Here is a 115,343-nt window from a genome sequence, read left to right as displayed (position 1 = left end):
CATCACAAAGTACAATGCTTATAGTAACGGTAGATCTTTCGGTGGACAGGACAGCCGTTATAACAACTTCACAATTGACGGATCTGTTTTTAACAACGGATTTGGTTTAGGAAGTGAAGCTGCGGCAGGTGGTCGTACAGGCTCGTCAGCAATTTCTTTGGATGCGATTGAAGAGGTTCAGATCAATATTGCACCTTTCGATGTGCGCCAGTCAGGTTTCGCAGGTGCCGGTATCAATGCTGTTACGCGTTCTGGTACGAATGAACTGTCTGGTTCGGTATTTCACTTTTTCAAAAATAAAAGTCTGGCCGGTGATAAGGCGGATGGGAATAATCTTACCATTAACGAATTCAATGAAAAAACAACTGGTTTCCGTCTTGGCGGTCCGTTGGTGAAAAATAAACTTTTCTTCTTCGTTAACGGAGAATTCGTAAAGCGTTCAAGCCCTGCGCTTGATTATCAATTAAACCGTGGACAGACTGGCGGAAATAACGTTTCTCGCACAACTGCCGCAGATCTTGAAGATCTTGGATCATTCATGCAGGAGAAATTTGGATATGACATTGGCGCACTTGACGGTTTCAATAACGAGAATACGAGTAACAAATTTCTTGGCCGCATTGACTGGAATATTAATGACAGTCACAAGTTAACGGTACGTTATTCACACCACGATTCTCAATCTGACGTGTTGATCAGTCAGAGTAATAGTAGCAATACCGCTGGTTTTGGTAACCGTACGAACTCACTTCTGGCGATTTCTCCTCAGAATACAGGTTATATAATCCAGGATAACACGCGTTCTGCGGTTGTTGAATTGAACTCAAATTTTGGTGGTAAGTTTTCTAATGTTTTGATTGGAACTTACAACAAGCAGATCGAAGACAGAAAATACAAGGCAGCTATCTTCCCGACAGTTGAAATTCAGAAAGATGGATCAACTTACACTTCGATTGGCTCGGATCCTTTTACGCCGAACAACCGTCTGGATTACGCAACATTAAATATTACGGATAACCTTACTTATTACGCCGGAAGACATACTTTGACGTTGGGTGCTTCATACGAACATTTCAAATCGAACAACCTGTTTTTCCCGACATCAAACGGAGTTTATGTTTACAAATCGATCGAGGATTTTAAAACAGCAGCGCAGGCTTTTATTGATAACCCAAATGCTACAACTTCACCAGTTGAGGCTGTTCGTTTTAATTATCGTTATTCATTACTTCCGGGTGGTGCCGCGCCTTGGCAGGTATTTAAAACGCAAACAGCAAGTCTTTATGTTCAGGACGAATACCAGGCTACGAAAAATCTGAAAATTACTGCGGGTGTTCGTACTGATTATATTACAATTCCAAACACGTCGAAACAATATTATAATGCAGATGTTGCTGGTTTAACTTTTAAAGATAACAACGGCGAGAATTACAAGGTAAATACTGGAAATGTACCAAAAGGTCGTGTTTATTTCTCTCCAAGAATCGGTTTCAACTGGGACGTGACTGGCGATAAAATGACTCAGGTTCGCGGTGGAACAGGACTTTTCTTGTCAAGAATTCCTTACGTTTTGATTTCAAATCAGTTGGGTAATAATGGTGTAAATTCTGCGACAATTGTTGGAAACAATACAACCGCTTTCCCATTCACAACAGATCCAACCCGTTTCATTCCTGCCACAACAGCGTCTCTTTCCGGTTATCAGGTGAATGCTTCTGATGAAGATTTGAAATTCCCTCAGGTTTGGAAAAGTAATATCGGAATTGACCGTCAGATTGGCTGGGGTATTGTAGCGACTGTTGAAGGTATCTTGAACAAAAATTATAATGCACTTCGCTATATTGATGTAAATCTAAAGGATGCTACAACAGATTTTACTGGCCCTGACACACGTGATCGTTTTCCTGCTTCTGGTGTAACCGGAACTGCTGCAATAAATTCAGCGAGATTAATTAACACAAAGGTTTCCAACGTATACGTTTTGACCAACACAGATAAGGGATATTCTTATTCATTAACTGGAAAACTGGAAAAACCTGCGACAAATGGTCTTGGTGGAATGTTGGGTTATACCCACGGAAAGGCGAGAGATATAGCTTCTGTATCGAGTACAGTTGAAGGTAATGTTCCTGGTATCAATGGCTTAAACCACTTGGGTATGTCGTATTCAGGGAATGATTTGCGTCACCGTTTTGTGGGTTATGTTTCTTATCGTAAGGAATACGGCGGAACATTTGGTGGGGCGACAATGATCACTCTAGGTGGAGTTTCAGCGAGCGGCTCGAAATTGTCTTACATCAGTTCATCTGATTTTAACGGTGACGGACAAAATAATGACCTTTTACGCGTTCCGAATAGTGCGGCCGAGTTGACTTTTGCTACCTTGACAACCACTGTGAATGGAAAGGCCTATACTTTTTCTCCTGAGGAACAAACAGCTGCTTTCCAGAATTATATTGATAACAACTCTTATCTGTCAAAAAGAAAAGGACAGTATACAGAACGTAACGGCGGCGCTTATCCTTGGTTAACGCGTTTCGATTTAACCGTAGAGCAGGATTTCTACGTAAAAGTTGGCTCAAAAGGAAAAAAGAATATCATTCGCCTGAGAGCTGACGTGTTTAATATCGGTAACATGATCAATAATAAATGGGGTGTTGCGAACGTAGCTACGGCATCAAACGGTACTTTGGTAAGTCCATTGAACTTTCCCGGCGTGTCAGCTGCGGGACTTCCATCATACAGGATGGGAACTCAAAATATTAATGGTGTACCTATTTTGGTCAGAGATTCGTTTGTGAAATCACAAACAATCAATGACGTTTGGCAAGCACAAATCGGTATCCGTTATATCTTTAACTAATACAACGTTTCAAGTTTAGAAAATAAAAAAATCGCCGTGTCGGATTAGCCGACACGGCGATTTTTTTATGACGTGAAATTTATTTCTGAAATAAAGAATGCACAAATATGGGTTGATCAGTGCAAATAATATCTGCGCCGCTTTCCCAGATCTTGTTATACATGGGTGCTGAAATCTCCGTGTTTAAAGTGTCAATATTTCCATTCGTACCCAGCGAAGTAACGATTTTCATGGAATGCACTTTCAGATAAAATTCTTCGGGTTGCAGCTCTCTGGGTGTCAGCGCAACAAGATTTTCTAACGGAAGCCCTGATTTCTCAACATTCGTGATATGTTCCCAGCTATTGAAACCTACGGCGAGCATCAGATTTGGTTCCAGTTCGTGCACCTTTTTAGCTTCTTCCAGGGAATAACAGATCACCACTGATTTGTGGATGGCATTATTATCTTTCAGCATTTTAATCGTTTTCACGATATCCGTTTCCGGCTTTTTGTCGACGATCAGAACCAGGTTTTTGTCTTTGCTCCAATCCAGCACTTCTTTGAAGGACGGGATTTTATTTTTTGTCAAAAGTCCTTTGTCATCTTTCAAGCGCAGGTTTTTCACATCTTTCCACTGCTGCTGATTTAATAATCCTGTTCCGTTTGTACGTATGTTCAATTCGTTGTCATGCGACAGGACAAGCTGGCTGTCGGCAGTCATTCTGATGTCAAATTCCAGCAAAACACAAGGGACATTCTGGTATGTATTTTCAAAGGTCGCCATACAATTTCCCGGATATCCGTCTTCAATTCCCCCCTGATGTGCCATGATCATCGGGACAAACCGGTTGGACGGCTTCAGATGCGCTTTTAAGCTTCCGTTCTTGCTGAAATTACAGTTATAAGTAACAGACGAGAATTGGCGGGATGGAACACAGGATGTTATCAATAACAGTAATAAAATAGGGTAGGGGTTTTTCAAACGTTGTGCTAACATTAGCTGAATATTTTAATCAGGTTTTAGATCACTCTTTTACTTCTGCCATTTTATTCTGTGTCTCGACCGCCACCCGGTAACCTTCGATAATTAACCTTGAAATATCTTCTGAATTAAAATGCTGCATATCCAGAACAAGTGGTGACGTTGGACGGATAACTGTCAGTTTCATAGGCACTCCCCGTAAAATGGAACGGTCGACATAAGATTCTGCCCAGATTATATTGCTGTTGGCATATTCACTGATCGTAATGTCCCGAACCCGTTCCACGAGTGTTATCAAATTTTGCGGGTTCATGTCTTCCGGCTGGTACAGATGCGGCGAATGGCAGGCGACGATCACGATTTCCGTTGCGCCGTCGGCAATTGCTTGTCGGATAGGTGCTACTTCGCGTAGTCCGCCGTCGAGATACATCTGATCGCCAATGGCAATAGCTGGCATCAGCATCGGAATAGAGGAACTTGCGCGAACGAAATCAAGAAAGTGCGGCTCTTGTGGTGACACATATTTTATCTCGCCGCTTTGTACATTTACGGCACCAACCTTAACTTTTACCGGCGTATGTTTCAAATATTTGTCCTTCACATTTTTGCGTATCAGCAGATGCAAAGGTGCAGGATCAACAAGTCCGTCAAACCTGCTCATTAATGTATTCATACCTAACATAACGCGCGACCGGAGCGTAGAAATGTCCTGCGGCTGGGTAATATTCTTAACCCAGAATTCCAGCAATTTTCTTCCTGCAAGAGGCCAGGAAATTTTTCCTTCCTCACTATATTGCCGGCCGATTTCATTGGCCAAAAAGGTAGTGTTAAGCGCTCCAACAGAAATTCCATAAACCATATCAGGTTCAAATCCGTTTTCGAGTACTGACTGGATCGCTCCAACCTGAAATGCGCCTTTCATGGATCCGCCTCCAAGCACGAGTGCTTTCATAAATATTTGCTTTCGGCTGTCAGCTATCGGCTGTCAGCTGGTGATGATGATGTTTTTAGGTTTATGTACTTACAATTTCGTTAATTATTACTGGCCGTGTACATAACGGTTTTTCACCGAGGTTCTACTCAATTCTATATTCCGGGAATTTCATATTTTTCAATTTTAAACATTTTCATTCTAAAATAGGTATAAAGAGAAGATTTTATTCCAAATTTGAGGATTAAAGTGCAGAAGTTGATAAATCGATTTTTTTTGAACTAAACTGTTGCATATCGCCTTTTTATATCTGGAGGTAACGTAAGACTTCCTATAATTAATATGACCCTTTCAATAAAGGATATTCAAGCTCCTATTGCGGATGAAATGAAGGCTTTCGAGCACAAGTTTCGCCAGTTTATGAAAAGTGATGTAATGCTGCTCGACCAGATTATGAATTACATCGTACGTCGTAAAGGGAAACAACTCAGGCCGATGTTTGTTTTTTTGTCAGCCGGCGTTTGCGGCCCGATCACAGAATCCACATACCGGGGTGCCTCATTCATCGAACTTTTACATACTGCCACGCTTGTTCACGACGATGTTGTGGATGATTCCAATTACCGCCGCGGATTTTTTTCTGTCAATGCATTATGGAAAAATAAAATTGCCGTCCTGGTTGGTGATTATCTGTTGTCGCGTGGGCTTTTACTTTCTGTTGAAAACAATGAATTTGAGCTGCTCAAAATCGTTTCAACAGCCATGCGCGAGATCAGTGAAGGAGAATTATTACAGATCGAAAAAGCGCGCAGGCTGGATATCAACGAAGAGGTTTATTATGAAATAATCAGGCAAAAAACAGCTTCTTTAATCGCTTCATGCTGCGCAGTCGGTGCCTGTTCGGTTGGATCTAATGCAGAGACGATCAAAAAAATGCACGCTTTTGGTGAAAAGGTTGGTATCGCATTTCAGATCAAAGATGACCTTTTTGATTACGGCGAAGACGAAATCGGGAAACCACTGGGAATTGATATCAAGGAAAAGAAAATGACGCTTCCTTTAATCTACGCACTGAACAAAGCGTCGTGGCTTGAAAAACGTAAAATGATTAATATCATCCGCAACGAAAGTCATAAGCCGAATAAGGTATTGGAAGTCATTGCTTTTGTCAAGGACTCGGGTGGTTTGAAATATGCGCAGGAAGTGATGGAACGTTATGTGGAAGAGGCGCGAACCTTGCTTCACGACTTTGCGGAATCATCGCACCGGACCGCATTGGAACATCTCGTCCAATATACCATTGCACGTACCAAATAATCTATTTAACTCCACAGACATAATCCAACCTTTTTCTCAACATAAGGCTCTAAATTAAATTTTTCTAGCAAGTATCTACCGGCACTGTCCGGCAAAAATCGCAGGCCACACTGGTCGTGTATAAGAAAGTTATATAAATTATTTTTCCTGACTAAACTTTTAGTTATATTTGAATATCATTTAAATTATAGCTGTCATGAAAATAATACTAATGTTAATGCTTGGACTCCTTGCGAATGAAGCCCTGGCTCAGCCGAAAATCCAGACGAGGGAGGAAGCGACAAAAGAAAACTTTAAAGTCGAGAATCTTCCGGTTTCTTACTCCATGGAATCTATTGACGAATCGATTCAGGATGTAATGAAATTGTTTGATGCAGCATTGGCCAAGGTTTTGCCCGAAAATCTGAATCCCGGAGTGGGTGTCGACGTGCAAGTCCTTGTTAACACCAGTGGAAAAATTGATTATTTAATCTTCAACGTGGAGCACCCAACAAATTATGATAAAGACTCACTGAATCAGGTAATAAAAAGCGCATTTACAGCTTCTGCCTTAAACTGGGAAATGGCAGTAAAGCCTTCAAAACCAATTCAATTTATTGGATTCAGATATTTTGGAAAACTTATTGTTAAAAGAGAAATAAGGAAAACAGACAGCTCTGTCGTTACGGTTGAAGATGCTCTGGTATTCGTGGATACTCTTAAAATTAAACGAATTTTCTTCAATCAGTTGGATTTGCACTCATTGCCCGAAGTGATTTACAGGTTTCCAAATCTTGAAGAGTTATACCTGAGTAATAATGGATTAGAAATGGTGCAGATTGATTTTATCAAATTACCGCGATTAAAACAGCTCCATATACAAAACAATGAATTGACAAATGATGGACTCGTATTGTCTAAAAACAGTACGTTGGAAGTACTTAATCTTAGGGAAAATAAACTCACCAATATTCCGGACGCCGCCCGAAACTGTAAAAAACTGGCCAGCTTGTGGCTGGGTGGAAATTCCTTATCAGCATTATCAAACCGAAGTTTTAGAAGATTAAAACAAATCAGGGATCTCAATTTTTACAAATCTGGACTGGCCGTTTTGCCGAAAGGAATCAAAAAGATGAAAAATCTGGAAGTGCTTGATCTGTATTACAATCAGTTTGAAAGTCTGCCAAACTCACTGACAAGATTAAGAAAACTGACGCATCTCGCCATCTCTTACAACCAGCTGAAAACATTGCCTTCAAAAATGCACCGCTTAAAAAAAGTGCATACATTCTACGCACACCATAATCGTCTGAGCGCATTACCGGAAAACATTTCAAAAATGAAAAACGTGAATATTCTGGATCTGGGTTTTAACTGGTTTACAAATTTTCCTGCCGAGGTAGCTTTCTTGCAGGACTTGAAGGAACTGGATATCTCATCAAATAATTTCTCTTCATTTCCGGAAAAAATACTAAACATTAAAAAGCTGGACAAGCTTTATTTACAAGGCAATCCGTTCGTTGGGAAGGACATGGACGTTAAATACGAGCATCAGCTTGGGGTTTTAAAAAAGAAAAATGTTGAAGTTTTTTATTGAAAATTAATCTGGCCTGAAAGCAGAATAATTGATTGTTCTTTTTTTCTAACTTCTGAAAAAGTAGTTTAACTATCTTTTCAGAAGTTATTTTTAACATAGGATTTTCTTACAAATTCCACCAATAGGTAAGTTTAAGAACAATGGCCCGGCTTTTCACCATGAAATTTTCTGGCAAATAATTATCAGTGTAAACGATAAACAAATCCGACGCCGGTTTGTAACGCCATTGGAGTCGGGAATTCAGGTTGATATTATCTGCCTGATTATTGTATTGGGCGAAAGTTGTAAAATATAAATTATTTCGAAATGTCACGTCAATGCGCGGGCCGACAAGCCAGAGTTGCGTGCGATTCCAGGGAGCGTTCAAATGAATGTCATTATAATTTCCTGCCAGTGCAATGGCCACATAAGGCTGCACGCGATAACCCAGCTCTGTTCTTAAATTAGTTCGGGTTCCGTTGTTGTAATAACCGCCAAAAAGCCCGGCAAATGTGTAGGTGAATTGCTTTTGCGGGCCGGATATGATTTCAAATCCACCGGAGGTCCAGTTGTGTTCAGTTCCTGTTGCAAGCCGTTCTTTTCCCAGATTGGTTGGATCAAAAGGACGCAGCAAGCGCGTATAATTGCTTGTCACATAGGCAGAAATTGTCGCACGGGTAATGAAATTCAGGTTATAGGAGAAGGTTAATTCACGGTCACTCAGCGACATCTGTTTGTCCCAATAAATATTGCTCACGAATTTTGGACCGTGACTGATGATTTTTGGATTTTTTATAAAAAACAAATAACCGACAGTCGGACTGATCTTGTAATAACCATTTCGGGTTGCATTGGGAACATAACCAACTTCCGCGTTGTAATTCGCTCCGACATATTCATGCTGCCACTGCCAGAAAAAATTTGCCCTGCTGAACTTTAAATCCGCTGCATGAACAAAATCATCGCCCGATCTGCCAGGCGTGAAGGATTTCAAAAACATCACTTTTCCCGTCCATAAATTATTGACGCTCGCAAGATTATACTCCGCTCCGATGTTCCGGTTATATCGGTTTGTATACTGATTTTTTTCCGGTGAATAGTTTACGGCATCCCGGTTTATAAAAATAAAACGGACGTTAGAGCGGGCAAAAACCTGTCTTTGTAAAGCAAAAACAGCGTAATTATTTTTTGGAATAGTATCCTGCGAACCAGTCTGAACATCTAAAACGCCGATACGCCAATTCTTGTTTAATTTTCCGCTCATCCGCGCTCCAAATTGAATCGGAACGCCCAAACCGATACGCCGCGAGAAAAATGGCCGAATGGTAGCGTACCCGAAGTTCGCAAACAAATCAGCATTCTCCAGAAAAAACTGTCTTCGTTCGGGAAAGAACAATTCAAAACGGTTAAGATTGGTTTGCTGCACGTCGACATCAACCTGCGAAAAATCAGGATTTACGGTCAGGTCAAGATTGAGTGATGGCGATAAGCCGATTTTGACATCACCGCCAATATTGGTTTTATATTTATTTGATTGATCGTTCTGAAAGTCCCTGGTCAGCCTGGTCGCTGCGTACGGGATGACAGAAATATTTGGTCCCGGACTTGGTGGCGGCTGATCCCAGACCAATACCCCGGTATAGGCCAAAGCCGCCGAAGGAAATTGTCTGGGCACTGGAGCCCAGGCTGATTTTTCAGAAATTGTCAGATCCTGGCGGCTGAAATTGATACCCCAGCGAGAAATTCCCGACTTATAACGAATACTTTTGAAAGGGATGGAGGCCTCCCAAACCCACTTATCCGGATCGTTTTTTACCTCACTTACCCAACGGTTATCCCAGCTCAGGTCAACCGTTCCGCCATCGCCCATCTGACCATCCCAGGGAGCGCCTGCTGCATTTGCACCAAAAGAAAATCCGTTGGTTCGGTCGTCGAAGGTATCCATGAACAGCAAAAAATTGTCATTTTTTCCGAAAGCAAAATCGCGTTTTAGTGATTCAACAATGATGGAATTTTTGACCGTTTTATAATTCACGACCAGGATATAGATATTATTCGCATCATAAGACATTTTTACTGTCGTCTGCGCGCGTGAATAACTGGTATCCATCGGTGTGACCATGAAAAAATTAGTCGCCGTTTCGGCAGATTCCCAGGCCGGATCATCAGGATCACCGTCTACACTGATGGACGAAGGAGCCGGGTGGATATGGTATTGAAATTTTTCATTGGGTTTTTGTGCCATGCAATTTCCAAAGAGAAAAAAACAAAGCAGAGATTTAATTAAAGATTTAGGTAGCACTTTTTCGTAAGGGGTAGGAATATGAATTGATTAGAAATTTTACATAGGATTTTGATTGGGTTCCTTAAAAATTTTAGCATCAGCATAGAAGGTTCCGAAGGGAATAATCGATGCAAAAAGACCCAAAAAGAACTTTTTCCAGCCCCAACTATATTCAAATACTACCTGGACCAGCAGGACGACATATAGAATAAATAGTACGCCATGTGCCATACCTACAAAACGGACCGGTTGCGGGTAACCTGCCCAGTATTTTAATGGCATCGCGATAGCCAATAGAATCAATAATGAAGTACCTTCAAGAAATGCAATAAAACGTAGTCTGCCTAGAGCAGTTTTGAGTAAATTGGCTAACATGAATTACAGTGAGTTATTTAAAATGCATCATTCAATTGTAAAGATAACATTTAAGCGATTCACCGGAGTAGTTGAGATGTTTAAATGCCTAAGTATGCGGAGAAAAGGAATGTGCACGGGGGAATTTATCAAAATTTCTCGGTAATTCTGTAAAATTTTTTTCTGAATTTAAAACAAAGGTGGAACTTGCATAGTTTTTATTTAACAGCACCGGCATTTCATCAACTTAACCAATCTCATATACTGTGAGTAAATTATTTTTTTCCTTCTTCATGATACTAATTGTATCACCAGCAATTGCCCAGAAATACAAAGTAGCAGGAATTATTAAAAACGAAGAAGGCAAAGGAATAGCAGGTGTTTTGATTCAGGAATCAGGAACGAATGCCAACGCTACCACAAATCAATACGGTATCTATGAAATGCGCGTCCATTACGGAAATGCAACGCTTATTGTAACGGCCGAAGGTTATAATAAGGTCAAAAGAGAGATAAAGGGAATTGGCACGCAAAATTTTATTTTAAGCGCCGTTGCCAGGATCAGACAAAAAGGTATCGTGGGTTCGCGTAATCTGAAGAGCACCGAAGGAGATCTCGCTTCACCTGTTGACATCATTGACGTAAAAAAAATCGCAAGTTTGAACGGACAATTTGATCTTCCGCAGTTGCTCCAATATGTATCCGGCTCTTTTAATTCAAACAGACAACTTGGTGCGGATGGTACTGACCAGATAGACGCTTCTTCAATTCATGGTATGGGGCCGGATCAAATGCTGGTCCTCGTGAATGGTAAAAGACGGCACCAGTCCTCGTTAATAAATTTGTCCGGAACACGAGGGCGAGGTAATACAAGTTTCGATTTTAGTACAATTCCGGTGGCCTCCATCGACCGGATCGAGATTTTGCGCGATGGCGCCGTAGCTCAGTACGGTTCTGATGCAGTTTCCGGCGTCATTAATATTGTTTTAAAAGAAAATACGGATGGCTTTACCGCCAATGCGAATGGTGGAATCCGAATGGCAAAATATAATCGGGATTCGAGCAGTTGGGACGGATTAAATTATAATGGAAACATCAATTATGGTACGAAAATCGCCAAAGCTGGATTTGTAAATGTAACGGCAGACTATAATTTTCAGGACCACACGAATCGCGCCAATACCCAGGATGATTCTTTGGTAAGAAAACAATTTGGTGATCCGAGAATTTATAACGGAAGCCTGGGCTTTAACACGGTAATCCCGGTCTACAAAAATACAGAAATATATAGTTTCGGAACAGCCAGTTACCGCCAGGGAGAAACTTATGGCTGGACGCGCGGCGCAAAAGATTCGACTAATTTTATCAAATTATATCCAAATGGTTTTGATCCGCTGGTATCCAGAGTTGTTGATGACAGATCGGTAACGCTTGGCGTCAGAACGGTTTGGAATCGGTTCAATGTTGATCTGAGCCATACATACGGGTTCAACAAGTTTAGTTACAAAGTGAAAAATTCACTAAACAAATCCTTTGGAATTGATACGACCCGGTCTGTTTTTGAAGCAGGAGGTTTTCAGACATCACAAAATGTTTCAAATCTTGATATTTCAACTTTTTATGATGATATCCTGAATGGTGTTCATCTGGCGTTTGGCGCAGAATATCGTTCAGATAGCTACAAAATTAATGCGGGAAATCCCCTTTCGTGGAGAACTTACAACCCTTTGAAATTCGGTGGGGCACAGGGTTTTAAGGGATATGGGGAGACGGAAGCCATTGACAAGAAAAGGTATAATGCCGCAGGATACGTCGATATCGAAGCGAAATTTGATGAAAGTTTTTCGGTAAATGCTGCCGGTCGTTTCGATTATTACAGTGATCTGGGAAGTGCTGTGAGCGGGAAAGCGGGTTTGCGCTACAAGATCACTGAAGCACTTAGCGTTCGGGCTGCATACGGATTGGGTTTCAGAGCACCTTCCCTGGCTCAGCAACATTATAGTTATGAAATTCTTATACCTTCTTTAGCAAACCTTGACTGGCCACAGTCTAATATAATCACAAGGTCTGGGAGTGAAGTGAGCAAAGCCATTGCAGCCCCGGATCTGAAAATGGAAATTTCCCATAATGGAAGCGCCGGCGTTATTTTCGCTCCTGATAAGAATTTTTCGGTTTCCCTGGACGGATATTATGTAAGAGTTCAGAACCGGATTATTTTAACCGGACCCATTGATGCAAATGACAGACAGGTGGGAGCGGTGCTAAAAAGATTGAATGTGGCACAGGTTCGTTTCTTTACCAATTCTTTAACAACCTCAACGGCGGGTGCAGATCTGACTTTGAGGTATATTGCTGAACTTGGAACCGGGAAATTGACTACAATACTATCCGCGAATTATAACACGATGCGTATTGATACGATAAAAACGCATGAAAGACTAGACGGCAAACAGGCGAATTATCTTGACCGACGTGAACGTTATTTTATTCTGGCCTCTGCGCCGCCGATGAAAATTAATCTGACGCTCGATTACAATATCGGTGCGCTGACACTTATGGTCCGTGGCACCTATTTTGACAAGATTCAATTGATCAACCGGAATTTTGGGGCGAGAGACAGAAGTGGAAGGCCATATACTGAAAACGATTATATTGACACCTACAAAGCCATGATTCAGGCAGACGCGACATTGGGTTTAAAAGTGAATGAAAAATTGTCGCTGGCAATTGGCGGAAGTAATTTGCTGAATGCCTATCCGACCATGTCAAAAGCAAACCGGACAGAATCCGGCGGTGCCTGGGATTCCGTGCAAGCGGGGAATAATGGTTCGTTTTTCTTTACCAAAATCTATTACCATTTCTGATTCATGAAGACGTATTTTATTTTTGCCTTTTTATTGTTTTCAACGATCAGTTATGCCCAGCCTTGTTCGTTACTGACGGACACTTTCCGGGAAGCCGACAAACTCAGGAGCGACAAGGAAGAATTTCAGCGGTTTCGTTTCAGTGAAAACCAGTTGGATCAGGTGCAGGTGCTGCCAGGCCTGGATAAGGGTATTACGAATATCAGAATATTGCAGAAAGTCCTGGATCAGGATTTCGATTCCTACACAAAAAACTTATTCTGGCAGCTGGATGAGAAACTGGCAACGCATCGCTTGGAAGAAGTGAAAAAGGAATGCCCGGAAACCAGTTTTAAAGTTTATGAAGACGAGATCATCTACTATAAATCGAAATACAGAGCTTTTGATCCTGAGAAAGATAAGGTAGTTAAGCCAAATTGAGAATTACTTTTAACGCAAAAAAATAACCAGCCGAATGTTCCGACTGGTTATTTTTTTAGTATTTATTGATGCCTAAACCGCAGCAGCTTTTCTGTTTGTCTTCGGTTTCAAAACACCTGCATTTTCCTTATCACGCATTTTAATGAAGTCTTTGAAGCGACGAACCGTTGCCATAATAAAGCCGATAACCAGTACAAAAGTACCCAGCCACAGAATATTGATCAAAGGCTTTTCAGTTGCTTTCATTACGATGAAGTCGCGTTGAGTCGTGTTCACTGCAAAAGTGAATTTTCCTGTTGAAGGATCAATTTCCTGGAACTGAACACGGAATCCTAGATCTTTATTCACTTCCGGTTTGCGGGCAACCAACCGGTCACGTATCACAAAAGAAGGTGTTATCACAAATTCCTGATCCTTATCAAGTACACGTATCATGGCTTTTACAGCGGCATCGCCTTCGCCAAGTTTCATTCCTTCCACTTCTTCCGTGCGTACTACGTTTTCCAAAATGGCAACATAATCGTTTACAAAAAAAGTATCACGCATACTGATCGTAAAGTTTTCTGTCGGGCTCCAAACGGGCTCCGCGGTAGGATTTGTCACCATGGATACATAGGTGTACAAATCTTTGTCCAGTTCTCGCTGAATGTCCGGAGATGAAACCAAACCCATCCTCGGGTTAATCTGTGCACGAGGGAAAAGGTTGAAAACTCTTCCTGACGGTTCGCGATATTCAATTTCGTAATAGAAATTCTCTGGAAAAACTTCTATCGTGTCGCCTTTTGAATTGTATTTTTTATCATTGACAATGATATCACGAAGTGCAACAGCATGGAAATCGTTCTCGATCATATCCACCCAGCTCTTGGGAATGTAACCAGGAATATGACGTGGCTCCACGCGGACGTCGCGCCAGGTTAACATGTAGTCACCCATTTTTTCAGGCTTATTCAACCAAAGTGTTATGTTTTCCTTGTTTTCTTTATTGTCGTTGTTTGTAAATTCTGCACTCCGCGAAATCATTAAACCGGAATTATTGATCGAAACAACCCTGGTATAGGCTGACGAAAATAAGATTCCCAGCAACATTAAGGCCACACCGATATGAGTAACCGCTCCACCGGATAAGCTGTAATTACCTTTAAGAATCTGGAAAAGAATAGCTCCGTTGGAAACGATCGCGAAAATTGAAGTGGTTAAAAGAACGATATACTGGATTTCTTTAACGCCTTGGTACGTGATAACCGCCGCGCTGATTAGCAACGCGATAAGTAACGGATTATATAAAACCTGCAATTTGTCTTTTCCCACACGTTTCCACCAGAAATATTGTCCGATACCGGTAAGCACGATAATCAGGGAGAAAAACCACAACTGGAATTTGTTATAATGCGCAATCTGATCGGCTGGAAGCGCCATATTCAACACGCCTCCGAAAGCCTCTGCGATTTTGTTGTAAACAGGAATGGAAGTGGTTGCTAAGATCTGGAACCCGGAAAGACAAAGCAAAGTTGCGCCGATAAAAATCCAGAATTCCTGAGAATAGGTAGAAACTTCTTCTTCGTCGGATGGGAGGTCTTTCCAGCGATATATTAATAAAGCAATAGAAACGACTGTAAAAGTAAGAAGATAAATCAGCAACTGACCTGACAATCCTAAATCGGTAAAAGAGTGAACCGATGCATTTCCCAAAACCCCGCTACGTGTCATAAACGTAGAGTAAAGGATCAGGATAAAAGTTGCTATGGCAAGTATAAAGGATGTTTTCAGTGCTGTTGCATTTCTTCTGGCGATGATCATCGTATGAATCGCTGCAATCAGAATCAGCCAGGGAACGATAGAAGAGTTTTCCACCGGATCCCAGTTCCAGTAACTGCCGAAGTTAAGCGTTTCATACGCCCAATAAGCGCCCATTAGAATACCAACGCCAAGGACCAACGCAGAAAATAAAGCCCACGGCAAGGCAGGACGAACCCATTCATGTATTTTTTTTGTCCATAAACCAGCAATCGCGAAAGAAAAAGGAATCAATGTTGTAGCAAAACCAAGGAACAAAGTTGGCGGGTGGATAACCATCCAGTAATTCTGTAAAAGCGGATTTAAACCGTTCCCGTCTTTGGCGATAAAGTTCGGATCCATCTGGTAAACAGGAAGATCCGGCATAACTTCTTTCATCAAAAGGAAAGGCGTAGAGCCGATTTTCAGATCAATTCCAGGAATTACGACACCCAAAATCATCGAGGTCAAAAATGCCTGGACCAATGCAAAAATGGTCATAACAGGAGCTTCCCAGGAACGGTTTGAGAAAATCAGAATCGACCCAAGTACCACGTTCCAGAAAATCCATAGTAAAAAACTACCTTCCTGATCCTGCCAAAAACTGGAAATCGTGTAACCCGTTGGTAAAGAAAGCGAAGAGTTTTTCCACGCATAGTGGTACTCGAAATAGTGATTTCCGATTATCCAGTATAGCGAAAAAACAATTCCCAGAACAGATAATGCGTGAATTGAGAATACAACTCTGGCATATTTTTTCCAGGACGAAACCTCGTCTAACGGAGTTCCGGCAAGTCCTGCTTTGAAATAAGCGAAAACTGCCAGCAAAGCAGACGCAAATGCAATGATTGTGAGGAGGTGGCCTGCACTTCCAATGGTAGTATGAATCATGATTTAGATGCGGTTGCCTCAGTCGTTTCCATTTTACCGTTTTCATATTTCGAAGGACACTTCATCAGGATCTTCTCTGCTGCAAAGGTGCCATTCTCCATTTTTCCAACGACTACAACCTGTTCTGATTTGTCGAAGTCCTGCGGTTTTGTACTTCTGTACACCACCTTTTGAACCATATTTTTATTGTCGATCAAAGAAAATTCAAAATAATTGGGATCGATCTCCGGATGGTACTGCATATCGACAATTTGGCCGGACGCATTTTTCGGCAATTTTCCAACGACGTGAATACTTTCGTTATCACCATCTTCCGCCATTTCTTTGGCTTTCCCGAAATCAACATAAGTACTCGCATCGCCTGCGGTTGAAACAATAATTCCAATAGCCACGGCGATTATAATAAGACCTAATATTTGGATCTTTTTCATATTATTTACTTGATATTTAACTCTTTTTCAATTCTACTAACCTTGGAATCCACGCGAAACATGTTGATCGCTATACCTGCCAGAACGATAGCCACAACCGCTACGACAACCCAAATCTTTCCATCTGCTCTCAGTTTGTCGGCCATTTCTACCTGATCGGCAGCCTGGGCAAACAAGAGTTGCGGCAAGGCCAAGAGCGTCATTAAAAGGAGAATTATTTTTTTCATGATGATATAATCTTAACGAAATTAAACTTTGATTGTTATTGGTGCGCGCTGACGGCTGTATTCGTATTTGCAATATTTTCGCGCAGGTATCTGTTAATTCTTTTCACTCTCACGCGCAGCTCAATGAGCCAAACGCCCATCAGTGTCCAGCCGATGATGGCAGGATAAAACACTTTACGCATTTCATTGTTCATGTCATAGGAGCTGAATGCCGGATTTCCACCATTTCCAGGGTGTAGCGAATCTGTCAATCTTGGCAGAATGTAGATTAGTGGAATAAAAACCGCGAAAGCCAAAATATTATAAACAGATGAGATTCTTGCCTTGCGCTGCTCGTCTTCGAATGAACTTCTAAGCAGCATATAAGCCAGATACATCAACATCCCAACTGCTGCTCCGTTCAGTTTCGGATCATTAGGCCAGGGATCGCCCCAGGTATAATTCGCCCAGACCGAACCGGTAAGACAACCCAAAATGCCGAAAAATAAACCTCCTTTTGCAAATTCACTTGCTTTGTCGTCATGATCCAGCGAACCGCTTCGTAAATATTTAAATGCGAAAATCATGGATGTGAAAAGCATGATCGTCATGGACATCCAGAGGGCTACATGAAAATAGGTATTCCGGATACTCTCGTTTAATATAGGCTGATGTGGAACGGGCCCCATAAATCCTACAATAACAACGTAGAATAATATGAGTATACAAAGAATCTTCCACCAATATTTCGTCATAGTATATTGATAATTAGGGTACTTGTTTTGGTAAAAAAGCTGGTTGAGTTATAACAATATTTAGTTAAATCTCATTCCGGTTATTAGTAAATAAAATCAGCTTCGCCATAAAAAGGGGAAAAGCAGGTAACTCAATGTGATAACAATTAAATCAATTGATAACAACGTAGTAATTTCGTCAACGCTAACGCTCCAATCTAACCCATCCATTGCGTTTTTTGCCAAACGTATGGTCATTAAAAGCATTGGCAGTATGATCGGAAAACTTAAAACAGCCATCAAGGTTGCATTATTCTCTGCTTTTGATGCAATTCCGGCTACCAGCGTAAGTACCGAAGCGAAACCAATGGCAGATAATAAAATACATATCAGGTACAGCCCTACATCCTGAACCGGATTTCCCATCACAAATGCATAAAAGCCAAAACCGATTCCGGCTAGCAGCAGCATGATCAGCGAGTTGTAAATAATTTTTGAAACAATAATCGCCTGCGGACTGCATAGATTATAATAGTAAATCAAGCGCCCATAACGTTCCTGCGAAAAACTTTTTGCAATTGCATTCACGGCCGTAAACAAAATAATGATCCAGAAAAGTGTATTCCAAACAATAGGAGTGAGTTGGCCCCGGCGAAGATTAAAACTGAGGTAACATACGAATACTGTGGATACTACATAGAGTAACATACCACTCAACGCATACTTTTGTCGCCATTCCAGCGTCACTTCTTTCCAAATGAGGGTTTTTATCTCGCTCAATACTTTTTGCTATCGGCAGTCAGCTATTGGCTTTCCGCGCGGTGATTATATTTGTTACTCTGGCTTTCAGACGTTGTCCTTTCGCGTTGCAAAAGTACGACACAAAACCCGAGCGTAATAATATAAACGGGATGTTTTTGCATGATTTATAGCAGGGTTTTGTTAAATGATCACGTAACTGTTTGAAATCCGGGCAGAGAATGCTTAATTTGCACTTACGTATATTTAATCTAAATAAGCTAACATGTCAGTTCGTACCGTTTCGCAGCTCCAAAAAGGGGAGAAGGCAGTCATCAGATCATTTTCTGATCGCCTGATGTCTTTGAAATTATTGGAAATGGGATGTGTGCCAGGTTGTGAAGTGCGTCTGGATGCGGTTGCTCCTTTGGGTGACCCGATTTGTATAAATGTGGGTGGTTGTTATTCTTTATCTTTACGCTTAAACGAAGCTTCAACAATAGAAATTGAATAAATCGTTTCTCGTTCTTTTTTGCTATTACCATTGAAACAAGAAAATATAAAAATTGCCCTCGTAGGAAACCCGAATGCCGGAAAATCAACATTATTTAATGCTTTAACAGGCTTACGACAAAAAACAGGGAATTTTCCGGGAGTTACGGTAGAAAAAAAATCAGGTACTTTCAGGTTAGCTGGTGGGAGTGGGGAACCGGACAGAGATGTGACTGTTGTGGATTTACCCGGGACATACAGTGTCTATCCAAAGTCTGCGGATGAAGGGGTTGTAATGGATATTCTGGCAAACCCAAAACATCCTGACTATCCCGATGTTGTGATCGTGGTTGTTGATGCTTCGAATCTTCAAAGAAATCTTCTTCTTTTTACAGAAATAAACGATCTTGGTCTACCGACTATTCTTGCACTGAATATGCTGGATGTTGCGGTCAGTATGAAATTGACTGTCAACGCAGTTCAGCTCGCAATGCAGTTGCATGTGCCGGTGGTGAAAATCAATGCGCGGACCGGTGAGGGTGTACAAATTTTGCAGCAGGCAGTCAGTACGCTGGTGGATAAAAAGGAAAAACCTTCGGTTAAATATTTTTATGTCCCGAAAGGAAATGAGCCTGCGTTGATTGACGATGTAAAAGCCTTGCATCAGCTTGATAATGATTACGTTGCGTTGCAGTACGTTTGTCAGCATGATAATTTTTCCTTTCTGGATCAACCGGTTAGAGTAAAACTTGACGGTCTGATTGAAAAGCATAAATTTGATGAGACCGGTTTTCTTGCTGAGGAAACGATCGCGCGGTATAAAACCATTAAACCTATCGTTGATAAGGCGGTTAAGTCCGAAGGAATCTCTGAGCAGCCTCTTTGGACGCGCCGACTTGATAAGGTGTTACTGCATCCAGTCTGGGGTTATGTTACTTTTGCCATTATTCTGATGGTCATCTTTCAGGCTATTTTTGCCTGGGCGTCTTACCCAATGGACTGGATTGATGAAAATACCGCAGCTTTAATTGGTTGGACAAAAGAAGTACTCCCGGCAGGCGTACTGAATGATTTGTTAACCGATGGTATCATGGCTGGAATTGGAGGTGTCATTATTTTTATTCCGCAGATTGCAATTCTGTTTGGGCTGGTTTCTTTGCTTGAGGAATCCGGTTATATGGCCAGGGTTATGGTGATCATGGATAAGGTAATGCGGAAATTCGGACTGAACGGGCGAAGTGTTGTTCCGCTTATTTCTGGTGTTGCATGCGCAGTACCGGCCATCATGACTACCAGAAGTATCAGCAGTCGCCATGAAAGACTTTTGACTATTCTGGTCACGCCGATCATGAGCTGCTCAGCCCGGCTTCCTATTTATAGCATACTCATTGCTCTAATTATCCCTTCAACAAAAGTGTTGGGTATTTTTAATATGCAGGGTCTGGTTTTATTTGGACTTTATTTTTTAGGACTAGCCGGTGCGTTAGTTTCGGCCTGGATTTTGTCTTTGTTTATAAAAAGAACCGAACCAGGTTATTTCATGCTGGAAATGCCGACTTATAAACTTCCACGTTGGGGACATGTTGGTTTTATGATGTATGACAGCGTGAAATCATTCGTGCTCGAAGCCGGTAAAATTATTCTTGCTATCTCGATCATTCTCTGGGTTTTATCATCCTATGGTCCCAGTGATCATATGGAAGTGGCAGAGCAGAAGGTCGTTGCCGCGATGCCATCTGCGGCGGAAGAACAGGTTGCAGCTGCCATTGCTTCGGCCCGATTGGAAAACTCTTATGCCGGAAACTTCGGAAGATTTATTGAGCCTGCAATCCGTCCGTTAGGTTACGATTGGAAAATAGGTATTGCCTTACTCGCCTCATTCGCAGCCCGAGAGGTTTTCGTAGGAACCATGGCAACAATTTACAGTATCAGCGGTGATTCTGAGGATGTATTGACAGTTAAACAAAGACTTGTCCAGGAGAAAAATGATCAGGGCGGACCCATGTATACTCCGGCAGTTTGTTATTCCCTGCTGATATTTTATGTTTTCGCCATGATGTGTATGAGCACAATTGCAGTTGTTTACCGCGAAACGCATGGCTGGAAATGGCCGCTTATTCAATTGGGATATCTGATGGTACTCGCTTACGTTTCGGCATTTGCTGTTTATCAGCTTATGAGCTAGTTATCGAATTTTGCCTTTTTTTTATTTCAGATAATAGAAACTTTTACTACCCGTCGGATGGCCGAAAAAAGCCATCCGACGGGAGGCTCGATCCGGTCCGACGGCTTTTTTCGCCGTCGGACCGGTAACAAACCAGCTAATACCTATTTTCGATAAATACACTTTCCTGCAAAACAATTTACCAGCCCAAATTCTCCACAATATCCGAAGCAATCATAGCCGTTTGGGTTTTCTTTTCCGATGCCCTGTCACCAGCCAATCCATGTTGATATACACCAAAAATAGCAGCCTGTTCAGGTGTATATTTTTGCGCCAGCAACGCTGCTACAATTCCCGTTAAAACATCTCCACTGCCTCCCGTTGCCATACCTGCGTTTCCTGTTGAATTAAAATGAACATCTCCGTTTGTAAGTATTACAGCTGTATTAGCTCCTTTCAGGATGATAATGACATTATGTTTTTTTGCAAAACTCCTTGCAAGTTCAAGTCTCTCGAATTCATTTGAGGATTCGCCGGCAAGTCTTTGAAATTCTTTTGGATGCGGTGATAAAATCGTATTGGACGGAAGTTTATCAAGCAGATCTGGATGTTTGGCAAGAATATTCAAAGCATCGGCATCAACAATGATCGGTACATTTATTTTGTCCAAAAGCTCATCCAGCATCCGAACTGTCAGTGGTTCCTGGCCAATGCCCGGCCCAATGCCTATTGCAGAATAAGCGTCCAACTCAGGGAGTACTGTAATAATCCGCTGATTACGATCTACGGAAAGCATTGCTTCGGGAATTGAAATCTGCAAAATTTGATAGCCGCATTCCGGTACGTGAACCGTGAGTAAACCAACACCTGAATAAAGACAAGCTCTTGAAGAGAGTACTGCCGCGCCCATTTTACCATAACTTCCCGCAAAAATCAGTGCATGTCCAAATGTGCCTTTATGCGAAAACTTTTCCCGTTTTTTTGCCAGCGCCTCGCCTGCCAATTTATCCGTATAATAATAGGGAGTAAAAGTCTGCTCAATAAATTCTTTGTCCAGACCTATATCAACTACGTGCCAGTCGCCTGTAAATTCAGCGTTTTGAGGCATCATAAAAGCCAGTTTTGGTAGCTGGAAAGTGACTGTATGATCCGGTTTGACAATCGTGTCGGATTTTTCATTTGTTTTATCAACGTATAAACCGCTTGCAATATCAACTGATATTACGATTCCCGATGCTTGATTTATTAATCCAATGACCTCTTGTAATAGACCTGCCACCGGTCGGGAAAGCCCGGAACCTAACAACGCATCGATGACAATCTGATTGCTGTTTAATTCCGGCATCGCGTGTGATTCATAAATTGACTGAACCTGTAAATTTCCCTCCAGGCGTTCCAAGTTCTGTCTGAAATCATCGCTTCCATTTTCCGTATATTCTATCACAAAAACTCGCACATGAAATCCTTTTTCGTTCAGGAGTCGTGCAATAGCCAATCCGTCACCTCCATTATTTCCTTTGCCACAAAAAACGGAGACGGATTTGCTGACATCAAAACAATTGATAAACCAGTTTACAAATGCTAGTGAAGCCCTTTCCATAAGATCCAGCGATGAAATGGGTTCATTTTTTATCGTTTGTGCATCTAGTGCGCGAATCTGTTCTGCGTTTAGTATTTTCATAACCAGTTAGCCAAGTTGCGATGTCAAAGTTAAAATACTGATAATGGATACAATCACTAATATTATTCCATTGCAAAAATGGTATATTTATCTGCAAAAAACTGTCGAAACGCTTTTATATATTAATTATTAATCTTAGCTTTGCACTCGTTTTCGCAATAGCTGTTTTGAATGAAGGGGCGTCACCCCATCCGCTGGAAGCAAGTTGCAATTTCAATTTCATTATAAAGCATCGTCATGAGCGAATTAATTAAACTTGTAGAAGCTACGATTGAAAATCGTACCTCCGAGTATCCTGTGTTTAAAGCAGGTGACACGATCAACGTACACGTTAAGATCAGAGAAGGTAATAAAGAACGTATTCAGCAGTTTCAAGGTACGGTAATGCAACGCCGTAATTTGAGCGGAAGCGGAGAAACTTTCACTGTGCGTAAAATTTCTAACGGAATTGCAGTTGAACGTATTTTCCCAATCCTTTCACCAAGTATCGCGAAAATCGAATTGATTCGTCGTGGTAAGGTGCGTCGTGCGCGTTTGTTCTTCTTACGCGGTCGTCAGGGTAAAGCTGCTCGTATTAAAGAGCTTAAAGTAGCGAAGGCATAAGATATTTTCTTCGGACGAAATTAAAAACCCTGCAATAGAATTTTTTCTTTGCAGGGTTTTGTTGTTTAGGTTGAAAATGACCGCAGCGCCATTGAAAATGAAACTTATTTCTTATAGTTAGGTTTTTAGAATAACTAAACGATTGCCGAAAGCCGATCGCCGACAGCCAATATGGAAATTCCTTTTTTTAAATACCAGGGTACGGGAAATGATTTTGTGATGATTGATAATCGTTCAGGATTTTTTTCTCCGTCCCAGAAACTAATCGAATCACTTTGCCATCGCCGTTTTGGAATCGGAGCGGATGGACTTATCCTTCTTGAAAATGAAGAAGGATATGATTTCCGCATGGTTTATTTCAATGCGGATGGCCGCGAAGGAAGTATGTGCGGAAACGGTGGCCGATGCGCTGTTCGTTTCGCCCATGATCTTGGGCTTTTTGAAACTTCCACTTCGTTCATCGCAGTCGATGGCCCACATGAAGGATTTGCTTCAAAGGATATTATTCGTTTAAAAATGAGCCCTGTAAATGGTGTGGAAAGGCATGATAAGTACGATTTTATGAATACAGGTTCGCCTCACTATGTGACTTATGTCGATGATATTCAGGAAACCGAAGTTGTGGCCATCGGAAAAGATATTCGATATGGTTCTGAATTTGGGCCGAAGGGAGGTACAAATGTTAACTTTGTTCAATTGCTTGGAGAAAATCACATCAGTGTCAGAACTTATGAGCGTGGGGTAGAGGATGAAACGTATTCTTGCGGAACAGGTGTGACAGCCTGTGTTTTGTCTGCGCACCTTAGAGAAGGTTGGAATGGCCCGGTGAAAGTGGAAACTTTGGGAGGAACGTTGGAAGTGGATTACTCAGAAAAATCAGATTCCAAATTTGATGATGTTTATTTAATCGGTCCTGCCGTTCGGGTTTTTGAAGGAAATATCATTATCTGAGTTGCTTGCACCGATTTGCAATCGGTGTAGTTATGGTTTAGCGTTTGTAACGCGATACCAGGCGCAGAAAATTATAAACAATTTGTTATTCTCGCGTTGCAAACGCGAAACCAAAAAGGCACTGATTGCAAATCAGTGCCAGCTATTTCAATACCTCATTCTGCTTCAAGAATTCCGCCGTGCAGGTGAAAGATTTTCTTTTCATTCCATTCCGGAACTCTGCAAAAATCCAGTGCGGCCACTTTACTTCGAACGCCATTGGTACAAATCACAATAATATATTGAAAATCCGACAGCAGATTTCTCTGCTGCCGGATTTCTGCCAAAGGAATGTTAATTCCTCCTTCATTAAATTCTTCAAATTCCCAGTTTTCCCGGACATCGACAACAATACAATCCGCTTGTTGACGAAGGTCGTTCATCCTGGAAAGGTTGATATCGGTATATGTATTTTTGTACATAAGTGAATTCAACGGATATTATCTGCCGTTTGAATAAGGGTGGTCCTTCACAACGGGAATGTTCTTCGCAATCAATTTATGAATATCTCTCAGATATGTTTTTTCGTCTAAATCACAGAAAGAATACGCAGTTCCTTTTGCTCCTGCACGACCGGTACGGCCAATACGGTGAACGTATGTCTCAGGAATATTCGGAATTTCATAATTGATCACGTGTGTCAGATCGTCCACATCAATTCCCCTTGCAGCAATATCTGTGGCAACCAAAACCCGTGTTGTCTGGCTTTTAAAATTCTTCAAAGCATTCTGGCGCGCATTCTGGGATTTGTTACCATGAATTGCTTCAGAGGTAACGCCTGCTTTACGCAAAACTTTTACCACTTTATCGGCTCCGTGTTTTGTTCTCGTAAAAACTAGCGCAGTAGCAATAGAGTCGTCTTTCAGAATATGTAAAAGCAAACTGTTTTTGTCTGATTTATCGACGAAATAAACAGATTGTTTGATCGTGTCTGCTGTTGAGGAAACGGGGGTTACCTCAACTTTGGCAGGATTCGAAAGGATCGTATCTGCCAGCGTCATGATCACCGGCGGCATCGTAGCAGAGAAAAATAGCGACTGACGTTTGGCAGGTAACAGGCGTAAAATCTTTTTCACGTCATGCACAAAACCCATATCCAGCATACGGTCGGCCTCATCCAAAACAAAAATTTCCAGTTGTTTCAAATGTACAAAACCCTGGTTGATCAGGTCTAAAAGTCTACCCGGCGTTGCGATTAAAATATCTACACCCCGTTTTAATGCATCCGTTTGCGGCTTTTGACCAACACCTCCAAAAATTACGGTATGTGTAATATTCGTGAAACGTCCGTAAGCTGCAAAACTTTCTCCGATCTGGATTGCCAGTTCACGCGTTGGCGTAAGAATAAGCGCTCTGATCGGTCCTTTGTCATGTCTGTCTTTTTGCTTTTCTTCCAGTATCTGAAGCATCGGAATTGCAAATGCTGCGGTTTTTCCAGTGCCCGTCTGCGCACAACCCAATAAATCTCTATGCTGTAATATTATAGGAATTGCTTTTGCCTGGATTGGGGTGGGAGTGGTGTATCCTTCTTCTGTCAGAGCCTTTTTAATTGGCTCAATGAGGTCTAAATCTTGAAATGTCATTTGGTTGTTTTAAGCTGCCCATGTGTATAGCTTTAAGTATAACAGAGCCGAAAATAGTATTATGAAACCTTTTCAGGTTCTACGGATAACAGCAATACTTTTTTTATCGTTCATTATATTTTTAATTTTGATTTGACCTTCACGAGAAAGCCTGATAGTTTTCGTGAACGATTTTAAATGAAAGTCGTATCTGTAACTTTCTATGACAGATTTTATAAACTATTTTGCCACTTTGACTTGCATCGTTCCCGGAGAGTGCCAGCTGAAAACGTGATATATGGCAGGAATTGTGCCCACGTTACGAATAGAATGCATTTGATTGGATGCCTGGAAAACAACCGAGCCCGGTCCGACTCTTTTCATAGTTACGTTAACCAAGGCTTCCAGCGTCCCTTCCTTTATAATGATGATTTCTTCTTCCTGATGTTTATGCGGCGGATGAGAGCTTTCACTTGGGTTGAGCGTGGTTACGTGACATTCCAATTCGTCCAGGGTGGCAGTTGGAGACCGGAAAAATGTACGGACAGATCCTGTTTTTGTTTCTTTTACAGTTATATCATTCCAGTCAAAAATGGAAGAATTGAGTTTGTTAATTTTGGAGTTCGCAAAGACAAACGTCATGGTTAACCCCGCTGTTACAGCTGCAACGGTAATATCTCTTTTTGTCAACATGTTCAAACGAGTATTTTGTAAGGTATATTTAGAAGAAAGATCTTTCTTAATTATACTTTTCTGTTAGATTGTTTAATTTAATAAAGAATACTAACAGCAAAATTTCAAAGCCTGATGAAAATCTATATAGCCATTTTAAGAGGAATCAACGTGAGCGGTCAGAAGTCGATCAAAATGACTGAACTTAAAACGATGTTTGAATCTCTGAACTTCGGCGAGGTGAAAACATATATTCAAAGTGGTAACATCACCTTTAAGGCCAAACCGGGCAATGATAAAGATCTTCAAGATCAAATTCATGAAGCCATACTAAAAACCTTTCATTTTGATGTTCCGGTGATTGTTTTAGATGAAACAGAATTGAAAAATATTCAGGAAAACAATCCATTTTTAACAAATAGAAATGAAGATGAATCTAAACTTCATGTCACATTTCTTTCTGAAAAGGCGCAAAAGGATCTGTTTGAAAAACTCAAAGAAGCTGCTCAGTTCTTACCCGATGAATGGATTTTATCAGGACGAGCTATCTATATTTTCTGTCCGGGAGGTTATGGAAAAACAAAACTCAATAACAACTTTTTTGAGAAGAAACTAAAAGTTATCGCCACGACAAGGAATTGGAAAACGGTGAATGAGTTGGTATCGATGGTTGGTCAATAGTCGTCGGTTTCGAAAAAATTGTAGATTTGTGTGAGGTTTATGGTTACATAGCCATAAACGGAAAAGATCGGTAAGCGAGCAATTAATTGTAAGAATATATTCACTTATACCCAAAATATGGAAGATTCATCAAGACGCAAATTTTTGCAAAATGCCGGGTTGGCTTCACTGGTCTCTATTTCGCCATTGGCCGCTGAACCTGAAAGAACGAAAGAAGTTTTTATCCACCATGTTCTTTTTTATCTGAAAGATCCTAATAATGCTCAGGATGAGGCAAAACTCCTGGAAGGGTTGAAAAAATTGGCGAAAGTTCCTCAAATCAAATATGTGAATATCGGAAAACCTGCACCGACAGATCGTTCGGTGATTGTGAAGGATTACACATTTTCATGGATGTGTTTTTTTGATAATATTATTGAAGAAGAATTATATCAAACGCACCCAATCCACGACGAATTCCGCAATAACTACGCACACCTTTGGGAAAAGGTAGTGATTTACGATTCTGTTGGTCCTAAAAAGGTTTAGTATAAGAAAGGATCGGCAGGAAATAAAATGCCGATCCTTTTTACTCTTCGATCAAAATTCCCATTTTACCCATTCTGTAGTCCCGGTAAGCTTCCATAACCTGAATTTCCTCGCTTACCACGAAAGGTCCTTTGGCTATAATTGTTTCACCAATCGGTTCGCCACTCATAAATAAGGCCTTGGTATTTTCCAGAATTTCAAGCTGGATACCGTCTCCATTGTCATCAAAAACAATCATATTTTGAGAATCAACCTGCTGGCCTCCAATTTTTACTTTTCCTGATAACACATATAAAAAAGCATTGTGTTTTTCTGAAAAAGGAATAAAAGTACTTCCTCCCTTATCCGCCCATATCATCGCCGAATTTATGTCGGTCAACGTTGGAACCGGCCCTTTTTTTTCTAATAAATCACCACTCACGATTGACAATCTCACTTTTTGGTCAGCACTCAAAACCTGAGGTGTGTTTTCGGCAGTTAATGGAAAATAAGTTGGCTGATCCATTTTGTTTTTTACAGGAGAATTGATCCACATCTGAATAATTTCCTGACGGCCACTTGCCACAGGTCGCTCGCTATGGATTATACCCATCCCTGCATGCATCCACTGCACACCACCGGTAAGCACAGTGCCCTTGTTTCCACGACTATCCTGGTGATAAATCCCTCCTTCGAACACAAAAGTCACAGGTGCGAAACCTCTGTGAGGATGTGGGGCAATACCGGAATGTTTCAAATTGAAATCTTCCGGAATCTCATTTTCGGCATGATGCAGTAAAATAAACGGATCCAGATAATCTATTTGGATGGATGGAAGCGGCTGTTTTACAACGATTTCACCCATATCTTGTACCTGCGCAAAAACGACCTTTAAAATTCCCCTGCTTTTCATGGTTTATTTGTTTAGTATTAAAGTCAATTTATTGAGTATGGTTTATTGCCTCCATCCTTTATTTCGTTGCCGGCAATTGAAGTTTGCTAAGTGCAAAATGAACACTACAAAGATCGTGAATTTTACTATATAATAGTAAGTTATATACAATAGTATAGTACTATACTATTGGTAAGTGGTTATTGGAATTAAGTCTGAATTTACTGCAACTCAAATCTTATCATCATTGGGAAAATCTTTCAATATTTCAATTGCCATTTTATTGTTGGCCAACCTATCGGCGCTCAATATTAGTGCCCGTGGCGCTAACAATACCAAAATAGGAATCGATGAGTCAGTCCGTGTTTGGGAGGGTGAAAATCAATTCGCTCAGCCAAGCAATGATATTCGATTGAATCAGGTTGGATTTTACCCGACTGCTCAGAAAAAAGCTTTTGTCGTAGGAGAAAAAGGACAAGAATTTTATTTACGTGATCTGAAGACCAAACAAATCATTTTCAAAGGCAAACTTGGTCCGGTTCTCACAAGTCCACATTCCGGAAAAAAAAGTCGCATCGCTGATTTTTCTGCGGTAAAAAAAATTGGGAAATATATTCTGGAAGTACCTTTGGTAGGTGTTTCTTATACTTTCGAGATAAAATCAGAAATACATAAAAATGTTACCACATCCGCCATCCGGGGATTTTATTATCAGAGAGCCTCTGTGGCCCTGCCTGAAAAATTTGCTGGAAAATGGGCACGGCCGGCGGGTCATCCTGACGACAAAGTTCTGATTCATCCTTCTGCTGCTTCCCAGGGTCGTCCTGAGGGGTCAGCCATCAGTTCGCCTCGCGGTTGGTATGACGCCGGCGACTATAATAAATATATTGTCAATTCCGGGATTACGATGGGGACATTACTCTCGGTGTACGAGGATTTTCCTGTTTATTTTAAAAACCTGAAAACCAATATTCCTGAAAGCCAGAATGCCGTTCCGGATTTGCTGGACGAGGTTCTGTGGAATCTTCGCTGGATGCTTACTATGCAGGATCCAGCTGATGGTGGTGTTTATCACAAACTGACAAATCCCCGGTTCGACGCCATGATCATGCCTGATGCATGCAAGAATCCCCGTTACGTTGTTCAAAAAAATACTATCGCAACACTTGATTTTGTTGCCGTTATGGCGCAGGCAAGCCGTGTCTTTAAAGCGTTTGAAAAGCAGTTGCCGGGATTATCCGATTCATGTAAAATTGCAGCAACGAAAGGATGGAATTGGGCTCAGAAAAATCCTTCTGTTCAATACAATCAAAAGGAAATGAACACGAAGTTTGATCCGGATGTGGTTACTGGTGGTTATGAAGACAAAGACGGAAGTGACGAACGTATCTGGGCAGCGGCTGAAATGTATGTCACCACTAAAAATGAGGATTATCTGAAAAATATTTCTTTTGAAACAGATAAACCTATGCCGCTTCCATCATGGAGCCAGGTAAAAGCGCTTGCTTATTATACAATGATCAGACACGAAAAACAACTCGGGCCGGTTGATCAACAGTATCTGAGATCGATTAAAAAAAGTGTTATTGATTTTTCCAATGATTTACTGAAAGATATGGAGCAGCAGCCTTATCAAACGGTCATGGGAAAAACGGCTAAAGATTTTGCCTGGGGAAGTAATGCGGTGGCTTCAAACCAGGGAATTGCTTTGATTCAGGCCTATAAGCTTACAAAAGATAAAAAATATCTGGACGCAGCATTGGGCAATCTGGATTATATTCTGGGAAGAAACGCAACGGGTTATTCTTTCCTTACCGGTTTCGGCTCTAAACAAATTATGCATCCGCATCATCGTCCATCGATTGCTGACGGCATTGTAGAGCCGGTTCCGGGACTTTTATCAGGCGGGCCCAATCCCGGACAGCAGGATAAGTGCGAAGGATATCCGAACAAATTTGCCGATGAGTCTTTTGCAGATGTGGATTGTTCCTATGCCTCAAACGAAATAGCCATTAATTGGAATGCTCCTTTTGTTTATCTGGCTGCTGCAATGGAAGCACTTTTTTCGATGTAAATAGTATTGAATATAAAAAAATGACACTCCATCGGGGCGTCATTTTTTGGTTATATATGGTCGAATTTTAGTAATTACTTTTTAGTGCTTTCCACCGGAACATTGGGATCCGTCTCGTTGTAGCCACCGTGGTCGGTCATATTTTCTTCCTCAGATTCATGGATAGCATCCTTCTTGATTTGTTTGGAAGGTTTTTTACTGTCGTCTTCCTGTATAATATCACTGTCCGGGCCTGATCGGGAAGGTGAGCCACCTTCAACATTTTTGTTTTTGTTATCCTTGTTCATGACGTTGTCTGTTTTTTAAAACAAATGATCAAATTTTGTACCGTTTGTTTTTTTAACAAATGGAGTGCAGAAACTGTCTTCAGTGTTCACAAAATTCTACATATTGGAAAGAGCTTTCAAAATATCTTGTGCTGACCATACAAGACGGACTCAGTTCAACCTAACCAGATGCCATTGACTGATTAAATTTTCGGGAATAGATTTAGTACTGTTTTTGCTTTTTAAGAATATATTTTATGAACCAAATTTCATTCCAATGAGCTTCTTCGAATCATTTTCACAAATACGTGGTATTTTAAAAAGTATCGATTTAACTGCTGTCGGCAAGTTGGCAAAACGTGTTGACTTGAATAAGCTCATAGGGTTGGTGATGAAGATGAGTGATGCCGACCTTGCTAAAATGGTGCGGTTAATGCAAGCTGGTGAAGGAAAACAGAAAGAGGCTCCGGAGGTAAGCGGAGATTTTTATCAGCTGGACAAAACGCTGACAAAGGAAGATCGGGAGATCCAGTTAAAAGTAAGGGCTTTCATGGACAGCGAAATTCGTCCGATTGCCAATGAATATTGGAATAAGGCACATTTTCCCATGCATATCATTCCACTGATGGCTAAACTGAATATTTGTGGATTGACCTATAAAGGATACGGATGTGCAGGGAAATCGGCTTTGCTGGAAGGATTTATAGCCATGGAAATGGCACGCGTCGATTCATCAATCTCTACATTTTTCGGCGTTCATAGTGGGTTGGCCATGGGATCCATTTATATGTGCGGTTCGGAAGAGCAGAAAGCATACTGGCTTCCAAGAATGCAGCGCATGGAAATGATCGGTGCTTTTGGTCTCACGGAGCCGGAGGTTGGTTCCGGTGTTGCAGGCGGACTGACCACAACCTGTAAAAAAGTGGGCGATGAATGGATCTTAAACGGTCAGAAAAAGTGGATCGGGAATGCCACGTTTTCTGACATAACGATAATCTGGGCGCGGAATCTGGATGACAATCAGGTTAAGGGATTTATTGTCAAAAAAGATAATCCCGGTTTTAAAGCGGAAAAGATGGAAGATAAAATGGCTCTCAGAATTGTTCAGAATGCTCTTATCACGTTAACAGACTGCAAAGTACCTGAAATGGCCCGGTTGCAAAACGCTAATTCCTTTAAAGATACAGCCAATGTTTTAAGAATGACCCGAGCAGGTGTGGCATGGCAGGCCGTAGGATGTGGGCGCGGAGCCTATGAACTTGCGTTAAATTATACGCTCAAAAGAAAACAGTTTGGCCGTCCTATTGCTGGATTTCAATTGGTGCAGGATCTGCTGGTGACCATGCTGGGCGATCTGACTGCCATGCAGACGATGGTTTATCGCCTGTCGCAATTACAGGATGGGGGAGAACTGGCGGATGAACATGCATCTCTTGCCAAAGTTTTTTGCACGTTGCGTATGCGTTCCATCGTAGATCATGCCCGAGAACTTTTTGGTGGAAATGGGATCCTGCTCGAATATGATATTGCCAGATTTGTTGCCGACGCCGAGGCAATTTATTCTTACGAAGGAACCAAGGAAATAAATTCGCTGATTGTCGGAAGGGCCATCACCGGAGAAAGTGCTTTTGTATAAACTTTCGTCTTCAGGATAATTCCAACGTTTTGAAAGTTATCGGTGTCATAGAGGTGATTCTAAACGAAAAATCTATGAAAATTTCTGTAATTTTTATTTTGATGATTTTATCTTTTTCATGCAAAAAGGAAAAATTAGGAAAATTAGAAACAATAGAAAAACACGAGGCGATTAAAGCATCAGTTTGTGATGTAAATTATCCTGTGCGGGAATTACCTTGGCTACATAAATTAATTGAAGACGCGAAGGATAAAAAAGTAGATAAAATATTGACAATCAAGTTGGTTGAGATTAATGGTAAACTAATATTTAGCTACTATTTAAGCTATTCTTCCTGCATGGGATGTATAAATTATCAGTGTGACGGAAGTATGATAGATGTGAACAAATTGCCCGCAGCAGAAATTCAGGAATTTAAGGATAAAATAATCAGCGGTCAGGGTAAGGTGACAATTCTTTGGCCAGAAGAGTAAATTAGTCAAGCATTAAATATGCAGTTTAAAAATGTATCCAATTTCTGTATACATTTCTGAATATACATGTCATTTTGACGGTATACTTTTTAAATTGCATTTTTTAAACGTTATGCTATGACTAACCCACGATATAAAACTGCATTATTAATAGGAGCTACCGGACTTGTTGGTAAACAAGTGTTACAAAATTTACTGAATTCATCAGATTACGGTGAAGTCAAAATTCTGACAAGACGCGATACCGGAATCCGACATCAAAAACTGAACGAAATTTTTTTCAACTTTGATAATCCCGATGCATCGCTGGTCAAAGCAGATGACATTTATTGTTGTTTAGGAACAACCATTAAAAAAGCCGGCTCAGAGGAATCCTTTAAAAAAGTAGATTTTCTTTATCCGCTGCAAATTGGCCGGCTTGCAAAGCTCAATGGTTCGACCAAGTATCTGATTGTTTCTTCGATGGGCGCAGATGCAAAATCCATGATTTTCTACAACCGCGTGAAAGGAGAAATCGAAAGAGAGCTCACCGATCTCCATTTTGAAACTTTACATATTTTAAGGCCATCGTTATTATTAGGAGACCGGGGAGAAACGCGCAGAGGAGAACAGATTGGTGAAATATTATCAAAAATCTTAAATCCGGTGATGATTGGTCCTTTAAAAAAATATGCGGCGATCGAATCTTCCAAAGTAGCAACGGGAATGGTAAAACTGGGCCAGCTTCCAAACAAAGGAACTTTCATTCACGATTCTGCGGAATTACAACAGTATTAATTTAAGCTTAATGGTTTCATCCAGACTTCATATCCGATTGGCAACAGCGCTGGATGAGGATCCAGTTTATGAAATGATCTGTGATCTTGAAAATAAGATTTTAAACCGGGAGTCTTTCAATTTTGTTTTTCATCATAATCTGGCTCAGCGAAATATTTGTTATTTGATCGCTGAATTGGACGGAGAGCCTGTTGGCATGGGAAGTTGTCATGTTCAGCCATTACTCCATCATGTTTGCATGGTGGCTGAGATTCAGGAAATGTTTGTAAAGGAAGCATATCGCTCAAAAGAAATCGGGAAGGCGATCATTGATACGTTAATTGTTTTTGCTAAAAGTAAATCAGCATTGCAGATTGAAGTAACATCCAACAACGTCAGGGAAAATGCGCATCGATTTTATCAGAAAGAAGGTTTTAAAAAATCGCACGTAAAGCTTGTCAGGTATTTCTAAACGTAAAAAAAGGCATTTCCCAAATCGGGAGATGCCTTTTTACATTACCTAAACCTTCAACTGCTCTTGAATGTTCTTAGTATCTTCCTCTTGGACTTCTCGCCCAATTGTCGCCGCCTCGTCTGTTACTCATCTGACGTGTTTCGGCCATCAGTCTTTCCAGGTCATTGGTTAACTTTCTTGACTCTCTTGGAGACAAACGGCCGTGAGAACTAAATCTTCGTTCGCGTTCTGCAATGCGGTCATATTCGTTCATCAAAATAGAAGCCTCACGGGAATTTAAGGTTCCCCGTTGAATGCCGGCAGCAATTTGCTGACGAGCTTCCCGCTGCAAAGAATTTACCCCGAAATCCCGATGTTCACGTGGGCTATTGCGATATACATCTCCACGTCCGCGGTCATATCCGCCATATTGCGCAGATGCGTTAGTGAAACCAAAAGCTAAAATTGCGGCAACAAAAAGTATCTTTTTCATGGTAGTAATTTTTAAAGTTCGTCGATTAGAGGGGCATTCATGACATAGGTTTAATCGCCGATTGTTAACGATTGTTAAGCTATTTAACAAAGATTAAATAGGAGTTTTTGGAGTTTTGTAAGTCGCTAATTTTCAGGAGGGTGGACAGAGGAAGTATTTAGAAAAAAGCTGTAAATTTTTTCTTCATTCCTATATTCGCCTCTAAATGGCTGGTGGGTGAGAAACCCAAAGAGTTGACAGTATTTTAGAAAAGAGTATAATGGGTGAGTCGAAACCCAGAATGGGCAGCATTATAAAAGACTTGATACTAATTCAATTCTGCTCGTATTGCTTCCTGAGCTTCCTGTAAAATATCCTCAATTTTTCTTCCTGCGGGTTCGATAGCGGGCAGCGCTGTCCATGACAATTTAGAGAAAGATTTTAACGGAAAAATTCCTTTTGGATTAAATGCTCCGGTTCCGTTTACTGCAACGGGTATTATCAATGCTTCCGGCGATTTTTTTAATAAAGTTGCCACGCCTCCCGCAACAAACGGCTTCATAATTCCGCTGGCCGTACGTGTTCCTTCGGGAAAAATAATCGCGGCGCCGGTTGTTTCTCTGATCAAATTTCCCAGACGCAAAATTTCACTTACAGCCTGCTTGCTATCTTTCCTGTTGATTAACGCAGCACCACTTTTTCTCAAATTGTAAGATATGCTCGGAATCCCTTTTGCCAGCTCAATTTTTGAAACAAACAATGGATGTCGTTTTCTCAGAAACCAGATAAGTGCCGGAATGTCAAAAGTGCTCTGATGGTTGGCAACAAAAATTATTGGGCGGTCATCAGGAATAATGGCCCTGTTTTTCAGCGTCACCGTCGACCCGGTCAGATATAGACCATAGGTAAGAAAAAAGTTAAGGTAGTCGACAACTTTTTCATGCGCTTTCTTACCCAAAATATTAAGCGCTATAACCTGTAACACATGAAATATTAATAACGAAAGCCCAAAATGTATGAGATAGATAATGCTTAGGAGGTAGTCTATAATTTTTTTCATTCCTTTTTTTACACAATAATATCCCAAATGTACATCGATTGTGAAAATTTGTAAAGCATGAAATGAGATTTGTCATGTACAACTTACATTAAATTCACGTACTTTGTGAAAGTATAATGGGAGTTAAAACTAATCAACAATGGAAACCGAACTTTCAGCAGCACGACTTGAAGTCATGCAACATGTAGGAAAGGACCTCGATGCCCTGATGGCAGAATATCTGAAACCGATTGATCAAAACTGGCAGCCTACGGATTTTTTGCCGGATGCCAGCAAAGACAACTTTTTCAGCGAAGTTAAATTATTGCAGGAAAGTTGCAGGGATTTACCGTACGATTACATAGCGGTTTTGATCGGAGATACGATCACTGAGGAAGCACTTCCAACTTATGAGTCGTGGTTGATGGACGTTATTGGCGTAGATCAGGTTGACAATCCTTCTGGCTGGTCAAGATGGGTGAGAGCCTGGACGGCGGAAGAAAATCGCCATGGAGATCTGCTTAATAAGTATCTGTATCTGTCTGGCCGCGTAAATATGCGGGCGATGGAAGTGTCTACCCAATATTTGATCGCCGACGGATTTGACATCGGAACCGACCGTGACCCGTACCGTAACTTTATCTACACTTCTTTTCAGGAGCTTGCAACAAACGTATCACACCGTCGTACTGCGACGCTTTCGAAACAGTTTGGTAACCCACACCTTTCAAAAATTTGCGGCGTGATCGCATCTGATGAATTGCGACATGCTAAGGCTTACAAAGCGTTTGTGAGCCGTATTTTAGCCGTAGATCCTTCCGAGCTGATGTTGGCTCTGGAAGATATGATGAAGAAAAAAATTGTAATGCCTGCTCATTTCCTTCGCGAGTCGGGTGTGAAAATGGGCGATACTTTCTCTCACTTCTCTGATGCTGCACAGCGTTTAGGCGTTTACACAACAATGGATTATATCGAAATTCTTGAATCTTTACTAGAAGAGTGGGAAATCGGAACGATCCGGGAACTTAATTCCGGTGCAGAAAAGGCACGTGATTATTTGATGGCGTTGCCGGCTCGTTTGCGTCGTATTGCTGACCGTACGCGTATCCCGGAGCTGGAATATGAATTTAGCTGGATAAGCAGATAGGTATTTTGGAACGTATTTAGAAAGTAAAGCCGGGCAATCTGTCCGGCTTTACGTCTTTAGATAATTTATTTTACAAACTTTATTTTTTTGTGAACTTCGTTAATCCAGAATCTTGCCATTAATTCGTGTCCGGCGGGCATGGGATGAATCCCGTCCCAGATCCAGTAATCTGCCGCTGCCTTTTTAAGCGCCTTATCAAATTCAGACTGAAAATCGATTTCGATAGCATTAAATTCTTTCGCCAGTTTCCTGAGAATTTCCTGCCTTGGCCTCAGCTCTTTTTGATAAACTTCAAGCTTATCTTTTACGCGGCCGACAGGAAACAGAAAGGGGATACACAACACCAACTGAACGTCCGGTAATTTTTCTTTTGTCCGTTCCAGCAGTTTTCTATAATCTGATTCAAATTGATCCGTGGTGTTTTCTTTATTTCCGTTGACAGCAGCTTCGGTATCGTTAACACCCACCAGAATATTAAGTAGATCAGGTTTCAGATCAATCGTATCCGATTGCCATCTTGCGGCCAGATCGGTTATTTTATTTCCGCTGACCCCTCGATTGAAAAATTGAAATTTCTTTTCGGGATGATCATACCACAACCGGCTTGCGATCAGGTATGCAAATCCATGGCCCATGACGTGATTCCAATCCGAGTTTCTTGTCCGGTTTCCATCGGTAATAGAATCTCCCTGGAATAAAAAGGTATAACCGGTTCCTTCTTGTTTCAAACTCGTTTCAGAAAAAACTTCTGCCACTGAAATTGTAGGCGAAAAAATAGAACCAGCACTTCCTAAAACCGCCGTTTTCAAAAATTCTCTTCGTAATGACATGAAAAATCCTTGTGATGATTGAGATTTACTTCAATAACCACAAGGATTTTCTTTGTCGTTCTACTGGTCAGCGCCAGGAATTCTACTAATTAATGATCGCTTTTATGACCACTGGCTGGTGATCCGACGGATAACGCTGCTCTTTTGCATCCGTCAAAACGCCATACTTCAAAACTTTGATCGGTTTGCTTACAAAGATATAATCAATACGATTTTCCATTGGAGCATCAAATTTGAAGCTGTTGAAAGTTCCTTCCGGACCATATATTGGCTGTTCGGTTACTTCATGCGAATCGTTCAAAAGTGTCTGAATGGCTTTGATCTGTTCTGTTTCAGGCGTTGAATTGAAATCACCGGTTAATATCGTCGGCGAATTTCCAGCAATTTCTTTCATCTTTTTCACCATCAAAATCCCAGACTGGCGGCGCGCTTCTACACCTTGATGATCGAAATGAACATTGAAAAAATAAAATTCCTTTTTAGTATTCAAATCCTGGAATTTAGCCCACGAACAGATGCGGTTACAGCAGGTAGCATCCCAGCCTTTTCCTGGTTTGTCTGGCGTTTCGCTCAACCAGAAATCACCGTTTTTTAAAACTTTGAAACGATCCTTTTTGTAAAAAATAGCAGAATGTTCACCGCCTTCTTTTCCATCATCGCGGCCTTTTCCCAGAAACGCAAAATCCGTAAGCTCTGCCACGGCATGCAACTGGTTGATCAATACTTCCTGCGTACCGAAAATATCAAATTCATGAAAACGGATCAGACCTTTTACCATTTCCTTACGGTTCGGCCAGGCGTTGATCCCGTCGCCTTTATTATCGTAACGAAGGTTATATGAAGCAATGTTAATGGTTTCAGGCTTTTTCTGGGCAAATCCAGCTGTTGTCAATCCTAAGGCTAGCAATAAAAGAAATACATTTTTCATTATTAAGAATTTAGTTGTAAAAATGGTAAAGGTAAGAACGCTGAGTAATTTGAAAACTCAACTACTCTTTAATGAGACTGCAAATTTCACTTTTTGTTATATTTTTTAAAAATATTGAGCATTTTGTTGAAGATTTCGGTGTTTTCATAAACTCCTCTGAAATCCAGTGCATGTGGGCCATAGGCAAAAACTGGCACCATGATCGCAGTATGATCATTGGTGCTGAAGCTTCCGTCAACATAACCTCTTTTCAGATCACCATCGAGTAAAGTCAATCCACCCGTTTCGTGGTCGGCAGTTACGATCACCAGGGTTTCGCCATTGGAATCTGCAAACCTTAAAGCTTCGCCGATAAGCTGGTCAAAATCGAGCATTTCTGTTACCACGTAAGGCACTTTGTTGGCATGTCCTCCGTAATCAATCTGCGCACCTTCTGCCATAATGAAGAAACCTTTCCCGGATTTTGATAATGTTTGCTGCGTTTTTGCAAATGATTCTGTCAGAAAATTGCCTCGGCCTGAAAGCATGGAAACTGTTTTCGAATCGTCTAAAAGTACAAATGGAGCTTTTAGTGAGGTCAGATCCTTCCATTGATTGGAAACCTGAAAACCCTTTGTGCGAAGAGAATCTGAAACTTTATGTTTGTTGAAAACCATAGTTCCGCCACCGATCATAATATCCACTGTCGATTTTAAGAAATCCAGCGCAATCGTACTATCCATACTCCGTTCTGGCTGATGTGCATAAAATGCGGCAGGCGTTGCATCTGTGATATTTCCGGCGGAGATCAGACCAGTTTTGATTCCTAACGGTTTGATAATGTCAGGAAGATTTTTCAAAGGAATATTGTTGGTATCTACGCCGATGGCACGGTTTCTGGCTTTTTGTCCTGTCGCCATCGCCGTTGCACCGGCTGCGGAATCGGTGATGTAACTATCGGCAGTTGTGGTTTTCGAAAAGCCAATATTCAAAAATTGAGACAAATTCAGCTCGCCGTGATTGGCCGTCAGCCCCGAATAGATCTGAGCCAAACCCATACCATCACCAATCAGTAAAATGATATTTTTAACTTTGGATAACCTGTCATTGTTTTTGTAAGTAGGCTTATATATCGCGTGTGGCTTCGGAGCGGTATACTCAGCGTTCGCACGGTTCCGAAGATATGGTCCCAGTTCTTCGACTTTGTCCGTATTTAAATAATCTAAACCCATGTTCATCAGCATTTTCCAGGCGTTCACTTCATCCGGAGTAGCCCAGAAACGGATTTTTTTGCCCTGCCCATGCACATGTCTGATCACCTCTTCAAGTGCTTCTTTTTCTTTTTTCACCAAAACTCCTTTACCATTCCATTTGGTGTAGTTGGTGAACGACTGGCTGATCAAACCAATCCGTTCCAGTTGTTCTTTGGTATACTGGATCTCCGGGCGGCCGTCGAAAAATATATAATCAGGATATTGGTTGAATTGTGCTGGCGGCGGCGTATCGCCACTCAAAACAATTTTCACAGGGCCTTTCGGAGCGAGGATGCTGGCATACGGTTGCAGTTCTTTGATCAACGCCGGAATTGTGGTGATGCCTGGTGTTTTAAGATCTATAAGTAATTGTAAACCAAGCGTTTTATCAGGATATATACTTCCGTAATTTTTCTCGATCTGAGCAAGAATCGGTTTCAGGTAAAGATTTGAAAATGTATTTTTTGAGGTAATATATTTCTCGTCATGCGCCACAAAAATGGTGTCATTTCTTAAAAAAATATCTGCTTCAACTGAGCCAAACTGTTGGTAATAAGCACGTAAGAAGGGGATGTTCTGCTCGTAATCATTATGAGAGTGAGCCTGTGCAGTTGTATAACGAAGGGGTGTTTGTGCACACAATGTAGTTTTTGAAAATACCACAAACAGGGAAATAAAAAGAATATACTTCATGATAAGCGTCAGAATGCGGCCAAAGAGGATTAAACTCTGAATGGTGAAAAATGGTTTTAACTAAAAAGGAAACTTTCGCAAAAATCACTCTAAAAATTTACTTATATTTTATCTAAATGTTAAGTCGGCTTTTGATCTTAGGTCTTTCACCAACTTTCTTTTAATAAAACTAAATTATCCAGATTTCGTAACTCAATAATTACTGTTTAATTTGCCAAGACGTTTTCGTTTTACAAATTCTTCTATGTATAGTTATCCTCTTTCTTCCAGAATTCTGCTTGCCATTGACTGTATTATTTTTGGTTTCGACGGGAAAGATATCAAGCTGCTTCTGATTAAGCGAAATTTTGCACCGGAAAAAGGTAACTGGTCATTGATGGGTGGTTTCCTGAAAGAAGAAGAAGATCTGGAAGCCGGGGCAGGACGGATACTTTACGATCTTACCGGACTGAAAGATGTATACGTTGAGCAGTTGGAAGTTTTCGGAAAGGTAAGTCGAGACCCGGCTGAGCGTACGGTTTCCGTAGTATTTTTTGCTTTAATTCAGATTGATGAACACGACGCAGAAGCCGTAAGGAGCCATAACGCAGCCTGGATAAGCCTGGACAGACGTCCTAAACTTATTTTTGATCATGATCAGATGGTTGACCGCGCCATTGAACATTTACGCTACAAAGCTGCTTTACATCCGATTGGATTCGAACTTTTGCCAGAAAATTTTACGATTCCGCAACTTCAAAAACTTTATGAAGCAATTTATAACACGCCGCTAGACCGACGGAATTTTAGCAGAAAACTGCTTTCAACAGGTCTATTAATTGATACCGGACTTAAAAATACAAACTCTGCCACTAAAAAGGCGACCTTATACAAACTGGACACCATCCGGTATAAAGAGAAATTTCATGCGTTCTGGAATTTCATGCCCGATGCGATGAAAACGACGCACAGTTAATTATTGCTGAATTTTAAATGAGAAGATTTTATTTCGAAATTGTAAATTTAATTGTGTCAATATTACACCATAAATAAATTATATTATATTTACAGATCAATTATTTATAAAAAAGGTGGTTTGCCACGGAAATACAGTGAGCGTATGGTTACTGATTTTCGTTAGAATCTATGGAGACCAGACTTTTTATTTAAGATGATATTTAACCTTATTCACCTGTTGCCGGGCTTTTTATGAATAACAAATATGTAATTGGGATTGATTACGGAACAGATTCCGTGAGAGCTTTGGTCGTTAATGCGCATACCGGAGAAACGGCAGGAACGGCGGTTTTTGAATATCCGCGTTGGAAGGCAGGGAAATACTGTGATCCTTCCATATCACGTTTCAGGCAACATCCGATGGACTATCTTGAAGGTTTGGAGTTTTCTGTCACCGGGGCATTAAAGGATGTCAGTGATGAGGTGAGGCAAAATATTACCGGAATTTCCATCGATACAACCGGCTCGACGCCTGTGGCTGTTGACAAAAATGGAACTCCGTTATCGCTGCTCCCCGAATTTGCAGAAAATCCGAATGCTATGTTTATCCTTTGGAAGGATCATACGGCCAATGCTGAGGCAGAGGAAATTAATGCACTTGCGCATAACTGGGAGACTGATTATACAAAGTATGTGGGAGGTATTTATTCCTCGGAATGGTTTTGGGCAAAAATATTAAAAACGCTCCGGATCGATGAAAATGTTCGTGAAGAGGCTTTTTCATGGGTGGAGCACTGCGACTGGATTTCAGCTGAGCTAACAGGAAATACCGATCCATTGACTTTACAAAGATCCCGCTGTGCGGCTGGCCATAAAGCTTTGTGGCACAGTGCGTATGACGGCTTACCAAAAGAAGATTTCTTCGTGGCACTTGATCCGATTCTGGCGGGATTGCGCGACCGGTTGTTCAGCACAACGCAAACATCTGACAAATCGATGGGGACGATTTCTGCTTCCTGGGCAGCGAAACTTGGCATTCCTTCTGATGTCGTCATCGGTGTCGGCGCATTTGATTGTCACATGGGTGCCGTCGGGGCTTTGATTGAACCCTATTCGCTCTGCAAGGTAATCGGTACGTCAACCTGTGATATGCTTGTTGCACCGAACGAAGAAATTGGACATCTGCTGATCAACGGAATCTGCGGTCAGGTGGATGGATCTATCGTTCCGGGAATGCTCGGTATGGAGGCAGGGCAATCCGGATTTGGCGATATCTATGCCTGGTTTGCCAAACTTATTACGACACCTGTTCGCGAATTGATGGGAGAAGAGGCTGCGAAGCAACTTTCGGAAAAACTGCTTCCTCACCTCGCAACACAAGCTGGTCTTCTTCCTGTGACTGAAAATGATATTATCGCGATCGACTGGTGGAATGGAAGAAGAACGCCCGATGCAAACCATACTTTAAAAGGAGCAATTCTTGATTTGAACCTGGCCAGCGACAGTGCGCGCGTATTCAAGGCACTTGTGGAAGCAACGGCTTATGGTTCAAGAAATATCGCGGATCGTTTCAGAAGTGAAGGCGTCCCGATTAACGAGGTAATCGCGATCGGTGGCGTCGCTAAAAAATCACCTTTCGTGATGCAGACCCTGTCAGATGTTTTGAATATGCCAATAAAAGTGGCTTCGTCAGATCAGGCATGTGCGTTGGGTGCTGCAATGTTTGCCGCAGTGGCTTCGGGTGTTCATCCTACCTTGCAGGAAGCGCAGCAAGCGATGAGCTCCGGATTTGATGCCGAGTATTATCCGAGACCGGACGTTGTGGATGTGTATGAAAAATTATATCAGAAATATCTAAAAGCTGGTGGTTTTATCGAACAAGAAACCAAGGCAAAAAGAAGTAAAGACCTGAAAACAGCATAGGGAAAATCGGTTCCGTCAAAAATATTTTATCATTTACTAACGATGTTGGATTTAAAACAATTTGAAATTTGGTTTGTCACAGGCAGCCAGGATCTGTACGGAGCGGAAACGCTTCGTCAGGTTGATGAACACTCAAAAATAATCAGTCAGTTCTTCGACGAAAAATCCGAAATTCCGGTCCGTGTTATTTTTAAACCAGTCGTTAAGTCTCCGGAAGAAATCTATCGAATCTGTCAGGATGCAAACGTTACTGAAAATTGTATAGGCATTGTGGCCTGGATGCACACCTTTTCTCCTGCGAAAATGTGGATTCGCGGCCTGCAAATTCTTCAAAAACCCTTATTACATCTTCATACCCAATACAATAGAGATATTCCGTGGGCAAATATTGATATGGATTTTATGAACCTGAACCAGTCTGCCCATGGAGACAGAGAGTTCGGTTTTATCATGACCCGAATGCGGTTGACCAGAAAAGTGGTAGTTGGGCATTGGCAACAAAATGATGTTATTACGTCCATCGCCGATTGGACAAGAGTTGCTGCGGCGCGACACGATCTGAAAGGAGCAAAATTTGCACGTTTCGGAGATAACATGCGCCAGGTTGCTGTGACGGACGGAGACAAAGTTGCAGCGGAAATGGCATTTGGGTTTTCTGTTAATACCTATGCTGTTGGCGATCTTGTTTCTGTAATTAATCAGGTTTCCGAGGAGGCTGTTAATCAGCTGACTGAGGAATATGAAAATTCATATAGCCTTGTCTCTTCGTTGCGGAAAGGCGGTGATCAGTTTTACGCTTTGCAAGACGCTGCCCGTATCGAATTGGGGATGAAATATTTTCTTCGGGACGGCGGGTTTAAAGGTTATACCAACACCTTTGAAGATCTTTACGGCATGAAACAATTGCCTGGCATTGGCTCTCAGCGTATGATGGCTGCGGGATATGGATATGCCGGAGAAGGTGATTGGAAAACTTCTGCCATGGTTCGTGCGCTCAAAGTAATGGGAAGCGGACTTCCTGGCGGCAATTCGTTCATGGAGGACTATACGTATCATTTTAATCCTTCGAATAATCTGGTTTTGGGCTCGCATATGCTGGAAATCTGCCCGAGTATTGCCAAAGGAACGCCGTCCTGCGAAATTCATCCGCTGGGAATAGGTGGAAAAGAAGATCCGGTACGTCTGGTATTTAATGCGCCGGCGGGTCCCGCGATCAATGTTTCATTGATCGATATGGGTAATAGGTTCAGACTTTTGGTGAATGAAGTAGAAGCAGTCGAGGTTGAAGAAGCGCTGCCAAAACTACCTGTCGCCAGAGCACTTTGGAAACCTGCTCCTGATATGAAAACGGGCTGTGCGGCCTGGATTTATGCCGGCGGAGCACATCATACGGTTTACAGCCAGAATCTGACAACGGATCATATTGAGACTTTTGCTGAAATGGTAGGGGTGGAGTTGGTTGTAATTGACAAGGATACAAATCTTCGTCAGTTCAAAAATGAGTTGCGTTGGAGCGAAGCTTCTTTTAAATAAATATCGTCATATAAAAATTTTGCAATGGCATATACGTATCTGAAAGAACTGGTCTATGAGGCCAATATGGAAATTCCAAAAGAAGAACTGGCTATCGTTACATTCGGAAATGTCAGTGGTGTTGACCGTGCCGCGGGCGTTGTTGCCATCAAACCGAGCGGAGTACCTTACCGGAAATTGAAAGTCGGGGACATCGTTATTGTTGATTTGGATAACGTACTGGTAGAAGGTTCAATGCGGCCTTCGTCGGACACAAAAACTCATACGCTTTTATATAAAAATTTTCCATCGATCGGTGGTGTTTGTCACACGCATTCAACATACGCAGTGGCATGGGCTCAGGCGAAACGTGCGATTCCGAATCTTGGAACAACGCACGCAGATCATCTGATTGCGCCAGTGCCGGTAACCGAAGTAATGTCTGATGAGATGATCCAAAATGATTACGAACATGAAACCGGGAATCAGATTTTGGATCTTTTTAGTAAAGAAGGGCTAAGCCCGGAAGAAGTGGAAATGGTTCTTGTCGCTTGTCATGGACCTTTTACCTGGGGAAAAGACCCGGCAAAAGCAGTTTATAATGCTATTGTACTTGAAGAGATCGCGAAAATGGCATACCTGACCTTGCAGATTAATCCAGATTGTCCGACTATAAAACAATCTCTGATCGATAAACATTTTTTCAGAAAACATGGAAAAAATGCCTATTATGGACAGGGATAATTGTTAATTACTAATTGTTAAGGGTTAATGTTTGCCTTCAGGCCATCATTAACCCTTAATCATTAACAACTAACCATTAATAATTATTTCTTCTTAGCTAATTCTCGCATTTGCTGGAATGCTTCCTGGCGTGTCATCCGTTTGTCGCTGGCTTTTGCTGCCTGGATCGAATCTTTATCAAATCGCCCTTTCAAAAAGTTTAGCACTGCGAGTATCATGATTCTGGTATTAAAGTTTCTTGTAATTGCTGTTGTAAGTATTATCAAAGCTAATTAAAGAAATTGAAAATGTCTACTGATAAAAGTTTTTTGCGCGACACATTTTTATCACTGATCCAACCATGCGGTGAAATGTGACATGCTAGGACAAGCGATCCTGGGACTGCTCAACAGGCTGTGAAACAGGTCTTTTCAGCTTAGCGCCTGGTACAAAATCGCCGCCAATCCATCTGACAAAATTTTTAGAATGCGATTTGTAAATCTCCATTGAAAGTGGTTTTATTCCACTAAATTCCACCTCTCTCACGTACTGGTCGTGAAGTTTTTTAATTTCTGTTAACGTTTGATTATCAGTTTTCATGCGGGGTTATGGAAGTTAAGATTAATTTGGTAAAGCCATTTAGGATAAAAAATATACCTGTTACGACAATTACGTTATTTGTAAGTAAATAATCCCATAATAAATCAATATAGTTATGATAATCTGATGATTTCAAATTATTTTCGGTGCTGTACGTATCCGAAGTGTTGAAAAAAGATACACTTTGGGAATTTTCCGGAAACTGTAAAAATCTAAGATTGAGGGCGCGTGTTTGCGAATCAGGATTTCACACCGGAAATGGAAGAGGCTTTTAATTTTTTAGTCTTGCAGAATAGATTTCAAAGCCGTAATTTCCAGCGGTTTAGATAGAAGTTCCAGGATGTGTATGCTGGCTTTTGCTTTTTCTATATCCCGGGTGTCAATAGTAGAAGAAAGCATGTAAATCCTGATTTGACTTTTCAAAGAATCGGGAAGCAGGTCAAATTGGTCAATAAACTCGAAACCATTCATTCCAGGCATTTGTAAATCAAGTAGAATAACCGTTTTAGGCAATCTGTCACCTTCACTTGTCAGATATTCCAGCGCATCCTGAGCAGAGTTGAATGGCCGCACAGAACTACCGAGTCCACTTTTGAGAATTAATTTTTCGTAGATAAATAAATCAAAAGCGCTATCATCAATTAAGATAAAATCAAATTGACTGGTCATAATTTCTATTTATTTACTGAAGGAATATTTATCTCAAAAATACTTCCTTCGCCAACGGTCGAAGTGACATTAATTGTACCTTGCAGCTTTGTAATAGCTTCATGAACTATGTAAAGTCCTATACCTGAACCACTATTTGTCGCGCCTGCACGATAAAACATTTTAAATATTTTTTCTATATCGTCTTTTTTTATACCCAGGCCGTTGTCCTCAAACGTAATTTTGGTGTGCGATGGCGTTGCATGGATATCAAGTTTAATAAACGGATTTTCTTTTTTTGTATCCTGAAACTTTACAGCATTAGTGATTAAATTATTGAATATAATCCGAAATTTCATCGCATCGGAATAAAAAACGCCGGTCTGATTTATGTTCGTTATCATATTTATTTTTCCAAATTCCGGCAGAAACTTAATCGCCTCGGTCACATCATTAACGAGCTGGTTGAAATCAATTTCAGTGATTGCCTGAATTCCTCTCGCATTTTTGTAATAATCAATAATATTAATGATAAAAGTATCCAGTTTTTTTACAGATTGCTTGATCAGATCAAGATATTCGTTTTGAGACTGAACATCATCTTCCATCAGGGCCAGGTTCACGATTCCAAGCACAGACATCAAAGGCGCCCGTAAATCATGCGATGCACTGTAAACAAACTTATCAAGCTCTTCATAGGCCTTCTGTAAATCAAAATTTCTCTGTTTTAACTCAGCACGGGTTTTATAAATATCGAATGCATGCGTGATAGCATTTTCAACGTAGGTGTAGTCCCAGGGTTTGTCAATAAATCTAAATACTTCACCTTTATTAATTGCATCGATTGCTGCACTTATGTCCGTATGACCGGTAATTAAAATCCGGATTGATTCGGGAAATTTGCTTCTTATGTTTTCGAAAAATTGTACGCCGGTCATACCCGGCATTCTTTGATCAGCAAGGATAACATGAAACTCTTCTTTTTCCATGATTTCTTCAGCCTCTACCACCGAAACAGTTGTAGTGATATCGTATTGTCTCCGGAACGATGCCTTAAACGATTGAAGATTATGTTCTTCATCGTCTATGTATAAAATACGTATTTTGCTGTCAATCATTTATTATGGTGTGGCTAATTTCTTTGTTATTGGAAGAGTAATCACAAATTCTGTTCCCTTGTTGACTTCTGATATTACTTCAATTGTGCCGTAATGTACCTCAATAATTTTAAAAACTATAGACAATCCTAATCCGGTACCTTCACCAACATCTTTAGTAGTAAAAAACGGATCGTAAATTTTGGCTTTTACCTCCGGAGTCATGCCAATTCCATTATCTTTAATCGATACGGTAACATGTTCACTGTCTTTCAGGAAAGTACGAACCCAGATGGTCGGCTTTCTGTCTGGCAATTCATCTTTTTGGACAGCGTAAATAGAATTGGTCAAAATGTTCATAAAGACCTGATTCATTTTCCCGCCATAACATTCCACATTGGGGATACTTCCAAGGTCTTTTATTAACTGAAGGTTTGTACCCATCTGATAATTTAGAATCACCAGCGTTGATTCAATACCTTCATTTATATTAACAAAGTTAAGATCAGATTCATCTACTCGTGAGAAAACTTTCAATCCTTTGACAATCTCTACTGTACGACGGGCTCCGTCTTCCATTCCGGTCAACAATAGCCCAAGTTCGGTTTTAATATAGTCCAGATCAAGGTCAGCTTTTAACTTTTCAATTTCCCCCATTTTTTTGTGAACACCTTCCAATGAGTCTATCTGTCGAATTTCGTCATACGAATCGAGGATTTCTATTACGTCGTCAATATCCCTTCTAAGCGGCCTGATGTTTGAGCTGACGAAGTTAATTGGATTGTTGATCTCATGGGCAATGCCGGCGGTTAATTGACCCAGCGAAGCCATTTTTTCAGATTCAATCAGCTGCGACTGTGCGTCTTTAAGTTTTGTCAGGGTGTCGTTCAGATCAGTATTTGATTTCGTTAACTCAACTGTTCTTTCATCAACCCTCTTTTCCAAAATAATATTTTGCTCCTTAATAATTTTCTGATTTTCCAGCGAAACACGAAGCGCTTGTTCCTGCGACAATTCCCGTTCTTTTTTCAGGATGTTGATCTTGTCAGCGAGTGCAAAAGATAGAAGAATAACCTCAATGGCGGTTCCAAACTGCATGGTGTAGTTGGTGAAGACATTGTATTGCAGCAAGTTCAGATTCCGCATTACAAATAATATTAATCCCAACAGAAAGATAGACCAGGCGAGCAGAAAAAATTTGGCAGGCCGGTATCCGAGCAATGATAATTTCAGGGCAATGACGAAGGTTAGTATCGCACCGGTTAATCCGGCAAGATCTACGAAGCGGTAACTTAGCATTCCATTGCCTGTAATGGCAAAAATTACGGCAATCAAATAGATACCAACAATCACATACAATAGCCTGGCCCAGATCGGCGCGCGTTCAGAAATATGAAGAAATTCTTTGATAAAAAATATAGCAAAAATCCCCGCTAATGCAGAAAACCAGACAATTGCGGTGTTGTTAAAGTAGTGGGCCTGCGGCCAAAGATATTTGAAGGTATATCCGTTTAGAGTGGTTTGTGCGAGGCCAATAAAAAAGATGTAAAGAACGTAGTAGAGGTAACTTTTGTCCCGTGTTGAAAAATATATAAATAAATTGTAAAGAATCATTACCAGAATAATCCCTATAAACATTCCGGTAATAATTTCACTCAACAGCGCCGACTGGAAGAAACCATTTTCGCTTCTCAGGATCAAAGGCAGTACAACTTGCCTGCCACCTTTGATTTTAAGATAAAATGTTTTGTTCGCATTTTTTTCAACGAGTAATTTGAAAACAATATTTTGGTGATTTACCTCACGTTCGCTGAAAGAATATGTTTCGAGGATGGACCGGTTTTCAATTTTTCCTGAATCAAGAGAATATAACTCGCACGAATGCAGCATGGGATAAGCAAGTTCCAGAAATATTTTCGGGTCTTCACTTAAATTCCGAACTGTAAATTTTATCCAGTAGGTAGACTTGCTTAAACCCAGATTCGGTGTCTCAACTTCGCTTCTGACAAATTTCGTCGTTTTTGGGAAATTCGGGAATGTATAACTGTTATTCATATCTTCCGCCATCTCGAGATATTTTCCAATTAGAATATCTTTTCCGTTGAAATTTATTTCTTCAGCTTTCAGAGAAAAAGATGACAAAAGAAGCAATGGCAAAAAAACAAATCTGATGAAATTCATCGTTTCAATAATTACAATTTTGTATGATAGATAATATCCATTTCTCCCTTCGGACCTTTTTCAATTGCTTCCTGGTTTGGCGTCTCACGAAGATCAAATATACGTTCTCTCTCTTCAGCATGCGCGCCGGGTAGGTTTTCGATATCTTTGATTATCAGTGCTGTTGCCACCAACCCTTCTTTGGGATAATAAAATGTACCATTGTTCCCTAACTCTCTGATAATTTCAAAACCAACGCGGGCGCAATTTCTTAAAGTTGCAGGAGAACACAAAGCCATCAGATATTGCACGTTGACCTGTGTGGCAATGGCAACACCGATTCTGCCCAGGAAAATACTGCCGATCCCATACCCGGCCACTTCTTTTGAATTGAAAAGGCCACAAAACTCAGCGACACTCTGGCTTCCGATATTATCAACGTATTGATAAATCCCTGTATCAATTTTCGCAATCGCGTCTTCCATCGGCATTTTCATTTCGTGGGTACGGATCTGAATTCTGCCTCCTCCATATATTTTCTCGCCGTCTTCCGATTCAACCAGGACAACATAGGTCTGAGGGTCATGCAGCCAATCTATGCTTGCTGATGTTACTTTTTTTACACCGTAGGACTCTAAAACTTTTCTATGTCCTTCAACATAACGAAGACTGGTTTCAACGTCATCCGGAGATTTAAATGCTCTGATTTTGGCTACCATTATAATGCTTTGTTGTCAATAAACAATATTTCGGATAAGGGTAGACGCTTGGATCTAATGGCAGGCTTGTCGGCCTTCGCGATCTTGAAGAGGAAAATCTCGGCCACATCTTTACCCACTGGGATGATATCCAGAAACTTAGCACGCAGTTGCCCGATTGTCTCGATCTCGTCGTCATCTAATCCTTCGACGTTGTTATCGTTCAGTCGGGCAAATAAATAGAGCGGAGCATTGAGCGGATGAATCGCAAATCCAAGTTTTTCTGCTCGAAGCCAAAGTCTTTGCAGGGCAATACCGCCAGCAAAATAATTAGAAGAACTGGTCCCTTTAACCGTAATCAGACCAATTCCGGAGGCCAGGCTGGCAGTTCGGATTGCTCCGTCGACAAGCGCATTTGCACCTCCGATCGTCTTCAAAACTTCTGCAATTCTTGGCTCTTTAATGATAGAAAGAGCGGCAATTTGTGCAGGAACCAATCCCATCAACCGAATATCAAGGCCGTCGCCGGACTGATCACTATGATCGGGAGTCCATCGGATGTTCCGGTCGTAAAAGTCCTTATGCCCGGCTTTGTTAAGTAAATTAATACGTTCACTTTCTCCAATAATTTCCCCGAGATTTAGAATTTTTTCTCTATCGGTGATAAAAAAAATTTCCCCGCCCTGAACGCTTTCGACGGAATCTGTTAAAATACTTAAATCATCCGGAGTTATTTCATCAGGCCGAGAATCGTTACGGTTTGAAGACCTGTGTTCAATAAACGCAACAGATTCAGGAGCATAAATGGCTTCGAAGTCATGATCCGCAGTGTCTTTGTAAAAGTCTATAATGGCAATAAGACTTTTGTCATCTGGCTGGGGGAAAACCTGACTTTTGACTTTGAGGCCGTGCTGATTGCTTTTTAGCACGAGATTTTCATAAGCAGCCCCGAGTGAAACGTGGGCTGAAATATCTGCAAAATTCGCAAACGAATGCGATCTTTTTTTGTCATGGAAAAGGTAAAGCCTTCCGTTTTTGTAAAGCCACTTCCAGGGTTGGTCATTTGCATTGGAAGGAGCAAGTCCGGCAGCCTCAACAATTTCAGAAACCACTTCTAATGCTGGTTTATACGAATCTTCGGGGTCCGGAAACGAATCAGCCAGTTTTACGGCATCGTCAAATGAAAATAGCTCAAAAGAATTTTCTTCATTTAAATCAATATTGACAGGTTTTGTACTGCCAATTATTTTCTCAAGATCCACATAGTATCTTCCGGACTCATGGTACTGGTCGAGAAGAATCCTGCGGCATACATCCGTTACAACACCGCCTCCCAGCGTAACAGCACTTGCCAGCTGTGGCCAGGTACTGATGGATTGACCTACTTCAATCAGCGACAGCTGTCCGCGCAAAGAGCTGTTTTTTGCATCGACTATTTTGAGTACGAGTGGTAACCGATCTTCCGGACTTATATTTTTTAATCTTTCAGGAGGTATGCCATCCAGAAATCCATGTAAAATGGACCGATCAGATTCAAGGTCAAAACGCTCCACATCGAGCATACCTTTATCGCTGGTTTCCATTACGACAGGGATCTGATATTTTTTTGCCATCTGGCGGCAGGCTATTTTCATTTCAAGGCCGTCACATTCATCAACGAGAATGTCCAGTTTCCCTCCTTCAAGCAAAAAGGCTTCCAGATTTTCATCCGTCAGCCCTTCCTGATAACATTCAATATTTATAAACGGGTCAATTTCTGCAATTTCACGTGCTGTTACAACACATTTATTGAGCCCGATATTTTGTATACCGGTTTTAATCCGGTTCAGATTGCTAAGTTCTATGGTATCAAAATCCGCAAGTTTCAGTGTGCTGCAAATCCTTTCAGTTGCAATACTGAGCGCTACGGCATGACCAACTGAAAGTCCTATGATCCCAATTTTCTTGCTAAACAGACTGGTCTGTTCGGAAGGAGTAATTTTAAATTTGTTTCGGCTGGTTCTTAATTCGATAAATTCCTCTTTGTCGAGGATGTGGATCATTTTATTCAGCCATGGATAATAAACCCAGGTACCTTCTAGCTCAGAGGATCTGTTTTCTATCCAGTTGTTGTATAGCGCGTCGGTATCTGACGGGGAAAGTCTTTGTTTGGGGCTCCGTATTTTAAAAAGCTCTTTTTTCTGGGAAGAAAATAAATCCAGAACTATTCTATCGGTTTTAGCTGAAATAATATCGTTGAATTTTTGTCTGTCAGACACTTTACTCAATTCAAATAAAACGGGTAAATAGATTTCATTTAATTCTAAATCTTGATACATCTTAAATTTTGTGTTGAGCGGTTATTTTCCGGAAATTTTCATAAAATGTCGCATATCACTGACAATCTAAACATAATTTTAGAAGAACAATAATTACATCTCCAAGTTATCTAAAAGTTCATTGGGGAGACTGGCGCTAATTGAGTAAGCGGTGATCCTAAAATAAGAATTAATGTAAAAATGCTGTCGCCCAGCATACAATAATACCGCGGATTTGTTCTATTATTTTTATAGTATGTTAATTCTGATCAAACATATATATTTGCAAGGATACAATAAATCAACCGTAGAAATAATATTACTTTATTTGAAAATAATCTTGTATTTTTAGAAACATGAAATTATAAGTTTATTTCAGAGATTACAACCAAAAAAATGGAAAGCCCCGAGAAAATAAGTATCCTCTATGTGGATGATGAAGTGAATAATTTGAATTCTTTTAAAGCAGCATTCAGAAGAGATTTTAACGTACTGACTGTAACCTCGGGCAAGGAGGGTTTGGAGGTGTTAAAGACGAATAGGGTGCACGTCATTATTACAGATCAACGCATGCCGGAGATGACAGGTGTTGATTTTCTGATTGAAGTGTTGAAGGAATATACAGACCCGATCCGTATATTATTGACTGGGTATTCTGATATTACAGCGGTTATTGACGCGGTAAACAAAGGACATATCTACTATTATCTGAATAAGCCCTGGGACGAACAGCAGTTAAGGATAATCATTAAAAACGCCTACGAAATATTCAGTTTGCGTGAAAAAAACAGAGATCTTCTCGAAAAGTTGATTGATGCAAACAACCAGCTTGAATTTTTACTAAGACAGAAGCTGATCTCATAAGTTGTAATGACCTAAGTTTGACTTTTATTTTGCCTTTTTAACTCAATCTTCAATTATTCCATCGTCTTCTGAAATTGATGCCTTTTTTGAAAGGTGTCAATTTTATTTCTTTTACCATATACCCCAAAATGTAATATACTGTGGTAAAAATCAACGCAGTAAATATTACCGCTGCTATCATAAGATTACCCAGTACCTGCATAAATGTGATCAGATCAGCCATATCGTTTGTTGATGAAGTGTTTTGTTATCAGTGTATCTCTACATTTCAAAAAATTATTCCCGCCTTATCCGGGCAGGCAATTCCCCAAAAATTGCCGATACTGATACCTGGCAGGTTGGTATCTTTTTTGTGTTTATGTTGTCAAATATTTTACATCGACAAATTTATTTATCATGAAAAACATCAAAACTACCTTGATACTTTCTGCCGTAACACTGATCGGTATAATTTCTTCCTGCTCGCGGCAAATGGGGGCAGATAATAAAAAAGTTCAAACGACTGAAAACAAGACAGAAGGATATTTATACCATCAAAATGACCACAATATGAAAGGTGATTCGACAACTGTCAAGAAAAGTCCAAACAATTAGTATAATAGGCATCCGCAGGTTCACTTTTCTGCGGATGCTTTTTTATATATATGTCTGAAAATCAAGGTTTAGATCTTTCATATTGAATTGGCCACGTGACCTCCTCTTGTAATTCTTTGGCAGCTTGTAAGGGAAAGTAAGGATTACGAAGTATTTCGCGCGCCATAATGATCATATCCGCATCCTCTTTGACAAGAATTGTTTCCGATTGAATAGCATTCGTAATCAAGCCTACCGTCCCAGTGAGGATACCCGTTTCTTTCTTTATTCTGGAAGCGAATGGAAGTTGATAGGCAGGCCCAACCGGAATTTTTTGGTGCGCCGCTAAACCACCTGTCGAGACATCAATCAGATCAACTCCCCGCTCTTTCAATTGTAGAGCTAGTTTTACAGATTCTTCCAGATTCCAGCCACCATCAGCCCAATCGGTTGCCGAAATTCTGACAAAAATCGGAAGGTCAGACGGCCATACAATTTTCACGCTATCTATGATTTGTAATAAAATCCGGACTCGGTTTTCAAAACTTCCACCATAGCTGTCGGTGCGTTGGTTACTTAGTGGCGAAAGAAATTGGTGGATAAGATAACCGTGTGCCGCATGAATTTCGATTACCTTAAAACCTGCATCAAGCGCCCTTTTTGCACCATTGGTAAAATCCAAAATAACCTTGTCGATTCCCGCCTGATCGAGTGCAACGGGCATAGGATAAGAGTCGGAAAAAGCGATCGCCGATGGTGCAACCGTTTGCCAGCCGCCGTCCTCCGGATTAACTTTTCCACGTCCAAGCCACGGAGTTGCCGTGCTCGCTTTTCTGCCAGCGTGTGCCAGCTGTATACCGGGCACTGTTCCATGCTGTGAAAGAAAGGCAGTAATCTGCGCCAGCTTTTCGATATGTTCATCCTTCCAGATACCTAAATCCTGTGGTGAAATCCGGCCTTCGGGAGAAACTGCGGTTGCTTCAGAAATGATCAACCCGGCACCACCTACCGCCCGGCTTCCAAGATGCACAAGGTGCCAGTCGTTCGCAAACCCGTCTTCCGAAGAGTATTGGCACATTGGCGAAACTGTAATTCTGTTTTTTAGTTTAATGCTCTTGATTTCAAGAGGAGAAAAAAGCTTGGACATAACTGCGGAACTTGATTTAAATTTTAGAAACTGGTATCGATTAATTTTTCCTGTCGTTATAATTATTGAGCCATTGCAGTGTTTTCTGTGGATTAAAGTTGCAGAAACGACTGATGTGGTCGAATTTTGTGTTTCAAATTTCAATCTCTAACAAGGTTTTAGTATAAAAAAGTCCTTTATGAATAGCAGTATCAGTAAACTTTTAAAAAAGCTTTTCGCGTTAATCTTACTCCTGATGATCAGTTCAGGAAGTTGGGCGGCTGATACCTTTTTTGTTTCAATAAATGGTAATGATGCTGGTTCGGGAACAAAAGAAAACCCGTTTGCAACAATTGACAGGGCCAGGGCTGCCGCCCGGGTTAGCCACTCGAAAATTGAACCAACAACCATTTTCCTGAGAGGTGGGACTTACTTTTTTCAAAAGACACTTCGATTTGACGAAAGTGATAGAAATATTTTGATCAAGCCCTGGCCAGGCGAGTCGGTTATTTTTACCGGCGGCGTTTCAATCAATCCGACAAAAGTAAAACGGCTGATTCTCACAGAATTCAAAAGTGAATTTCCTGAGGTTTTGCAGCATAAAATTGGTGTACTAAATCTTCGTGAGCTGGGGATTCTAGAGTACGGGCAGCTGCGAAGCGTAGGTTTCGCAAGACCTTATGCACCTTCCTGGCTGGAACTGTTTATAAACAATAATCCTGGGCGCCTGGCTCGCTGGCCTAACGATTCTTCCTGTATGATGGGGCGAGTAATTGATAAGGGATCGGTTGTGCGGGATGGTGACCAGAGCAATCGTGGCGGAAAATTTGCTTACGAAACGAATCGTCCATCCGGCTGGAAAAGATCCAAAGATATCTGGCTTTCCGGATATTTTAACGTAGGGTATGCCGAAGATGCGGTAAAAATTGCAAGTCTGGATACATCGGCAAGAACATTCACGACTGCGCAGCCTCACATCTACGGATTCTCTTCTGGCAAAGCCTGGAACCGCTGGTATGCCTACAATATTCCTGAGGAAATCGATCAGGATGGAGAATATTTCCTGGACAGGGAAAGGGGGTTACTGTTCTTTTTTCTGCCAACTCTGATCTCCAAACTTGATATTTCCATGCTCCGGACGCCGTTGGTTTCGATTGAAGGTTCAACAAATATTACGTTTCAGGGTATTTCATTTGAGATTTCGAGAGGTATAGGCGTTTATATGGAACGCTCTGAAAGTTGTGTCATAACAGATTGTGTTTTTAGAAATCTTGGTTCTGTTGCTGTTTCAATCGGAAAAGGAATCACGCCATTTGAAGACCAGAAACATGAGGGAAGCGGGAACGTCGCATCTCAACTGATCGGGAGCGTGGACCAGCACCTGTATGAAAATACGACTTTTGACCGGGAAGGTGGCAGAAATAACCGTATCGTAAATTGTCATATTTATTATACCGGAGCGGGTGGGGTCAGGCTGGGTGGAGGCGACCGGGTGAGTTTGAAACCGGCGGGGAATAGTGTGGAAAATTGCCGGATTCATGATTTTAACCGTATAGAAAAATCCTATCGGCCTGGAATAGGTATTGATGGGGTAGGCAACAGTATTTTAAATTGCGAGATTTACAATGCGCCCAGTATGGCAATTTTATTACACGGAAATGATCACACTTTGGAATACAACAATGTCTATGACGTCTGCCGGGAAATTGACGACCAGGGAGCTTTTTATTACGGTCGGGATCCATCAGAAAGAGGGCATAAGTTAAGGTTTAATTATTTCCATCATCTTGGGAATAATCATCGTACGTCGGCTATTTACCATGATGACGGCGCGAGCGGGATGGAAGTGTTTGGTAATATATTTTATAAAGCCGGCACAATTCCGGTTTTGATCGGAGGTGGTCAGGATATAAGTTATAAAAACAATTTGTTCATCGATAGCCCCTTGGGAATTCATGTCGATAACCGATTTCAAAACTGGTCCAAGGCGACACTTTCGAAAGACGGCGTAATCGACAAACGTTTAAAAGCTGTAAAATTTGATCAACCTCCATACGCCGTAAAATACCCTGAACTGCTTAATTACTGGAAGCAGGACCCTGCCATTCCTAAGCGTTTATTTTTTGATAACAATATTTTCGTCAGGGTGGCGACGACAAGAAAAGGTGAGGACGCGTGGTTTAATTGGTCGGAAAATAATCGGGTCATGGATACATATCCATACAACTGGAAAATGATGGACAGCAGGCATTTCATACCGGATGATTCACAGTTGATTACGCCCGCCGGCTGGCAAACGTTGCCTGTTGAAAAGATAGGAATTCTGAAAAATTATAAGTAAAATCAAAAACTCCTTCAATCAATTGAAAGGAGCTTTTGATGTATATTTTAGTGATCAGGCGATATGGTCTTTAAAGGCCTTCATTGTTCTTTCCCAAGCTAGTTTTGCAGCTTCCGGATTGTAACGGGTCGGAGCAGAATCATTCAGGAAGGCGTGTTGAGCTCCTTCGTAAACATAAACTTCATATTTAACTCCGGCAGCTTTCAGGGCGTCTTCATAGGCAGGAATTCCGGCGTTTATTCTTTCATCAAGTCCGCCGTAGTGCAGCTGAACAAACGCTTTTATTTTAGGAACATCTGCAACTTCCGGCTGACGGCCATAATAGGCTACCGCAGTCTTTAAGGTTTGGGAATGAACGGCTAACTGGTTAGACAAAGCGCCACCCCAGCAAAATCCTACGCAGGCCGTTTTTCCATTACTATCTGGTCTGGCTTTCAAATAATCAAGGCCTTTCAGGAAATTATTAAGGTTTTTGGTGACATCAATTTTCGCGAAAAGCGCCCTGGCCTCATCTTCATTTGCCGGAGTTCCCCCAAAAGGAGCCAGTGCATCCCCGGCAAGCGCAAGGTAACCTGCTTTGGCGATGCGGCGGGCAATATCCTTCGTATGCGGATTCAGACCGCGATTTTCATGGATCACTAAAACCGAACCATATTTTCCCGGCTTTTTTGGTCGGGCCAGGTAACCGCCCATTGGCGATCCGTCCCCATCATATTTTATGTCCTCTGTAATAATGTCATCGTCAGTTTCCGAAACTGTCGCTGCATTTGCATAATTCACTTCCAAAAGCGGAAGCAACGCCAGGGCCGCCGTTGTTCCTCCGGCCAGATTCGCCAGTCGTTTCAAAAAAGTGTCGCGGCTTAACGGTTTATGCGTATACTCGTCGAAAAGGTTAATGATTCTCTGATCCATACTTCTTTACGGGTTAGTGATAACAAGTAAATGTATGGAATTTTTCATTATGATCTGATCATCAGAACCGAAGGCGAATAGGATAACCACAAACTATGTGTTTCCACCGCTTTTTTCCAGCTGTCGAGGCTGATCAGCATGAGATCCTGTTGTTCCAGAAATTCTTTTTCAATTTTCTTTTCGTAATACAATGCGATATGGTTTGGCGCAATTTGCTCAATCGCAGAGATCGTTTCTTTCAATTCCGGATTTTGGCGAATGACGCCACTCGCGTCCAGAATGATCACACGGGCATCGCTGTGATGAATCAGTTTTTGAGCAAAAATCAGCAGGAAACTGTCGCTCAATGAGAATATTGGAATGAAGATATTTTCAATTTTTGTCAGATTTTTTTCGACCAAAATTCCAACGGGTACCTTTACAGATTTGATAATATGTTTGGTCCTGTCGTCAAAGACGCTATAATCGAAAAACTTTTCTTTACCTGTTATGGTGTCGTAAAGTCTTTCGGGGCTGATTATTTTTGTTGTAAAACCTAACACTTTTCCAAGGATTGTTCCTTCAAAAACATTGCGGCCAATACCAACCAGCAACAGGTCAAAGTTTCCCAGATTCGCCGTATCAATAATGTCCCTGTCTATATCCTGCGACGGTTTAAACATCGTGATCATCGGAAGATTAAGATGCTGCGCTTCCTGTCTGATAGGCTCGAAACTTTCATGCTCATACTCGTCTGAATTAAACTGATTCAGGTCATTGCTTGGGGATAAATGCAGCGCGGTGATACTGGCATTTGAGGGCGCTTTTCTGATAAGGCTATGCGCCAGACGAAGCATGGATCTGCCACTCTGCGGACTTCCGAAGGATACAAGAATCGTGTATTTTCCGGTTTCAACAACCGAGTCCGGGAACTCGGTACTTGGTTCAGGGAAAAACCGGTTAATAAGATCCAGTGCCGGTCCGGTCATGCACGTCGTAACAAGTGCCATAATGACCATCATAGCAAAAATCTCAGGAGTCAAAACGCCCAGATCATACCCTATGTTCAAAACGACCAGTTCCATTAAACCTCTCGTGTTCATCAAGGCACCAAGAACCAGGCTGTCACGCCAATCCTGACCTACAAATTTTGCCGCAATGGTGCTTCCTGCAAATTTTCCTATCACCGCAGCGGTTATGATCAGACCGGTGATCTGCCACAGATAGGGATCGTTCAACAGACCTATCTGCGTTCTTAAACCTGTAAAAACGAAAAACAACGGAAGTAGTAAAACGAGCGCTACGTCTTCCACTTTTTCAATAAAAATATTTCTGAAATTTTGGTTTGCCGGCATAATAACGCCCGCCATAAACGCACCGAAAAGTGCGTGAATACCAATGACCTCTGTTGCATAAGAAGACACTAGCAGGGTGATAAAAAATACCGCAACTACCGGTTTTGTCAAACCTTCTTTGTAAGAATAAACGTCACCTAATTTTTTCAAAAATGGCTGAACGACTTTCAACATGATCAGTACATAACTACCGGCCATCAAAATTGTATAAATCGAGCTGACGACTGACCCGGCCTTGACGATTGCGATTACCGCCGCTAACAGACACCATGCCGTTATATCATCTGTTGCGGCACAGGTAATGGCGAGTGTTCCAAGTTTTGTTTTGGACAGACCGCGTTCCTGAACGATACGAGCGAGTACGGGAAAGGCTGTAATACTCAGTGCTATGCCAGTAAATAAAGCAAAAGATAAAAAGTTTACCTCTGCCGGTGCGAAACGTTCGTATATAACAAAGGCGAGACCGATGCCCAGGGCAAAGGGGAAAATGATACTGGCATGGCTGACGACAACGGCTTCCTGCGCTTTGTTTTTTAATATTTTAAGATCAAGCTCCATTCCAATCACAAACATGAAAAGTATTAGCCCGATCTGACTTAGAAATTGAAGATTTCCAAGTGATTTTAACGGGAATAAAAAGCTGGAAAATTCCGGGTAATACATGCCGATAAAAGACGGTCCAAGGAAAATCCCGGCTGCAATTTCACCGATAACGGTTGGTTGTTTGATTTTTTTACATAAATAACCAAAAGCTCTTGCAACAACGATGATGGTGATGATCTGCAAAAGTAAAATGGCCAGGGGGCTGGTAATGTTCTGCTGATAGGTATCTATAAACTGTTCCCAGGAAGATGTTGAATTTACGACTTTTTTAAAGGTAACTTTCCCAATTTCCAATGTTTTGCCATGTACAATGATAAAGTACATCAATCCCGAGAAAAGGCTGATTGTGAAGACATAAAAGAGTAAATTTCTGATGTTCTTCATATATTGATATTGAAGTTAATAATATGGCAAGGAGATACACAAGCCCCATTTGACGTTACAAATTTATTTCTTTAACCGAGTCTATTACTGCTTGACTGCACGGAAATACTCTTTTTTGTAACAACGGAGAGGAATTTTGTAATAAAATTCAAATTGTAATCATCGTATTGAGACAGGAGTTCGTAAATTCTGATGTAAATGGAAATCTGTCTAAGGCGAATTCGATAATTTCGCTTTATGATCTCCAACATAGGCCTGCGGAAAACAGGTATTGGAATAATTTTTGTAGCAAGTTGATTTTTATAATTTCAAGTTTAGCAGCATGGAAGAATTAGTTATTTCTACGCAAAAGCAGGATTTGTTTTTGAAAGATTTAAGAAATAAGACAAGTGAAAGTCACACACATTTAGAGCGAAATCAATTTTCAAAAGCTATCCTGACTCCGTCTGTAACGCTTGTTGATTATCGAACTTATATTGCCAAACTTTATGGCGTTACACGTGCCTGTGAGCGCGATGTTTTTCCGGAAGTTGCTTCTGTCCTTTATGATTTGGAATATCGTTACAGATCCGGGCTGATCGTGAAAGATCTGGTAAAAACCGGAATTTCGCGAGTAGCCATAGATAACATTCCCGTTTTTCAATTCGCAACCTCCGGCATTGCAGAGGCTTTGGGCGTGATGTATGTCCTGGAAGGTTCAACGCTTGGGGGGAAATTTTTATACAAACATATCAATCAGCTATTAGGAATTGACAACGAAAGCGGGGTATCCTATTTTTGGGGTTACGGACAGAAAACCGGTATGTTATGGAAAACATTCATTTCTTCCTTGTCAAATTATGCAGTTGAAGAAAATTGCGAAGAGGAAATTATAAAAAGTGCGGTCCAGACATTCGTTACGATAGACAAATGGCTCAACGAAGCAGAAATAAATTTTTAGGATGAATATTACGGATATCGTTAACAGGGATGTTGTTAATCTGTCAAACTGCGAAAGCGAGCCAATTCATATTCCGGGCAGTATACAACCGCACGGATTTTTACTAGGGCTAAACTTTGATAACCACCTGATTGATTTTTGCAGCGCTAACAGTGAGAAGTTTATCAAACTTTCTCCAGAAAAATTGCTGGGAAAATCATTACCGGAAATTTTCGGTTCAAACCAGTACGACGCTTTTGTTAGTTATTTGAAGGAAGAAAGAATCGAACAGGCAAGACCTTTTGTTCTTACTTATGAAGGGATTTCTTACAACGCCTCAATTAATGTTAGCGGAGAAAGTATTATTCTGGAACTTGAACCGCTTCCGGATGAACAGCTGGATCTTCCGAATCTTTACAGTCAGACGAAAAATTTCGTTTCATTCATGGAACAGCATAGCTCTCTGCTGGAATTATGCAATGATATCGCTGTTGAAACAAGAAGAATTACAGGGTACGACCGGGTGATGATCTATCGTTTCGACGAAGAGTACAACGGAGAAGTCGTTGCCGAAAATAAGCGGGATGATCTTGTATCTTTCGCGCGTCAGAAATACCCTCACACCGACATACCTGCGCAGGCAAGGGCGCTTTATTTACGAAGTCCGTTGCGGATGATCGCCGATGTGAATTATGAACCTGTTCCGATTTTTACTTTGAATACTAATGGAGAAAAAAGTAATAAATCGCTTGATTTAGGCCTTTCGGGATTACGAAGTGTCTCTCCTATACATATTGAATATCTCAAAAATATGGGCGTAGGAGCCACATTAACAATTTCGCTTGTCAAAAACAACAAATTATGGGGGTTAATTGCATGTCATCATTACTGCCCTAAAATAATACCTCATTATACACGGCTCGCAGCCTTGCTTCAAGGTCATTTTCTCACATCTCAAATTACAGTTAGAGAAGTTGCAGAGGAGTTTGAGATTGCCCAGGCTTCGGACAAGGCGCTTCTGGAATCTCTGACATTGCTGCATGAAAATGAGGATTTTATTGGAGAAAAACATACCTCAGCCTCATTATTGAATATTGCAAACGCGCACGGTTTTGTGATTTTTTCACAAGGAAAGTTTTATAAAAATGGTCTGGTGCCGTCGGAGGAAGAATTACTTCCCTTGATGATGTCTTTATCAGAAAGGTACCCAAACGCAGGATTTCACACGGATCAGCTGATAAATTATTTTCCTGAATATGAAAACCTGTCAAAATATGCAGCGGGAATAATTTATCATTCACTCGCTGCCGGGACACCGGATGGCGTGTTATGGCTGCGTGCCGAAAGGCCTGAAACAATCAATTGGGCTGGGAATCCCCATAAAGCCGTTATCATAAATGAGGAGGGAATCGTTCGGCTGTCTCCCAGGAAATCTTTTGAATTGTGGATGGAGGAGGTTAAGAATAAAAGCGCCAAGTGGAGAAAAGCAGAGATTAGTTCGTCAGCCGCCTTCACCTTTGCGCTACAAAAGCATATTAACTTCCACTATGTCCGAATGGCGGAAAATAAAAGTAGAATCCTGAATGATGAGTTGAAAGCAGCCAATAAAGAACTTGCCAACCTGAACTGGATCAGTACGCACGATCTTAAAGAACCTCTTCGGAAAATTCAGATTTTTGCTTCCAAAGTGCTTGACAGAGAAAATCCGGATTTATCGGTCCAGGTAAAAGATTCGGTAGAACGTATGCGTTTTGCAGCAGAAAAAATGCAGCTTTTGATTGAGGATATTTTGACTTATTCGAAGACCGGAAATACGGAGAAAGTTTTCGAGGAAACAGACCTCAATATTTTATTGGACAGTGTGCTGGAAGAATTGCGTGATAATATCGATGAGAAAAATGCGCTTGTTAAAGCTTCAAAGTTGCCGAAACTCAATATTATTCCATTTCAGATCCATCAGCTTTTTGTAAATCTTATCTCTAACGCACTCAAATTCTCAAAGCAAGATGTTGCGCCGGTAATTACGGTTGCGCTGGAAAAAGTGACAGGTGATGTTATTCCCGATGATAAGGTTAATAAAACTGACGCATATTATGCCATTTCATTTGTTGATAACGGCATTGGATTTGAAAAGGAGTATGAGCACCGGATATTCGATGTTTTTCAGCGACTACATCCCGCCCACAAATATCCAGGCACGGGAATAGGTTTGGCGATCTGCAAAAAAATTATGGAAAATCACAAAGGGCACATTATGGCAGATTCGGAACTGGATATGGGATCACGGTTTACCATTTATTTTCCGGTCATGCCGGAAATGTAGATGGGCATTTTAAACAGAAACCTTTTCGAGAAATTCTTTTCGAAAGTTTTCGCCTAGTGACAAAACAAGTTCTTTATCCAGATTTTCAGGTATGATATTGGTAGTGATTTGCTGATGAGTGAAATACTTTACTGCCCGCAGTGATATAATGTCTTTCTTGCTGATTCTGCAAAAACGGTCGGCAGGAAGTAAAAATAACAGCTGCTCGAAAGAGATATTTTTTAAGATGATTTCCTGACCATTTTTCATGTACGCAATCTTATCGCGTTTGTCTTTTTCGGCGGAGCTGATCAAGCGTAGTTCTTCATAGGGTACGAGCGCTTTTCCCTTATTCGTGTTCAGTTGCATAAATTGCTTTTCAGCTTTTCCTTTTTCTATCCATTTAACAGCTTTTAATATTGCTTTTTCCAGTCGTTCTTTTTGAATCGGTTTTCGAATGTAATCTACGGCGTCCAGGTCAAAAGCTTCCGCAGCAAATTCTTTGTAGGCGGTAATGAAGATTATCGGTTTTCCTTTGAGTAATTGGGCGACTTCCAGGCCATTAAGTCCTGGCATCTCGATATCCGTGATACACAGATCGAAATCCAGATCGTTACAAGTTTGGATAAGTTTCATTGGATCGTTGAAAGCTTTGATCACCTCAACCTCAGGGATTTGTTCGCAAAGCATCCGCAAATACGTTAATCCAGGCAATTCGTCATCCAGCAACAGACATTTGAGCTTTGTGTTCAAGTAAATTAATTTTCAGATGAGCAATATACACGTCATTTTCAATGGTGTGTTCAAGCATATAGTTTGAATGATAAACAAGATCAAGTCTTTTGCGTAAATTATCTTTTCCAAAACCGCTTTTTTCCTTTTTGAGTTTTGGTTTGGTACTTATTTTATTTGAGACGACTAATGAAAAAGCTGTTTCAGAAAGATCAAATACGATTGAAATGAAGGCGTCAGGGTTTTGAATATCTGCATGTTTAAATGCATTTTCGATCAGGTCTATCGTGATTAAAGGCGCGATAATTTTTGCATTGAGCAAGTGGTTGTTCGGATCTATCCTGTTTTTTATTCGCAGATCGAATAGTGGACTCACTTTTAGTCGGTTAATTTCAATCAGGCTGAATGCGAAATCGATCTCCTCTTTTAAAGAAACATACTCGCAGTCACTTTCATAAAGAATGTAGTCCAGTACATTCGAGAGTTTATCCAAAGCGTAATAACTCTGATATGCATGTGACTGGATTGAATTCAGGACGTTTTTGAATAAATGAGGATTCAGCTTTGACTTAATCGTGGCAAGGTCGGAATTACTTTTGCTAGCATCTGCCTCAGCCAATTTGTCTTTATAAAATCTTTTTTGGTGTGTCTCATTTTTTAATCTGACGATGAGAAAGATGATAAACAAAAAGCTTATAATTAGTAATAGAACCAATAAATAGAGCAGCAGGCCAGATATTTCAACGGTACTTTCCATGCTGCAAATTAAACTCAAAAACGGTATCCAACACCAAACCGTATGCCAACTTCCAATAATCGCTCCTGACTTCTTGCCTTTTCAACGGCGACAATCGCATGTTGCTGCAAATACGGATTAATAGAAACCGTTATTTTTTTAAAATCATATTTTCCTCCAATTCCTATTCCAAGTCCGATCCCGGATTGTCTGTCTACAACATCAGTTTTCTTTTTATTTATTTGAAAGTCTGCAATTAAACCGCCATGCACAAACATATATTTTGCAAAAGTAAAGTTGGCATATAGCGGGACAGATATTAATTCCACGTTTTCTTTTCGGGCCGTCATGTCAATGTCTGGATGGTAGGCAGGAGCTATTGAAAATTTGTAACGGGAAAATTCTAAACCTGTTTCCAGCGCCACCCTCTTGTTTGTCCCGTGTATATACCTGAGTCCGACAACATTTCCGCCCTTCCCGTCGTGGCTTCCAGCGCCTTCCAAACGTTCCTGGATTAATATTTGGCTGGCGATGCCATAGTTGACTGATAGCCGGTTTACAGACTGGCCGTAGGCGCTTACAGCTGAAAACAGAAGAATTAAAATAACGTAGTGATTTTTCATGTGATAAGTTATGGCTAATTTTAGAGAGTTACTTATAAACTATTCAAGTTACATAATGATTGTATAAATTATTACAAAGAAGCAGAATTTAATAAAATCACTATTTATTGTTTAGAATAATTATAATTAATAGTTTTCGATTAGTACATTTGCTGATACCCGGATTAATATGGAACCCAATACAAAACTTTATTATGACACAAATGAAGTAGCCGCAATCGTGGGCTGCGAAGCTTCTGCGTTACGTTTCTGGGAAAAGAAATTTCCGCAACTGGCTCCCAAGAGAGATTCAAGAAATCGCCGGAGGTATACCGAACGCGATATTGAAGTGATCCGGAAAATCATGCACCAGAAGGATAAGCAGGGGCGGACGATCAAGGGGGCGAGGGAGCAGCTTCGGAGAAAAGAAGAATCTCAGTTAATGATATACCGGCTGACAAGAGTCAGGCAATTTCTTGCCGAATTTCGGGACGCATTATCGACACCGGAGAAGCCGGATTAAGCTTTTTATTTAAAATGAAAAAAATAATTTTTTCCATAGCGCTGATATGCGGAGCAAATAATCTCGTTCAGGCACAGAAAATTTCGGCGTCTGATATTAAAAAACACATTGATATTCTCGCTTCAGATGCGTTTGAGGGCAGAGGAACAGCGACGCTGGGTGAAATTAAAGCGGCAAATTATATCGCTGATCTATTCAAAAAATCAGGTTTAAAACCTGCGGGGACAAATGATACCTATTTTCAGCCATTTCAACTCACAGCCGGCGTGGAGGGCGTTGCGCACCAGATGACCGCCAGAAATGTGGTTGGATTTTTAGATAATGGTGCTCAAAAAACGATTGTAATTGGCGGTCATTTTGATCATTTGGGAAAAGGATATCAAAGCGGTTCTCTGTCGCCGGACAGCCAAAACTATATCCACAATGGTGCTGACGATAACGCGTCCGGTACTGCGGGTGTGATCGAACTGGCCAAATATTTCACCTCAAACCAGGTCAGGGAAAAACATAATTTTCTTTTCATTGCTTTTTCGGCAGAGGAATTGGGGCTTTTAGGTTCGAAATATTATACGGAATCGCCGACAATACCGCTGACTTCCATTTCAGCCATGATCAATATGGACATGATCGGCAGGTTGAGTGAAGACAAAGGATTGATCATTTCCGGATGGGGGACAAGTCTTTCCTGGGGGAAAATAATTCCGGATCTTGCCAAAAAGGAAGGTATAAAATTCACAATCGACTCTTCGGGCGTTGGTGCCTCAGATCATACGTCGTTTTACTTAAAGAATATTCCGGTACTTCAATTTTTTACGGGGACACACAGCGATTATCATAAAATCACTGATGATGCTGAAAAAATCAATGCTACAGGCGAAGTTAAGATTTTAAACCTGATCGCTGATATTGTTGAAAATCTTGATAAAGAGCAGACTGAGCCGGAATTTCTCACAGCCGGCAATCCGCACCAGGGCGCTACAACTTCCAACTTTAAAGTTACGCTGGGCGTTATGCCGGATTATAGTTTTTCAGGCAAAGGTTTAAAAGTAGATGCGGTATCCAAAAGCCGTCCCGCCGAGGCTGCGGGAATCCTGGCTGGGGATGTTATCACGAAGTTGGCAGGGAAAACCATTATTTCGATTTATGACTATATGGAAGTGCTTGGGGCCCATGAAAAAGGTCAGCAGGTTGAAGCTGAATTATTAAGAGGTACCGAAAAGAAAGTTGTTAAGGTTACTTTTTGAAAGGACGTTTTCCTGAATAACAGAAGTTTTATATGCAAAATTGGAAAGATCAGGTTTTGAGACCTGGTCTTTCCAATTTTTAAGATTAGCGTTCGCAATTTTTAATCAGGCCTCGATAGCCCCACGTTTTCCCAGCTCGATCACTTCCATCTGGGAGATCAAACCTTCGTGTAAGTTAAAACGCAGAAGCGTCCGGATCTTATGAAAGCCTTCTCGCCCGGCAGCACCCGGATTAATGTAAAGCATATTTTTCAAATCTTTGTCACGGATAACACGCAAAATATGAGAATGTCCGCAGATGAAAATATCCGGCGTGTCATTTTTTAATGCCGGCAAAACAGCAGGGTTATACCGTGGCGGAGCTCCGCCAATATGCGTCATCCAGATACGAAACCCTTCCACTTCGAAAACTAAGTTTTCCTGTGTTCTGACCTGGATGGACTTGTCGTCGATATTTCCGAAAACAATTCGTGTCGGTTTGAAAGCCTCCAATTGTTCGATGATTGCTACTGAACCAATATCGCCCGCGTGCCAGACTTCATCGCAGTTGGCAAAGTATTCAAAAATTCGGGGATCAAGATATCCATGGGTGTCAGAAAGCAATCCTATACTTTTCATTTATGTTTTCGAACTATCTGTATAATTGGTGTTTAGGCTTTATTGATTTGAATTATGCCGGTTACATATCAAAAAATACAGAAATCGGTCACGTCCTAAAGCCCCGCAAATTAAGTAAATATTATTTTAATAATTTTAATGTCACCATTTGTTGCAAAAGTGTACATTTGTAAAATTAGTCTTCCTTAATAAAAGTTAAAAGATTATTGAATGGTTACAAAATATGTTAAAAACTAATTTTTTAGTTGTATTTAACATCTTGATTTTATAATATTGTGCAGTCCCGATATTGATAAAAGTGCCCTCTTTACTTATTCACTTTAACTTATCTATTTAGCCTTGAAAAAATCCTTACTTCTACTCTTTTGTAGTCTCATTTGCCTTGCCTCCTATGGCCAGAGCACGGGACGTTTTACCATGAAAGGAATCGTCAGCGACACCGCCGGCGTTGGCCTGCCTGAAGCCACCGTGATGCTTCTTCTTCCGAAAGACTCTTCTCTTGTCAATTTTGGCCGAACGGGCAAAGACGGTTCTTTTGAATTTAAAAATTTGCGAAGAATTTCTTATCTTCTTAAAGTTTCTTACGTAGGTTATCTTCCTTATCAGCAGAATGTTACGCCTAACGATGGAGACGTTACGAATGTGGGTAAGCTGGGAATGAAATTTCTTAATCAGGATTTGTACGAGGTGGTGATCAAGACTGCCCGGGCACCTTTAAGTATCCGTGGCGATACTGTCGAGTACGATCCGAAAGCATTCAAAGTACCGCCAGGATCCACGGTGGAAGACCTTATCAGGAAGCTTCCGGGTATGCAGGTAGATGCCGATGGAAACATCAAAGCGCAAGGCGAAGAAGTCAAGCGTGTGACCGTGGACGGTAAGCGTTTTTTTGGTGACGATCCTAAAATGGCGACAAAAAATCTCCCGGCCGAAGCGATTAATAAAGTACAAGTCTTCAACGGAAAAACGGAGCAGTCCAAAGTCACGGGTGTCGATGATGGGAAACGTGAAAAAACAGTCAATCTGGAATTAAAGGACAGCCATAAAAAAGGTGGTTTTGGGAAGGCTGTAGCGGGAGTCGGGACCGATTCGAGGGTTGAAGGCAAGGTGAGTTATAACCGATTTGACGACAAACAGCAATTTGCCTTGCTCGGCTTCGGGAACAACACCAATCAATCAGGGATTGCGAGAAACGATTATCAGGATTTTAAAGGAAGCCAGTCTTTCAATTGGGGAGATGACGGAGATTTTGGATTTTCAGGCGGGATAAGATATTTCGGAGGGGAGGGAGACGGTATCACGATCTCGCCGAGTTATGGCAGCGGTTCGCCCGGATTTACGAAAAACTGGGCTGGGGGAGCCAATTATAATTACGATACTAAAAAGACAAAAGTCAGCACAAGTTATTTTTACAATTCGACCGACGCACTTATGGATGTGAAGTCCAGTCGCGACAATTTTTTAAACAACAGTACTTTTAAGTCAACTGATGATAACATAACAAAAAATTTCAGCGGTAATCACCGGCCAAGTTTCCGGTTAGAAAAAGTACTTGATTCTTTGAATACTATCATTTTGATTAGTAATTCGCGGATCAATAATGGTGATACCGACTACAATAGTTTTCAGCAATATCGTCGGGGAGGAGATACCTTATCGAACCAGTCAAGGATTGACAACGCAAGTTTATATAACTCTTTTGCGATGTCGAACCTGCTATTATATCGTCATAAATTTAAAAAGAAGGGAAGGAACTTTGCAGCGAGCATTGGTTATAATATCAATAACTCAGACGGAAGTTCAAGTTTAAATTCTATCAATGAATTTTTCCTTGATCCCTCCAATAATAGTTCAATCAATCAGCAAAACGAGACGGAAAGCAAGCGAAATCAGTTCAAAGGTAGTTTGTCTTTTATTGAACCGTTTGCGAAAAAGTTTTATTGGGAAACATTTTACAATTTTAGTCTACGAAAAGATGAGGTCGACAGAAACGTTTTTGACGTCAAGGACAACGAACTTCAGGTTAACAAGCTTCTCACGCGATATTATACTAATGATTTTACCTACAATCGTGTCGGATCAAGTGTTCGTTATTCGAACAAAGGGTTGAATATTTCACTTGGGTTGGCAGCGCAGCAATTTGAGTTGAAAGGAAAATTCGGAGAAGATCAATCATCAACCAGTTTCTCGCGTGTGGACAGGTCGTTTTTCAAAGTGACGCCAAACGTAACTTTGAATTATGACCTAAAACAGAACCGCTATTTATTTATGGAATACGGTCTGTCTGTCCAGGAACCTACCATTGCAGATCTTCAGCCCGTGGTGGATAATAGCAATCCGTTGAATATTGTGGAAGGAAACCCGAATCTTATTCCGCAATCGAATCATCATGTTTTTGCAGGTTATAACATGTTCAACCCGGCAAGTTTTACGAACCTTTACGTTAACGTAAATTACAGCTACAATGTAGATCAGATTGTTTACAATAAAACAATTGACGAAAATCTGATCACGACGACGAAGCCTATGAATATCTCAGGTGGGAAAAATTATGGAAGTTATGTTTACCTGGGTTTTCCGCTTAAAAAAACCAAGTTGTCCATGAACGTAAATGCAGGGGTAAGTTTCAGGGATAACCCAATTTACATCAATAATGTTATTAATAAAACAAAAACGGATGCGTACAATTTTGGTGCTCGACTGGACATTACGCCAAGTGATATTTTTACATTATATGCGAACGCCAACTGGAATATTGCGGATACACGATATTCAATAAATACAAATCAGAATCAAAAGGTTATTAATACTACCTACGGTGCAGATATGAATGTTAAAATGCCAAAGGAGATTTATTTCAACGCGCGTTTTAATTATAATAGTTACGTAAATGATCAGTTTGGCTTCGACCAGAAACAGCCGATCCTTAACCTTTCAGTCTATAAAATTGTACTGAAAAACAAACGCGGGGAGGTTCGTTTGACCGCAAATGATGTATTTAAAAGGAATCTGGGCATTACCCAATCGGCAACTTCCAACTATTATATGGAGAGCCGGACAAAAACACTATCCCGTTATTTTATGCTGAGTTTTACCTACAATATGAGGGGAATGTCAGCATCGGTAAAACGCAGCAGTTTTTAATTTGAAAAAGGAACAGCAACATGAACTTTCCAAAATACAATCTGATGAGACTAATTGTTATAATGCTGTTTTTGTCATTTTCGACAGCTTTTGCACAGAAAATGGAGGGCGAAATCACTTATGAAAAGGTTACGGCATGGCCAAAACTTTACGGCACCCTGACCTACATGAGCAATGAGGAAAGAGACCGGATCAAGCAGACCTGGGGCGACGATGAATCAAAGCAGGAAATGCGGCTTGTGTTTAGTGGGCAGAAGAGTTTTTATACCACCTCGAAACACCTGGATAATGATGCGGGATGGTCCTGGAATGATAAAGAATACAAAATTTATCGTGATGTGGAAACGGAAAAGCGGACAGACATTATTGAAATGCTTGGTAAAATTTATATAATCGAGGATTCGATAAAAGCGCCTAAGTGGAAGATAATGAATAAGATAAAAGAAATCGGAGGTTATATGTGTATGATGGCGGTTACAGAAGATACCGTCAAAAAACAAAAAATAACGGCCTGGTTCGCCGACAATATTCCGCTTGGTGTCGGACCGGATTTGTACGGGGGACTTCCGGGAATGATCCTCGAACTTGATATCAACGACGGCATCGTCGTAACGACAGCGAAGAAAATTGAGATGAAGCCAATTACGGATGACGTTGAGGTGCCAAAGAAAATGAAAGGCAGAAAAATCAATGAGCAGCAGTATAATACCTTAGTATCGAATCACGTAAGGGACAGTTTTAAAGCGCGGCGAGCCTTTTTCTGGGCAATGCCATATTAGTGGTAATTTCGGACCATTAGGATTTATTAACAAAAGAAAAAAGTTTACGGGTCTGGAATTAAATCGTTGTTTTTGTACCTTCGCGGTCTGAAAGTGGAGGTAACAGATTGCTTTACTAAGCATTATCTCATCTGAAACTGAGATAATGCTTATTTTTTTAGAGATTGAGTGGCCCGTTTTCTGCATTTCAAGTAATAATTAGAAGTGTTTGGAAGAAGAGCTTTGAGGGAGCTGGCACGATTTTCTTCGTGTACTTCACTTAAACTATGTCGAACTTTAAATTGTATTATTTTTATAACCCTGAATAACTATGAAAAAAACGCTCTTAGCTATCGCTATGCTATTTGTACTGGGCTCATGTGCAAGTAAGAAGAAAATGACCGCCGCTGTTAACAAGGCAAATGAAATTCAAATCCAATTAGATAAAGCCAGAGCAGATTTGAATGACTGTGACAGCAGAACTGCAAGTTTGAACAATGATATAAAGCTTAAAAACGACGAGCTCACTGCAAAAACGAATAAAGTGAAGGAGTTGGAAGACCAGCTAGAGTTTTTGAAGAAAAACAATAATAGCCTGCTTGACCGTATGTCTGATCTTTCAGTGATTAGCAAAGAAGGTTCTGAAAGCATCAAGAAATCTCTTGAAATGATGAATGTGCAAGGTGGCCAGATTCGCGACCTTAACGCAAGCATTCAACGCAAAGATTCTTTAAACATGGCACTTGTACTGAATCTGAAACGTTCATTGCAGGATGTTAGTGATGAAGACGTTCAGATTGAAGTGAAAAAAGGTGTGGTATATGTATCACTTTCTGATAAAATGCTCTTCAAATCTGGTAGTTCTGTGATTAACAACCAGGCCGAATCTGTTTTGGCAAAAGTTGCTAAGATTTTGAACGACTACAAAGAAATTGAAATTTTGATCGAAGGTCACACGGATAATGTACCTATCGCTACTGATAAGGTGACTGACAACTGGGATTTGAGCGTTTTGCGTGCGACTTCGGTTGCCCGTACGTTGCAAAAGAAATACGGTGTTGAGCCGGTTCGTTTGATTGCTGGTGGGCGTGGAGAATATCTTCCAAAGGTTGCTAACGATTCACCTGCAAACCGTAGCTTGAACCGTCGTACTGAAATTATCATTACGCCGAAATTGGATCAGTTCTTCAACCTATATACTCCAAACGCGGGTAAATAAGAATTAGCTGATTAAAATATTAGCCCGTCAGATTTTCTGACGGGCTTTTTTTGTCTCTGATTCAGATTATTTATACTATTTTGCCACTCTTTAAACACATAAAACGTCGCTCCTTATGTCCCGTAGTTTACTTTTTTTTAAACGAATAACTGTTAAGGTTTTCATTGGATCAATCCTCTTATCCGCACAATTATTAAATGCCCAGGTCCTTGTTGAAGCAAAACCTGAAAGCGTTGGCCTGAGCAATGAAAGGTTGCAAAGAGTGGATAAAGTTTTGCAGGAATATGTTGATAAACAGGAAGTTGCCGGCGCCGTGGCGCTCATCGTGAAAGATGGAAAAATTGTTTACCAGAAAGGATTTGGGCTTGACGATGTTAGCGCGAAAACGCCTTTGAAACAGGATGCAATTTTTAGGATAGCTTCGCAGACCAAAGCAATTACGAGTACTGCGGTGATGATACTGTTTGAAGAAGGGAAATTTTTGCTGGACGATCCGATTTCGAAATACATTACTTCGTTTAAAAATCCGAAAATTTTGGACAAATTCAACGAGAGGGATTCGAGTTTTACTACTAAACCTGCGAAACGTGAAATTACCATTCGTGATCTTTTGACACATACCTCCGGCATCAGCTACGCGGGAATCGGTTCGAAAGAAGCGAAAGCGATTTATGCTAAAAATAATATTCCCAGCGGTATCGGAACACCGGATTATATTCTCTCAGAGGTTATCAAAAGGCTTGGGGAAATGCCTTTGATACATGAACCGGGCGAACGTTTTTCCTATGGACTGAATACTGATGTACTTGGTTATTTGGTAGAAGTGGTTTCAGGAAAGTCGCTGAATGATTTTTTCAAGGAGCGGATTTTTGAACCTCTCGGTATGAAGGACACGTATTTTTATTTACCTGAAAACAAGAAAAATCGTCTGACAAAGTTATACACGGAAGACAGTAACAGAAAAACGGTTGTCTCAGAAAATAGTCCTGGGTTCAATAACGATTACCCAAAAATGAATGGAAAGTTTTATGCGGGTGGAGCCGGGCTTACATCTACGGCTTATGATTATGCGATTTTTTTACAGACGCTGTTGAACGGCGGCGAGTATAATGGCAAACGGATTTTAAGTCCTGCCGTTGTCAATTTGATGACAAGAAACCAGATAGGAGATTTGAATCAGGGAAGAAATAAATTCGGGCTGGGTTTTTCTATCGCGTCAGCGAAAGAGGCTGCAAGAATTCCAATTCCTGAAAATACCTTTGAATGGGGAGGTATTTTCGGAACGACTTATTGGGCCGATCCTAAAAATAAAATTGTCGGGTTATTGATGACACAAAAGTATCCGAACAGCAGTTGGGGCGAAATGCAGGATAAGTTTAAAGTGCTTGTTTACCAGTCGCTCGTTAAATAGGTAGCTAAGTTGTTCATGTAATGAGACCCAAAGCGCAAGCATTCGTACTTTGGGTCTTTTTTTATTCTCAAATGCCTGAATTTTCGGTCAGCTCCTTACGGATTTTTTTCTTGTCTATTTTCCCCACACTAGTCTTTGGGATTTCTTTCACCAACTGAATATGGTCAGGGACATACCATTTGTTGATCTTACCTGACGTTACCAGTTTTTGCATTTCCTGTTTCAAAAAATCAGTAGTGACCGAATTTTCAGCTGCGTGCCTCAATACTACCAAGGCATGAGGTCGTTCTCCCCATTGTTTATCTGGCAGGCCAACAACAGCCACTTCGGCGACCCCTTCGATTTGTGAAAGTAAGTTTTCGATATCGAGCGACGAAACCCACTCGCCGCCGGTTTTGATAACATCTTTCACTCGGTCAGAGATTGTGAGATAATAGTTTTGGTCAATTGATCCGACATCTCCCGTATGTAACCATCCGTTATTCCAGAGCTTCTCCGAACTTTCATGATCTTTAAAATATCCCTGTGTCATCCAGGGACTGCGACCAACAATTTCTCCCACAGCATTTCCATCATGAGGAAGGAAGTTTCCTACTTCATCTACAATACGTAGTTCTGTAAACGGAGATATGCGCCCTGCTTTGATCGTATAAACTAATTTTTCTTCTGCTGACAACAGCTTCTGCTCCTCGTTAAGATGGGCAACGGTTAAAACTGGTGCGGTTTCGGACATCCCGTATCCCGCAGACACGGTTATCCCCATAAGACTTGCGGCTTTGGCAAGCCCGACCGTAAGTGCTGAGCCTCCAATCAAAACTTTCCATTTAGACAAGTCTGTCTGTTTAGCCAGCGGACAGTTTATAACCATCGTCATGACCGTTGGCACGCAGTGTGAAAGTGTTACCTGATGTTCTGCCAATAAGCTTGCGATCATATCGGGCTCATACCTCCCGGGATATACTTGTTTGTTGTTTAGCAAGGTAGCTACGAATGGAAATCCCCAGGCATGTACATGGAACAGGGGCGTGAGGGGCATATAAACGTCTTCATCCGTAAAAGGCAAAGCCCGATACCCGCAGAAGTAGGTCAGCACACTCATTGTATGCATGAATAACTGCCGATGTGAAAAATATACGCCTTTTGGTTCACCGGTTGTGCCGGTAGTGTAAAAGGTTGTAGCCCAGCTGTTTTCATCAAAATCCGGGAATTCGTAATGTTCACTTTGGCTGGCAATTAATTCTTCGTACTCACCTGAAATTTCAAATGTTGGTTTTTGAACTTCATAGTTCGGATCAGTGTAAACCTTATCACTAATAATGATATATTTTTCAACCGTCGTGATTTTGTCCTTGATGGCCTCAATTATTGGAACGAAATCCTCATGGACCAGAATCATCTTGTCTTCCGCATGATTGATCGTATACAAAATCTGGGTAGGGGAAAGTCGGACATTGATGGTGTGCAAAATAGCGCCGTAACAAGGCACAGCGAAAAAACTTTCCAGATACCGATGACTATCCCAGTCCATAACACCCACCACTTCTCCCGGCTCCAAGCCCAGGTTTTCAAATAAATTAGCGAGCCGTCTCACTCTTTTATTAAATTCCTGGTAATTCATTCGGAATAAATTCCGGTAGATGATTTCTCTTTGAGGATTGTATTTTAATGTTTGAGCCAATAAGGATTTTATAAGCAACGGTGTATCGTATGCCGACGGAGTTCTGGGGATTAATCGCGTTTGAATCATATTTTTGGTACTTTTAATTCCGATGTTTATAATCGCAGTTTTTTATCTGACGGGAAAATGACAATTTTAAATCATAGCTCGCTCTGAAAATAAAACTTTACGAAAACTAACTTTAATTGTAAAAATAAAAGAAAAAAAGTAATAATAACAATATTATGAGCGAAAGTATTCCCGATAAAGTAGCTATTGAAAAGGCCCATAAACTGATTACGCCCTATATTCACAGAACGCCTGTCCTGACTTCCCAATATATAAATCAGCTAACCGAGGCAGAGCTTTTCTTCAAATGTGAGAATTTTCAAAAGATCGGCGCTTTCAAGGCGAGAGGTGGTTTGAATGCAATATTGTCTTTAACAGACGAGCAATTAAAAAATGGCATTACTACGCATTCATCCGGAAACCATGCACAGGCGATTGCTTTCGCAGCGGCAAAAGTTGGTGCGAAGGCCTTCATCGTTATGCCGGATAATTCAGCCTCTGTGAAAGTGAAGGCTGTCGAAGGTTATGGAGCACAGATTACATTCTGTCCAAACACCCCCGAAGAAAGGCAGGGCGCGGTTGATAAAATTATCGAAGAAAGAGGGGCAGCTTTTGTCCACCCGTTTAATAATTATGCGGTCATTACCGGGCAAGGAACTGCTGCAAAAGAATTGATTGAAGATTTGGATTTTCATTTGGACGCGGTCATTGCGCCCGTCGGCGGCGGTGGATTGCTAAGCGGAACCGCTTTGGCGGCACACTATTTCTCCCCTGGAACAGAGGTCTTTGCAGGAGAACCGGAGGGTGCAGCAGACGCGGTGTTGTCCTTCAAAAGTGGTAAAATTGAAAAAGCACCTTATGTCAAAACCATTGCAGATGGTTTATTAACGCCGCTGGGGCCTAAAAATCTGGAAATAATTCGTAAATATGTTAGAGATATCTTTACTGTTTCGGATGAAGAAATTATTTCGGCCATGCGCCTTATGTGGGAACGTATGAAAATTGTTGTTGAGCCTTCCGGAGCTGTTGTACTGGCAGCAATATTGAAAAATAAGGAAGTTTTTAAAGATAAAAAGGTGGGTGTTATTATATCCGGAGGAAATGTAGACCTTGGTAAATTGCCTTTTTAATCAGTTATTTAGGAATTAAAACTCAATAGAAATAATAAAATTTCAGTAAGCAATTATGCATATTTGATAAAATTACCGTTATATCAGGAATATATTTAATGTGTAATTAAATTTGCGTCATCAAACTACTTTAAATTTCAACATGAGAAAATTACTTGTTCTGTGCCTGATTGTTCTATTCACTTCTTGTAAGGATAAAGACGATAGTTCCACGCCCGAGCCAGACTATGCACCGGAATTTGCCGGAACTTATTCTACGACAACAGTAGAAGGGCCAGTTACAACCATTCAGGACTGGGTAATAACCAATACGGACAAAAACGTTTTGGCAATTGACTATACAAAAAGCATTAAAGTAACGGTGTCTGGAAGTACGCTGACAGAAGTACAGATTCGCAAGTTAAATGACGTAAAAACAACTTCAGCCGAAAGTTTTACGATTAATGAAATTGTGGATGTCGAAAAGACGTCTCCCGGGGCACTAGCCCAAAAACTTGAAGGCACAGCGACGAAAATTACAAATTCCGCAGGCGTTCCCCAAATCAACGTAACACTTAAATTTACAACTTCGGGCACTGGTAATGTAGAGGAGGAATATCTTGAATTCAAAAAGAAGTAAAAGTTGTAAAAATACTAAAAAACGGCCTGGTGAAGATCCTCATCAGGCCGTTTTGTATTTGGAATAATTTTTTAACAATTCTTGAAAACATTTTTATTATGAAAATCTTACTGATTACCATGATGTTATTCCTCAACGACCAGCCTCGCAGGGTGTTATTATTTTATAAAAATGATAAAAAAGAGGTCTGGAATAAACAAATTGCTGAACTGGAAGCCAACAAGGCCGGCGTAATGGAACGCGACATTAAGATCGAGTCCTATGCATTTTCCAAAAATCCGGAACAATGGAAGAAATGGGACATTGATACTTCAAAATCATTCACATTCATCCTGATTGGCCGCGATGGCGGCGAAAAGCACAGAACTGATAAAGTCGTTTCACATCAGGAATTATTTGGTAAGATAGATGCCATGCCGATGCGGAAAAATGAGATTAAATAGTCGGTTTATGGCATACATGTAAAAGGTTTAAGCTAAATAGTTAACGGTTGGTTTACTTCCATTTAATTCTTCATATTGCTATCATCATACCCTAAAATTTACAACGAAATTTAATTGTACTATCAGGTGAATTAGTAATAATTTTTTGTTTAAATTACTGAGAAGTCTGGTTCCTAAGGGGAACAGTTTGGTTTAAATCTGGTTACAAGGCTAGCCTCAACAATATGTTCAAAAGGATCTCTACAATTATATTGTTTTGGTTTCTGCCTTTCTGGTCGCCAGCCCAGACCATTTTCCAAAACCTGAAATGGCAGGATGGATTAAGTGCCAAACAGGTTCGCGGACTTTATAAAGACAAAGATGGATTTCTGTGGATTGGTACTACGAATGGTTTGAACCGTTACGATGGCGCCGTCATTAAACAATACAAAAGTGGAAATTTAAAAAATCTGTATATCAATGCTGTGGAGCCTTTCGGAGACGATAGCCTGATGATTGGTACGAGAAAGGGAATGTTTTTGTTTGACAAAAGATCCGGACATTTTTTTGACGACGACCGTTTTTCTGAACTTAGAGACCAGGTTATTGTATGTATAAAAAGAGATGGTCTTGGACGTATATGGATTGGCACCAGATATCTCACGTCTTCCAGAATTTATATTTATAATCAGCAAAAACTCTTACCCGTCGAGGCGGTCTATCCAGACGCAAAAGTTCTCAGGAAACAGGATTTCACTTTGTCAATCATGGTTTATGATACCGTGAGACAGGGTTTTTGGATTGCAGCCAGTAAGCCTTTTTTTATAGATTTTAGAAAAAAAAAGGTTTATCACCAGGATGATAATCCACTTCATTTTCCTTTGCTCAAAGTTAATAATGTTAATGCCATTGCAGTCGATAGCAAAAGTAATGTGTGGTATGGATGCGATGATGATCCTTCGCTAAACTTCTGGGATTGGAGAAAAAATCTTGTTGAAAAATATCTCCAGCTAGATGGCATTACCATCAACGATGGATGTAATTACCTCTTTATGGATAGCAAAGACAGGTTGTGGATTTCCTCCTGGCTTTTTTCTGCATTCATTAAAGAACCAGGAAAACCGATCAGGAAAATACCCTATAGCCAGAATGAAACTTATACCATCGGATACGGACATTTTCGGGAGGTAATTGAGGATGAGGAAGGGAATATCTGGCTGGGAACGATAAACGGAGTTAGCAAGAGTCAGGATAATTACCCGCTTCTGGCGATTTATCAGCTTCCTAGTGTTCGGTTTTTTCTGCAAACAGGTTTTGCACAGGCCAATCATATCAGCGTTTCCGGAGACACGATCATGGCTAGCAAAGAGGAAGGAATCGTAGTTTATCATACTTATGACGGAAGTTATAAAAGATATACTATGCCGAATTTATCAAGAAACCGGTTTTTGATGTCGGTGCGACAAAACGAAGCGTGGTGGTTTGCGGGTGAAGACGGCGTATACATGCTGAAGAACGGCAGTTCCAAACTGGAAAAACTAGGTTTAACTAAGAAAGACCAAACGAAGAAATTTACCAATTTTGTGTTTGTTGATCACAAACAAAACGTTTGGTTTCAGGTTATGGATGACGCGATATACCGCTACAATCCTCGTACAAAAAGGATCAACCGTTACGACGGCAAGGATGAATCGAATGGATCCTTTTCGTTCAGCAATAGTCAGAGTTTTGTACAGCTACGGAATAACACAATACTCTTTGCCGTCAATGGAAAAGGGCTCTTAAAGTTTGATTACGGCACTGAAAAATTCTCGGAACTTCCGGTATTTAACCCGCATGAATTTTATGTAAGTAAGCTCGTTGAAGACCGGGATGGGAATATCTGGGGCTCGGCTGCGGGAAGGGGAATACTAAAAATGAGCCAAGAAGGAGCTGTTTTAGATAGTATTGACACCAGCAACGGACTTTTATACGATCATGTTTCCAGCATTGATATAGATGATCGTGGTGCCGTCTGGGCAGCCAGCAGGGAAGGGCTTATGTTTTTTAATCCTAAAACGAAAGCCGTAACCAAAGTGGAGATCGACCTTGGGAAAACTTTGCAGGACTATTGGAATAATCTTACTATTGCGAATGGCAAGGTTTACGCCGTTATGCTCGATCACGTTGTGGTGATCGATCCGTTTCATTTTGCGATGATGCCTGTAAAAAAGCCCCCACAGATCACTTCGGTCAAAACCTTTGATACTGAGAAATTAACCTTTGCAGACAACGGATTTATTGCGCTTGAACCGACCGAAGATGATCTGACTTTTCAATTTGCCTCCCTGAATCACCGCGATATTCCCTGGCTGCAGTATAGTTTTCAGCTCGAAGGCATCGATAAAGATTGGGTGAATGCAGGACGCCGTCTCACTGCTTCCTACACGAATCTCATGCCAGGGAAATATACTTTTAAAGTTCGCAGTACGGATGAGAAGGGCCGTTGGATGCAAGGCATTACAATTCTAAAAGTGCATATCAAGCCCCATTGGTGGCAGACGTGGTGGTTCACCATGCTTTGTCTTCTGATCATATTACTCATTTCATATCTTTTCTACAGAGATGCGAATCTTCGAAAACAAAAGCGCCGGATCGATAAAACGATAGACTATTTTGCCAATTCAGTTTATGGCGAAAATTCCGTGAATGAGATCTGCTGGGACATCGCCCGAAACTGCATTTCTCAGCTCCGCTTCGAAGATTGCGTTGTTTATCTTCTGGACGGGGAAAAAAACAAATTGGTTCAAAAAGCAGCGTACGGGCCAAAAAATCCAAAAGGTCATGAAATTATTAATCCAATTGAAATCGAGATCGGTACGGGTATTGTCGGCACAGCCGCGCTGATGGGTAAAACCTTGATTATCGGTGATACTGGAAAGGACGACCGATACATTATTGATGATGAAGTGAGATTTTCCGAAATTGCTGTTCCCATACTTCACGATGGAAAAGTGATCGGTGTGATTGATTCAGAACATAGCAGAAAATATTTCTTTACTGACGAACATGCCAAGGCACTCACAACAATCGCTTCGATCAGTGCCAATAAAATTGCAGAAGCACTGGCAGAAGGTCAGGCTCAGGAGAAAGAAATTATGCTGCTGGAAATAAATAAGATGCTCGCAGAAAGCCAACTGATGGCATTACGTGCACAAATGAATCCGCATTTTGTTTTCAACTGCCTGAACAGTATTCAGGAATGTATCGTAACACAGAAATACGACGAGGCAAGCAAATACCTGAATAAATTCTCCAAACTTTTCCGGATGGTATTGAATAATTCCGGCAAAAAACTTGTGACGGTCGAAGAGGAGCGGGAGGTTCTGGCATTGTACCTTGAATTGGAGCGTATGCGGTTTGAGAATAGTTTTTGCTATAACATCATCGTGGATGAAACCCTGGAAGCGGACCAGATTTCGCTGCCTTCGATGCTTGTGCAACCTTATGTGGAAAATGCGCTTTGGCATGGCTTGATGCACAAAAACGGCGAAAGAAAGTTAACGATAGAATTTAAAAGAATCAGCGAGGAAATTTTTATCTGCCGGGTTGAGGATAATGGAATTGGCAGAAAAAAATCCTTCGAACTTAAAGAGAAAAACAGTAAGTCGAAACGGCATGAATCCAAAGGACTGGGAATTTCTCAGGATCGAATCGAACTGCTACAGCGACAGGGAAATCATGCCAATTTAGTCATTACGGACAAATACGACACCAATGGGGACGCGATTGGTACGTTGGTGGAAATAGAGCTGTCAACATATTTGAAGAATCTTTAATCAGCAACGCTATGATAAAAGCTTTAATAATCGACGATGAGGCGAAAGCCAGAAATGTGCTGAATCACTATCTGATAAGCCTGGTACCTGAAATTTCGGAAATAAGGCAGGCAGATTCTGTGGATTCGGCTCTGGAGTTGCTTAAATCTTTTCAGCCGGGAATTGTTTTTTTAGATGTGGAAATGCCTCATAAAACCGGATTTGACTTTTTGCTGGCACTTAAAGATCCGGCATTTGAAATTATTTTTACGACAGCCTATAACCAGTATGCGATCCAGGCGATCAGGTTCAGTGCACTTGATTATCTCTTAAAACCAGTTGATCCTGACGAGCTCAGAAATGCTGTAAACAGATATATTGAGAAACAAAAACCGGCGAGTCAAAAGAAGGAATTATTCGATAACCTCGTTCAAAATATTGGAAAAAAAGAAGTTAAAGACTTCCGTCTCGCCGTTCCTTCCAGCCAGGGAGTTTTCTTTTTTACGCTGGATGAGATTTTACGTCTGGAAGCAGATAGAAATTATACGGTCATTCACCTTGTGGGGAAGCGCCCTTTTGTGGCAAGTAAGACACTGAAACACTTCGAAGAAATGCTTGAAGAATTCAGCTTTATCCGAACGCATAAGTCCCATCTCGTAAACTCTTTTCACATTGTCCGTCTGAGTAATGATCATGAATACGTACTGCTTTCCGACGGCTCAAAAATTGAAATATCCCGCAGAAAAAAGGACGAGGTGCAGCAGCAATTAAATTTTCGATAGCTTTTACCATTCGTTTTCCCAATACCTGCCGTTAAATTACTATTATTGAACATCGCGAAACCCGGTTGTTCCTTTGTGTTGGCAAACCAAATAATATGGAATTTATAACAATGCAGATCGTGGGATTATTGGAAGGAGCAATTATTGCATTGATGTTGCTGGCTGCCTGGCGACTCGTCAAAAAACTGGCAAAACCTCGGAAAATGACCATACAGGAGATTGAAGAAAATGGTACGATTGCGGAAGCTATCATTTTAGATATTAACGAAACGGGTACATTTATCAATGATTTGCCGGAGGTTAAGTTGCAAATGCAGGTGTTGCCTGAAAAGGATAGAAACTTTGTTGCAGAGGTTAAACAGGTATTACCCAACTCCTTAAAGAGCTTATTTCGTTCAGGAAGTAAAATTTTGGTGAGATATGATCCCGAAAATCCGCGGGAAGTTGTAGTTTTGCGAGCTTTATAAGTATAGAATATTTTGTATTTTGTCATAAATTAATATCTCGAATTTATTCTATGACTTTTTCAACCAAAATTACGATCTTCGTTCGTAACTAGGAAACGTTATGAAATTAAACTTAGCAAATGATCAGTAATCCTTTTACCAAGCTTTCTATAATTATTCCTGCTTACAATGAAGCCAGAACGGTTCACTTTATTCTTGATAAGATTAAGGCAGTTAAGCTAAATCACAATATTGAAAAAGAAGTGATTATAGTTAATGACTGTTCGAGCGACGGCACTGAACAGGCAATTCTTAATTATAAGGCCAGTAACCCGGAATTAAATATAAGATATCTTAAGCACGAAATTAATAAGGGAAAAGGAGCTGCTTTGCATACGGGCATCCAGCACGCAACAGGTGAGTATCTGATCATCCAGGATGCTGACCTGGAATATGATCCCGAAGAATATAATATCCTCATTCAACCAATCTGGGACGGTCATGCTGACGTCGTTTTTGGTTCAAGGTTTATCGGTGGAAAACCGCACAGAATTTTGTTTTTCTGGCATACGATCGGGAATAAGTTTGTGCTCACTTTTCTGTCAAACATGGCAACGAATCTGAATCTGACGGATATGGAAACTTGTTATAAGTTGTTTCAAACCAACGTGATACAGAAATTGAATTTGACTGAAACAAGATTTGGTTTCGAGCCGGAAGTGACCGCAAAAATAGCACGCGTTCCTGGTTTAAGAATTTACGAAGTGGGTATTTCTTATTACGGCCGTACGTATGCAGAAGGTAAAAAAATCAACTGGAAAGATGGTGTTCGGGCTATTTATTGTATCTTCAAATATGGCTTCTTTAATGCCAAATAAAGATTAATAAATACAACGGACGACATGGAGTTTGAAGAATACCTGACCGCTAAAAAAATAGATCATATTGCTTTTCAAAAAGCGGATCCTGCGCGATTTGAAGAATGGAATCAGATTTTTCAGACCATGCATCCGGATAGTTTTACTGCGCAGAAAAAGTTTCTAATCAACGATATCAGAAGAAGATATCACCTGAATGATAAGGTGATATCTGCATCCTGAATATTTATCTCCCGCAAATTCCGACAAAGTCGCAATAAGTGCAGACGTTCAGATCTTCTGTTTTTCGGAAAGGGATCTGAGGATTCAGAAGATCATCAAGGATTTCTGAAAGTAACCTTTCTGATCGCTGAATGAAATGTTCTGCGTCCAGTCCTTCGGTTAGTTCCAGGGGATTAGCAATCAAATTCGTCGGGTCACGGAAGGAATAAAAACCGGATTTGACAAGGTATTTGCCAAATTCATAGGTTTTTCCACCAATACTGAGGCCTTTTTCGTCCTGCATTTTCCGGTACATCAGATACTCATAAAGCCATAACTGACGCACATATCCTGCTTTTCGGTCGGGGTCGGTTCTTATTATTTCCTCTTTTCTTGCCGGATCAGAAACTTTTTGTTTTCCGGTAAGCTCCACACTTCCTGTTTTGTAATCCATAACATACAAGGTGTGCTCTCCGCTTAATTCGATCCGGTCAATTTTCCCTCCAATATTAACGAGTGTTTCTTCATTTTGAAGATTCAATGTTAAGGAAGTCCTTAATGGTTGTTCAGCAGCTAATATTTTTCGGCGGTATTCCTGGTTGATCTGATGTTTCGTGAAGGCAAGAATTTGCTGTTCTCCAACGTGATAATAGATTTTGTTAAGTCCCAGGTCTGTTATGTAACCTTTAAATAAATCATCAAATTCTTCCTTTAAAATGACTTTGATCTGCTCTTCCGTTGGGTCTTTTTCATGCAGGAAAAAATCCTGATCAAGCCTTTCCAGACAAGCATGAATCCATGTTCCAATCTTATCCATACCCAATTCTTCCTCGACATCCTCTGCTTCTTTCACTCCGACAATATGTTTCAGGTAAAATTGCATGGAACAACGTATCAGCTCGTTCAGGTGTGTCGGGTATATGCCTTTTCCTGAAAGATATTTTCGGATGACTGTTAGCATCGCGTCATCTTTCGGAACGTCTTCACTTAATTCCTGAGATACTTTTTTAGAAAACGATACAGTTTTGTTTTGGATTTTTATTTCTGGATTATACGAAGAAAGCTCATATTCTACCTGTTGAATAAAGCGGCTTTTTTCTCCACCGCCCGGCGCGTCATTCGTGCTGGTGTAAAGCATGTGAATTTCCGAAGCACGTTGTAAAAGACGATAAAAATGATAGGACATTACCGCTTCCTGATGTTGGTGTGTGGGCAATCCTACGGCTTGCGCAGCATCAAACGGAATAAGTGAATTCTGTCTTTTTGCCTGTGGAAGCGTGCCTTCGTTCAGAGATAAGATAATTATACGGTCGAAGTCGAGCGCACGCGTTTCCAACATACCCAAAATCTGCAAAGAACTGATTGGTTCGCCGCTGAATGGAATCCTGGTCTGTTTGATCAATTCAAACATGAAAGACCGCAGTGTTTTCAACGTGATTACCTCCAGCCTGTCTTCAAGTGTTTGCTCAAATTGTTTTAGAAGTGTATAAAACAAATATAAATATTCCGTTTCCAGTGCATTTTTGTAATCTTTGTAAACATCACGAAGAATATCAATAAGCGTATAAAAAGTCTGGATGACACGTTTTGAATTATTCTTAGGCCAATGCGTAAACAGCGTTTCGAATAACAGATTTCCCTGTCCGAGTTCCCGCATTTCATCGGCACTCAAAAAAACACGGTTTCCATCGGTGATCTGCCAAAGTGTTTCCTGAATTATCGTATTGGTTTCCGTTGTTGCCGGCCTTAAAACAGCGTGTTCGTAATGTCTGATGAACGGATGATTCAGGACTTTACTAATCGATTTATGATTAAACTTCGGTATCCTGACATTTCGTCCCGACTTGTTTCTAAATTCAACGACATTTTGCTGCAACTCGAAAACACTGTCGATCAGCGTATAAAGCATTGAATTTCTCAACGACAAGCCCATGGTGATATTGAAATCCGTCACTTCCTCGTCAAGTGAGTAGATCATCGGAAGCAGCAAATTTTCATCGGCCAAGACGATGGCTGTGGATATCGGCTCGTCGGGATTATCGCCTGCTCTCATCGCAGCATACAGTTGTCCGGCAACTTTCGTTTGCAATGTTGCATTCGGGACACCGTAAATCGTTATATCTTTTTTTGTTGTAAGAAGATTATTATCCGTCCAGTTCCAGTTACTGAATGTTTTCTGATTTTGATATTCGCGCAGACTTTTTCCCGCTTCCACACCCGTATTTTCGTGCATGTAATAACGGTCAGTATCCCATAAAACTTCCGCCTTTCCGGCTTTGATCAGTGCTGTAATAATCTGTTTTTCAGATTCTGTAAAGGCGTTGAAGCCAGCAAAGTAAATTTTCTCGGTCTCACTTTTTTGTAGCAAAAGTTCGTCAACATTTTCAGCCAGTTGCCGGTAAGCCATACCACGGTATGCTTTCCCGTTTTTCATCAATCGGTTGCGAAATGTCCTATAAACCTGTTTTATGTTTTCAAAAAGCGTGAAATATTGTTTTGTACCAGAGCTGTCTTTCAGCGTTTTCCCCTCCGGCAGATTTTCCTGCCAGCGGTTGATTGCTTTTGCCTCCGACAGATAGTCAAAGAGATAATCGGTTCGGACAAGGTATTGGTCAATTTTATCAAGATCACTCAGTAAAACAGAAGCCCAGCCCATAAATCTGTCGAACTGGACATCCGGATCAATATCCTTAAATGTTTCATATAATTCAAAAAAGAGATGAACTGAATCCTCAATTTCCAGCGTACAGATACCTTCCACAAAATCATCAACCGCTTCAATTTTTGGGCTCATCACTGCCTTGGTTGTGTTATTCGCCAGTTCCTGCATCAGGAAAAAGGCCGCACGGCGCGTAGGTACAACAATCCTTACGCGGTCTAATTGTGTACCGTTTTGGGCAAGAATATGATTGGCAACCTGATTTAAGAATGAAGGCATAAGTGAGCGCAATGGGCTAATGGCAATGTGCTTTTAGCTTTTGATAAAAATAAGCTTTTGGTAAGGTAAAAAATTATTAAAGCAGAAAATTTTGATCTGAATTTAAAACGTTCGCTAACAGCTCAATCAAACAGCGGCCAGTTTACTCCAAATGAAAATGCACGTCGAAGTCCAAGATAACCAGGTGTCTGATAATAACCCGGTGTTCCAAATCCCTGATTGACATGCGCCATTTTGAAGGAAAGTCTGATCCGCTTGATCCGGACATTTGCAAAAACATCGGCAACGGTATACTGATCCACCAGAAACGTATTCTGTAAATGAAATTGCTGCGTAATAGGCATGTAGGCATCTGCAAAATAAGACGAACGATACATGGCGGAAACACCCACCTGGAGGAAAAGTACCTTCGCATAAGTGAAGTCATAAGTGACTTGTCCGCTTGCAAAATATTTTGGCATTCTGATGATATCACTGTTCGAGTTGCCCGTATAGTAGCCCATCCCGGAAAACGTCCATTGCCCAAGAGGAATGTTGAAAGTGGCACCAATGCGCAGGATACTGAAAGCGCCGCTGAATTGTCTGGGTAGCGAAGCCGTATCGTAATAAACATAATTGTCTACAAGATTGTACTGTACCTCAGGTGTGAAAAGGATTTTGTTCGCTCGAAGCGGTAGGAAACCATAAATGGTGTTTGTTCCTGTCAGTTTAAAATTATTTTGCCAGTCGAAATGATTACCGATATAATTTTGCGCGAGAAGATCAGGCGAAGTAAAGATGGTCTGGTAACCTACTCTGGCCCATTTGGTATCAAGCTCTCCTTTTAACCTAAAATCTCTTCCCAGAATATGTTCTCCTTCGGCTGTCAGATGTTGTACAGAATCTTTCAGGTAATAGCTGAGCCAAAGACCAACGATATTATCAAATTTTAGCCCTGTCCGGTACGCCGTGCTGACTGTCCCTACCGTGTTTGGCGACTGCGCGAAGGCTCTCATGCCATACAGCCGCTGGCGAACGTAAGCACGATAATTGAAACCTGAAAACGTACCTTTTATCCCGACCTTGTTATCAAATAATTTAAAAAAAATGTCCTGCCTGGTTGTGTCAGGATTATAACGCGGAACGGGATAAATACCTTTTTCCACACCACGCTCAATCTGATAATCAGAATATCGGTTAATGGTACTTTGATAGTCAGTCTGCGCGAAAACCTGGAAGCCGTTGGCCAGCTTGTATTGCTGGTAAATGTGAAAAACATTCCTTCTTTCCCAGGAATTAGCATCGTCGCTTATTCTTGCTGCGCCATCATAACTCCATATACCATCACCATTCTCTAGCGTGTCCGGGATAACTCCACCTTGCTCTCTTGCTTTCTGATTCAGATACCGGTAGTTGGCCAGAATCAAATATTTCTTATCCTTGGAAAAATAATGGCCCTGCAACAGTAATGTCCAGTTTTGTCCAAGCAATGCCTCTGAAACGACACCAGTATATGCACCATATTGTTTGTTGGAAGTAAGACGGGCGCCTCTGATACCGAAGTTAAAACGGGCGTTTACATTTTGGGAATAACCAAAGCTGCCAAGTGTAGTTTTTCGTCCTCCTGACCGGAATGTCAGATCTGTATATTGCGACTTCGTATCAATATATTGAACATCTTCCAGCTGAATCGCATAAGGATCGTACGCACGCATACCAAGCTGCGCACCAATATCCTGGCGAGGTGTAAAAAATAGATTTCTGGTTGCAGTTGCGGTATTTCCCAGATCAACCAGTTTTCCATAGGATCGGTCAACAGGCGTCCAGCGGTTAAAATCCGGTAACAAAGTATCTACACGATAGCGAACCGAATCGCGGTTATTGATAATGTCACTCTCAAAAAAATGGAGTGTTGTTTTAGGACCGTAAATTGTTTTGGTACTATCGTCAAGAACAACTCCTCCGCCTTTTCCACCTTGTGCGCCGCCGCCGCCCCCTCCTCCGGTTGGCATTCTTACGCCACCGGGAAGTTGGACTTGCGCCATAGCAGTATGTTGGAAGAGCAGGAAGCTACACGAAATCCAAAAAACAACAGCAAATATAATTCTCATAAACGATTCAATAATTCCACCGATTTAGGGACAAGTCAAGGAGTATTTTTTAAAATCCATTGATCAAACGCTTCGGAATCGGTTCCGAAATCCATTTCCATTGGTAAATATGCAAAACGATCTGCTACGCCTGAAAAGACAGTTAGTGGTTTCAGTTTCACCATATCCTTTTCAGTCGTAACTACAAAAGTATCGTTTTTTATGTACTTAATAAGATGTTCCAGATCGGCATTGGTGTAATAATGATGATCTGCAAAAATTATTTCATCAATAACGTGATACTGGCTCCGAAGGTATGCAGTAAAGGGCAGGGGATTGGCTATGCCGGCAACGATTATAACATTTTTTAACAGAATAGGTGAGAGGTCATAAGCCACCGGCGCGGAATATCGGATCGTTGTAAAAAAAACAGGAACGCTTTTCTTGTTATATCTTCCGATTAATTTCCTGATTTCTTTCTTTTTCACTTCCGGCAAATTCTCTGGCGTTTTCGTCACAATGATTATATCGGCTCTGTTTGCACCGCTTCTCGTTTCCCGGAGACGGCCCGCCGGGAAGGGCTGATCTTTATAAAAGGGCCTGTTAAAATCGTTCAATAAGATGTTGATCTGGCGGTGAATTCCACGATGCTGGAAGGCGTCGTCAAGCAGGAGCATATCCCGGTCGGGATGCTTTTCCTGAATTGCGGTGGCTCCGGTGATCCGTTTTTCACAAACAGCAACAATAATATTTTTTCCAAATTTTGAAAAATATTGCAAGGGTTCATCGCCAATATCTGAGGCTTGGGAAGATGCGTTGGCGAAAACCAGGCCTTTCGTTTTTCGGTCATAACCACGGCTTAGAATTGCTACCTTGTATTTTTTTGATAAGAGCTTTGTAAGGTATTCAACGACAGGCGTTTTTCCTGTTCCTCCTACGGTCAGATTTCCTACGGATATGGTGAATTGAGGTGCTTTTTCAATGGATGAAATTCCCTGGTCGTACAGGAAATTTCTGAGCAGGGTTATCAAACCGTACACCCACGAAAAGGGAATTAATATTAATTTTATCCAATTATGTTCAGCCATATTATCTGCATAATTACATATTTTTTGGTTAATATTGTTCCCCGAAAAAATCTGACACCGCAAAAATATGCCTTTAAGAATTGTGTTTCAACCCTATACACTCCATTTTCGAATGGAAGCTGGTACTTCACGTGGGGTGCTGACACAAAAAACTTCATGGATTTTAAAAATAACGGATGAAGAGCAACCGGGTGTCATCGGGTTTGGCGAATGCGGACCGCTTCCTGGCCTGAGCGTTGACGATATTCCTGATTTTGGAGCGCAGTTAGCTGAGGTTTGCGAACTTTTCAATCAGCTGGACCTGGAAGTTTTTCCCTTCAATCTTTCCATTATTTTACAACAGGTCATCCCCGAGCATTTGCCGTCTGTGCGTTTTGGTATAGAAATGGCGTTGCTGGATTTCATGCATGGAGGGCAAAAAACGCAATACAAAAATGCGTTTTCGAAAGGTGAAAAAGGAATTCCAATGAACGGCCTGATCTGGATGGGATCATACGATCACATGGTTGGCCAGATTGAAGATAAGCTTGAACAGGGATATACCACACTAAAAATGAAAGTCGGTGCGATAGATTTTGATCAGGAATGCCGTATTTTAGATTCTGTCCGTTCCCGGTTCTCTGCTTCGGAAATTACGCTGCGGGTGGATGCCAACGGAGCCTTCAAGCCAGAAGACGTTGAGGAGAAGCTAAAACGTTTGTCTCAGTTTGATCTTCATTCCGTTGAGCAGCCGATACGTGCCGGACAAACTGATCTACTTGCTGAATTGTGTGTTTCGTCGCCCATAGCGATCGCACTCGACGAAGAGTTAATCGGTATTTCGGACTACCGGAAGAAGTTTGCGCTTTTAAAGAAAGTACAACCGCCATATATTATTTTAAAACCTACGTTACTGGGCGGTTTTCAGCATTGTAAAGAATGGATCGAAATCGCCTCGAGACTGTCCATAGGTTGGTGGATGACTTCTGCGCTTGAATCAAATATAGGTTTAAGTGCGATCGCCCAGTTCACCGCTGCTTATGACAACCAAATGCCCCAAGGCCTGGGCACAGGGCAACTTTATCATAATAATTTTGCATCACCGCTCAAAACGCATCGTGGTTATTTGTTTTACGATAAAGAACAAAAATGGGACCTTTCTTCGCTTGGTGATGCATGGAAATAGTGACTGCTAATTTGCCCAGTCTATTCCCTTTTTTAACAATGCCAGTGTTTTTGCCTCAACGGAACCTTCCTCAGGAATAAAATTATACTCCCAATTGGCCTGCGGCGGTAAGCTCATCAAAATAGATTCTGTCCGCCCATTGGTTTCCAGTCCAAATTTTGTCCCACGATCCCAAACGAGATTAAATTCAACATAACGTCCGCGACGAAGATACTGCCACTGTTTTTGCTGCTCCGTGAACTGTTCGTCGCGATGCTTTTTCATGAGGGAAGTATAAACCGGTGCAAAACTTTCTCCGATTTCCTTCACAAAAGCAAATAGTTGCTCTTTGGATAAATTGCTTCCATAACCCGCTTCATCCGGTTTCAGATAGTCAAAGAAAACTCCGCCAACGCCACGTGTTTCGTTTCTATGCTGAATAAAAAAATAATCGTCCGCCCAGGTTTTAAATTTTGAATAAAAGTCGGGATGATGTTTATCGCAAGCTGATTTTAATACGTTATGAAAGGTCGTCGCATCTTCCTCAATAACATAATGCGGCGTCAGGTCAATTCCTCCGCCAAACCAGCAGGTTCCATTGCTAAGCTCAAAATAGCGAACGTTCATGTGGATGATTGGCACATGCGGATTTTTCGGATGCATCACAATCGAAACGCCAGTCGCAGTAAAGTGAAAGTCGTCGGTATCATTCAGCTGCATTTGCTGACGAAGTCTTGGATGAACTTCACCCTTTACGCTGGAAAAATTTACGCCACCTTTTTCAATTACATTTCCGTTTTGAATAAGTCTGGTGCGTCCGCCGCCGCCGGAATGATGCTCCCAAAGGTCTTCCTTGAATTTCCCCAAACCGTCTTCGTTTTCTATGGCTGTGCAAATGTTATCCTGTAGTTGTTTGAAAAAGCCTTCTATATCTTCAACTGTCATTGTAAATCTGGAATTGTGCAGGGCGAAATTACGATAAATTTGAAAGCGCGATTACCGGTTTTTAAAATTGACAGCTCAGATCGTGCCAAAATTGTAGCAGGCGATTATTTTTCAATATAGGCCGGGTGCTGTGCAATTGATAAAATTCCGGCAGTTCCGACATTCCCGAGATACCGACGAGCGGCCACAACCGTGCGGGTTTCAAAATCATCAAAATTCGGAGCGTCTGGTTTCATACTGCTAATCCTGACATTTTCGGATGCATGAATAAATTCACCATCTCCAAGATACAGGGCTACATGTGTAACACGTGCGTCGGGCGATTTATTTTTCCCGCTTGCAAAAAATATCAGATCACCGGATTTCAGGTTTTTCAGTGCTTCATCAAGATTAAATCTGTCATTAGTTAATACAGTAATCTGTTCACCAGCCATCACTTGCTGAGAAGCATCACGGGGAATAATAATCCCGTTCATGAAAAACGCAGTTTTTGTAAACCCGCTGCAATCCACACCCTTCACAGAGGTACCGCCCCATAAATAAGGGACACCGATCATCGTTTTGGCAATATCTATAATCTGATCCGGGTTTGGTGAAGGCTTTTTTATCCATTGAATATAGTCAGTCATTTGTTCCTGCGGGATAAAGCCGGTTCTGCCATCAGGATAAATAACTTTGTAAAATCCTTTTTGCTTCCCGTCATTGACCAGAATGTCTCCCATAACAAGGTCAGAAACTCTTTGTGATTTCCGGTCCGGACGCACAAAGGCGTGACCATAATCGTCTACGAAAACAAGTTTGTCTGTTTGCTTCCAGCCATCCATTTCAGCAGCCGTTTTTAAGGTAATCGCTCCCGCATCCAGCCAGGAAATGTAACGATCCGGCGTACGGACGAGATAATAGTATCCATCCTTTTTTAAAATATCAAGAGGTGTGCCGAGTAATGCTTGCGTGGCAAGTTCAGCCGCATTTTTCGGATTTGACCGGATGTTGACAACAGAAAGATTGACGAGTGCATAGATTTTCTCACCCAAATTTTTTGCTGGCAATACATTAACCGGGATTTTAACTTTGCCCCCCGCTTTTACAAGAGAGTAAGAAAACTCCTCCGCTGCTTTGAGCTCTGTGGTTTCAAAATAATTATTACCAACACTATCCGCCATGATCGTGAAAATAGCAGTCCTTTTATCAGGCGCATACTCTTTTTTAACAGCCTCTGCGATGTCGAATATTTTCCTGACCGGAACAGAATCAGATGACATTTTTTGATTTTGCCCTTTTGAAATAACGGGTAAAAGAAATATGAAGAAAAGAAAGAATTTATAAGTGCTCATAAAATGTAATTAAGAGGAAAGCTAATACATACCGGAAAATAATACAAGTATCAAGAATTCTGACCTGCAAAATGGTAAGCGCTAGTGTTTGAATTTCTTTGGCGTCCTAAAAATTATAAAAAAACTCGTGAATAATTTTATGAATTAAGTACTTTGATATCAAGGGTTTTACATTGATAAATGGCGATTATTTCAGTTCTAATGATATTTATGAAGATATTACGGAACCATTGGATATAGATATTTGTCTAATATCCGCAGCCAACCGTGTGATTTAATCACCGGATATTTCTGCGCCGCTTTGGGGGCGACTGGAATTGACAGCGGGTTGGAGTTCTGTGTGTAAGCATGTCGGGAGCTGGGGGTACCTCCCGTAAATAATACCTTTCAAACAATAACTGGCGAAAATACTTACGCCATGGCTGCCTAATCCGGAGGATTTAGCAAATGCCATCATCCCTCCAACCTACGCACTGATGGTTGGGCTCCGGGGTGTCGCAAATCAGTGCTGGTTGGAATAGTAATACGGAAATCCAACGAGACCCTAGTATTTAAGGCCAAGACGCGGGTCCGCCGTGAACCTTGTCTGGCTCGAAAATTCAATCGCGGATAAGCATGTAGAAGGCGCAGGGTTTCCCTGTTCTGGACGAGGGTTCGAATCCCTCCGTCTCCACAAAATGCCGTTTCTGGTCTCAGGAGCGGCTTTTTTGATGTTCGGGACAAGTTTCGGGACAAAAAGCAATTATGACATGATTGAAAGTAACGAAAAGACAAATTACCGTTTTGCAGTTTTAAAGGATCGGAACGGCGACCTTTCAAAAGAATGGTATCTTGAATGGTATGTAAACACCCAGACAAGCAAAGTACCTGTTCGTAAACGGGTAAAAATTCCTCTAATGTACGCAACAGCTAAGGAAAGGAAAGCGTTTGCGAAAAAAGAAATTGAAAAGATTAACCGGCTGTTGGCTAAAAACCACGTATTCATCGACAAAAATTTCGTTTCTGTCTCTGAGTATGTAAAACCGGCACCTGATAACGCTTTACTATTTGAATCACTGTACAAACAGATTGAAGTTTCACAGCACTTACGCAAGAAAAGCGGCGGCTCCTATAAAAGTTCAATCAATGAGGCGAAACAATATTTCATTGATCTGGCAGAAAAACAAGATACGGTCTTTCAAGATCTGCCATTGGATACCCTGACCAAATCAGTAATTCTAAAAATCAGGGATTATTATATCACCAAGGGTAATGTAGCAGTGACTGCTAATAAAAAGGTTGATCAGCTGGAACGTATCTACATGCAGGTATTGGAGCGGCACGACAAAAAAGAAAATCCATTTGACGGAATCAAATCATTAGTAGAAACAGAAGTAAGTACAGCGAACATTGCATTTGAAAAAAAGGATCAGGCAACGCTGGAAAATTGGATGATGTTGAACGATCCTCAATTATTTGCTTTCACTAGGTTCATGTATTACGCTTTCATACGACCTAAGGAGCTTAGAAACTTAACTTTTGCTTTTGTAAACTGTGAAGCGTTTACAGTTACCATCCCAGGGGAACAGGCAAAAAATAGAAAAACCAGAAACATTCACGTAATTAATCCGCTCCGCCCATTCCTGAAAGATTCCGACGAAAAAAGGAAATTTGCATTTGGTAGCCGGTTGAATCCTTCATTAAAAAAAGCAGCGGAAAACCTGCCGTATAACCGGCATGTAGTTGCTCTTACAAAATGCGGTTTAAAGAATCAGGGTTATACGCTTTACTCCTGGCGACATACAGGAGCGGTTAATGCTTACCTGTCAGGGGTGGGAATAAGGGAATTGCAGAACATGTTTGGTCATTCATCACTTGAAGAAACGTCCAATTATTTAAAATCCCTTGGTATTAGGATTGATCCTAAAATAGAAACTTATAACTGGTAACAAAAGAGCCTGATCATTGATCAGGCTCTTTTGTTTAATTATTTGTATTCCATTTTGTTTCTCCATCAAAGAACTTTTCAGGCCAATCACGAGGTTCAGGTATCACGATAATTCTACTATAAATTTCAAGCAGATATTCTATTTTTTTTTCTGAAAATGAATCAAACTGTTCTTGTGTTACGGCTAACGGAATTTTGTTTTTTTCGAATGTTTCCGAATCATTTAAAACGGTTTGTTCGTCCGTATCCGTTGACAAAGGATTAGTGCCGTTTGGATTATATAACGGCTGAATTTTCAAATATGGATCAGCCATCGAAGATTGAGTAGGCCATTCTCTGTTTGATGAATTTTCCATAATTCAATTTTTACATTTTTGGGTTTTCCATTTTTGTTCTTTGGAATCATATAAATATTCTACGGTATTATAATCGGGCGGTTCTGGTAAAGGCATCCACGAACTAAATTCAATTTCAACTTTTATATCGGGTTCACAAAATTTACCATTTCTACGGTTCCAAAATGCCAGTTCAAAAGGTGCATAAGGCGAATCTGAATTTGTTGCAATTACAAAAAACCATTTTCCGTTTTTAGGTGCGCTTTCTTTCGGAAGTAAACCCGAAAGGAAAGATTCATTTAATGGCATCCAGTGATAAAAATCAACTTCCTCATTACAATCTTTCGCCGTAAAGATTGCACCGTTCCAAACTACCAGTTCCCAGGGTGCATAAATTGCCGGTGAATCCTGTTCAAGTACCAAGAACAAACTTCCGTCTTTTGGAGCTGATTCATTTGTTAGCCACATAGTATTTTTATTTAAAGTTCTGAAATTTGATCTTCAAAAACAATTGCTTTACCGGGACACATAGATATTTTCATCCTATGTTTCCAAATCTGAAAGGGCAAAAAAAATAGAGCGGTTCCAGAAGAACCGCTCTATAAAACTTTAACTCACTATCCGTATGCTCAATTTAAATTTTCTCTTTTGATATGCGTTCCGTTTCCGGCTACACGGTTTGTAACAATTCGCCCATTGGGAAAACTAACATCCAAGGTATGCCACAAATTATCAGCCCATGGATTCACATAATACCAGGCTATTTCCCCCCCATTGTGAATCGAATCAACCAGACCCCGATTTTGGCTACACGCGTTTACAAAATCGTCTGCATCACGGTTGGCCGCTTCAATCCATGCACCACCATCCAAACGGAAGGAAAGGAAATTTGTAGTTCCATTGTCTCCGATCTGTCCCCAAGTATCAGCGTACATTTGTAAACCGAACCTTGTTAAGTCCGTATTTCCATTGTAGCCGTAATACCCTACGCCGCCTGGCAACTGATGTGGAAAATCGGGATGAGATTGAAACTTGAAAACATCACCGTTTTCACCACCATTGTAATTAGGGTTTGGCGAACTTCTTTTGTATTCGTTTGATCCGTTCGCTTTCCATAATGTAGGCTCAAATGTGAACTTGTCAAATATCCTACCTCTGTTCGTTTTCCCCGCTCCGCCCCACTGAACCAGAACACGTCCGTAAATTTGGCTAAAAATTACTGATGACGTAAGCGTATTAGGGTCTAACGGAATCTTACCTTGTGCAAAATATTCTCCATCAGGATATTTTGCCATAAACATATTGTTCGGCCTCCATTCATGTTCACCAGCAAGGAATACCCCGCTTTCGTAACCCATGTGACGGAACAACTTTAATTTGTATCCCAAATCAAAAAGCTGACGTTGCTGAATATCGGGAGCACTAAGATAGACAGCCTCCATGATCAAGTTTGTTCCAGACAAGGAACCTCCCGGACTAAAATTCGTATGTTCGAGTTGATCAAGCGGCTTTCTGAAATTCTCCTTTGATACTTGGTCTGATACCTGCCCCAAATGGTAACTTGTCGGCCAAAACTGGAAGTAGTTGTAACAAACCAATGCAGGAATTCCTTTATCAATAAACTTACGTTTTTGAATTGCCCTGATACCATCATAGAATCTTTTCAACCATTGTGATTCCGGTGGAATTGCGTGTGATTGTTCCTGAGTTTCCCCGATCTTCAAAGCGTCACATAATCCCTCGTATCTCTGTATCATTGCGTCAACCTGCGCATCACTTGGATTGTTCGGCAATGGATTCCCAAATATTGTGAAGGATGTCGGAACGTCATCATACGTCAAACCGGCCTCTTTCATTTGTACCGCAATCGATTCACTACCTCCGGGTCTTGGTATCTCATGGTGCCTGATATGGGTAACGCCTTTTTGCATCACCAGATCCATAGACCAATCACTCCGGCTAAGTACAACGAAATGACCTTTCGGTAATTTAAGATCAGGAACAATGTCAGCCCATTGCGGCATTTGCAAATCCGGATTGTAGTTTGATGGAATTATATTTTTAAATCCAGACTGAGCACCACCATAAGCAGCTGATTGAACGGCGGCTGATGAGTTTTCAGAAAAACTTTGTCCTGCATTTTGGTCATAATATCCGTTATCCGGCTCACCTTGTCCGGGCCATTGGTTAATCGACGTAACACTTTTCTTTACATTAAATTTCACTATCCTGAAACCAGCGTTCCTGGCTACCGGATAATTCGTCAACGGTGCATCTTGTCTTATCACCTGACCACCTACGATATACATACGGTTATGGTCTGGCAATAATTGATTTTCAGTATGATCTGTGATATAATCAATATCACCTTCCGTCCTACGTGTGATCCGCATGTGTTCATCCATGCCGGTAGTGATAATTTTCAAATTCACTGAACCCGGATCAGAATTGTCAGGCGGGGAAATTGTTCCTCCCGTTCCGGTTTTTGTTCCAGAGTTTCCGGTATTGGTGCCGGTTCCCGGCGTTGTCGTTGTAGTTCTTTTTTTACGGACAATGATGTAAATAATGACAGCACCGATCACAAAGAAAACAATCTTCCGGTTTTTCTTATCCTTCCAAAACTTACCGGCTTTCTTCTTAACCTCGGTCAGCTTGCGTTTTACCTTTACTGGAATTTTCATGATGATTTGATATAGTTTTTATTTACTCACTTATTCACCCTGAATAGTCCGGGTAATGGTGAATATTATTTTAGCCGTGCCTGTGCCGTCAAAGGTTCCACCAATTGCATTTAATCGAATGGCACGGTTTGCCGCGGCTGGTAAGTCCGTTATTGATAAATTATTTGTAGTTGTTCCCGCTGTTAATGCAGAACTTGGCAAAAAATCAGTAGCACCACTTGTACTGCCTAAGGCTATACCCGTAATTCCATTTGTTGCCCCAAATGGTGTAATTACTACTAATGAAGCACTTTGAACAGTCCATCCAAGCGGCACATTAATAGTGGCAAGTACAGAGCTTACCGAAGTCGGTGCCGGTATAATTTGGCTCCGGGTCCAAGTTTCTTTTTTGAGAACTCCTTCCTGATATGTTTCAAGCGCGTTACTAATGTCACGTACCCTAACCTGGTTATTATTAACATTATCGGCTGTACTTAAAGTGATACGACCTTTCTTGGTACTGAAAAATGAATCATTTGAAATCAGCCGCCAACCTTTTATGGTAATGTCGTATTTATTATTTTTCGCGTTTTGTCTGCCAATCGGAACAGTTGACCCCACACTATTAACATTCAGGTGAAAAACCGCATCATTTGTTTGGGTGTGATTCAATAACGTCACATCGTATTGTATATCATTATTATCACCATTGGCCGCAAATGAACAACTTGTCCCGACGAAATCATCTAAGAATACTTTAACATTTTTAAATGAAACCAAACTACCCCGGCTAATTTGACCAATAGGAAAAACACGGGGTAAAGGATTCAAATCTATTATAGTCACATTGGAAACTTCCAACCTGCTGAAAGGAGGAGTTGTTGATTCATCATCACTTGGAAATCTCATTGCCATGTAATCAATCCCAGCGGGGAAAATTCCGGAATTATAGACCGCATAAACGTTTTTTATAGATATGTTTTGTGATCCGTTTATAATGTCTGCAAACCCATCTTTTCTATATGATGTATATCCATCAATATTTATTCGATCCCCTTTAACTTTCAAGCTATTGCAATAGCCGCTATCGGTCGGCCTGGCTGTCGTTAATCCTACCGAAATACCATGATCAAAAACATTTTGTATGGTAAGCCTTTCATTTTCATCATTCATATAAATCAAATGGGGCGGGGACATCCAGTAACTGTTGGCACTATCATAATTATAACCACCAACAAATGTCCCGTCAGCGTTTTGCGCGTCAGCATATCTTTTACTGACCAGATCAGAAATTAAAATATCTTTACCGCCTCCCTGAATTCCCATTATCACGCCGTCAAACTCAACATTTTTAAAGCTGATATTACTACAATGCGTGTAGTTGTCAGCGGTAGTTGAATTCACGGTTGAATTAGCCGGTCGTTCTCGGATCAGTTTGAACGCCCACACAATAAATTTATCCGGGGTCGTTCCCGTTGCAATCAGCTTTGTATTTTTGAACTCAATGTTTTCAGCACCTTTCAGCATAAACATTGCCCATGAAGAAGCATAAGTAAGTGCGCGCGGATTGTAGGCACCCGTAAATACAACGCCTCTTTTTTCAGTTAGAAAAGTCTTGTAGACCGTATTGGTAAATCTGCTTCCTTTCGTTTCAGTCGTTGATCCTTCAACATATCCATACTGTGCCGCGTCATATTGTCCATTGAAATAAATGGTAATATCAAACGAACAGTTTTTTGACAGAGGGAAAACAAATGCAGGTATGTACCTATTATTAACCGTTAAACTACCTAATCCACGACCAACAATGTGCGTATTATCATCTATAAAAACCGGCTTATTGATATCATCCTGAATGTTTATAAATAAAGGTTTTTCTACTACAACCAGAATCTTAGAGGTTGACGCACACTTCAACGTTTTAACAAATGCTGTTCTATCATCTGCAATTCCGTTCATTACTGCACCGAATGCAGCCGGGGAAATTTCAGTAATACCGTTCAGGATTACATTTCCATCACCTGAAAACAATTGCTGAAAACGTTCATTGATACCTGATTGAATTGTTAAAGTTGCGCCTGCACTGATATTGAAAACAGCACCGCCCTGGAAATCAATTTTAATATTGGCAGGGATAGACCGGTTTGACGTTACTGGAATTGTTTTATTTAAAATAATCGTTTGAGGCTGTGAACCGGCCATTGCGATCAATTTAAAAAAGCTTGATTCCAGATTATCGGTGATCCACTTGGAATTCAAAAAACCTTCTGTCTGCCTTATGTACCTTTTGCTGCCAACACGGATAACAGAAACGCTGTCATCCAGTGAAGTAATATTTGCCGGGTCATACTTAAATATTCCTGTTTTGTCCCTATCGGTAATTTGAACAATAGACGCTGTATCAGCCTTACCTGCACGTAAATCAGAAATTGAAACAAATGGAACCCTGTTTACAGCCAAATTTGCAATATCAGAAAACGCCTTTCTAAAATCACCCGGTGTAATGGCACGAATCGTATTGTCCTTAATTTCGGAAATACTTTTTCGTGTTCTTTGTTCAGGTGTAAGCGTATCGGTTTGCGCATATCCGCTCAGGAATGCAAAGGAAAATAACAGGAGTGAAAATAACTTTTTCATGGAATGGATTGAATGTGAATGATCCGGAAAAACAGACGTTTTTATCTGTGGTCGATGAATTATGCGTACGGTGAATTTTCTAATGCGGTAAGCCTTTGGTTGACTGTTGAGTAATCAGCCGCGGCCAAACTGTTTTTGTTTTGCTCTGAAAGTTTCAAATATTCTTCTCGTGTCAGATATTTATCCTTGTCACGCTTCCTGACATACGCATCATACAATACGAACAGCAAGAATATAATTACAACGTCCTTCATGACTTTTTCCCGGTTAGTTGATCAATGCTTGATTTAATGCTGGCACCGGATACACAAATCAAAATACCTGCAATAGCTTTCAGCCCAAAACCATCAATATGAATTCCCGTAAGGCTTGCGTAGTATTCCACCAGATTTGCAAAAACCAGATAAATGGTATACTTAATCATCGTATTGACAAATTCAGGTAAAAATTTCCAATTAAATACACCGGCTACCTTTGCCTGAAAAATGCCAAAAATCGCATTGATTATTACGGCCAGATACACCAATAAAAAGAAAGTGAAGTTTTCAAATAGGAAAATCATAAGTCGGTTTCGTTAAAGAGTGCTTTTTGTTTTAGGTTGATATTTTCAAGCCTGAGCCTTTCGGTTTCAAGTTCCAGTTGCCCAATTCTTAAACTTTGTTCTAGCTGAACTTTTTTCAATTCGTCGTACAACGCTTTCCAGTGCTGAATTACAAGTCCGTCCGTTTCCGTTTCGATCTTTCGAACATCAGCACCGTTTTTTCTTAATTGTGTTATGTAATCGAATAATTTTACGCCTACACCACCACCAAATGCACTAAAAGTAATTTCAAGGAAGTCAGCCACATTTTACAAAGTAATGATTAGGACTAGTACCGCTACTTCTCCGATTGTTCGGAGCACACCGAAAACTTTACGCTTTCGCTTTTCTTTCCGGGTCTGCTTTTGGGCTGTGAGCTTTTCTGCTCTTTCAAACTTTACTGTTTCAGTCAGATCACCTACTTTTTCATTAAGCAGCACATTTTGACCTTTTATCAGATCACAGATTTTCAAGTCTCTGTTTATCTCAGGAATGATTGAAAAGGAAAACGCTTTCTGTTCATCGCTCAGGGTATCGGCTTTTGTAACGCTGCCGCAATTCCCTGAGTGACCCATCAACAGTAGTGTCAGAATTATTGCGGACTGAATCAATAGCTTGAAAGTTTTCATGTAGTGCTTTATTTAACTTTTGTTGAGTGACATTTTCGTAGATGATTGTTCCAGGGCAGTCACACCTTTTATTTTTCAATGAAAGTGTCAGAAAGAATACTCCTATCATCAGAGAAGTAAGCACCACCAGGCATCCGGCAATTATTTTATTTACCATTTCTGTATCTGTAAATCAGAATGAGAACCAACACAATCCACAGCCATGTATAATTCGATGAAACCGTTCCGTTTCGATAAATTTCCATTTCTTCACGTCTACGGTTAACAAGTCCGGCAACCTGAACCTTAACACCGTCGACCGTCGAGTAAACCCACCGATACCATTGAATCTGAACAGCATCTATATCATTTGGATCATCATTGATCACCGTCCGCAACTGTGAATTTTGGAACGCGCCTGCTCCGGCATTGTAACAGAAAGAAACCAGCGCATCAAACTGACCTTGTTTCAGATCAGAGGAAACAAGCCGATTCACAGCCGCCGCCGCCACACCTACATGATAGCTCAGCAATTGTACCGCTCTGGCTTCTGTGATCACGTCGGTACTTTTTATCTTTGAACCTGATTCATAAGTTTCAGCCCCGTACCCAATTGTCCAGTTGCTGCCGGGTAATGGTTGGTAAGCTTTCAGCCTTAATTTTTCACGGTCTTTTATATAGGCAAGTCCCGCCGTACTGATCTGCATGTTTGCCATAATTCTACTCAGTAATAACCTGCCTGTTTGTTTCCCAGAGTGTGTTCACGTATTCTGCGAACTTCATACCGGCAAGTCGTTTTTGTAAATCCTTGGTAAGACTGGCACCGTCATACGCACTTTTATAAGCAATTTTAACGGCGTCGTAATTGGTTGTATTTTGTGCCAGATAAATATGAAGCGGTACGCCTTCGTATACAAAATCATCCTGAGACATTACTAAATCACGATATCCCTCTAAAACGAAATCAGAGCTTACCTCAATCGTCTTGGTTTTGCCTTTTCCAAATAACAGGTACAAAACGAATCCGACAACAGCCGCAATTCCTAATTTCTTGTTCCGGTCCTGATCCTGTTTATTCTGATTGGTACTTGCCATGCTCGTAAATGTTAAATTCTCTTTTCCGTCTGGTAACTAATCCATTCGTTTTTTTTCCACCGGAATACACATATTTGTTCCACCACTTACCGACTGTTTCAAAATTGTTTGGATCATCATTGATGACCGTCCGCAACGTGTAACTTTTGAATTTTACAGGACCAAAATTGAACAGGAAAGAAACCAACGCATCATACTGATATTGATTCAATGGCTTTTTTACTAATACGGTGATCCAGCTTTCTGCGTGTTTGATATGGATATTAAAAAGCCTTTCAGCCTTTTCTATCGTAATAACATCACCTTGCTTTACCGGGGTATTGTCTTCGTAATAGGTTGCCCCGGTGCCGATTGTCCAAACGCCTGCGGTATCCTTATAAGCTTTTAACCTAAAACCTTCAACCTCCTTGATAAAGGTTTTTATATTTTCGCTTGCTGTCATTCCGGCGTTACATCAGAGGCCAAAACCAAACCCTGATTTGTCAGTAAGATGAATGTTGTCCATGTTACCAGATAATACAGTTTTGAAACTCCGTTGACAGTTACTTTATAGGCTCCCAGCTTTTTCCCGACTGGCTCGCCTGCTTTTACGCGTCTTACAATCTGTGATGAATTGGTGTCATTGTAAACCACCGTGTCACGAACAGCAACATAATCCACATCAGCAACGGAACCGGGAATTGGAGCGGCTGTTGGTATGGTTTGCGCCCGGCGTATCCATTCCAGATATTTTTTTGCTGTCAGCTCTTTTTCCAGACGTTCGTACATAATTTCATTGTACAGTCTGTTGTATGCAATGTTAACAGCCGGTAAGTCTGAAATCTGGTCTGCAATAATCATCAGGTCATTGCTGAAAGTTCCATCAATATCAACCATTAAACTGATTCCTGATGGGTTACAGGCTTGTCTGATACCAATTGCATAATTGGTGTTAGGATCAGTTCCGGCCTGCGAATACTGGTCAGCGGCCCGCTGCTTTCTTAGTTTTCCGGTAAGAACCAAATACACGATTAGTCCAATAAAAAAATACAGGATTATTTTCAGGTTTGCGTCTGAAATCTTGAAATTTGGTGTAATGCTTACAGGAGACATACTTTGATATTTTAGGATCCATCACAGACAATTTCGTCTATGCTTCCGGACGTGTTTTCGTTATGAAAAAATTTGTTTTATTTTCCCCATTAATGCGAATTGTTCCATCATTCCCATTTCTTTTTTACCTGAGTTTTGCTCAATCATATCTTTGAACAAAGCAATATTTTCAGGTAGAAACAGCTTCTGATAAATATGGGGGAAAGCGCCTATAACTTCTGTTAAAGTTTCGAGAGCCGTTACGGTATTATCAAGGTCAACCACTTCTACGGAAGTCATTGCAAATGCTTGAAAAGCTTTAAATAAATCCGCTTCTGTTCTGTTTATTTGGGCCGGCTGTACAGCTGGCAATGATATTACTTTTGACTTAGCCATGATTTGAGAATTTATAAGTGAGTTGGAAGTTTTATTTTATCTTTTAAGGAACCCGGACATTGAATGTAAACCGCTCATCAGATTAGGCAGTTTTTCAGCTACATCTGAAATCCGGTCAAATGCTGTTTCGTCGTTTTCGTCGTCGTCGTCGTTCAAATCCTTTAATGATTGAGCGAGTGCGGTAACATCTTTTTGTAAGTCTGAAATTTTACATTCAATGTCTTTTCTCCATTGATTCATTTCAAATTCACGTAAGGCGGCTTCTTTCGCTTTATCGAAAAGTGCCTGCGGATCGTAATTATGCTGTTGAGACATACTACGGTTTACGGGTGCGGAAACTTCCGGTTTTATGTCAAACCTGAATGCCATTGCAGCCGCTTGTTTTGATTTGCCCTTATAGGCTTTGAGTAAATATTTGCCTGGCTGTTGGAGTATGATTATTTTTTTAAAACGTTCAATCCCTTCGTCAACGCTTTCATTATCTGAATCGTAGGAAGAAACTTTTTCATCATCACCCCGAAATAGCATCCATTGATTAAATGCCTCTGTTTCTAACCAGTTTATTGCGCTATCCGTGTTCATGAGTTATTATTTTGGAAGTGAAAAAGACAGGTAGTGTATTACTAAAAACACTACCTGTTTTTATATAGATCAGCCGCTACTAGCTGATTTTTTTGCGTCTTTCCTGCTCTTTGTTCTTTGCAGCAACTTGCGCGTTGTATTCCTTGATTTTCTTTTCGTACGTGTCCCATTTTGATTGGGCCGCGTTAAGAGTTGGTTTTTTAGGTTTGCTCATTTTTTTCATTGAGACTTTTGCCTTTGCCATGGATTCCAGAAATTTAGAGATTGAATAAATTAATTATGGGAGAACCGGGACTTACTTTAATGCCCGGCCTGATCGGTATTTTATGAACGGCGCGCCGTTTTCATTTTTTTCTTAGGACGGATCACACCGGTAAGATTCCAGAAACCGAACAGCTCACCAGCTACCAGAATGATCAAACCAATGATCAGCGGGTTTTTGGTTGCGTACGTTGTCGCCTCGGTGATGTACTCAGAAATGGTTTTTGCAGAGCTGTTGATTACAACTGTCGAACCATCACCAGATTTTGCGCCTGTAATTGGCGTTCCTGTTTCTCCTTTGTATTCAGCAATATCTGAACCTTTCAAAGAGTAAAAAGCCTGTGACGTGTAAAGGCGCGGCAAGTTCGCTCCGTTGTCGATGATCACGTATCCATCAGCATCAAGAACTCCGTCCGGTGCTTTGTCAGCCATTTTCGACAAATCGATATTTGAGGAAATGGTTGCAGAATTTCCGGCAAGATATGCTTGCATTCCTGAACGGGACATAAAAACCCATTTTTCAACCGGAACACCGCCTATGGTTACGGTTGCCTTATGCGTTAAGAAATCAGTTCCACCGCTTGTTTTCGCACTGTACACAACTGCTACGCCTAGCAATCCGGTGAATGTACCTACGTTATACTGAACATTTGCCATTGTAATATTTGGTTATTGGTGATTTGGATACAAAATTGATTTTAGAAAAAAACAGGTCTTTTAAGCCGCCTGCATGAATTAAGCTACATTCACAAAATCAAGAGGTAAGCCCCATGTTTGGCAGTAAAATATTCTCATAAGCCATTTCAGAACTTCATATTCTGAACCAACCTCATGCGTTTCAATTCTTACTTCCGGGAAACCCTGAATCAAGGCAGTGATGACAATTGTCTTAACTTCGGGCACCTGCTGAACGGCTGGTTCTTCCTCTGGCACTTGCGGAACTTCTGGTTCTGGTTCCGGGTCTTGCGGAACTTCTGGCTCCGGGTCTTGCGGAACTTCTGGCTCCGGCTCCGGATCCTGTGGAACTTCTGGCTCCGGCTCCGGGTCTTGCGGAGCTTCTGGTTCTGGCTCCGGGTCTTGCGGAACTTCTGGCTCCGGCTCCGGGTCCTGTGGAACTTCTGGCTCCGGCTCCGGGTCCTGCGGAACTTCTGGTTCCTGATTTTGTGGAACTTCCGGGTCTTGTTCCGGATCCACTTCCGCATTCAGCGGTATTACTTTCGATTTAGCTCTTGCCATAAATTAAAGAAGATTTAAAATTTTGGATAACCCGGCAATGTTGATTTTTACAACGCCTTCTAATTTCACTGATACAGGAAATTCCAGGTTATCAGAAATTACAATTTCCTGTTCTTGTTCCTGATCGTTTTCATTCACAGATTCCGTGTAGAACCGGTCCCATCCGTCAGGATTGTCTACTTTCAGCGATCCGTTTGAATTTTTAGGCAATGACGATTCAGACAGATAAGAACTTCGAACCTCATTCAACTGTGCTTTATCAATCGAAATGTGCGCTTTTGCTTCTGCAATGGGCAGATAGTGAAAATTACCATCCTGCCAGATGTTTGCAAGTGCATAGCCGCCATTACTGGACAATTCGTAGATTACGCCGGTGCCGCTTTGGCCTTTTATCCAGCCTACTGATTTTTCAACTTTCATTTTTTCCCTTGGGATTGAATAGGCTGCTTGCCTGTGAATAAAAGGAATCCGACCATCGCAATTAGGGCGATTATCAAAATATTATTGTTTCCTGCCAATTGGACATTTGTTCCTCCGTTTGGCAATGTTGTTACTGTTGGGTAATTGCTTGAACCGTTACCTTTTATCCCATTTGGGAACAGGGCTGAAATCACTCCGGGAATTGCTGAAATTACCCCGCCCAACCAACCAGAACCGGAACCCGTACCTGATCCACTTGCAGAAATCACTTTTCCCGTATCAGGATCAATTTGATTGCCACTATTATCAAAATACTTAATGGCCGTTACGTCTTCTTCCATTATTTAATCAGTTTGGGTATTGGAACTTTGATTATCGTATTGATTGGGATTGCAAGCAATTCCGCAAAAATGTTTCCTACAAACCTAAAATCAAGTGATGCACCGGCTTTCAGAATATCAGGAATAAGACTGATCAGCGCATCCAGCGGAACGACAACATTTGCAAGAATTGTAGAATCCGTACCGGCTTGAATTGTACTTGCAATATTTCCGTAAGCCGTACCGATCGGGTAGTTTTCAATCTGTATCTGAATGTTGTACCGTTGCAGCCTGATTGGTGTTCCGGTTGGGTTTGTGATCACCACCGGCTGATTCCACATAACAGCACCATTACTGATCCTGATGTTTTGCGGCAAAAGGTAACGAACCATTAAGGCGTTAGCGGCCTGCACTTTTTTAGAGTAATACCAGATCAAACCAAGTGCGATAAATACCAGTGTTTTAGTTTGCATCCTTTCGATTCTTTTTAATTATCACGAACAAAACCAGTATTCCCAAAACGGTGAGCTGTGTTTTCTTGTCGGATAATAGTTTTATAAATAATTGCTGATACCAGGGTAATTTATTTTTAATAATAACCGTCTGCTTATCCGGTTTTATTAACTCCAATGTTTTCAAATTCAGGACAGACCCATTTGCAAACTCAACCGTTTGCCCGGCCTTGTCATAACTTACCGCCTGACCGTTACTTGCATCATAATACTGCCCTCCTGTTTTCTGCCAGAGAATTTCCCCGCTTTTGTACACTACTATTCCGTTATCAGGATCATAGGTGTAAATTGGTTTGTTCAAGTTAAATAGTGGGCTTTCAGGATTGAACGGACTATCCGGCTGAACGCTATCATCCGTGATTGGCGGGTACATCCGTGTTATTATCTTATTCCAATCCTTAGAGCCTTTACTATCATATATTTCCTTTATCCACATCAGAATCGATTGTTCATCCATGTAGACGTTATTGTTGTCTCCTGCGTGGTATCCCTGCTTTTCCGTATAGGGGTTAACGCCTTTTGTTTTTGAAATTAGCGATAACGCAAGAATATCAGTCCAGTGTAATTGGGTGTAAAAATCTTTCCAGTTTACACCGGAAATGGCTTGTACCATTTTAAACCAAGTTTCCAGAACTTCCGGGCTTTGCTCAAAAATCCACTCATCCAACTTTTGAATGTTGGTTCCGGTAATTTCAATCAACCCATTTTTGTCAAACTTTCCAGAGACCGGAGATGGATTAAAAAAGAGTGACGTATTATTATAAACGTTCCTTCCCGTTCCGCTTACGCTTGCAGGTATTAACGTCTTAACATTAATCGTTACCATCTTTCGGTTTGTTACTTTTTGGCTTAAAAATCAAGAAAAGCAAACCACCTATCAAAGCGTAGGTTACAAGCGGCGTTACTGTACCAGCCTGTGTTTCAGTTTCCGGTTTTGATGTTGGAAACAGCATATTTTTTAACCGGTCCTGTTCTTCCTTCGTTAAAAAAATTGTTGCCTTTCCTTCCTCCCTTGCTTTTTTAGCCTTTTCAAGAAATTCAGTTAAATCCACTTTAAAAGGAAGTCCATTTACTACAATAGCATTTCCAGAAGTCGACGAACTACCGGAATCATTTCCACCAGTCGAACCGTTATTATCTTCAACATAAATCGAAGGTTCAGCCATTATTTCTATTTTTTAGTTTTGGCAGAATGTATTTTATAAACACCGTTGCCGCCAATGCCAGTATTAAATAGGTATTTGTATTGTCATTTGTTGCCGCTACAATTGGGGTATTGATAGCATTATTCGGATCATTCAAAGGAGAATCAACTCCTTTGTCCCAAAACCCGGTAACTTCCTCAGACTTAACCCAACTTTTTAAAGGGTTCAAACTGTCAAATGCTTTGCGAGGCCATGGTGGAATAACTCTGAACTGAAAAACCCACGAAACCAAATAGGTTACTTTACCATCATCACTTTTACCAGTCTCACCGGTAAAAATACCAACTTCCTGCCCGGCCAATTTTTCTGGTATCCTTATGCCACCTCTTAAACCATTTCCGGGGGGAATTACTTTTTTACATGCAGAATCAGAGTAATAAAACAGTCTGACTTTTGCACTTATTTTGTCACCAATTCCGGGAATAGCTGCCATATTATTTTTTTATTATAATCAAAACCAAGATCAACAAAATGATGAATGGCGTTAACCGGATTATGAATAATTCTTTCTCGTAGTCTTTTTTATATTCTCCAACCTTTACAGCTTCATTGATACGTAACTGAGCAGCAGCAATAATTTTATTTATTTCCTTGGTGTTCTGTTTTGTTTCAAACTTTGAAATAAACGAACTCCCTAAAATCAGAACTCCTCCTACAATCTGAGTAACACCAACAGGTATCGAAGCCAATACCGCCCCACCTGCCGCGACTAAACTAGATGTACCTGTTGAAGCTGAAACCCCGGTTAATGTTCCGTTTTGAAAAACTGCCCCTAATCGTTCAGCCTGTTTACACAGATATATAATTTCAGCCTGATATTGGAGCAGTGAATTATTGGTCCTTTCAATTTGAACTATCAACCAAGCCTTCCGATCAGTGGTTTTCTCGTACAGTTCGTTTGCTGTGCGGAAAAAATCAGGTGAAAGGTTTATATCTGCCATTTTTTAAGCTTTCATAAGAAAATATAGAAATATTATTGCGATGATTACTAATACCATGTTTTTATCTTATTTAAGACACTTTCATAACTCGTATAGGACTTTGATATACAATGATAACAGAAAGCTTGCCACAGTTCAAAATTGGCATTATCTTGCATACAGTTTCAAGCAGTTCTATACAGCACCATACAAAACCCGCCAATAAATGGACTTTCTTAGTAAAGCTGATTTATCCAACATGTACGGATGTACACACCCGGAACAATTTGCCAGATTAATAGGTGAATTAGGGCAACAAGCACTTGGTTGGAGTAGGGGAAAACAGCGATTTACACCATTGCAGGTTAGGAAATTGCACCAGATCATCGGAAAACCTTTGTCAAAAGAAGAGAAATATGCCTGATTCCTACATTTTCAGACATTTTTAACCACCATATACAGGGGGTTTCATAGGGGGATTTACTATCTGATTATCCAGGGGGATTTAACAGACCATTACATAACGAAAAAAACCACGGCCAATGGCCGTGGTTTTTTTCGTTAGAATCTAAAATAATTACTTAATAAGTCAGTTTCTGAGACGAACACTTTCGCCCAATAATATTGATGGATCCTGACCACGTTGAAGGAGAAAACGCGTTTATTTCTTTTGCTTCGAACTTGTGAACTCCCTCAGTTAATCCGATTAAAGTTGCAGTAGATTCAGAACCGCAGTTCGGTATTCCGTTGGCATAATATCCGGTAATCTTTCCGGCTAATTTACCGTCAACCGTTACTTCTATTTCTTTATTCTTCATCGATTGCATCCAGAACATGACAGATCCAGTTATATTATTAATTACTATTTTTCCAGTAGTTACTGTCTGTCCTCCTTTACCTTTTGCGGATAGCGTTACAGTATAGGTTCCGTTTTTATCATAAGTGTAAGACGGCGTTCTGTCAAAGGATTTACCACCGTCCCCAAAATCCCACGTGTACGAATCGGCGTTCGCTGTTGAAATATTAAATAACACGTTACCTTCTTTATTTTGAACCGGTGTAAAATTGGCCGTTGGTTCCGGGATTACTTCATCTTTCGAGCAGGCAGAAATTTGAAATATGATCATTGCTGCAAAAATATACTTTTTCATTTTATTCATCGGATAGTTGAGTTTTTGGAAAGATATATAAAAGGCGCGCTTATTTCAAAATCTTCTTTATTAACCGGTCAAGAATTCAGCAAAGTGAATGCAGTTAAAATTCACTGCATCGTATTCCCTTTCCTTAGCTTCTTTGTACCGTTCGTAAATTACTGACTTGATAGCGCCGGTATGTCTTACATATTTGAACTCCCGGTTTTGAAGAAAATCTGAAAGTGTATCCATTCTTACATTTTTAAAAGGCGTACAATGAATAACACTTATTACACTTCCTTCAATCACCACCACACCAAAATGTTCGATAAAAGGCAAATCGGTTTCTGTGATAATAATATCGCCTGTTTTGACATTGATTCTTCTTACTTGCGGGACCATATAGACAATTTTAACTGTGACAATTTTTATTTTAATTCAACCGGTTAATTCACATGTGACATTTTAGGAAACCTTCACCGCTGCATAGTCACTTTAACGATCGCGTACAGATATATTCATCTATGGAGGATCTACTCGTAATCTATTTTAATAGTCAGTTCTTTTACTCCAATGATTCTTAATCCTAAAAACCAAGCTTCAACAAAACCTCCAATATCATTGGTTAATTTAGAACTTATGGTTTCTTGCAGCATATTTGATTCTGTAAGCCTATCCGGATAAATGGTTACTAAACTATCTTTTCCATTAACTCCTCGGTACATTCCTTTAATACTTCCATCTTTATAAACCGACCAGGTCCCGAAGGTTGCAAAGGGCTGTTCGATTTTTACAACTTTCATTATAATTACAGGAAGAGTATTTTAAATTAAGCTGCATACAGCTCTTTGAACATTTCAGTATAGTAATTTGAATATGCATCGTACATTGTGGGGCTGTACATTTTCAAGACATCTTTTTGATGAAATTCCAACGGTATGATCGTACCACCAAAATTTCTGAATTGCTCACCTGCCCTTGAAGTGGCCCTGTCTATTTCTTCTTTGGAAACATACTTTTCTTCCAAAAACTGTATATAAGCAGATTCATAATAACCCTCCAAAACCTTCGATGTCCTTTTCTCCGTTGATTCTATAATCGGTTCATACTTTGTAATCATTTTATCAAAAACAACTTCTCCAAAAACATTTGTATAGTTTTGAGCAACTTGGTATTTTCTGTTTCTTAAAGAGAATGTTGTTGTGTTAAGCATTGCCATAGATGAAATAGTTACCTGCATAGGTTTAACAAGATCAGAATGCAGCTTTTGAGAACATCCCCAGGTGCGGCCACGCAACCGGCGTGTTTCAAATTTCACTATAATTGGCCGGCGTGACTTAGAAACTGTTTCAACCTGTAATCCTTCAATAGTTTCAATTTGTTCAATCACTTCTGAATCAATAAAATAATGTCCATTTTCTTCAACCAGTGTTTCCCCCGGAAGTAGGTTTGGTTGATTAATCGGCGGCTCTTTCGTCATATACTTGGAAACATAAGCAGTAAGTTTTTTAATGTTCTGAATAGCGTGAATCTTGGTTGTCGGAGGATTTCTCCAATTGTCTGAAACCCCGTTGTTGTATGCTTTCAGCTGCCTTTTCTTTTCATTATTCACAGCATCACCATAATTAAAAGTCTGTTTCATTTTCTGGCAATACTTCCGGACTTCCTGAACTTTTGAATTCAACATATCCTTACGGACATAAAAACATGTTTTCCCATACTGTGTTTTGTCCATGTAAATTGCATTTTGAATATTTCTAAACCGGGTAACATATCCCAGGCTTTCACAGAAATGATTCCAAACCTTTTGAGTAGTAACAGCAGGCACCGCACGATCCAGTATCACATGAAAGTGTATGTTTCCGTTTTTCTGAGTTTCAGCGCAATACAGGTAATTTTTAACTCCGTATCCCGAATACCCTCTTTTCTTGTCTCCTGTAAGCCACTCAATGAAACGTCCGAAAATATCCCGGCGAATGTCCAGATCACAATGAAACTGTTTTGATGGCAAAGTAAGTGTCAAAAATGTCGGGTAAATCTCCTGAGAAGGAAACGAAGCAGGAAACGCCATGGACGTATTCATTTGAATTGCAGTCAAGAAATTTTCAATTATTCCTCTGACTTTTCTACGCGTCGCCGGGGACATGTATCCGTTGTATTGGCCGCTTGCACCTTTTTCCAAATTTTTCAAGCTGTTCAAATTATCCTGCCCTTTTTCAAACTTCATTATGGATTGGTTCCCGTTTTCGTCATAGCTGTAAACGATGGGTTTTTTCTGAATAATTACGGAATGCGGTTTCAGCTTTGCGTAACGCTGGAATTCGTATTCAACAAAAGTTTTAGGAGCAGGAGCGGTAAGAAATTGAGCAGCTTGCATTGAAAGAATTTAAAGGGGTGGATAATAGTGAAAGTGCT

General features: G+C 40.8%; 112 protein-coding genes and 1 other RNA gene (1 of these 113 running past the window's edge). 44 read left to right on the top strand and 69 right to left on the bottom strand.

Annotation, left to right across the window (positions count from 1 at the left end; genetic code table 11):
- A protein-coding gene (locus AC1XUO_RS00565) for a TonB-dependent receptor (protein ID WP_483327815.1) crosses the window boundary here: on the top strand, positions 1-2,863 show its 3' portion. 491 nt of this gene lie to the left of the window's left edge; only the last 2,863 of its 3,354 coding nucleotides appear in the window; the start codon falls outside the window, past its left edge; the stop codon is at positions 2,861-2,863.
- A 79-nt stretch (positions 2,864-2,942) separates the two neighbouring features.
- Here the strand turns inward: AC1XUO_RS00565 and AC1XUO_RS00560 are convergent, their stop codons facing one another.
- The gene (locus AC1XUO_RS00560) at positions 2,943-3,842 is read right to left on the bottom strand and encodes a glycerophosphodiester phosphodiesterase family protein (RefSeq protein WP_483327814.1); all 900 of its coding nucleotides are present in this window, start codon (positions 3,840-3,842) and stop codon (positions 2,943-2,945) included.
- 28 nt (positions 3,843-3,870) lie between these two features.
- On the bottom strand, positions 3,871-4,779 hold the full coding sequence (locus tag AC1XUO_RS00555; RefSeq protein ID WP_483327813.1) for a patatin-like phospholipase family protein: 909 nt from the start codon (positions 4,777-4,779) through the stop codon (positions 3,871-3,873).
- Positions 4,780-5,100: 321 nt separating this feature from the next.
- Here AC1XUO_RS00555 and AC1XUO_RS00550 point away from each other — a divergent pair, with 321 nt between their 5' ends.
- Both AC1XUO_RS00550 and AC1XUO_RS00545 read left to right on the top strand, forming a co-directional pair.
- A complete protein-coding gene (locus tag AC1XUO_RS00550; protein WP_483327812.1) occupies positions 5,101-6,075 on the top strand; it encodes a polyprenyl synthetase family protein in 975 nt (324 codons plus the stop codon).
- Positions 6,076-6,271: 196 nt separating this feature from the next.
- On the top strand, positions 6,272-7,651 hold the full coding sequence (locus AC1XUO_RS00545) for a leucine-rich repeat domain-containing protein (protein WP_483327811.1): 1,380 nt from the start codon (positions 6,272-6,274) through the stop codon (positions 7,649-7,651).
- 106 nt (positions 7,652-7,757) lie between these two features.
- Here the strand turns inward: AC1XUO_RS00545 and AC1XUO_RS00540 are convergent, their stop codons facing one another.
- Positions 7,758-9,875: a DUF5916 domain-containing protein gene (locus AC1XUO_RS00540; protein ID WP_483327810.1), complete on the bottom strand. Its 2,118-nt coding sequence runs from the start codon at positions 9,873-9,875 to the stop codon at positions 7,758-7,760.
- 96 nt (positions 9,876-9,971) lie between these two features.
- Positions 9,972-10,289, bottom strand: a complete 318-nt coding sequence (locus AC1XUO_RS00535; RefSeq protein ID WP_483327809.1) for a DUF3817 domain-containing protein — start codon at positions 10,287-10,289, stop codon at positions 9,972-9,974.
- Between the two features lie 272 nt (positions 10,290-10,561).
- On the opposite strand from AC1XUO_RS00535, the gene AC1XUO_RS00530 reads away from it, so the two are divergent.
- Together AC1XUO_RS00530 and AC1XUO_RS00525 are read left to right on the top strand one after the other, a co-directional pair.
- Entirely contained in the window at positions 10,562-13,132 is a 2,571-nt protein-coding gene (locus AC1XUO_RS00530) for a TonB-dependent receptor (RefSeq protein WP_483327808.1), read from the top strand.
- A 3-nt stretch (positions 13,133-13,135) separates the two neighbouring features.
- A complete protein-coding gene (locus tag AC1XUO_RS00525; RefSeq protein WP_483327807.1) occupies positions 13,136-13,552 on the top strand; it encodes a hypothetical protein in 417 nt (138 codons plus the stop codon).
- Positions 13,553-13,624: 72 nt separating this feature from the next.
- On the opposite strand, the gene ccsA (AC1XUO_RS00520) is transcribed toward AC1XUO_RS00525, so the two are convergent.
- The 5 genes from ccsA (AC1XUO_RS00520) to AC1XUO_RS00500 form a co-directional block, all read right to left on the bottom strand.
- Positions 13,625-16,219 (bottom strand): cytochrome c biogenesis protein CcsA, encoded by a 2,595-nt coding sequence (gene ccsA / locus AC1XUO_RS00520; protein ID WP_483327806.1) that lies wholly within the window; start codon positions 16,217-16,219, stop codon positions 13,625-13,627.
- Positions 16,216-16,650, bottom strand: a complete 435-nt coding sequence (locus AC1XUO_RS00515) for a cytochrome c maturation protein CcmE domain-containing protein (RefSeq protein ID WP_483327805.1) — start codon at positions 16,648-16,650, stop codon at positions 16,216-16,218. Before AC1XUO_RS00515 ends, ccsA (AC1XUO_RS00520) begins: the two co-directional genes overlap by 4 nt.
- Positions 16,651-16,655: 5 nt before the next feature.
- Positions 16,656-16,853, bottom strand: coding sequence for a CcmD family protein (locus AC1XUO_RS00510; protein WP_483327804.1), 198 nt, complete (start codon positions 16,851-16,853; stop codon positions 16,656-16,658).
- A 59-nt stretch (positions 16,854-16,912) separates the two neighbouring features.
- Positions 16,913-17,611, bottom strand: a complete 699-nt coding sequence (gene ccsA, locus AC1XUO_RS00505) for a cytochrome c biogenesis protein CcsA (RefSeq protein WP_483327803.1) — start codon at positions 17,609-17,611, stop codon at positions 16,913-16,915.
- Between the two features lie 96 nt (positions 17,612-17,707).
- Positions 17,708-18,370, bottom strand: a complete 663-nt coding sequence (locus AC1XUO_RS00500) for a heme exporter protein CcmB (protein WP_235149134.1) — start codon at positions 18,368-18,370, stop codon at positions 17,708-17,710.
- 244 nt (positions 18,371-18,614) lie between these two features.
- Here AC1XUO_RS00500 and AC1XUO_RS00495 point away from each other — a divergent pair, with 244 nt between their 5' ends.
- Positions 18,615-18,842 (top strand): FeoA family protein, encoded by a 228-nt coding sequence (locus tag AC1XUO_RS00495; protein ID WP_090335077.1) that lies wholly within the window; start codon positions 18,615-18,617, stop codon positions 18,840-18,842.
- 30 nt (positions 18,843-18,872) lie between these two features.
- Positions 18,873-21,005 (top strand): ferrous iron transport protein B, encoded by a 2,133-nt coding sequence (feoB, locus tag AC1XUO_RS00490; RefSeq protein WP_483327802.1) that lies wholly within the window; start codon positions 18,873-18,875, stop codon positions 21,003-21,005.
- 178 nt (positions 21,006-21,183) lie between these two features.
- On the opposite strand, the gene AC1XUO_RS00485 is transcribed toward feoB, so the two are convergent.
- Entirely contained in the window at positions 21,184-22,665 is a 1,482-nt protein-coding gene (locus AC1XUO_RS00485) for an NAD(P)H-hydrate dehydratase (RefSeq protein ID WP_483327801.1), read from the bottom strand.
- 237 nt (positions 22,666-22,902) lie between these two features.
- Here AC1XUO_RS00485 and rplS point away from each other — a divergent pair, with 237 nt between their 5' ends.
- Positions 22,903-23,268: a 50S ribosomal protein L19 gene (rplS, locus tag AC1XUO_RS00480; RefSeq protein WP_137340618.1), complete on the top strand. Its 366-nt coding sequence runs from the start codon at positions 22,903-22,905 to the stop codon at positions 23,266-23,268.
- A gap of 171 nt (positions 23,269-23,439) precedes the next feature.
- Positions 23,440-24,219 carry a diaminopimelate epimerase gene (gene dapF, locus AC1XUO_RS00475; protein ID WP_483327800.1) on the top strand — a complete coding sequence of 260 codons (780 nt, stop codon included), beginning with the start codon at positions 23,440-23,442 and terminating at the stop codon, positions 24,217-24,219.
- Between the two features lie 155 nt (positions 24,220-24,374).
- Here dapF and AC1XUO_RS00470 read toward each other — a convergent pair whose 3' ends face one another.
- The 3 genes from AC1XUO_RS00470 to AC1XUO_RS00460 form a co-directional block, all read right to left on the bottom strand.
- A complete protein-coding gene (locus AC1XUO_RS00470) occupies positions 24,375-24,680 on the bottom strand; it encodes a rhodanese-like domain-containing protein (protein ID WP_483327799.1) in 306 nt (101 codons plus the stop codon).
- An 18-nt stretch (positions 24,681-24,698) separates the two neighbouring features.
- Positions 24,699-25,841 carry a DEAD/DEAH box helicase gene (locus AC1XUO_RS00465; RefSeq protein ID WP_310588258.1) on the bottom strand — a complete coding sequence of 381 codons (1,143 nt, stop codon included), beginning with the start codon at positions 25,839-25,841 and terminating at the stop codon, positions 24,699-24,701.
- Positions 25,842-26,060: 219 nt separating this feature from the next.
- Entirely contained in the window at positions 26,061-26,513 is a 453-nt protein-coding gene (locus AC1XUO_RS00460; protein WP_483327798.1) for a cupin domain-containing protein, read from the bottom strand.
- A 114-nt stretch (positions 26,514-26,627) separates the two neighbouring features.
- On the opposite strand from AC1XUO_RS00460, the gene AC1XUO_RS00455 reads away from it, so the two are divergent.
- On the top strand, positions 26,628-27,173 hold the full coding sequence (locus AC1XUO_RS00455) for a DUF1697 domain-containing protein (protein ID WP_483327797.1): 546 nt from the start codon (positions 26,628-26,630) through the stop codon (positions 27,171-27,173).
- Between the two features lie 117 nt (positions 27,174-27,290).
- Positions 27,291-27,701: a Dabb family protein gene (locus AC1XUO_RS00450; RefSeq protein ID WP_483327796.1), complete on the top strand. Its 411-nt coding sequence runs from the start codon at positions 27,291-27,293 to the stop codon at positions 27,699-27,701.
- Between the two features lie 40 nt (positions 27,702-27,741).
- Here the strand turns inward: AC1XUO_RS00450 and AC1XUO_RS00445 are convergent, their stop codons facing one another.
- A complete protein-coding gene (locus tag AC1XUO_RS00445; protein WP_483327795.1) occupies positions 27,742-28,593 on the bottom strand; it encodes a pirin family protein in 852 nt (283 codons plus the stop codon).
- A 325-nt stretch (positions 28,594-28,918) separates the two neighbouring features.
- Here AC1XUO_RS00445 and AC1XUO_RS00440 point away from each other — a divergent pair, with 325 nt between their 5' ends.
- The gene (locus AC1XUO_RS00440) at positions 28,919-30,646 is read left to right on the top strand and encodes a glycoside hydrolase family 9 protein (protein WP_483328649.1); all 1,728 of its coding nucleotides are present in this window, start codon (positions 28,919-28,921) and stop codon (positions 30,644-30,646) included.
- A gap of 74 nt (positions 30,647-30,720) precedes the next feature.
- Here the strand turns inward: AC1XUO_RS00440 and AC1XUO_RS00435 are convergent, their stop codons facing one another.
- On the bottom strand, positions 30,721-30,933 hold the full coding sequence (locus tag AC1XUO_RS00435; protein ID WP_483327794.1) for a hypothetical protein: 213 nt from the start codon (positions 30,931-30,933) through the stop codon (positions 30,721-30,723).
- A 256-nt stretch (positions 30,934-31,189) separates the two neighbouring features.
- On the opposite strand from AC1XUO_RS00435, the gene AC1XUO_RS00430 reads away from it, so the two are divergent.
- From AC1XUO_RS00430 to AC1XUO_RS00415, 4 genes are all read left to right on the top strand, one after another.
- Entirely contained in the window at positions 31,190-32,548 is a 1,359-nt protein-coding gene (locus tag AC1XUO_RS00430; protein WP_483327793.1) for an acyl-CoA dehydrogenase family protein, read from the top strand.
- 74 nt (positions 32,549-32,622) lie between these two features.
- Positions 32,623-33,021: a hypothetical protein gene (locus AC1XUO_RS00425; protein ID WP_483327792.1), complete on the top strand. Its 399-nt coding sequence runs from the start codon at positions 32,623-32,625 to the stop codon at positions 33,019-33,021.
- A 117-nt stretch (positions 33,022-33,138) separates the two neighbouring features.
- Positions 33,139-33,798, top strand: coding sequence for a Rossmann-fold NAD(P)-binding domain-containing protein (locus tag AC1XUO_RS00420; protein WP_483327791.1), 660 nt, complete (start codon positions 33,139-33,141; stop codon positions 33,796-33,798).
- A gap of 10 nt (positions 33,799-33,808) precedes the next feature.
- Positions 33,809-34,249: a GNAT family N-acetyltransferase gene (locus tag AC1XUO_RS00415; RefSeq protein WP_483327790.1), complete on the top strand. Its 441-nt coding sequence runs from the start codon at positions 33,809-33,811 to the stop codon at positions 34,247-34,249.
- 76 nt (positions 34,250-34,325) lie between these two features.
- Here the strand turns inward: AC1XUO_RS00415 and AC1XUO_RS00410 are convergent, their stop codons facing one another.
- Both AC1XUO_RS00410 and AC1XUO_RS00405 read right to left on the bottom strand, forming a co-directional pair.
- On the bottom strand, positions 34,326-34,724 hold the full coding sequence (locus tag AC1XUO_RS00410; protein ID WP_483327789.1) for a hypothetical protein: 399 nt from the start codon (positions 34,722-34,724) through the stop codon (positions 34,326-34,328).
- A 307-nt stretch (positions 34,725-35,031) separates the two neighbouring features.
- Positions 35,032-35,763 carry a lysophospholipid acyltransferase family protein gene (locus AC1XUO_RS00405; RefSeq protein ID WP_483327788.1) on the bottom strand — a complete coding sequence of 244 codons (732 nt, stop codon included), beginning with the start codon at positions 35,761-35,763 and terminating at the stop codon, positions 35,032-35,034.
- A gap of 139 nt (positions 35,764-35,902) precedes the next feature.
- On the opposite strand from AC1XUO_RS00405, the gene AC1XUO_RS00400 reads away from it, so the two are divergent.
- The gene (locus AC1XUO_RS00400; protein ID WP_483327787.1) at positions 35,903-36,889 is read left to right on the top strand and encodes an acyl-ACP desaturase; all 987 of its coding nucleotides are present in this window, start codon (positions 35,903-35,905) and stop codon (positions 36,887-36,889) included.
- 65 nt (positions 36,890-36,954) lie between these two features.
- Here AC1XUO_RS00400 and AC1XUO_RS00395 read toward each other — a convergent pair whose 3' ends face one another.
- The 3 genes from AC1XUO_RS00395 to AC1XUO_RS00385 form a co-directional block, all read right to left on the bottom strand.
- Positions 36,955-37,719 (bottom strand): SGNH/GDSL hydrolase family protein, encoded by a 765-nt coding sequence (locus AC1XUO_RS00395; protein WP_483327786.1) that lies wholly within the window; start codon positions 37,717-37,719, stop codon positions 36,955-36,957.
- An 85-nt stretch (positions 37,720-37,804) separates the two neighbouring features.
- Complete coding sequence (locus AC1XUO_RS00390; RefSeq protein WP_483327785.1) at positions 37,805-38,647, bottom strand: endonuclease/exonuclease/phosphatase family protein; 843 nt, start codon at positions 38,645-38,647, stop codon at positions 37,805-37,807.
- Between the two features lie 86 nt (positions 38,648-38,733).
- Complete coding sequence (locus tag AC1XUO_RS00385; protein ID WP_483327784.1) at positions 38,734-40,572, bottom strand: alkaline phosphatase; 1,839 nt, start codon at positions 40,570-40,572, stop codon at positions 38,734-38,736.
- 244 nt (positions 40,573-40,816) lie between these two features.
- Between AC1XUO_RS00385 and AC1XUO_RS00380 the strand changes: the two genes are divergently transcribed.
- The 4 genes from AC1XUO_RS00380 (at position 40,817) to AC1XUO_RS00365 (ending at position 45,687) form a co-directional block, all read left to right on the top strand.
- Positions 40,817-41,527, top strand: a complete 711-nt coding sequence (locus AC1XUO_RS00380; protein WP_483327783.1) for an NUDIX hydrolase — start codon at positions 40,817-40,819, stop codon at positions 41,525-41,527.
- A gap of 233 nt (positions 41,528-41,760) precedes the next feature.
- Positions 41,761-43,431, top strand: coding sequence for a ribulokinase (locus AC1XUO_RS00375; protein WP_483327782.1), 1,671 nt, complete (start codon positions 41,761-41,763; stop codon positions 43,429-43,431).
- Positions 43,432-43,473: 42 nt separating this feature from the next.
- A complete protein-coding gene (araA, locus tag AC1XUO_RS00370; RefSeq protein WP_483327781.1) occupies positions 43,474-44,964 on the top strand; it encodes an L-arabinose isomerase in 1,491 nt (496 codons plus the stop codon).
- A gap of 24 nt (positions 44,965-44,988) precedes the next feature.
- On the top strand, positions 44,989-45,687 hold the full coding sequence (locus tag AC1XUO_RS00365) for an L-ribulose-5-phosphate 4-epimerase (RefSeq protein ID WP_483327780.1): 699 nt from the start codon (positions 44,989-44,991) through the stop codon (positions 45,685-45,687).
- Between the two features lie 83 nt (positions 45,688-45,770).
- Here the strand turns inward: AC1XUO_RS00365 and AC1XUO_RS00360 are convergent, their stop codons facing one another.
- The 7 genes from AC1XUO_RS00360 to AC1XUO_RS00330 all read right to left on the bottom strand — a co-directional run bounded on the left by AC1XUO_RS00360 (position 45,771) and on the right by AC1XUO_RS00330 (position 53,187).
- A complete protein-coding gene (locus AC1XUO_RS00360) occupies positions 45,771-45,905 on the bottom strand; it encodes a hypothetical protein (protein WP_483327779.1) in 135 nt (44 codons plus the stop codon).
- Between the two features lie 142 nt (positions 45,906-46,047).
- Entirely contained in the window at positions 46,048-46,266 is a 219-nt protein-coding gene (locus AC1XUO_RS00355) for a hypothetical protein (protein ID WP_483327778.1), read from the bottom strand.
- 279 nt (positions 46,267-46,545) lie between these two features.
- Entirely contained in the window at positions 46,546-46,935 is a 390-nt protein-coding gene (locus AC1XUO_RS00350) for a response regulator (protein WP_483327777.1), read from the bottom strand.
- Positions 46,936-46,940: 5 nt separating this feature from the next.
- The gene (locus AC1XUO_RS00345) at positions 46,941-48,032 is read right to left on the bottom strand and encodes a hybrid sensor histidine kinase/response regulator (RefSeq protein ID WP_483327776.1); all 1,092 of its coding nucleotides are present in this window, start codon (positions 48,030-48,032) and stop codon (positions 46,941-46,943) included.
- 3 nt (positions 48,033-48,035) lie between these two features.
- Positions 48,036-50,192 carry a sensor histidine kinase gene (locus tag AC1XUO_RS00340; RefSeq protein ID WP_483327775.1) on the bottom strand — a complete coding sequence of 719 codons (2,157 nt, stop codon included), beginning with the start codon at positions 50,190-50,192 and terminating at the stop codon, positions 48,036-48,038.
- 11 nt (positions 50,193-50,203) lie between these two features.
- Positions 50,204-50,890 carry a hypothetical protein gene (locus AC1XUO_RS00335; RefSeq protein WP_483327774.1) on the bottom strand — a complete coding sequence of 229 codons (687 nt, stop codon included), beginning with the start codon at positions 50,888-50,890 and terminating at the stop codon, positions 50,204-50,206.
- A complete protein-coding gene (locus AC1XUO_RS00330) occupies positions 50,890-53,187 on the bottom strand; it encodes an Rv1355c family protein (RefSeq protein WP_483327773.1) in 2,298 nt (765 codons plus the stop codon). Before AC1XUO_RS00330 ends, AC1XUO_RS00335 begins: the two co-directional genes overlap by 1 nt.
- A 375-nt stretch (positions 53,188-53,562) precedes the next feature.
- Here AC1XUO_RS00330 and AC1XUO_RS00325 point away from each other — a divergent pair, with 375 nt between their 5' ends.
- Positions 53,563-54,030, top strand: a complete 468-nt coding sequence (locus AC1XUO_RS00325; protein WP_483327772.1) for a response regulator — start codon at positions 53,563-53,565, stop codon at positions 54,028-54,030.
- Between the two features lie 49 nt (positions 54,031-54,079).
- On the opposite strand, the gene AC1XUO_RS00320 is transcribed toward AC1XUO_RS00325, so the two are convergent.
- Complete coding sequence (locus AC1XUO_RS00320) at positions 54,080-54,253, bottom strand: hypothetical protein (protein WP_483327771.1); 174 nt, start codon at positions 54,251-54,253, stop codon at positions 54,080-54,082.
- A 173-nt stretch (positions 54,254-54,426) separates the two neighbouring features.
- On the opposite strand from AC1XUO_RS00320, the gene AC1XUO_RS00315 reads away from it, so the two are divergent.
- Positions 54,427-54,624: a hypothetical protein gene (locus tag AC1XUO_RS00315; protein WP_483327770.1), complete on the top strand. Its 198-nt coding sequence runs from the start codon at positions 54,427-54,429 to the stop codon at positions 54,622-54,624.
- Between the two features lie 61 nt (positions 54,625-54,685).
- Here the strand turns inward: AC1XUO_RS00315 and namA are convergent, their stop codons facing one another.
- Complete coding sequence (gene namA, locus AC1XUO_RS00310) at positions 54,686-55,750, bottom strand: NADPH dehydrogenase NamA (RefSeq protein WP_483327769.1); 1,065 nt, start codon at positions 55,748-55,750, stop codon at positions 54,686-54,688.
- Between the two features lie 178 nt (positions 55,751-55,928).
- Here namA and AC1XUO_RS00305 point away from each other — a divergent pair, with 178 nt between their 5' ends.
- Positions 55,929-58,070 carry a right-handed parallel beta-helix repeat-containing protein gene (locus AC1XUO_RS00305; protein ID WP_483327768.1) on the top strand — a complete coding sequence of 714 codons (2,142 nt, stop codon included), beginning with the start codon at positions 55,929-55,931 and terminating at the stop codon, positions 58,068-58,070.
- 54 nt (positions 58,071-58,124) lie between these two features.
- Here the strand turns inward: AC1XUO_RS00305 and AC1XUO_RS00300 are convergent, their stop codons facing one another.
- Together AC1XUO_RS00300 and AC1XUO_RS00295 are read right to left on the bottom strand one after the other, a co-directional pair.
- Entirely contained in the window at positions 58,125-58,982 is an 858-nt protein-coding gene (locus AC1XUO_RS00300; protein ID WP_483327767.1) for a dienelactone hydrolase family protein, read from the bottom strand.
- A 47-nt stretch (positions 58,983-59,029) separates the two neighbouring features.
- Complete coding sequence (locus AC1XUO_RS00295; RefSeq protein WP_483327766.1) at positions 59,030-61,303, bottom strand: cation:proton antiporter domain-containing protein; 2,274 nt, start codon at positions 61,301-61,303, stop codon at positions 59,030-59,032.
- A gap of 322 nt (positions 61,304-61,625) precedes the next feature.
- Between AC1XUO_RS00295 and AC1XUO_RS00290 the strand changes: the two genes are divergently transcribed.
- Positions 61,626-62,243 carry a biliverdin-producing heme oxygenase gene (locus tag AC1XUO_RS00290; RefSeq protein WP_483327765.1) on the top strand — a complete coding sequence of 206 codons (618 nt, stop codon included), beginning with the start codon at positions 61,626-61,628 and terminating at the stop codon, positions 62,241-62,243.
- Position 62,244: 1 nt separating this feature from the next.
- Positions 62,245-64,545, top strand: coding sequence for an ATP-binding protein (locus AC1XUO_RS00285; RefSeq protein ID WP_483327764.1), 2,301 nt, complete (start codon positions 62,245-62,247; stop codon positions 64,543-64,545).
- Positions 64,546-64,554: 9 nt separating this feature from the next.
- Here the strand turns inward: AC1XUO_RS00285 and AC1XUO_RS00280 are convergent, their stop codons facing one another.
- The 3 genes from AC1XUO_RS00280 to AC1XUO_RS00270 are packed head-to-tail and all read right to left on the bottom strand — an operon-like array spanning position 64,555 to position 66,615.
- Positions 64,555-65,277, bottom strand: a complete 723-nt coding sequence (locus AC1XUO_RS00280; protein WP_483327763.1) for a LytR/AlgR family response regulator transcription factor — start codon at positions 65,275-65,277, stop codon at positions 64,555-64,557.
- Entirely contained in the window at positions 65,243-66,013 is a 771-nt protein-coding gene (locus AC1XUO_RS00275; protein ID WP_483327762.1) for a sensor histidine kinase, read from the bottom strand. The genes AC1XUO_RS00280 and AC1XUO_RS00275 overlap by 35 nt, the downstream gene beginning before the upstream one ends.
- A gap of 14 nt (positions 66,014-66,027) precedes the next feature.
- Complete coding sequence (locus tag AC1XUO_RS00270) at positions 66,028-66,615, bottom strand: hypothetical protein (protein ID WP_483327761.1); 588 nt, start codon at positions 66,613-66,615, stop codon at positions 66,028-66,030.
- A 169-nt stretch (positions 66,616-66,784) separates the two neighbouring features.
- Here AC1XUO_RS00270 and AC1XUO_RS00265 point away from each other — a divergent pair, with 169 nt between their 5' ends.
- Together AC1XUO_RS00265 and AC1XUO_RS00260 are read left to right on the top strand one after the other, a co-directional pair.
- A complete protein-coding gene (locus tag AC1XUO_RS00265) occupies positions 66,785-67,117 on the top strand; it encodes a MerR family transcriptional regulator (protein WP_483327760.1) in 333 nt (110 codons plus the stop codon).
- 14 nt (positions 67,118-67,131) lie between these two features.
- The gene (locus AC1XUO_RS00260) at positions 67,132-68,361 is read left to right on the top strand and encodes a M20/M25/M40 family metallo-hydrolase (protein WP_483327759.1); all 1,230 of its coding nucleotides are present in this window, start codon (positions 67,132-67,134) and stop codon (positions 68,359-68,361) included.
- Between the two features lie 105 nt (positions 68,362-68,466).
- Here the strand turns inward: AC1XUO_RS00260 and AC1XUO_RS00255 are convergent, their stop codons facing one another.
- Entirely contained in the window at positions 68,467-68,979 is a 513-nt protein-coding gene (locus AC1XUO_RS00255; RefSeq protein ID WP_483327758.1) for a metallophosphoesterase family protein, read from the bottom strand.
- Positions 68,980-69,318: 339 nt separating this feature from the next.
- Between AC1XUO_RS00255 and AC1XUO_RS00250 the strand changes: the two genes are divergently transcribed.
- From AC1XUO_RS00250 to AC1XUO_RS00235, 4 genes are all read left to right on the top strand, one after another.
- Complete coding sequence (locus AC1XUO_RS00250; protein WP_483327757.1) at positions 69,319-72,123, top strand: outer membrane beta-barrel protein; 2,805 nt, start codon at positions 69,319-69,321, stop codon at positions 72,121-72,123.
- 44 nt (positions 72,124-72,167) lie between these two features.
- On the top strand, positions 72,168-72,902 hold the full coding sequence (locus tag AC1XUO_RS00245) for a GLPGLI family protein (protein WP_483327756.1): 735 nt from the start codon (positions 72,168-72,170) through the stop codon (positions 72,900-72,902).
- 310 nt (positions 72,903-73,212) lie between these two features.
- Positions 73,213-74,100, top strand: a complete 888-nt coding sequence (locus AC1XUO_RS00240) for an OmpA/MotB family protein (RefSeq protein WP_483327755.1) — start codon at positions 73,213-73,215, stop codon at positions 74,098-74,100.
- A 115-nt stretch (positions 74,101-74,215) separates the two neighbouring features.
- Positions 74,216-75,511 carry a serine hydrolase domain-containing protein gene (locus tag AC1XUO_RS00235; protein ID WP_483327754.1) on the top strand — a complete coding sequence of 432 codons (1,296 nt, stop codon included), beginning with the start codon at positions 74,216-74,218 and terminating at the stop codon, positions 75,509-75,511.
- A 67-nt stretch (positions 75,512-75,578) separates the two neighbouring features.
- Here the strand turns inward: AC1XUO_RS00235 and AC1XUO_RS00230 are convergent, their stop codons facing one another.
- Positions 75,579-77,258: a fatty acid--CoA ligase gene (locus AC1XUO_RS00230; RefSeq protein ID WP_483327753.1), complete on the bottom strand. Its 1,680-nt coding sequence runs from the start codon at positions 77,256-77,258 to the stop codon at positions 75,579-75,581.
- A gap of 155 nt (positions 77,259-77,413) precedes the next feature.
- Between AC1XUO_RS00230 and AC1XUO_RS00225 the strand changes: the two genes are divergently transcribed.
- The 8 genes from AC1XUO_RS00225 to AC1XUO_RS00190 all read left to right on the top strand — a co-directional run bounded on the left by AC1XUO_RS00225 (position 77,414) and on the right by AC1XUO_RS00190 (position 85,533).
- The gene (locus AC1XUO_RS00225; protein WP_483327752.1) at positions 77,414-78,367 is read left to right on the top strand and encodes a threonine ammonia-lyase; all 954 of its coding nucleotides are present in this window, start codon (positions 77,414-77,416) and stop codon (positions 78,365-78,367) included.
- Positions 78,368-78,509: 142 nt separating this feature from the next.
- The gene (locus AC1XUO_RS00220; RefSeq protein WP_483327751.1) at positions 78,510-78,986 is read left to right on the top strand and encodes a hypothetical protein; all 477 of its coding nucleotides are present in this window, start codon (positions 78,510-78,512) and stop codon (positions 78,984-78,986) included.
- Positions 78,987-79,084: 98 nt separating this feature from the next.
- On the top strand, positions 79,085-79,429 hold the full coding sequence (locus AC1XUO_RS00215; RefSeq protein WP_483327750.1) for a DUF4174 domain-containing protein: 345 nt from the start codon (positions 79,085-79,087) through the stop codon (positions 79,427-79,429).
- Between the two features lie 224 nt (positions 79,430-79,653).
- A complete protein-coding gene (locus AC1XUO_RS00210; protein WP_483327749.1) occupies positions 79,654-83,226 on the top strand; it encodes a sensor histidine kinase in 3,573 nt (1,190 codons plus the stop codon).
- An 11-nt stretch (positions 83,227-83,237) separates the two neighbouring features.
- A complete protein-coding gene (locus tag AC1XUO_RS00205) occupies positions 83,238-83,987 on the top strand; it encodes a LytR/AlgR family response regulator transcription factor (protein ID WP_483327748.1) in 750 nt (249 codons plus the stop codon).
- 95 nt (positions 83,988-84,082) lie between these two features.
- Complete coding sequence (locus AC1XUO_RS00200) at positions 84,083-84,454, top strand: DUF3592 domain-containing protein (protein WP_483327747.1); 372 nt, start codon at positions 84,083-84,085, stop codon at positions 84,452-84,454.
- A gap of 119 nt (positions 84,455-84,573) precedes the next feature.
- Positions 84,574-85,311 carry a glycosyltransferase family 2 protein gene (locus AC1XUO_RS00195; protein ID WP_483327746.1) on the top strand — a complete coding sequence of 246 codons (738 nt, stop codon included), beginning with the start codon at positions 84,574-84,576 and terminating at the stop codon, positions 85,309-85,311.
- 24 nt (positions 85,312-85,335) lie between these two features.
- Positions 85,336-85,533: a hypothetical protein gene (locus AC1XUO_RS00190; protein WP_483327745.1), complete on the top strand. Its 198-nt coding sequence runs from the start codon at positions 85,336-85,338 to the stop codon at positions 85,531-85,533.
- A 4-nt stretch (positions 85,534-85,537) separates the two neighbouring features.
- Here the strand turns inward: AC1XUO_RS00190 and AC1XUO_RS00185 are convergent, their stop codons facing one another.
- The 3 genes from AC1XUO_RS00185 to lpxK all read right to left on the bottom strand — a co-directional run bounded on the left by AC1XUO_RS00185 (position 85,538) and on the right by lpxK (position 91,607).
- Complete coding sequence (locus tag AC1XUO_RS00185) at positions 85,538-88,450, bottom strand: PD-(D/E)XK nuclease family protein (RefSeq protein WP_483327744.1); 2,913 nt, start codon at positions 88,448-88,450, stop codon at positions 85,538-85,540.
- Between the two features lie 122 nt (positions 88,451-88,572).
- The gene (locus AC1XUO_RS00180; RefSeq protein ID WP_483327743.1) at positions 88,573-90,474 is read right to left on the bottom strand and encodes a putative porin; all 1,902 of its coding nucleotides are present in this window, start codon (positions 90,472-90,474) and stop codon (positions 88,573-88,575) included.
- Positions 90,475-90,575: 101 nt separating this feature from the next.
- Positions 90,576-91,607 carry a tetraacyldisaccharide 4'-kinase gene (gene lpxK / locus AC1XUO_RS00175; protein ID WP_483327742.1) on the bottom strand — a complete coding sequence of 344 codons (1,032 nt, stop codon included), beginning with the start codon at positions 91,605-91,607 and terminating at the stop codon, positions 90,576-90,578.
- A gap of 67 nt (positions 91,608-91,674) precedes the next feature.
- Between lpxK and AC1XUO_RS00170 the strand changes: the two genes are divergently transcribed.
- The gene (locus AC1XUO_RS00170) at positions 91,675-92,772 is read left to right on the top strand and encodes an o-succinylbenzoate synthase (protein WP_483327741.1); all 1,098 of its coding nucleotides are present in this window, start codon (positions 91,675-91,677) and stop codon (positions 92,770-92,772) included.
- Between the two features lie 6 nt (positions 92,773-92,778).
- Here the strand turns inward: AC1XUO_RS00170 and hemF are convergent, their stop codons facing one another.
- A complete protein-coding gene (hemF, locus tag AC1XUO_RS00165; RefSeq protein WP_483327740.1) occupies positions 92,779-93,696 on the bottom strand; it encodes an oxygen-dependent coproporphyrinogen oxidase in 918 nt (305 codons plus the stop codon).
- A 104-nt stretch (positions 93,697-93,800) separates the two neighbouring features.
- Complete coding sequence (locus AC1XUO_RS00160; protein WP_483327739.1) at positions 93,801-95,030, bottom strand: C40 family peptidase; 1,230 nt, start codon at positions 95,028-95,030, stop codon at positions 93,801-93,803.
- A gap of 303 nt (positions 95,031-95,333) precedes the next feature.
- On the opposite strand from AC1XUO_RS00160, the gene ssrA reads away from it, so the two are divergent.
- Positions 95,334-95,706: a transfer-messenger RNA gene (gene ssrA, locus AC1XUO_RS00155) on the top strand.
- Position 95,707: 1 nt separating this feature from the next.
- On the top strand, positions 95,708-96,958 hold the full coding sequence (locus tag AC1XUO_RS00150) for a tyrosine-type recombinase/integrase (protein ID WP_483327738.1): 1,251 nt from the start codon (positions 95,708-95,710) through the stop codon (positions 96,956-96,958).
- A 34-nt stretch (positions 96,959-96,992) separates the two neighbouring features.
- Here the strand turns inward: AC1XUO_RS00150 and AC1XUO_RS00145 are convergent, their stop codons facing one another.
- The 24 genes from AC1XUO_RS00145 to AC1XUO_RS00030 all read right to left on the bottom strand — a co-directional run bounded on the left by AC1XUO_RS00145 (position 96,993) and on the right by AC1XUO_RS00030 (position 111,816).
- Entirely contained in the window at positions 96,993-97,313 is a 321-nt protein-coding gene (locus AC1XUO_RS00145; protein WP_483327737.1) for a hypothetical protein, read from the bottom strand.
- A 3-nt stretch (positions 97,314-97,316) separates the two neighbouring features.
- Positions 97,317-97,760: a hypothetical protein gene (locus AC1XUO_RS00140; RefSeq protein WP_483327736.1), complete on the bottom strand. Its 444-nt coding sequence runs from the start codon at positions 97,758-97,760 to the stop codon at positions 97,317-97,319.
- A gap of 161 nt (positions 97,761-97,921) precedes the next feature.
- A complete protein-coding gene (locus AC1XUO_RS00135; protein ID WP_483327735.1) occupies positions 97,922-99,973 on the bottom strand; it encodes a hypothetical protein in 2,052 nt (683 codons plus the stop codon).
- Between the two features lie 30 nt (positions 99,974-100,003).
- Positions 100,004-102,589 carry a hypothetical protein gene (locus tag AC1XUO_RS00130; RefSeq protein WP_483327734.1) on the bottom strand — a complete coding sequence of 862 codons (2,586 nt, stop codon included), beginning with the start codon at positions 102,587-102,589 and terminating at the stop codon, positions 100,004-100,006.
- 59 nt (positions 102,590-102,648) lie between these two features.
- Positions 102,649-102,843, bottom strand: coding sequence for a hypothetical protein (locus AC1XUO_RS00125; protein ID WP_483327733.1), 195 nt, complete (start codon positions 102,841-102,843; stop codon positions 102,649-102,651).
- On the bottom strand, positions 102,840-103,151 hold the full coding sequence (locus AC1XUO_RS00120) for a hypothetical protein (protein ID WP_483327732.1): 312 nt from the start codon (positions 103,149-103,151) through the stop codon (positions 102,840-102,842). The genes AC1XUO_RS00125 and AC1XUO_RS00120 overlap by 4 nt, the downstream gene beginning before the upstream one ends.
- Positions 103,148-103,435, bottom strand: coding sequence for a hypothetical protein (locus AC1XUO_RS00115; RefSeq protein ID WP_483327731.1), 288 nt, complete (start codon positions 103,433-103,435; stop codon positions 103,148-103,150). The genes AC1XUO_RS00120 and AC1XUO_RS00115 overlap by 4 nt, the downstream gene beginning before the upstream one ends.
- A 3-nt stretch (positions 103,436-103,438) precedes the next feature.
- Complete coding sequence (locus AC1XUO_RS00110; protein ID WP_483327730.1) at positions 103,439-103,798, bottom strand: hypothetical protein; 360 nt, start codon at positions 103,796-103,798, stop codon at positions 103,439-103,441.
- Positions 103,799-103,944: 146 nt separating this feature from the next.
- On the bottom strand, positions 103,945-104,493 hold the full coding sequence (locus tag AC1XUO_RS00105) for a lysozyme (protein WP_483327729.1): 549 nt from the start codon (positions 104,491-104,493) through the stop codon (positions 103,945-103,947).
- A 4-nt stretch (positions 104,494-104,497) separates the two neighbouring features.
- On the bottom strand, positions 104,498-104,872 hold the full coding sequence (locus AC1XUO_RS00100; RefSeq protein ID WP_483327728.1) for a hypothetical protein: 375 nt from the start codon (positions 104,870-104,872) through the stop codon (positions 104,498-104,500).
- A complete protein-coding gene (locus AC1XUO_RS00095) occupies positions 104,850-105,314 on the bottom strand; it encodes a lysozyme (protein WP_483327727.1) in 465 nt (154 codons plus the stop codon). Before AC1XUO_RS00095 ends, AC1XUO_RS00100 begins: the two co-directional genes overlap by 23 nt.
- The gene (locus tag AC1XUO_RS00090) at positions 105,311-105,964 is read right to left on the bottom strand and encodes a hypothetical protein (protein ID WP_483327726.1); all 654 of its coding nucleotides are present in this window, start codon (positions 105,962-105,964) and stop codon (positions 105,311-105,313) included. Before AC1XUO_RS00090 ends, AC1XUO_RS00095 begins: the two co-directional genes overlap by 4 nt.
- A 60-nt stretch (positions 105,965-106,024) precedes the next feature.
- Positions 106,025-106,339, bottom strand: a complete 315-nt coding sequence (locus AC1XUO_RS00085; protein ID WP_483327725.1) for a hypothetical protein — start codon at positions 106,337-106,339, stop codon at positions 106,025-106,027.
- A 36-nt stretch (positions 106,340-106,375) separates the two neighbouring features.
- Positions 106,376-106,921 carry a hypothetical protein gene (locus AC1XUO_RS00080; RefSeq protein WP_483327724.1) on the bottom strand — a complete coding sequence of 182 codons (546 nt, stop codon included), beginning with the start codon at positions 106,919-106,921 and terminating at the stop codon, positions 106,376-106,378.
- A 79-nt stretch (positions 106,922-107,000) separates the two neighbouring features.
- Entirely contained in the window at positions 107,001-107,165 is a 165-nt protein-coding gene (locus AC1XUO_RS00075; protein ID WP_483327723.1) for a hypothetical protein, read from the bottom strand.
- 80 nt (positions 107,166-107,245) lie between these two features.
- A complete protein-coding gene (locus tag AC1XUO_RS00070) occupies positions 107,246-107,839 on the bottom strand; it encodes a hypothetical protein (protein ID WP_483327722.1) in 594 nt (197 codons plus the stop codon).
- A 78-nt stretch (positions 107,840-107,917) separates the two neighbouring features.
- The gene (locus AC1XUO_RS00065; protein ID WP_483327721.1) at positions 107,918-108,418 is read right to left on the bottom strand and encodes a hypothetical protein; all 501 of its coding nucleotides are present in this window, start codon (positions 108,416-108,418) and stop codon (positions 107,918-107,920) included.
- A 3-nt stretch (positions 108,419-108,421) separates the two neighbouring features.
- Positions 108,422-108,838 carry a hypothetical protein gene (locus AC1XUO_RS00060; RefSeq protein WP_483327720.1) on the bottom strand — a complete coding sequence of 139 codons (417 nt, stop codon included), beginning with the start codon at positions 108,836-108,838 and terminating at the stop codon, positions 108,422-108,424.
- Complete coding sequence (locus tag AC1XUO_RS00055) at positions 108,835-109,179, bottom strand: hypothetical protein (RefSeq protein ID WP_483327719.1); 345 nt, start codon at positions 109,177-109,179, stop codon at positions 108,835-108,837. The genes AC1XUO_RS00060 and AC1XUO_RS00055 overlap by 4 nt, the downstream gene beginning before the upstream one ends.
- Complete coding sequence (locus AC1XUO_RS00050; protein WP_483327718.1) at positions 109,179-109,631, bottom strand: hypothetical protein; 453 nt, start codon at positions 109,629-109,631, stop codon at positions 109,179-109,181. Before AC1XUO_RS00050 ends, AC1XUO_RS00055 begins: the two co-directional genes overlap by 1 nt.
- Entirely contained in the window at positions 109,621-110,496 is an 876-nt protein-coding gene (locus AC1XUO_RS00045) for a hypothetical protein (RefSeq protein ID WP_483327717.1), read from the bottom strand. The genes AC1XUO_RS00050 and AC1XUO_RS00045 overlap by 11 nt, the downstream gene beginning before the upstream one ends.
- The gene (locus tag AC1XUO_RS00040) at positions 110,483-110,836 is read right to left on the bottom strand and encodes a hypothetical protein (RefSeq protein WP_483327716.1); all 354 of its coding nucleotides are present in this window, start codon (positions 110,834-110,836) and stop codon (positions 110,483-110,485) included. The genes AC1XUO_RS00045 and AC1XUO_RS00040 overlap by 14 nt, the downstream gene beginning before the upstream one ends.
- Entirely contained in the window at positions 110,829-111,308 is a 480-nt protein-coding gene (locus AC1XUO_RS00035) for a hypothetical protein (protein WP_483327715.1), read from the bottom strand. The genes AC1XUO_RS00040 and AC1XUO_RS00035 overlap by 8 nt, the downstream gene beginning before the upstream one ends.
- Position 111,309: 1 nt before the next feature.
- Positions 111,310-111,816 (bottom strand): hypothetical protein, encoded by a 507-nt coding sequence (locus AC1XUO_RS00030; RefSeq protein ID WP_483327714.1) that lies wholly within the window; start codon positions 111,814-111,816, stop codon positions 111,310-111,312.
- Between the two features lie 205 nt (positions 111,817-112,021).
- Between AC1XUO_RS00030 and AC1XUO_RS00025 the strand changes: the two genes are divergently transcribed.
- On the top strand, positions 112,022-112,219 hold the full coding sequence (locus AC1XUO_RS00025) for a hypothetical protein (protein ID WP_483327713.1): 198 nt from the start codon (positions 112,022-112,024) through the stop codon (positions 112,217-112,219).
- A 157-nt stretch (positions 112,220-112,376) separates the two neighbouring features.
- Here the strand turns inward: AC1XUO_RS00025 and AC1XUO_RS00020 are convergent, their stop codons facing one another.
- From AC1XUO_RS00020 to AC1XUO_RS00005, 4 genes are all read right to left on the bottom strand, one after another.
- Complete coding sequence (locus AC1XUO_RS00020) at positions 112,377-112,946, bottom strand: PKD domain-containing protein (RefSeq protein WP_483327712.1); 570 nt, start codon at positions 112,944-112,946, stop codon at positions 112,377-112,379.
- A 69-nt stretch (positions 112,947-113,015) separates the two neighbouring features.
- Positions 113,016-113,330, bottom strand: a complete 315-nt coding sequence (locus AC1XUO_RS00015) for a hypothetical protein (RefSeq protein WP_483327711.1) — start codon at positions 113,328-113,330, stop codon at positions 113,016-113,018.
- A gap of 131 nt (positions 113,331-113,461) precedes the next feature.
- On the bottom strand, positions 113,462-113,731 hold the full coding sequence (locus AC1XUO_RS00010) for a hypothetical protein (protein WP_483327710.1): 270 nt from the start codon (positions 113,729-113,731) through the stop codon (positions 113,462-113,464).
- Between the two features lie 26 nt (positions 113,732-113,757).
- The gene (locus AC1XUO_RS00005) at positions 113,758-115,305 is read right to left on the bottom strand and encodes a rolling circle replication-associated protein (protein WP_483327709.1); all 1,548 of its coding nucleotides are present in this window, start codon (positions 115,303-115,305) and stop codon (positions 113,758-113,760) included.
- Between the last annotated feature and the right edge of the window lie 38 nt (positions 115,306-115,343).

It is taken from the genome of Dyadobacter sp. HNCC25DJ186, assembly GCF_056895235.1.
Note: the sequence above shows the minus strand (reverse complement) of the source record. Positions and strands in the feature narration are given on the sequence as shown.

What these genes read in the sequence shown, in the direction of transcription:
- AC1XUO_RS00215 (WP_483327750.1), top strand. Translation starts at nt 79,085, where the DNA reads ATGAAAATCTTACTGATTACCATGATGTTATTCCTCAACGACCAGCCT.
- AC1XUO_RS00435 (WP_483327794.1), bottom strand. Translation starts at nt 30,933, where the DNA reads ATGAACAAGGATAACAAAAACAAAAATGTTGAAGGTGGCTCACCTTCC.
- AC1XUO_RS00540 (WP_483327810.1), bottom strand. Translation starts at nt 9,875, where the DNA reads ATGGCACAAAAACCCAATGAAAAATTTCAATACCATATCCACCCGGCT.
- AC1XUO_RS00470 (WP_483327799.1), bottom strand. Translation starts at nt 24,680, where the DNA reads ATGTACAAAAATACATATACCGATATCAACCTTTCCAGGATGAACGAC.
- AC1XUO_RS00270 (WP_483327761.1), bottom strand. Translation starts at nt 66,615, where the DNA reads ATGAAAAATCACTACGTTATTTTAATTCTTCTGTTTTCAGCTGTAAGC.
- AC1XUO_RS00140 (WP_483327736.1), bottom strand. Translation starts at nt 97,760, where the DNA reads ATGTGGCTAACAAATGAATCAGCTCCAAAAGACGGAAGTTTGTTCTTG.
- AC1XUO_RS00100 (WP_483327728.1), bottom strand. Translation starts at nt 104,872, where the DNA reads ATGGCAAGTACCAATCAGAATAAACAGGATCAGGACCGGAACAAGAAA.
- AC1XUO_RS00150 (WP_483327738.1), top strand. Translation starts at nt 95,708, where the DNA reads ATGCCGTTTCTGGTCTCAGGAGCGGCTTTTTTGATGTTCGGGACAAGT.
- AC1XUO_RS00285 (WP_483327764.1), top strand. Translation starts at nt 62,245, where the DNA reads ATGAATATTACGGATATCGTTAACAGGGATGTTGTTAATCTGTCAAAC.
- AC1XUO_RS00180 (WP_483327743.1), bottom strand. Translation starts at nt 90,474, where the DNA reads ATGGCGCAAGTCCAACTTCCCGGTGGCGTAAGAATGCCAACCGGAGGA.
- AC1XUO_RS00230 (WP_483327753.1), bottom strand. Translation starts at nt 77,258, where the DNA reads ATGATTCAAACGCGATTAATCCCCAGAACTCCGTCGGCATACGATACA.
- AC1XUO_RS00070 (WP_483327722.1), bottom strand. Translation starts at nt 107,839, where the DNA reads ATGGCAAATGTTCAGTATAACGTAGGTACATTCACCGGATTGCTAGGC.
- AC1XUO_RS00025 (WP_483327713.1), top strand. Translation starts at nt 112,022, where the DNA reads ATGGACTTTCTTAGTAAAGCTGATTTATCCAACATGTACGGATGTACA.
- AC1XUO_RS00425 (WP_483327792.1), top strand. Translation starts at nt 32,623, where the DNA reads ATGAAAATTTCTGTAATTTTTATTTTGATGATTTTATCTTTTTCATGC.
- AC1XUO_RS00160 (WP_483327739.1), bottom strand. Translation starts at nt 95,030, where the DNA reads ATGAGCACTTATAAATTCTTTCTTTTCTTCATATTTCTTTTACCCGTT.
- AC1XUO_RS00455 (WP_483327797.1), top strand. Translation starts at nt 26,628, where the DNA reads ATGAAAATCTATATAGCCATTTTAAGAGGAATCAACGTGAGCGGTCAG.
- AC1XUO_RS00145 (WP_483327737.1), bottom strand. Translation starts at nt 97,313, where the DNA reads ATGGAAAATTCATCAAACAGAGAATGGCCTACTCAATCTTCGATGGCT.
- AC1XUO_RS00050 (WP_483327718.1), bottom strand. Translation starts at nt 109,631, where the DNA reads ATGCAAACTAAAACACTGGTATTTATCGCACTTGGTTTGATCTGGTAT.
- AC1XUO_RS00445 (WP_483327795.1), bottom strand. Translation starts at nt 28,593, where the DNA reads ATGAAAAGCAGGGGAATTTTAAAGGTCGTTTTTGCGCAGGTACAAGAT.
- AC1XUO_RS00190 (WP_483327745.1), top strand. Translation starts at nt 85,336, where the DNA reads ATGGAGTTTGAAGAATACCTGACCGCTAAAAAAATAGATCATATTGCT.
- AC1XUO_RS00560 (WP_483327814.1), bottom strand. Translation starts at nt 3,842, where the DNA reads ATGTTAGCACAACGTTTGAAAAACCCCTACCCTATTTTATTACTGTTA.
- AC1XUO_RS00355 (WP_483327778.1), bottom strand. Translation starts at nt 46,266, where the DNA reads ATGAAAACTGATAATCAAACGTTAACAGAAATTAAAAAACTTCACGAC.
- AC1XUO_RS00305 (WP_483327768.1), top strand. Translation starts at nt 55,929, where the DNA reads ATGAATAGCAGTATCAGTAAACTTTTAAAAAAGCTTTTCGCGTTAATC.
- AC1XUO_RS00300 (WP_483327767.1), bottom strand. Translation starts at nt 58,982, where the DNA reads ATGGATCAGAGAATCATTAACCTTTTCGACGAGTATACGCATAAACCG.
- AC1XUO_RS00430 (WP_483327793.1), top strand. Translation starts at nt 31,190, where the DNA reads ATGAGCTTCTTCGAATCATTTTCACAAATACGTGGTATTTTAAAAAGT.
- AC1XUO_RS00295 (WP_483327766.1), bottom strand. Translation starts at nt 61,303, where the DNA reads ATGAAGAACATCAGAAATTTACTCTTTTATGTCTTCACAATCAGCCTT.
- AC1XUO_RS00345 (WP_483327776.1), bottom strand. Translation starts at nt 48,032, where the DNA reads ATGATTGACAGCAAAATACGTATTTTATACATAGACGATGAAGAACAT.
- AC1XUO_RS00105 (WP_483327729.1), bottom strand. Translation starts at nt 104,493, where the DNA reads ATGGCAAACATGCAGATCAGTACGGCGGGACTTGCCTATATAAAAGAC.
- AC1XUO_RS00055 (WP_483327719.1), bottom strand. Translation starts at nt 109,179, where the DNA reads ATGGAAGAAGACGTAACGGCCATTAAGTATTTTGATAATAGTGGCAAT.
- AC1XUO_RS00265 (WP_483327760.1), top strand. Translation starts at nt 66,785, where the DNA reads ATGGAACCCAATACAAAACTTTATTATGACACAAATGAAGTAGCCGCA.
- araA (WP_483327781.1), top strand. Translation starts at nt 43,474, where the DNA reads ATGTTGGATTTAAAACAATTTGAAATTTGGTTTGTCACAGGCAGCCAG.
- AC1XUO_RS00495 (WP_090335077.1), top strand. Translation starts at nt 18,615, where the DNA reads ATGTCAGTTCGTACCGTTTCGCAGCTCCAAAAAGGGGAGAAGGCAGTC.
- AC1XUO_RS00015 (WP_483327711.1), bottom strand. Translation starts at nt 113,330, where the DNA reads ATGGTCCCGCAAGTAAGAAGAATCAATGTCAAAACAGGCGATATTATT.
- AC1XUO_RS00040 (WP_483327716.1), bottom strand. Translation starts at nt 110,836, where the DNA reads ATGGCTGAACCTTCGATTTATGTTGAAGATAATAACGGTTCGACTGGT.
- AC1XUO_RS00035 (WP_483327715.1), bottom strand. Translation starts at nt 111,308, where the DNA reads ATGGCAGCTATTCCCGGAATTGGTGACAAAATAAGTGCAAAAGTCAGA.
- AC1XUO_RS00045 (WP_483327717.1), bottom strand. Translation starts at nt 110,496, where the DNA reads ATGGTAACGATTAATGTTAAGACGTTAATACCTGCAAGCGTAAGCGGA.
- AC1XUO_RS00245 (WP_483327756.1), top strand. Translation starts at nt 72,168, where the DNA reads ATGAGACTAATTGTTATAATGCTGTTTTTGTCATTTTCGACAGCTTTT.
- AC1XUO_RS00400 (WP_483327787.1), top strand. Translation starts at nt 35,903, where the DNA reads ATGGAAACCGAACTTTCAGCAGCACGACTTGAAGTCATGCAACATGTA.
- AC1XUO_RS00315 (WP_483327770.1), top strand. Translation starts at nt 54,427, where the DNA reads ATGAAAAACATCAAAACTACCTTGATACTTTCTGCCGTAACACTGATC.
- AC1XUO_RS00235 (WP_483327754.1), top strand. Translation starts at nt 74,216, where the DNA reads ATGTCCCGTAGTTTACTTTTTTTTAAACGAATAACTGTTAAGGTTTTC.
- AC1XUO_RS00290 (WP_483327765.1), top strand. Translation starts at nt 61,626, where the DNA reads ATGGAAGAATTAGTTATTTCTACGCAAAAGCAGGATTTGTTTTTGAAA.
- AC1XUO_RS00450 (WP_483327796.1), top strand. Translation starts at nt 27,291, where the DNA reads ATGGAAGATTCATCAAGACGCAAATTTTTGCAAAATGCCGGGTTGGCT.
- AC1XUO_RS00260 (WP_483327759.1), top strand. Translation starts at nt 67,132, where the DNA reads ATGAAAAAAATAATTTTTTCCATAGCGCTGATATGCGGAGCAAATAAT.
- AC1XUO_RS00340 (WP_483327775.1), bottom strand. Translation starts at nt 50,192, where the DNA reads ATGAATTTCATCAGATTTGTTTTTTTGCCATTGCTTCTTTTGTCATCT.
- AC1XUO_RS00325 (WP_483327772.1), top strand. Translation starts at nt 53,563, where the DNA reads ATGGAAAGCCCCGAGAAAATAAGTATCCTCTATGTGGATGATGAAGTG.
- AC1XUO_RS00545 (WP_483327811.1), top strand. Translation starts at nt 6,272, where the DNA reads ATGAAAATAATACTAATGTTAATGCTTGGACTCCTTGCGAATGAAGCC.
- ccsA (WP_483327803.1), bottom strand. Translation starts at nt 17,611, where the DNA reads ATGACGAAATATTGGTGGAAGATTCTTTGTATACTCATATTATTCTAC.
- AC1XUO_RS00130 (WP_483327734.1), bottom strand. Translation starts at nt 102,589, where the DNA reads ATGAAAAAGTTATTTTCACTCCTGTTATTTTCCTTTGCATTCCTGAGC.
- AC1XUO_RS00170 (WP_483327741.1), top strand. Translation starts at nt 91,675, where the DNA reads ATGCCTTTAAGAATTGTGTTTCAACCCTATACACTCCATTTTCGAATG.
- AC1XUO_RS00320 (WP_483327771.1), bottom strand. Translation starts at nt 54,253, where the DNA reads ATGGCTGATCTGATCACATTTATGCAGGTACTGGGTAATCTTATGATA.
- AC1XUO_RS00420 (WP_483327791.1), top strand. Translation starts at nt 33,139, where the DNA reads ATGACTAACCCACGATATAAAACTGCATTATTAATAGGAGCTACCGGA.
- AC1XUO_RS00380 (WP_483327783.1), top strand. Translation starts at nt 40,817, where the DNA reads ATGTATAGTTATCCTCTTTCTTCCAGAATTCTGCTTGCCATTGACTGT.
- AC1XUO_RS00385 (WP_483327784.1), bottom strand. Translation starts at nt 40,572, where the DNA reads ATGAAGTATATTCTTTTTATTTCCCTGTTTGTGGTATTTTCAAAAACT.
- AC1XUO_RS00065 (WP_483327721.1), bottom strand. Translation starts at nt 108,418, where the DNA reads ATGGCAAGAGCTAAATCGAAAGTAATACCGCTGAATGCGGAAGTGGAT.
- AC1XUO_RS00515 (WP_483327805.1), bottom strand. Translation starts at nt 16,650, where the DNA reads ATGAAAAAGATCCAAATATTAGGTCTTATTATAATCGCCGTGGCTATT.
- AC1XUO_RS00080 (WP_483327724.1), bottom strand. Translation starts at nt 106,921, where the DNA reads ATGAACACGGATAGCGCAATAAACTGGTTAGAAACAGAGGCATTTAAT.
- AC1XUO_RS00390 (WP_483327785.1), bottom strand. Translation starts at nt 38,647, where the DNA reads ATGAAAAATGTATTTCTTTTATTGCTAGCCTTAGGATTGACAACAGCT.
- AC1XUO_RS00240 (WP_483327755.1), top strand. Translation starts at nt 73,213, where the DNA reads ATGAAAAAAACGCTCTTAGCTATCGCTATGCTATTTGTACTGGGCTCA.
- AC1XUO_RS00275 (WP_483327762.1), bottom strand. Translation starts at nt 66,013, where the DNA reads ATGGAAAGTACCGTTGAAATATCTGGCCTGCTGCTCTATTTATTGGTT.
- AC1XUO_RS00135 (WP_483327735.1), bottom strand. Translation starts at nt 99,973, where the DNA reads ATGAAAATTCCAGTAAAGGTAAAACGCAAGCTGACCGAGGTTAAGAAG.
- namA (WP_483327769.1), bottom strand. Translation starts at nt 55,750, where the DNA reads ATGTCCAAGCTTTTTTCTCCTCTTGAAATCAAGAGCATTAAACTAAAA.
- dapF (WP_483327800.1), top strand. Translation starts at nt 23,440, where the DNA reads ATGGAAATTCCTTTTTTTAAATACCAGGGTACGGGAAATGATTTTGTG.
- AC1XUO_RS00200 (WP_483327747.1), top strand. Translation starts at nt 84,083, where the DNA reads ATGGAATTTATAACAATGCAGATCGTGGGATTATTGGAAGGAGCAATT.
- AC1XUO_RS00555 (WP_483327813.1), bottom strand. Translation starts at nt 4,779, where the DNA reads ATGAAAGCACTCGTGCTTGGAGGCGGATCCATGAAAGGCGCATTTCAG.
- AC1XUO_RS00090 (WP_483327726.1), bottom strand. Translation starts at nt 105,964, where the DNA reads ATGTCTCCTGTAAGCATTACACCAAATTTCAAGATTTCAGACGCAAAC.
- AC1XUO_RS00485 (WP_483327801.1), bottom strand. Translation starts at nt 22,665, where the DNA reads ATGAAAATACTAAACGCAGAACAGATTCGCGCACTAGATGCACAAACG.
- AC1XUO_RS00530 (WP_483327808.1), top strand. Translation starts at nt 10,562, where the DNA reads ATGATACTAATTGTATCACCAGCAATTGCCCAGAAATACAAAGTAGCA.
- AC1XUO_RS00185 (WP_483327744.1), bottom strand. Translation starts at nt 88,450, where the DNA reads ATGCCTTCATTCTTAAATCAGGTTGCCAATCATATTCTTGCCCAAAAC.
- AC1XUO_RS00195 (WP_483327746.1), top strand. Translation starts at nt 84,574, where the DNA reads ATGATCAGTAATCCTTTTACCAAGCTTTCTATAATTATTCCTGCTTAC.
- AC1XUO_RS00350 (WP_483327777.1), bottom strand. Translation starts at nt 46,935, where the DNA reads ATGACCAGTCAATTTGATTTTATCTTAATTGATGATAGCGCTTTTGAT.
- AC1XUO_RS00005 (WP_483327709.1), bottom strand. Translation starts at nt 115,305, where the DNA reads ATGCAAGCTGCTCAATTTCTTACCGCTCCTGCTCCTAAAACTTTTGTT.
- AC1XUO_RS00010 (WP_483327710.1), bottom strand. Translation starts at nt 113,731, where the DNA reads ATGAAAGTTGTAAAAATCGAACAGCCCTTTGCAACCTTCGGGACCTGG.
- AC1XUO_RS00125 (WP_483327733.1), bottom strand. Translation starts at nt 102,843, where the DNA reads ATGAAGGACGTTGTAATTATATTCTTGCTGTTCGTATTGTATGATGCG.
- lpxK (WP_483327742.1), bottom strand. Translation starts at nt 91,607, where the DNA reads ATGGCTGAACATAATTGGATAAAATTAATATTAATTCCCTTTTCGTGG.
- AC1XUO_RS00550 (WP_483327812.1), top strand. Translation starts at nt 5,101, where the DNA reads ATGACCCTTTCAATAAAGGATATTCAAGCTCCTATTGCGGATGAAATG.
- hemF (WP_483327740.1), bottom strand. Translation starts at nt 93,696, where the DNA reads ATGACAGTTGAAGATATAGAAGGCTTTTTCAAACAACTACAGGATAAC.
- AC1XUO_RS00110 (WP_483327730.1), bottom strand. Translation starts at nt 103,798, where the DNA reads ATGAAAACTTTCAAGCTATTGATTCAGTCCGCAATAATTCTGACACTA.
- AC1XUO_RS00510 (WP_483327804.1), bottom strand. Translation starts at nt 16,853, where the DNA reads ATGACGCTCTTGGCCTTGCCGCAACTCTTGTTTGCCCAGGCTGCCGAT.
- AC1XUO_RS00395 (WP_483327786.1), bottom strand. Translation starts at nt 37,719, where the DNA reads ATGTCATTACGAAGAGAATTTTTGAAAACGGCGGTTTTAGGAAGTGCT.
- AC1XUO_RS00360 (WP_483327779.1), bottom strand. Translation starts at nt 45,905, where the DNA reads ATGATACTCGCAGTGCTAAACTTTTTGAAAGGGCGATTTGATAAAGAT.
- AC1XUO_RS00335 (WP_483327774.1), bottom strand. Translation starts at nt 50,890, where the DNA reads ATGGTAGCCAAAATCAGAGCATTTAAATCTCCGGATGACGTTGAAACC.
- AC1XUO_RS00525 (WP_483327807.1), top strand. Translation starts at nt 13,136, where the DNA reads ATGAAGACGTATTTTATTTTTGCCTTTTTATTGTTTTCAACGATCAGT.
- AC1XUO_RS00365 (WP_483327780.1), top strand. Translation starts at nt 44,989, where the DNA reads ATGGCATATACGTATCTGAAAGAACTGGTCTATGAGGCCAATATGGAA.
- AC1XUO_RS00255 (WP_483327758.1), bottom strand. Translation starts at nt 68,979, where the DNA reads ATGAAAAGTATAGGATTGCTTTCTGACACCCATGGATATCTTGATCCC.
- AC1XUO_RS00060 (WP_483327720.1), bottom strand. Translation starts at nt 108,838, where the DNA reads ATGAAAGTTGAAAAATCAGTAGGCTGGATAAAAGGCCAAAGCGGCACC.
- AC1XUO_RS00085 (WP_483327725.1), bottom strand. Translation starts at nt 106,339, where the DNA reads ATGGCTAAGTCAAAAGTAATATCATTGCCAGCTGTACAGCCGGCCCAA.
- rplS (WP_137340618.1), top strand. Translation starts at nt 22,903, where the DNA reads ATGAGCGAATTAATTAAACTTGTAGAAGCTACGATTGAAAATCGTACC.
- AC1XUO_RS00220 (WP_483327751.1), top strand. Translation starts at nt 78,510, where the DNA reads ATGAGAAAATTACTTGTTCTGTGCCTGATTGTTCTATTCACTTCTTGT.
- AC1XUO_RS00535 (WP_483327809.1), bottom strand. Translation starts at nt 10,289, where the DNA reads ATGTTAGCCAATTTACTCAAAACTGCTCTAGGCAGACTACGTTTTATT.
- AC1XUO_RS00465 (WP_310588258.1), bottom strand. Translation starts at nt 25,841, where the DNA reads ATGACATTTCAAGATTTAGACCTCATTGAGCCAATTAAAAAGGCTCTG.
- AC1XUO_RS00415 (WP_483327790.1), top strand. Translation starts at nt 33,809, where the DNA reads ATGGTTTCATCCAGACTTCATATCCGATTGGCAACAGCGCTGGATGAG.
- AC1XUO_RS00225 (WP_483327752.1), top strand. Translation starts at nt 77,414, where the DNA reads ATGAGCGAAAGTATTCCCGATAAAGTAGCTATTGAAAAGGCCCATAAA.
- AC1XUO_RS00410 (WP_483327789.1), bottom strand. Translation starts at nt 34,724, where the DNA reads ATGAAAAAGATACTTTTTGTTGCCGCAATTTTAGCTTTTGGTTTCACT.
- AC1XUO_RS00020 (WP_483327712.1), bottom strand. Translation starts at nt 112,946, where the DNA reads ATGAAAAAGTATATTTTTGCAGCAATGATCATATTTCAAATTTCTGCC.
- AC1XUO_RS00030 (WP_483327714.1), bottom strand. Translation starts at nt 111,816, where the DNA reads ATGGCAGATATAAACCTTTCACCTGATTTTTTCCGCACAGCAAACGAA.
- AC1XUO_RS00095 (WP_483327727.1), bottom strand. Translation starts at nt 105,314, where the DNA reads ATGACAGCAAGCGAAAATATAAAAACCTTTATCAAGGAGGTTGAAGGT.
- ccsA (WP_483327806.1), bottom strand. Translation starts at nt 16,219, where the DNA reads ATGATTCATACTACCATTGGAAGTGCAGGCCACCTCCTCACAATCATT.
- AC1XUO_RS00405 (WP_483327788.1), bottom strand. Translation starts at nt 35,763, where the DNA reads ATGAAAAAAATTATAGACTACCTCCTAAGCATTATCTATCTCATACAT.
- AC1XUO_RS00205 (WP_483327748.1), top strand. Translation starts at nt 83,238, where the DNA reads ATGATAAAAGCTTTAATAATCGACGATGAGGCGAAAGCCAGAAATGTG.
- AC1XUO_RS00460 (WP_483327798.1), bottom strand. Translation starts at nt 26,513, where the DNA reads ATGTTGACAAAAAGAGATATTACCGTTGCAGCTGTAACAGCGGGGTTA.
- AC1XUO_RS00120 (WP_483327732.1), bottom strand. Translation starts at nt 103,151, where the DNA reads ATGATTTTCCTATTTGAAAACTTCACTTTCTTTTTATTGGTGTATCTG.
- AC1XUO_RS00075 (WP_483327723.1), bottom strand. Translation starts at nt 107,165, where the DNA reads ATGGCAAAGGCAAAAGTCTCAATGAAAAAAATGAGCAAACCTAAAAAA.
- AC1XUO_RS00210 (WP_483327749.1), top strand. Translation starts at nt 79,654, where the DNA reads ATGTTCAAAAGGATCTCTACAATTATATTGTTTTGGTTTCTGCCTTTC.
- AC1XUO_RS00375 (WP_483327782.1), top strand. Translation starts at nt 41,761, where the DNA reads ATGAATAACAAATATGTAATTGGGATTGATTACGGAACAGATTCCGTG.
- AC1XUO_RS00330 (WP_483327773.1), bottom strand. Translation starts at nt 53,187, where the DNA reads ATGTATCAAGATTTAGAATTAAATGAAATCTATTTACCCGTTTTATTT.